The organism is Streptomyces sp. NPDC002324 (assembly GCF_053593335.1).
Genome location: NZ_JBSFCF010000015.1, coordinates 1 through 110,484, shown reverse-complemented (window position 1 = coordinate 110,484; position 110,484 = coordinate 1). Strand labels below are relative to the sequence as shown.

At 71.8% G+C, this 110,484-nt stretch carries 110 protein-coding genes and 5 pseudogenes (1 of these 115 only partly in view); 68 read left to right on the top strand and 47 right to left on the bottom strand.

The annotated features are described in order from the left end of the window. Window positions 1–205 carry the 5' portion of a DUF5958 family protein gene (locus ACWCRJ_RS21090; protein ID WP_108999122.1) on the bottom strand. Its footprint begins 197 nt before the window's first position, so the window shows 205 of its 402 coding nt (coding positions 1–205); its start codon is at window positions 203–205; its stop codon lies off the left edge, out of view. Between the two features lie 2 nt (window positions 206–207). Continuing rightward, a complete protein-coding gene (locus ACWCRJ_RS21085; RefSeq protein WP_037652290.1) occupies window positions 208–834 on the bottom strand; it encodes a DUF6000 family protein in 627 nt (208 codons plus the stop codon). Between the two features lie 101 nt (window positions 835–935). On the opposite strand from ACWCRJ_RS21085, the gene ACWCRJ_RS21080 reads away from it, so the two are divergent. Then, on the top strand, window positions 936–1,157 hold the full coding sequence (locus ACWCRJ_RS21080) for a recombinase (RefSeq protein ID WP_450940697.1): 222 nt from the start codon (window positions 936–938) through the stop codon (window positions 1,155–1,157). Between the two features lie 136 nt (window positions 1,158–1,293). Further along, on the top strand, window positions 1,294–2,166 hold the full coding sequence (locus ACWCRJ_RS21075; RefSeq protein ID WP_450940696.1) for a class I SAM-dependent methyltransferase: 873 nt from the start codon (window positions 1,294–1,296) through the stop codon (window positions 2,164–2,166). Between the two features lie 317 nt (window positions 2,167–2,483). Here ACWCRJ_RS21075 and ACWCRJ_RS21070 read toward each other — a convergent pair whose 3' ends face one another. Continuing rightward, window positions 2,484–3,113 carry a class I SAM-dependent methyltransferase gene (locus ACWCRJ_RS21070; protein ID WP_450940695.1) on the bottom strand — a complete coding sequence of 210 codons (630 nt, stop codon included), beginning with the start codon at window positions 3,111–3,113 and terminating at the stop codon, window positions 2,484–2,486. Window positions 3,114–3,167: 54 nt separating this feature from the next. Next, the gene (locus ACWCRJ_RS21065) at window positions 3,168–3,671 is read right to left on the bottom strand and encodes an NUDIX domain-containing protein (RefSeq protein WP_450940694.1); all 504 of its coding nucleotides are present in this window, start codon (window positions 3,669–3,671) and stop codon (window positions 3,168–3,170) included. A 259-nt stretch (window positions 3,672–3,930) separates the two neighbouring features. Here ACWCRJ_RS21065 and ACWCRJ_RS21060 point away from each other — a divergent pair, with 259 nt between their 5' ends. After that, window positions 3,931–4,320: a hypothetical protein gene (locus tag ACWCRJ_RS21060; RefSeq protein WP_450940693.1), complete on the top strand. Its 390-nt coding sequence runs from the start codon at window positions 3,931–3,933 to the stop codon at window positions 4,318–4,320. A gap of 64 nt (window positions 4,321–4,384) precedes the next feature. On the opposite strand, the gene ACWCRJ_RS21055 is transcribed toward ACWCRJ_RS21060, so the two are convergent. Both ACWCRJ_RS21055 and ACWCRJ_RS21050 read right to left on the bottom strand, forming a co-directional pair. Further along, window positions 4,385–5,167 (bottom strand): sulfite exporter TauE/SafE family protein, encoded by a 783-nt coding sequence (locus tag ACWCRJ_RS21055; RefSeq protein ID WP_450940692.1) that lies wholly within the window; start codon window positions 5,165–5,167, stop codon window positions 4,385–4,387. 107 nt (window positions 5,168–5,274) lie between these two features. Then, window positions 5,275–5,853, bottom strand: a complete 579-nt coding sequence (locus ACWCRJ_RS21050) for a TetR/AcrR family transcriptional regulator (protein WP_450940691.1) — start codon at window positions 5,851–5,853, stop codon at window positions 5,275–5,277. Window positions 5,854–6,012: 159 nt separating this feature from the next. Here ACWCRJ_RS21050 and ACWCRJ_RS21045 point away from each other — a divergent pair, with 159 nt between their 5' ends. After that, window positions 6,013–7,143 carry an FAD-dependent oxidoreductase gene (locus ACWCRJ_RS21045; protein ID WP_450940690.1) on the top strand — a complete coding sequence of 377 codons (1,131 nt, stop codon included), beginning with the start codon at window positions 6,013–6,015 and terminating at the stop codon, window positions 7,141–7,143. Between the two features lie 679 nt (window positions 7,144–7,822). Continuing rightward, entirely contained in the window at window positions 7,823–8,107 is a 285-nt protein-coding gene (locus tag ACWCRJ_RS21040) for a DUF4190 domain-containing protein (protein WP_450940689.1), read from the top strand. A gap of 221 nt (window positions 8,108–8,328) precedes the next feature. Here the strand turns inward: ACWCRJ_RS21040 and ACWCRJ_RS21035 are convergent, their stop codons facing one another. Then, window positions 8,329–9,225, bottom strand: coding sequence for an aminoglycoside phosphotransferase family protein (locus tag ACWCRJ_RS21035; protein ID WP_450940688.1), 897 nt, complete (start codon window positions 9,223–9,225; stop codon window positions 8,329–8,331). Window positions 9,226–9,391: 166 nt separating this feature from the next. Here ACWCRJ_RS21035 and ACWCRJ_RS21030 point away from each other — a divergent pair, with 166 nt between their 5' ends. Together ACWCRJ_RS21030 and ACWCRJ_RS21025 are read left to right on the top strand one after the other, a co-directional pair. Next, window positions 9,392–9,850 carry a pyridoxamine 5'-phosphate oxidase family protein gene (locus tag ACWCRJ_RS21030; protein WP_450940687.1) on the top strand — a complete coding sequence of 153 codons (459 nt, stop codon included), beginning with the start codon at window positions 9,392–9,394 and terminating at the stop codon, window positions 9,848–9,850. A gap of 72 nt (window positions 9,851–9,922) precedes the next feature. Beyond that, window positions 9,923–10,345 (top strand): hypothetical protein, encoded by a 423-nt coding sequence (locus ACWCRJ_RS21025; protein WP_450940686.1) that lies wholly within the window; start codon window positions 9,923–9,925, stop codon window positions 10,343–10,345. Between the two features lie 50 nt (window positions 10,346–10,395). Here the strand turns inward: ACWCRJ_RS21025 and ACWCRJ_RS21020 are convergent, their stop codons facing one another. The 3 genes from ACWCRJ_RS21020 to ACWCRJ_RS21010 all read right to left on the bottom strand — a co-directional run bounded on the left by ACWCRJ_RS21020 (window position 10,396) and on the right by ACWCRJ_RS21010 (window position 13,532). Next, a complete protein-coding gene (locus ACWCRJ_RS21020; protein WP_450940685.1) occupies window positions 10,396–10,656 on the bottom strand; it encodes a hypothetical protein in 261 nt (86 codons plus the stop codon). A 118-nt stretch (window positions 10,657–10,774) separates the two neighbouring features. Next, window positions 10,775–11,242 (bottom strand): ATP-binding protein, encoded by a 468-nt coding sequence (locus ACWCRJ_RS21015; RefSeq protein WP_450940684.1) that lies wholly within the window; start codon window positions 11,240–11,242, stop codon window positions 10,775–10,777. 163 nt (window positions 11,243–11,405) lie between these two features. Continuing rightward, window positions 11,406–13,532 carry a SpoIIE family protein phosphatase gene (locus ACWCRJ_RS21010; protein ID WP_450940683.1) on the bottom strand — a complete coding sequence of 709 codons (2,127 nt, stop codon included), beginning with the start codon at window positions 13,530–13,532 and terminating at the stop codon, window positions 11,406–11,408. A 280-nt stretch (window positions 13,533–13,812) separates the two neighbouring features. On the opposite strand from ACWCRJ_RS21010, the gene ACWCRJ_RS21005 reads away from it, so the two are divergent. The 3 genes from ACWCRJ_RS21005 (at window position 13,813) to ACWCRJ_RS20995 (ending at window position 16,377) form a co-directional block, all read left to right on the top strand. Continuing rightward, window positions 13,813–14,865 (top strand): hypothetical protein, encoded by a 1,053-nt coding sequence (locus tag ACWCRJ_RS21005; protein ID WP_450940682.1) that lies wholly within the window; start codon window positions 13,813–13,815, stop codon window positions 14,863–14,865. 2 nt (window positions 14,866–14,867) lie between these two features. Beyond that, window positions 14,868–15,977: a hypothetical protein gene (locus ACWCRJ_RS21000; protein ID WP_450940681.1), complete on the top strand. Its 1,110-nt coding sequence runs from the start codon at window positions 14,868–14,870 to the stop codon at window positions 15,975–15,977. A gap of 88 nt (window positions 15,978–16,065) precedes the next feature. Beyond that, a complete protein-coding gene (locus ACWCRJ_RS20995) occupies window positions 16,066–16,377 on the top strand; it encodes an NIPSNAP family protein (RefSeq protein WP_381202974.1) in 312 nt (103 codons plus the stop codon). Here the strand turns inward: ACWCRJ_RS20995 and ACWCRJ_RS20990 are convergent. Next, on the bottom strand, window positions 16,328–16,810 hold the full coding sequence (locus tag ACWCRJ_RS20990) for a LysR substrate-binding domain-containing protein (protein ID WP_450940680.1): 483 nt from the start codon (window positions 16,808–16,810) through the stop codon (window positions 16,328–16,330). The genes ACWCRJ_RS20995 and ACWCRJ_RS20990 overlap by 50 nt on opposite strands. Between ACWCRJ_RS20990 and ACWCRJ_RS20985 the strand changes: the two are divergent. Both ACWCRJ_RS20985 and ACWCRJ_RS20980 read left to right on the top strand, forming a co-directional pair. Further along, window positions 16,764–17,159: pseudogene (locus tag ACWCRJ_RS20985) on the top strand (NAD-dependent epimerase); the annotation flags it as partial. The gene ACWCRJ_RS20990 and the pseudogene ACWCRJ_RS20985 overlap by 47 nt on opposite strands. 84 nt (window positions 17,160–17,243) lie before the next feature. Beyond that, a complete protein-coding gene (locus tag ACWCRJ_RS20980) occupies window positions 17,244–18,104 on the top strand; it encodes an oxygenase MpaB family protein (RefSeq protein WP_450940679.1) in 861 nt (286 codons plus the stop codon). Window positions 18,105–18,123: 19 nt separating this feature from the next. Here the strand turns inward: ACWCRJ_RS20980 and ACWCRJ_RS20975 are convergent, their stop codons facing one another. Continuing rightward, entirely contained in the window at window positions 18,124–18,492 is a 369-nt protein-coding gene (locus ACWCRJ_RS20975; protein ID WP_450940678.1) for an STAS domain-containing protein, read from the bottom strand. Window positions 18,493–18,664: 172 nt separating this feature from the next. Between ACWCRJ_RS20975 and ACWCRJ_RS20970 the strand changes: the two genes are divergently transcribed. Further along, window positions 18,665–19,144, top strand: a complete 480-nt coding sequence (locus ACWCRJ_RS20970; protein ID WP_450940677.1) for an ATP-binding protein — start codon at window positions 18,665–18,667, stop codon at window positions 19,142–19,144. A gap of 139 nt (window positions 19,145–19,283) precedes the next feature. After that, window positions 19,284–20,462 (top strand): PP2C family protein-serine/threonine phosphatase, encoded by a 1,179-nt coding sequence (locus ACWCRJ_RS20965; RefSeq protein ID WP_450940772.1) that lies wholly within the window; start codon window positions 19,284–19,286, stop codon window positions 20,460–20,462. Window positions 20,463–20,512: 50 nt separating this feature from the next. Here the strand turns inward: ACWCRJ_RS20965 and ACWCRJ_RS20960 are convergent, their stop codons facing one another. From ACWCRJ_RS20960 to ACWCRJ_RS20950, 3 genes are all read right to left on the bottom strand, one after another. After that, window positions 20,513–20,698, bottom strand: a complete 186-nt coding sequence (locus tag ACWCRJ_RS20960) for a hypothetical protein (protein ID WP_381202981.1) — start codon at window positions 20,696–20,698, stop codon at window positions 20,513–20,515. A gap of 633 nt (window positions 20,699–21,331) precedes the next feature. After that, the gene (locus tag ACWCRJ_RS20955) at window positions 21,332–22,450 is read right to left on the bottom strand and encodes a sensor histidine kinase (protein ID WP_450940676.1); all 1,119 of its coding nucleotides are present in this window, start codon (window positions 22,448–22,450) and stop codon (window positions 21,332–21,334) included. Continuing rightward, entirely contained in the window at window positions 22,447–23,118 is a 672-nt protein-coding gene (locus tag ACWCRJ_RS20950; RefSeq protein ID WP_450940675.1) for a response regulator, read from the bottom strand. Before ACWCRJ_RS20950 ends, ACWCRJ_RS20955 begins: the two co-directional genes overlap by 4 nt. Window positions 23,119–23,290: 172 nt before the next feature. Here ACWCRJ_RS20950 and ACWCRJ_RS20945 point away from each other — a divergent pair, with 172 nt between their 5' ends. Together ACWCRJ_RS20945 and ACWCRJ_RS20940 are read left to right on the top strand one after the other, a co-directional pair. Continuing rightward, window positions 23,291–23,824, top strand: coding sequence for an AAA family ATPase (locus tag ACWCRJ_RS20945; RefSeq protein WP_450940771.1), 534 nt, complete (start codon window positions 23,291–23,293; stop codon window positions 23,822–23,824). A 187-nt stretch (window positions 23,825–24,011) separates the two neighbouring features. Next, a complete protein-coding gene (locus ACWCRJ_RS20940; protein WP_450940674.1) occupies window positions 24,012–24,428 on the top strand; it encodes an SgcJ/EcaC family oxidoreductase in 417 nt (138 codons plus the stop codon). Between the two features lie 29 nt (window positions 24,429–24,457). Here the strand turns inward: ACWCRJ_RS20940 and ACWCRJ_RS20935 are convergent, their stop codons facing one another. Then, a complete protein-coding gene (locus tag ACWCRJ_RS20935; RefSeq protein ID WP_450940673.1) occupies window positions 24,458–24,754 on the bottom strand; it encodes a hypothetical protein in 297 nt (98 codons plus the stop codon). Then, window positions 24,751–25,698 carry an SPFH domain-containing protein gene (locus ACWCRJ_RS20930; protein ID WP_450940672.1) on the bottom strand — a complete coding sequence of 316 codons (948 nt, stop codon included), beginning with the start codon at window positions 25,696–25,698 and terminating at the stop codon, window positions 24,751–24,753. Before ACWCRJ_RS20930 ends, ACWCRJ_RS20935 begins: the two co-directional genes overlap by 4 nt. Window positions 25,699–26,023: 325 nt before the next feature. Between ACWCRJ_RS20930 and ACWCRJ_RS20925 the strand changes: the two genes are divergently transcribed. Beyond that, on the top strand, window positions 26,024–26,572 hold the full coding sequence (locus ACWCRJ_RS20925; protein WP_450940671.1) for a DUF1062 domain-containing protein: 549 nt from the start codon (window positions 26,024–26,026) through the stop codon (window positions 26,570–26,572). A 102-nt stretch (window positions 26,573–26,674) separates the two neighbouring features. On the opposite strand, the gene ACWCRJ_RS20920 is transcribed toward ACWCRJ_RS20925, so the two are convergent. The 3 genes from ACWCRJ_RS20920 to ACWCRJ_RS20910 form a co-directional block, all read right to left on the bottom strand. Continuing rightward, the gene (locus ACWCRJ_RS20920) at window positions 26,675–27,841 is read right to left on the bottom strand and encodes an NAD(P)/FAD-dependent oxidoreductase (RefSeq protein ID WP_450940670.1); all 1,167 of its coding nucleotides are present in this window, start codon (window positions 27,839–27,841) and stop codon (window positions 26,675–26,677) included. 54 nt (window positions 27,842–27,895) lie between these two features. Next, window positions 27,896–28,609: a GntR family transcriptional regulator gene (locus ACWCRJ_RS20915; protein ID WP_450940669.1), complete on the bottom strand. Its 714-nt coding sequence runs from the start codon at window positions 28,607–28,609 to the stop codon at window positions 27,896–27,898. Between the two features lie 183 nt (window positions 28,610–28,792). Beyond that, a complete protein-coding gene (locus ACWCRJ_RS20910) occupies window positions 28,793–29,467 on the bottom strand; it encodes a DUF4232 domain-containing protein (RefSeq protein WP_450940668.1) in 675 nt (224 codons plus the stop codon). Window positions 29,468–29,930: 463 nt separating this feature from the next. On the opposite strand from ACWCRJ_RS20910, the gene ACWCRJ_RS20905 reads away from it, so the two are divergent. After that, entirely contained in the window at window positions 29,931–31,856 is a 1,926-nt protein-coding gene (locus ACWCRJ_RS20905; protein WP_450940667.1) for a protein kinase domain-containing protein, read from the top strand. 216 nt (window positions 31,857–32,072) lie between these two features. On the opposite strand, the gene ACWCRJ_RS20900 is transcribed toward ACWCRJ_RS20905, so the two are convergent. The 5 genes from ACWCRJ_RS20900 to ACWCRJ_RS20880 form a co-directional block, all read right to left on the bottom strand. Continuing rightward, entirely contained in the window at window positions 32,073–32,567 is a 495-nt protein-coding gene (locus ACWCRJ_RS20900; protein ID WP_450940666.1) for a hypothetical protein, read from the bottom strand. 141 nt (window positions 32,568–32,708) lie between these two features. After that, entirely contained in the window at window positions 32,709–34,274 is a 1,566-nt protein-coding gene (locus tag ACWCRJ_RS20895) for an FAD-dependent oxidoreductase (RefSeq protein ID WP_450940665.1), read from the bottom strand. Next, a complete protein-coding gene (locus ACWCRJ_RS20890; protein ID WP_450940664.1) occupies window positions 34,271–34,999 on the bottom strand; it encodes a class I SAM-dependent methyltransferase in 729 nt (242 codons plus the stop codon). The genes ACWCRJ_RS20895 and ACWCRJ_RS20890 overlap by 4 nt, the downstream gene beginning before the upstream one ends. A 58-nt stretch (window positions 35,000–35,057) precedes the next feature. Continuing rightward, complete coding sequence (locus tag ACWCRJ_RS20885) at window positions 35,058–36,296, bottom strand: lycopene cyclase family protein (RefSeq protein ID WP_450940663.1); 1,239 nt, start codon at window positions 36,294–36,296, stop codon at window positions 35,058–35,060. Window positions 36,297–36,660: 364 nt separating this feature from the next. Next, on the bottom strand, window positions 36,661–37,287 hold the full coding sequence (locus ACWCRJ_RS20880) for a sigma-70 family RNA polymerase sigma factor (protein WP_450940662.1): 627 nt from the start codon (window positions 37,285–37,287) through the stop codon (window positions 36,661–36,663). Window positions 37,288–37,712: 425 nt separating this feature from the next. Here ACWCRJ_RS20880 and ACWCRJ_RS20875 point away from each other — a divergent pair, with 425 nt between their 5' ends. From ACWCRJ_RS20875 to ACWCRJ_RS20850, 6 genes are all read left to right on the top strand, one after another. Next, window positions 37,713–39,047, top strand: a complete 1,335-nt coding sequence (locus tag ACWCRJ_RS20875; protein ID WP_450940661.1) for a polyprenyl synthetase family protein — start codon at window positions 37,713–37,715, stop codon at window positions 39,045–39,047. Next, window positions 39,044–40,588 carry a phytoene desaturase family protein gene (crtI, locus tag ACWCRJ_RS20870; protein ID WP_450940660.1) on the top strand — a complete coding sequence of 515 codons (1,545 nt, stop codon included), beginning with the start codon at window positions 39,044–39,046 and terminating at the stop codon, window positions 40,586–40,588. Before ACWCRJ_RS20875 ends, crtI begins: the two co-directional genes overlap by 4 nt. Then, the gene (locus tag ACWCRJ_RS20865; protein ID WP_450940659.1) at window positions 40,585–41,625 is read left to right on the top strand and encodes a phytoene/squalene synthase family protein; all 1,041 of its coding nucleotides are present in this window, start codon (window positions 40,585–40,587) and stop codon (window positions 41,623–41,625) included. The genes crtI and ACWCRJ_RS20865 overlap by 4 nt, the downstream gene beginning before the upstream one ends. Beyond that, the gene (locus tag ACWCRJ_RS20860; RefSeq protein WP_450940658.1) at window positions 41,622–42,626 is read left to right on the top strand and encodes a DUF5914 domain-containing protein; all 1,005 of its coding nucleotides are present in this window, start codon (window positions 41,622–41,624) and stop codon (window positions 42,624–42,626) included. Before ACWCRJ_RS20865 ends, ACWCRJ_RS20860 begins: the two co-directional genes overlap by 4 nt. A 135-nt stretch (window positions 42,627–42,761) precedes the next feature. Further along, complete coding sequence (locus tag ACWCRJ_RS20855) at window positions 42,762–43,907, top strand: MerR family transcriptional regulator (RefSeq protein ID WP_450940657.1); 1,146 nt, start codon at window positions 42,762–42,764, stop codon at window positions 43,905–43,907. Window positions 43,908–44,040: 133 nt separating this feature from the next. Next, a complete protein-coding gene (locus ACWCRJ_RS20850; RefSeq protein WP_450940656.1) occupies window positions 44,041–45,288 on the top strand; it encodes an MFS transporter in 1,248 nt (415 codons plus the stop codon). Between the two features lie 130 nt (window positions 45,289–45,418). On the opposite strand, the gene ACWCRJ_RS20845 is transcribed toward ACWCRJ_RS20850, so the two are convergent. Further along, window positions 45,419–46,168: a class I SAM-dependent methyltransferase gene (locus ACWCRJ_RS20845; RefSeq protein WP_450940655.1), complete on the bottom strand. Its 750-nt coding sequence runs from the start codon at window positions 46,166–46,168 to the stop codon at window positions 45,419–45,421. Window positions 46,169–46,485: 317 nt separating this feature from the next. Between ACWCRJ_RS20845 and ACWCRJ_RS20840 the strand changes: the two genes are divergently transcribed. Beyond that, window positions 46,486–47,871: a DUF5685 family protein gene (locus ACWCRJ_RS20840; protein ID WP_450940654.1), complete on the top strand. Its 1,386-nt coding sequence runs from the start codon at window positions 46,486–46,488 to the stop codon at window positions 47,869–47,871. Window positions 47,872–47,985: 114 nt separating this feature from the next. Next, complete coding sequence (locus tag ACWCRJ_RS20835; protein WP_450940653.1) at window positions 47,986–48,513, top strand: hypothetical protein; 528 nt, start codon at window positions 47,986–47,988, stop codon at window positions 48,511–48,513. Window positions 48,514–48,610: 97 nt separating this feature from the next. On the opposite strand, the gene ACWCRJ_RS20830 is transcribed toward ACWCRJ_RS20835, so the two are convergent. The 4 genes from ACWCRJ_RS20830 to ACWCRJ_RS20815 form a co-directional block, all read right to left on the bottom strand. Then, window positions 48,611–48,904 carry a putative quinol monooxygenase gene (locus tag ACWCRJ_RS20830; RefSeq protein ID WP_450940652.1) on the bottom strand — a complete coding sequence of 98 codons (294 nt, stop codon included), beginning with the start codon at window positions 48,902–48,904 and terminating at the stop codon, window positions 48,611–48,613. A 35-nt stretch (window positions 48,905–48,939) separates the two neighbouring features. Then, entirely contained in the window at window positions 48,940–51,468 is a 2,529-nt protein-coding gene (locus ACWCRJ_RS20825; RefSeq protein WP_450940651.1) for a GH32 C-terminal domain-containing protein, read from the bottom strand. Further along, complete coding sequence (locus ACWCRJ_RS20820; protein ID WP_450940650.1) at window positions 51,468–51,620, bottom strand: hypothetical protein; 153 nt, start codon at window positions 51,618–51,620, stop codon at window positions 51,468–51,470. The genes ACWCRJ_RS20825 and ACWCRJ_RS20820 overlap by 1 nt, the downstream gene beginning before the upstream one ends. Window positions 51,621–51,710: 90 nt before the next feature. Further along, entirely contained in the window at window positions 51,711–52,673 is a 963-nt protein-coding gene (locus tag ACWCRJ_RS20815) for a carbohydrate kinase family protein (RefSeq protein ID WP_450940649.1), read from the bottom strand. A 248-nt stretch (window positions 52,674–52,921) separates the two neighbouring features. Between ACWCRJ_RS20815 and ACWCRJ_RS20810 the strand changes: the two genes are divergently transcribed. The 10 genes from ACWCRJ_RS20810 to ACWCRJ_RS20765 all read left to right on the top strand — a co-directional run bounded on the left by ACWCRJ_RS20810 (window position 52,922) and on the right by ACWCRJ_RS20765 (window position 65,259). After that, window positions 52,922–53,944: a substrate-binding domain-containing protein gene (locus tag ACWCRJ_RS20810; RefSeq protein WP_450940648.1), complete on the top strand. Its 1,023-nt coding sequence runs from the start codon at window positions 52,922–52,924 to the stop codon at window positions 53,942–53,944. 151 nt (window positions 53,945–54,095) lie between these two features. Beyond that, a complete protein-coding gene (locus ACWCRJ_RS20805) occupies window positions 54,096–55,109 on the top strand; it encodes an ABC transporter permease (protein WP_046916475.1) in 1,014 nt (337 codons plus the stop codon). After that, window positions 55,106–55,942: an ATP-binding cassette domain-containing protein gene (locus ACWCRJ_RS20800; protein ID WP_046916474.1), complete on the top strand. Its 837-nt coding sequence runs from the start codon at window positions 55,106–55,108 to the stop codon at window positions 55,940–55,942. The genes ACWCRJ_RS20805 and ACWCRJ_RS20800 overlap by 4 nt, the downstream gene beginning before the upstream one ends. 79 nt (window positions 55,943–56,021) lie before the next feature. Beyond that, complete coding sequence (locus ACWCRJ_RS20795) at window positions 56,022–57,053, top strand: LacI family DNA-binding transcriptional regulator (RefSeq protein WP_450940647.1); 1,032 nt, start codon at window positions 56,022–56,024, stop codon at window positions 57,051–57,053. Window positions 57,054–58,064: 1,011 nt separating this feature from the next. Then, window positions 58,065–60,065 (top strand): serine/threonine protein kinase, encoded by a 2,001-nt coding sequence (locus ACWCRJ_RS20790; protein ID WP_450940646.1) that lies wholly within the window; start codon window positions 58,065–58,067, stop codon window positions 60,063–60,065. Between the two features lie 74 nt (window positions 60,066–60,139). After that, window positions 60,140–61,225, top strand: coding sequence for a DNA polymerase III subunit beta family protein (locus ACWCRJ_RS20785; protein WP_450940645.1), 1,086 nt, complete (start codon window positions 60,140–60,142; stop codon window positions 61,223–61,225). A gap of 356 nt (window positions 61,226–61,581) precedes the next feature. Next, entirely contained in the window at window positions 61,582–62,271 is a 690-nt protein-coding gene (locus ACWCRJ_RS20780; RefSeq protein ID WP_450940644.1) for a DUF485 domain-containing protein, read from the top strand. Further along, on the top strand, window positions 62,268–63,935 hold the full coding sequence (locus ACWCRJ_RS20775) for a solute symporter family protein (protein WP_450940643.1): 1,668 nt from the start codon (window positions 62,268–62,270) through the stop codon (window positions 63,933–63,935). The genes ACWCRJ_RS20780 and ACWCRJ_RS20775 overlap by 4 nt, the downstream gene beginning before the upstream one ends. A 145-nt stretch (window positions 63,936–64,080) precedes the next feature. Then, window positions 64,081–64,488, top strand: coding sequence for a hypothetical protein (locus ACWCRJ_RS20770; protein WP_450940642.1), 408 nt, complete (start codon window positions 64,081–64,083; stop codon window positions 64,486–64,488). A gap of 18 nt (window positions 64,489–64,506) precedes the next feature. Further along, window positions 64,507–65,259, top strand: a complete 753-nt coding sequence (locus ACWCRJ_RS20765) for a hypothetical protein (RefSeq protein WP_450940641.1) — start codon at window positions 64,507–64,509, stop codon at window positions 65,257–65,259. Window positions 65,260–65,272: 13 nt separating this feature from the next. Here ACWCRJ_RS20765 and ACWCRJ_RS20760 read toward each other — a convergent pair whose 3' ends face one another. Genes ACWCRJ_RS20760 through ACWCRJ_RS20740 form a run of 5 tightly spaced genes read right to left on the bottom strand, consistent with a single transcriptional unit; the run spans window position 65,273 to window position 71,126 of the window. Further along, the gene (locus ACWCRJ_RS20760) at window positions 65,273–66,700 is read right to left on the bottom strand and encodes an MATE family efflux transporter (RefSeq protein ID WP_450940640.1); all 1,428 of its coding nucleotides are present in this window, start codon (window positions 66,698–66,700) and stop codon (window positions 65,273–65,275) included. Beyond that, a complete protein-coding gene (locus ACWCRJ_RS20755; protein WP_450940639.1) occupies window positions 66,700–67,758 on the bottom strand; it encodes a cysteine synthase family protein in 1,059 nt (352 codons plus the stop codon). Before ACWCRJ_RS20755 ends, ACWCRJ_RS20760 begins: the two co-directional genes overlap by 1 nt. A gap of 16 nt (window positions 67,759–67,774) precedes the next feature. Further along, the gene (locus tag ACWCRJ_RS20750; protein WP_450940638.1) at window positions 67,775–69,121 is read right to left on the bottom strand and encodes an alanine racemase; all 1,347 of its coding nucleotides are present in this window, start codon (window positions 69,119–69,121) and stop codon (window positions 67,775–67,777) included. Further along, window positions 69,118–70,140, bottom strand: coding sequence for an ornithine cyclodeaminase family protein (locus ACWCRJ_RS20745; protein ID WP_450940637.1), 1,023 nt, complete (start codon window positions 70,138–70,140; stop codon window positions 69,118–69,120). Before ACWCRJ_RS20745 ends, ACWCRJ_RS20750 begins: the two co-directional genes overlap by 4 nt. After that, window positions 70,137–71,126: a TauD/TfdA family dioxygenase gene (locus ACWCRJ_RS20740; protein WP_450940636.1), complete on the bottom strand. Its 990-nt coding sequence runs from the start codon at window positions 71,124–71,126 to the stop codon at window positions 70,137–70,139. Before ACWCRJ_RS20740 ends, ACWCRJ_RS20745 begins: the two co-directional genes overlap by 4 nt. 291 nt (window positions 71,127–71,417) lie before the next feature. Between ACWCRJ_RS20740 and ACWCRJ_RS20735 the strand changes: the two genes are divergently transcribed. The 6 genes from ACWCRJ_RS20735 to ACWCRJ_RS20710 all read left to right on the top strand — a co-directional run bounded on the left by ACWCRJ_RS20735 (window position 71,418) and on the right by ACWCRJ_RS20710 (window position 77,859). After that, window positions 71,418–72,971, top strand: a complete 1,554-nt coding sequence (locus ACWCRJ_RS20735; protein ID WP_450940635.1) for an ABC transporter substrate-binding protein — start codon at window positions 71,418–71,420, stop codon at window positions 72,969–72,971. Further along, complete coding sequence (locus ACWCRJ_RS20730) at window positions 72,956–73,975, top strand: ABC transporter permease (protein ID WP_450940634.1); 1,020 nt, start codon at window positions 72,956–72,958, stop codon at window positions 73,973–73,975. Before ACWCRJ_RS20735 ends, ACWCRJ_RS20730 begins: the two co-directional genes overlap by 16 nt. After that, a complete protein-coding gene (locus ACWCRJ_RS20725) occupies window positions 73,972–74,778 on the top strand; it encodes an ABC transporter permease (protein ID WP_450940633.1) in 807 nt (268 codons plus the stop codon). The genes ACWCRJ_RS20730 and ACWCRJ_RS20725 overlap by 4 nt, the downstream gene beginning before the upstream one ends. Then, window positions 74,775–76,316, top strand: coding sequence for an ABC transporter ATP-binding protein (locus ACWCRJ_RS20720; RefSeq protein ID WP_450940632.1), 1,542 nt, complete (start codon window positions 74,775–74,777; stop codon window positions 76,314–76,316). Before ACWCRJ_RS20725 ends, ACWCRJ_RS20720 begins: the two co-directional genes overlap by 4 nt. A 133-nt stretch (window positions 76,317–76,449) precedes the next feature. Next, the gene (locus ACWCRJ_RS20715; RefSeq protein ID WP_450940631.1) at window positions 76,450–77,025 is read left to right on the top strand and encodes an AMIN-like domain-containing (lipo)protein; all 576 of its coding nucleotides are present in this window, start codon (window positions 76,450–76,452) and stop codon (window positions 77,023–77,025) included. Window positions 77,026–77,130: 105 nt separating this feature from the next. Continuing rightward, a complete protein-coding gene (locus ACWCRJ_RS20710) occupies window positions 77,131–77,859 on the top strand; it encodes a hypothetical protein (RefSeq protein ID WP_450940630.1) in 729 nt (242 codons plus the stop codon). 35 nt (window positions 77,860–77,894) lie between these two features. Here ACWCRJ_RS20710 and ACWCRJ_RS20705 read toward each other — a convergent pair whose 3' ends face one another. Next, window positions 77,895–78,527 carry a GyrI-like domain-containing protein gene (locus tag ACWCRJ_RS20705; RefSeq protein ID WP_450940629.1) on the bottom strand — a complete coding sequence of 211 codons (633 nt, stop codon included), beginning with the start codon at window positions 78,525–78,527 and terminating at the stop codon, window positions 77,895–77,897. A 543-nt stretch (window positions 78,528–79,070) separates the two neighbouring features. Between ACWCRJ_RS20705 and ACWCRJ_RS20700 the strand changes: the two genes are divergently transcribed. Then, window positions 79,071–79,451, top strand: a complete 381-nt coding sequence (locus ACWCRJ_RS20700) for a hypothetical protein (protein WP_450940628.1) — start codon at window positions 79,071–79,073, stop codon at window positions 79,449–79,451. Between the two features lie 92 nt (window positions 79,452–79,543). Here ACWCRJ_RS20700 and ACWCRJ_RS20695 read toward each other — a convergent pair whose 3' ends face one another. Next, entirely contained in the window at window positions 79,544–80,656 is a 1,113-nt protein-coding gene (locus ACWCRJ_RS20695) for a sensor histidine kinase (RefSeq protein WP_450940627.1), read from the bottom strand. Further along, window positions 80,646–81,365 (bottom strand): response regulator transcription factor, encoded by a 720-nt coding sequence (locus tag ACWCRJ_RS20690; RefSeq protein WP_450940626.1) that lies wholly within the window; start codon window positions 81,363–81,365, stop codon window positions 80,646–80,648. Before ACWCRJ_RS20690 ends, ACWCRJ_RS20695 begins: the two co-directional genes overlap by 11 nt. 114 nt (window positions 81,366–81,479) lie before the next feature. On the opposite strand from ACWCRJ_RS20690, the gene ACWCRJ_RS20685 reads away from it, so the two are divergent. The 4 genes from ACWCRJ_RS20685 to ACWCRJ_RS20670 all read left to right on the top strand — a co-directional run bounded on the left by ACWCRJ_RS20685 (window position 81,480) and on the right by ACWCRJ_RS20670 (window position 85,025). Further along, on the top strand, window positions 81,480–82,301 hold the full coding sequence (locus ACWCRJ_RS20685) for a glycosyltransferase family 2 protein (protein ID WP_450940625.1): 822 nt from the start codon (window positions 81,480–81,482) through the stop codon (window positions 82,299–82,301). After that, a complete protein-coding gene (locus ACWCRJ_RS20680; RefSeq protein ID WP_450940624.1) occupies window positions 82,298–82,954 on the top strand; it encodes a TIGR04282 family arsenosugar biosynthesis glycosyltransferase in 657 nt (218 codons plus the stop codon). Before ACWCRJ_RS20685 ends, ACWCRJ_RS20680 begins: the two co-directional genes overlap by 4 nt. Continuing rightward, complete coding sequence (locus ACWCRJ_RS20675; protein WP_450940623.1) at window positions 82,951–83,829, top strand: class I SAM-dependent methyltransferase; 879 nt, start codon at window positions 82,951–82,953, stop codon at window positions 83,827–83,829. Before ACWCRJ_RS20680 ends, ACWCRJ_RS20675 begins: the two co-directional genes overlap by 4 nt. A 533-nt stretch (window positions 83,830–84,362) precedes the next feature. Continuing rightward, a complete protein-coding gene (locus tag ACWCRJ_RS20670; RefSeq protein WP_450940622.1) occupies window positions 84,363–85,025 on the top strand; it encodes a glycosyltransferase 87 family protein in 663 nt (220 codons plus the stop codon). Here ACWCRJ_RS20670 and ACWCRJ_RS20665 read toward each other — a convergent pair. Next, a pseudogene (locus tag ACWCRJ_RS20665) lies at window positions 84,917–85,162 on the bottom strand (DUF1996 domain-containing protein); the annotation flags it as partial. The gene ACWCRJ_RS20670 and the pseudogene ACWCRJ_RS20665 overlap by 109 nt on opposite strands. A 259-nt stretch (window positions 85,163–85,421) precedes the next feature. On the opposite strand from ACWCRJ_RS20665, the gene ACWCRJ_RS20660 reads away from it, so the two are divergent. The 3 genes from ACWCRJ_RS20660 to ACWCRJ_RS20650 all read left to right on the top strand — a co-directional run bounded on the left by ACWCRJ_RS20660 (window position 85,422) and on the right by ACWCRJ_RS20650 (window position 86,991). Further along, complete coding sequence (locus ACWCRJ_RS20660) at window positions 85,422–85,697, top strand: hypothetical protein (RefSeq protein ID WP_450940621.1); 276 nt, start codon at window positions 85,422–85,424, stop codon at window positions 85,695–85,697. An 80-nt stretch (window positions 85,698–85,777) separates the two neighbouring features. Then, window positions 85,778–86,314, top strand: coding sequence for a DUF4240 domain-containing protein (locus ACWCRJ_RS20655; protein WP_450940620.1), 537 nt, complete (start codon window positions 85,778–85,780; stop codon window positions 86,312–86,314). Between the two features lie 362 nt (window positions 86,315–86,676). Continuing rightward, window positions 86,677–86,991, top strand: a complete 315-nt coding sequence (locus ACWCRJ_RS20650) for a hypothetical protein (RefSeq protein WP_450940619.1) — start codon at window positions 86,677–86,679, stop codon at window positions 86,989–86,991. A gap of 577 nt (window positions 86,992–87,568) precedes the next feature. On the opposite strand, the gene ACWCRJ_RS20645 is transcribed toward ACWCRJ_RS20650, so the two are convergent. Next, entirely contained in the window at window positions 87,569–88,249 is a 681-nt protein-coding gene (locus tag ACWCRJ_RS20645; protein WP_450940618.1) for a class I SAM-dependent methyltransferase, read from the bottom strand. Window positions 88,250–88,617: 368 nt separating this feature from the next. Between ACWCRJ_RS20645 and ACWCRJ_RS20640 the strand changes: the two genes are divergently transcribed. After that, complete coding sequence (locus tag ACWCRJ_RS20640) at window positions 88,618–90,375, top strand: VanW family protein (protein ID WP_450940617.1); 1,758 nt, start codon at window positions 88,618–88,620, stop codon at window positions 90,373–90,375. A 45-nt stretch (window positions 90,376–90,420) separates the two neighbouring features. Here ACWCRJ_RS20640 and ACWCRJ_RS20635 read toward each other — a convergent pair whose 3' ends face one another. Together ACWCRJ_RS20635 and ACWCRJ_RS20630 are read right to left on the bottom strand one after the other, a co-directional pair. Continuing rightward, entirely contained in the window at window positions 90,421–91,071 is a 651-nt protein-coding gene (locus ACWCRJ_RS20635) for a response regulator (RefSeq protein WP_450940616.1), read from the bottom strand. Further along, window positions 91,068–92,219: a sensor histidine kinase gene (locus ACWCRJ_RS20630; RefSeq protein ID WP_450940615.1), complete on the bottom strand. Its 1,152-nt coding sequence runs from the start codon at window positions 92,217–92,219 to the stop codon at window positions 91,068–91,070. The genes ACWCRJ_RS20635 and ACWCRJ_RS20630 overlap by 4 nt, the downstream gene beginning before the upstream one ends. 132 nt (window positions 92,220–92,351) lie before the next feature. Here ACWCRJ_RS20630 and ACWCRJ_RS20625 point away from each other — a divergent pair, with 132 nt between their 5' ends. The 5 genes from ACWCRJ_RS20625 to ACWCRJ_RS20605 all read left to right on the top strand — a co-directional run bounded on the left by ACWCRJ_RS20625 (window position 92,352) and on the right by ACWCRJ_RS20605 (window position 96,246). Continuing rightward, complete coding sequence (locus ACWCRJ_RS20625; RefSeq protein WP_450940614.1) at window positions 92,352–93,077, top strand: class I SAM-dependent methyltransferase; 726 nt, start codon at window positions 92,352–92,354, stop codon at window positions 93,075–93,077. After that, complete coding sequence (locus ACWCRJ_RS20620; protein ID WP_450940613.1) at window positions 92,981–94,057, top strand: DedA family protein; 1,077 nt, start codon at window positions 92,981–92,983, stop codon at window positions 94,055–94,057. The genes ACWCRJ_RS20625 and ACWCRJ_RS20620 overlap by 97 nt, the downstream gene beginning before the upstream one ends. Continuing rightward, complete coding sequence (locus ACWCRJ_RS20615) at window positions 93,993–94,490, top strand: winged helix-turn-helix transcriptional regulator (protein ID WP_450940612.1); 498 nt, start codon at window positions 93,993–93,995, stop codon at window positions 94,488–94,490. Before ACWCRJ_RS20620 ends, ACWCRJ_RS20615 begins: the two co-directional genes overlap by 65 nt. 173 nt (window positions 94,491–94,663) lie before the next feature. Further along, window positions 94,664–95,188, top strand: a complete 525-nt coding sequence (locus ACWCRJ_RS20610; RefSeq protein WP_450940611.1) for an SRPBCC family protein — start codon at window positions 94,664–94,666, stop codon at window positions 95,186–95,188. Next, complete coding sequence (locus tag ACWCRJ_RS20605; protein WP_450940610.1) at window positions 95,188–96,246, top strand: LLM class flavin-dependent oxidoreductase; 1,059 nt, start codon at window positions 95,188–95,190, stop codon at window positions 96,244–96,246. The genes ACWCRJ_RS20610 and ACWCRJ_RS20605 overlap by 1 nt, the downstream gene beginning before the upstream one ends. A 100-nt stretch (window positions 96,247–96,346) precedes the next feature. Here the strand turns inward: ACWCRJ_RS20605 and ACWCRJ_RS20600 are convergent, their stop codons facing one another. Further along, a complete protein-coding gene (locus ACWCRJ_RS20600; protein ID WP_450940609.1) occupies window positions 96,347–97,138 on the bottom strand; it encodes an IclR family transcriptional regulator in 792 nt (263 codons plus the stop codon). Between the two features lie 153 nt (window positions 97,139–97,291). On the opposite strand from ACWCRJ_RS20600, the gene ACWCRJ_RS20595 reads away from it, so the two are divergent. Together ACWCRJ_RS20595 and ACWCRJ_RS20590 are read left to right on the top strand one after the other, a co-directional pair. Next, complete coding sequence (locus ACWCRJ_RS20595) at window positions 97,292–98,002, top strand: CoA transferase subunit A (RefSeq protein WP_450940608.1); 711 nt, start codon at window positions 97,292–97,294, stop codon at window positions 98,000–98,002. A gap of 11 nt (window positions 98,003–98,013) precedes the next feature. Beyond that, on the top strand, window positions 98,014–98,649 hold the full coding sequence (locus ACWCRJ_RS20590) for a CoA transferase subunit B (protein WP_450940607.1): 636 nt from the start codon (window positions 98,014–98,016) through the stop codon (window positions 98,647–98,649). Window positions 98,650–98,695: 46 nt separating this feature from the next. On the opposite strand, the gene ACWCRJ_RS20585 is transcribed toward ACWCRJ_RS20590, so the two are convergent. Continuing rightward, complete coding sequence (locus ACWCRJ_RS20585; protein ID WP_450940606.1) at window positions 98,696–99,265, bottom strand: YrhB domain-containing protein; 570 nt, start codon at window positions 99,263–99,265, stop codon at window positions 98,696–98,698. A gap of 372 nt (window positions 99,266–99,637) precedes the next feature. Between ACWCRJ_RS20585 and ACWCRJ_RS20580 the strand changes: the two genes are divergently transcribed. The 3 genes from ACWCRJ_RS20580 to ACWCRJ_RS20570 all read left to right on the top strand — a co-directional run bounded on the left by ACWCRJ_RS20580 (window position 99,638) and on the right by ACWCRJ_RS20570 (window position 103,412). After that, the gene (locus tag ACWCRJ_RS20580; protein ID WP_450940605.1) at window positions 99,638–101,053 is read left to right on the top strand and encodes a family 2B encapsulin nanocompartment shell protein; all 1,416 of its coding nucleotides are present in this window, start codon (window positions 99,638–99,640) and stop codon (window positions 101,051–101,053) included. Window positions 101,054–101,141: 88 nt separating this feature from the next. Beyond that, entirely contained in the window at window positions 101,142–102,515 is a 1,374-nt protein-coding gene (locus ACWCRJ_RS20575; protein ID WP_450940604.1) for a family 2 encapsulin nanocompartment cargo protein terpene cyclase, read from the top strand. 15 nt (window positions 102,516–102,530) lie between these two features. Next, complete coding sequence (locus ACWCRJ_RS20570; protein WP_450940603.1) at window positions 102,531–103,412, top strand: geranyl diphosphate 2-C-methyltransferase; 882 nt, start codon at window positions 102,531–102,533, stop codon at window positions 103,410–103,412. Between the two features lie 150 nt (window positions 103,413–103,562). Here the strand turns inward: ACWCRJ_RS20570 and ACWCRJ_RS20565 are convergent, their stop codons facing one another. Next, entirely contained in the window at window positions 103,563–103,730 is a 168-nt protein-coding gene (locus ACWCRJ_RS20565; RefSeq protein WP_450940602.1) for a hypothetical protein, read from the bottom strand. A 53-nt stretch (window positions 103,731–103,783) separates the two neighbouring features. Here ACWCRJ_RS20565 and ACWCRJ_RS20560 point away from each other — a divergent pair. Continuing rightward, window positions 103,784–103,852, top strand: a pseudogene (locus ACWCRJ_RS20560) (hypothetical protein); the annotation flags it as partial. A 12-nt stretch (window positions 103,853–103,864) separates the two neighbouring features. On the opposite strand, the gene ACWCRJ_RS20555 reads toward ACWCRJ_RS20560, so the two are convergent. Further along, window positions 103,865–104,140 (bottom strand): hypothetical protein, encoded by a 276-nt coding sequence (locus ACWCRJ_RS20555; RefSeq protein WP_450940776.1) that lies wholly within the window; start codon window positions 104,138–104,140, stop codon window positions 103,865–103,867. 116 nt (window positions 104,141–104,256) lie between these two features. Between ACWCRJ_RS20555 and ACWCRJ_RS20550 the strand changes: the two are divergent. Continuing rightward, window positions 104,257–104,634 (top strand): annotated as a pseudogene (locus ACWCRJ_RS20550) (LysR family transcriptional regulator); the annotation flags it as partial. 49 nt (window positions 104,635–104,683) lie between these two features. Further along, entirely contained in the window at window positions 104,684–105,061 is a 378-nt protein-coding gene (locus ACWCRJ_RS20545; protein WP_450940601.1) for a LysR substrate-binding domain-containing protein, read from the top strand. Between the two features lie 162 nt (window positions 105,062–105,223). Here ACWCRJ_RS20545 and ACWCRJ_RS20540 read toward each other — a convergent pair. After that, window positions 105,224–105,420, bottom strand: a pseudogene (locus ACWCRJ_RS20540) (response regulator transcription factor); the annotation flags it as partial. A gap of 669 nt (window positions 105,421–106,089) precedes the next feature. Here ACWCRJ_RS20540 and ACWCRJ_RS20535 point away from each other — a divergent pair. From ACWCRJ_RS20535 to ACWCRJ_RS20520, 4 genes are all read left to right on the top strand, one after another. Then, window positions 106,090–106,740: a hypothetical protein gene (locus ACWCRJ_RS20535; protein WP_450940600.1), complete on the top strand. Its 651-nt coding sequence runs from the start codon at window positions 106,090–106,092 to the stop codon at window positions 106,738–106,740. A 295-nt stretch (window positions 106,741–107,035) separates the two neighbouring features. After that, window positions 107,036–108,100 carry a tetratricopeptide repeat protein gene (locus ACWCRJ_RS20530; protein WP_450940770.1) on the top strand — a complete coding sequence of 355 codons (1,065 nt, stop codon included), beginning with the start codon at window positions 107,036–107,038 and terminating at the stop codon, window positions 108,098–108,100. Beyond that, window positions 108,097–109,134 (top strand): polyprenyl synthetase family protein, encoded by a 1,038-nt coding sequence (locus ACWCRJ_RS20525; protein ID WP_450940599.1) that lies wholly within the window; start codon window positions 108,097–108,099, stop codon window positions 109,132–109,134. The genes ACWCRJ_RS20530 and ACWCRJ_RS20525 overlap by 4 nt, the downstream gene beginning before the upstream one ends. A 274-nt stretch (window positions 109,135–109,408) precedes the next feature. Further along, window positions 109,409–110,179: a methyltransferase domain-containing protein gene (locus tag ACWCRJ_RS20520; RefSeq protein ID WP_450940598.1), complete on the top strand. Its 771-nt coding sequence runs from the start codon at window positions 109,409–109,411 to the stop codon at window positions 110,177–110,179. Window positions 110,180–110,484 lie beyond the last annotated feature (305 nt).

Sequence of the window (110,484 nt, the reverse complement as noted above, 5' to 3'; positions counted from 1 at the left end):
GGGTGTGCGTCGGGCGCAGCCCGGCACGTCGGATGCTCTCCGGTCCGTCTTCGGTGACGGCGCGCGCCTGCACGCAGTGGTGGCGCAGGAACAGGAGTATCTCGGCCTGCTCCTCCGGGCTGTGGGTGTCGAACCACTCGATGCCCTGTGACATCGGGCGCAGTCCTTGGGCGAGTTCGTTGAGGATGATGTCCCGCTCGGTCATGATCAGCTCCCGCAGGCCAGCGAGGCGAAGACCTCAGCGGTCTCGTCGACGAAAGCGCACAGTTGCTGCACGGCCTGCCGACAGTCATGCGGGTCGAGAGCCGCCACGGCCCGGACTTCGAGCCATCGGTCCCAGGGACCGGCCGGGGCAAGGAACCGTGTCGTGTACTCGGAGCCGAGAATCTCATCGAGGTACAGAAGCGTCCCAAGGACGACTGCCTGGTCGTAGTCGAGGTCGGGACGCGACAAGTAGTGATCAAGGTATGCGCTGAGCAGTTCGGCATCCGCTGCAGTACCGAACTTCGCAAGGGCGACGCAGTATGCCGCGCCCGCATACGGCCCCTCGCTGGCCAGCAGGAGCCGGCCTATGAGCTCGCGGAACTCGGACCTGTGGGCCACAGCAACCAGCCAGGCGGCAGTCTTGCGCTCGCGCCATCCACCCTCGAAGAGGACGCCGAGCTCCGCCGGAGTGATTTCGTACGCAGCCTGAGCCAGATCCCGCACAAACGCGGAGCGCTCGACCGGGCTCAACCGGAAAACGCTCCCGCCCAACCGAAGGTACCGCCGATCAGGCGTGACGAACCGCCGAACCAGATCCTGCAACTCGGGATCGCTCTGGACATCACGCATAGCCGCATCCTGGCCCGGGACGGTACTCATGTGCCACAGGTTTGCCGACTGCCTCAACGGACCGTAGTTACTGGTTCAGAGAAGCCTGCATCCGCTGCCCGATGTTGCAGGTCAACCCGAAGATGCTGCCCAGGCTTGCGGAGATCGAGAAGGATCTGATCCTCCGCCGCAAGCGGGCCGAGGAGGAGCAGTGGCTCGGCGAGATCGAAGGCATCGACCTGACCTTGACCTTCGTCCGCACCAAGCAAGCAGACGCCGCGCGACTCGCCCACCGCACCCCCGTCGCCCTCGGCATCCCGGCCTTCCCTCCACGGCCCGACTGACGACTCATAACGAAATAGGCGCGGCATTGCTGTGCAGCATCACGAGGTTTCGCGACCACCTGTGGCTCCCAGCTGCGCATGGTACCCAGGGCGAAAATCCTGTGGCCTCATAAGGCGTAGCTGGCAGACTGCCGAAGTGGACGATCAAGAATCTCACCTCGACACCGGAACTGCTCAGGATGCTGCCCCTGCCGAGCGATCGATGATGGCTGACGCAATGCGCGCAGCTCGCCGTATGTCGTTCAACGCTGATGCGCTGGCCTATAAGCGAGGCAGACCACGGTACCCGGACGCGGTCTTCGACCTGTTGGCAGAGCGCTGCGGGCTGCGGCCCGGTGCGCGGGTGCTCGAGATCGGTGCGGGTACGGGCCTGGCCACCGAGCCGCTGCTGACGGCCGGCGCGCACGTGGTCGCGGTCGAGCCCGGCGAAAGCCTGGCCGCGATCCTCGTCGCCGATCACGCGTGTGACCGGCTGGAGGTCCTCGTCAGTGACTTCGAGGCTGTGGATCTGCCGGGCGGGTTCGACCTCGCGGCGGCGGCGACAGCGCTGCATTGGCTCGACCCGGCCACGTCGACCGCGAAGATCGCCCGGTTGGTGCGTCCGGGCGGCTGGCTGGCGGCGTGGTGGACCGACTTCGGCGACGTCAAGCGGCCGACGCTCTTCCGCGACCGGCTCGACGAGGTCTACCACGACCTGCTGCCTGGCGGGACCGGCTACCGGGACAGCCGCTCGCACGTCCTCGACACCGCCGGGTGGCGCAGCCAGTTGACCAAGGGCGGCTACTTCGACAGCGTCTCCGTCGAGATCATCGAATGGGAGCAGATCCTGACCGCGCAGACCGCACGGGATCAGTGGTCCACGTTCCCGAACATCGCGGAACTCTCCACGCCCGACCGCGAAGAGTTCCTCACTCGCCTCGGTTCGCTCGTCGACGAGTTCGGCGGCCAGGTCGCAGACCCGCGCCTAACGGTCACCTACACCGCTCAGCGCGTCCAAAGCTCGCCGTGACCCCCATCCCCGCAGCGGTCCAGCAGAACACCATGACGAACCCGAAGACCTGTGGGCCACGGCGACACGAGTCTGCCCTGACGGACGGGAACCGGCTCCGGCGAGCATGCCGGGCATGGCTCCCGACCAGGACCACAACCTCGCTCCACTGTGCCGGAGCGCGTTACTGTCGTGCCCCCACGCCGCCCCGACCTGCGAGTTCCCTCCGGCGATACACGACATCTGTCGGGAGATTCGCACCGTGCTTGTTATCTAGGGTGCGGATTGGGCGTCAGGCATTTTGACCGAACCATTCAAAAGTTCTCGCAGGTCAGTCTCTACGGGCGGCGGGCCAGCAAGTGTGTGTCGAGGAAGCCGCGCTCGGTCGCTGGGTCGTGGAGCAACCGAGCCATCGTGACGAGCCCAGCCTCGGCCAGCAACTCGGCAAACTGCTCCGCCGGCCAGCTATAGGCGGTCGCCACCTTGTGATCGAAGCGGACCGGCTCCGGCCCTTCGGTGCCGAAGAAAGACACCAGGAGCAGACCCCCTGGTGCCAGAACACGCACCTGCTCAGCGAGTACCGCGGGCAGTTCTTCAGGTGGAATGTGGATCATCGAGTAGTGGGCCAGCACTCCACCGAGCGCGCCGTCCTCGACCGGCAGGGCCTCCATTCGTGCTTCGTCGAACTGCAGCGTCGGCTGGGCCCGCCGAGCGTGGTCGACCATGGCCGGGGAGAGGTCGATCCCGAAGGCATCCAGCCCCAAGTCGTGCAGCATGGCTGTCAGATGACCGGGTCCGCACCCGACGTCGGCTACCCGCAAGTTCCCCGTGTCACGCACGAACTCGGCGAAAGTGCCGATCATGTTCCGCGCGAACGGCCGCGTCTCCAACCGACTAGTGAACATCGACGCATAGAGCTCGACGACCCCGTCGTAGGCCGTCCTGGTCTCATCCTGGTGTTCTAACACGGGCAGGAAGCTACACCCCCGCCGTTCACCGCCCAGGCCGCGAGGCAGGAAAGGTCAGGACTGCATGGCCCGGAACGCGAGATACCGGCTGAAGGCTTCGTGACTGTCGGGGGTGAAGCGCCACTCCAGCAGGGCCGCCCGCAGCTCCGGCTCGGTCAGCCAGCCATGCCAGGCGACCTCATCAGGATCGGCGGCCACCGTGTCCGGTACCACGGCTTCGTGCACGCCGAGCCAGTGAGGACTCAAACCGCTTCGGTTGATGAACGTGAACAGCAAGCGCGGCAGTACACGAATTCCCATCTCTTCGGTCAGCTCCCGCGCAGCGGCCTGTTCGTAGGACTCACCGACATCCACGGCGCCACCGACCACGACCTCGTAGAGCCCGGGGAAGCGCAACAGCTGCTCCGACCGCTGGTGAACGAGAACCCGACCACGCTCATCACGACACACTGTCACGGCGACCCGGTGCAGCCAACCCTCCCGGATGGCCTGACGGCGGCTGACCACCACCCCCAGCACACGATCTTGATCGTCGACACGCTCCACCAGTTCGTCCACGACGCACACCCTGGCAGAGCCCACCGACAACGCCGCTTCCCGGCGACCCGCGGAACCGGACCAAGGGCACCTGCGTAAGGAAGCCGGGCGAGAATGACGACAGTTGTCCTGCGAATAGGACACCTCAGGCTCATCCACACCGCCTCACGCACTCTGCGCCCGTCATCTTCGGTGCCGGCGCCGAAGATCGGAGTGCTGGGCGGGATGATCGGCCCCAACACACACCACTGAACTTGACTTGGTGCAGAGAAGGATCAAGGTGCGTGCCCAGATCACCTCCGAAGCCGTGATCGGCGCGGTCACCGGCTCTCCGACGAACCCGCTCACCCTCGTGCTGGGCCGCTACGACGACGACGGTGATCTGCGCATGGTCGCCCTCACCACGCCGCTGGACACCGCGACCCGGCAGGACCTGGGCCGGCGGCTGACCCGAGCGGGCTCGGAACACCCCTGGCACGGACAGCGCTTCGGCGCGGGATGGGGAACCCGTAGCCGGTTGGACCACCGGCCCGTGCTGCCGGACCTGGTCGCCGAGTTCGTCGCGGACGCGGCTCTCGATGCGGGCCGCTACCGCCACCCGGTCCGCTTCGTGCGGGTTCGCGGTGACATGGCCCCGGACGAGGTGGCGTCGTTCGGGGAGAACTCCTGACTCCGGTGTGCCCGGGGCGGATGCCGCGCGGCGTTCCAGGACGCGGTGTCGGGGGCCGGCCCGGTCAGCGCAGGATCTGCGCGGCGTACAGGGCGCCGACGCCCGTGGCGAGGGCGCCGAGCAGGAACCGGAGCGCGGTCTCGGGCAGCAGCGGCTGGAGGCGGGCGCCGACGTAGCCGCCGACCAGGCCGCCGGCGCCGCAGGACAGGCCCAGCAGCCAGTCGGGGGCGACGTCCCCGGTGGTGGTCAGGGAGAGCAGCCCGTAGGTGATCGCACCGATGACGGACGTCACGAACGTGGAGGCCAGAGCGGCGGGCGCGACCGTGGCCACCGGTGTTCCGCGGCCGACGAGGGCGGGGCCGAGCAGGGAGCCGCCGCCGATCCCGTAGATGCCGCCCGCGACACCCACGGCCAGGGCCAGCGAGGTCGTCGCGCGGGGCGACGGCGGACGGGCGGCCCGGTTCGACGCCGGCCGGAGGGTCCGCAGGCACAGCCACAGCCCGAGCGGCAGCAGCAGTGCGGAGATGAGCAGGCGGAAGACCCGGGGGCCCGGCACCGCGAACACGCGGATCACCGCGCCGATGATCACGCCGGGCACGGAGCCCGCGACGAGCAGCCGGGTCAGCGGGCCGCCCAGCCGCCCGGCCCGCCAGTAGCGCAGGAGGGCGCCCGGCCCGGCCACGACGTTGTACAGCAGGTTCGTCGGGGTCACCGCCGGGCTCGGCACTCCCAGAACGCTGACCTGCACCGGCAGCAGGAAGACCGCGCCGGAGACACCCACGGGCGAGGTGGCCACCGAGATCAGGAGCCCGGCGACGAACCCGAGCAACCCCGTCGACCACGTCACCCGAACTCCCTGGGCAGATCACCGTGCACCTGAATCCGATCCAACCTCCACCGGAGGCGACGGACAACCGCCGTCCACCGTGCGAAACGGTGGTGACGCCACGTCAGTTAAGGAGCGAGGACGGCTTGGATGGCCGGCGCGAGGCCGGCTTCGATCTCGTCCGGCGTCAGGGCGGTCACCGCGGGCAGCCGCAACAGGTAACGGGTGAGTCCGAGGCCGAGCAGCTGGGCGGAGACGAGTCCGGCGCGGTGAGCGGCGAGCTCCGGGCCCAGGGCGGCGGCCAGCGCCGGGGCGACCTGGGCCGCGAAGATCTCGTGCATGCGCGCCGCGGCCTGTTCGTTGGTGACGGCGGAGCGGAGCAGGACCAGCAGCGCGTCGTCGGCGGGGTCGCCCTCCCAGCGGGCGAGGAAGTGCCGCACCAGCGCCTGTGCCGTCTCGTCGGCCGGAACGCTCGTCAGATCCGGCAGCCGCAGGTCGATGGCGAGGGTCGCGTCGAAGAGCTGGGCCTTGCTGCCGAAGTAGCGCATGACCATCGAGGGGTCGATGCCCGCGTCGGAGGCGACCGCCCGGATCGTGGTGCGTTCGTAGCCCTGGGCGGCGAATCGCTCCCGTGCGGCGCGCAGGATCGCGGCCTTCGTGCGGTCGGAACGCCTGTCCGTGCCGGTGGTCTCGGTGCCTCGCGTCATGCCAACGACTGTAGGCCAACACGTGTTGACTTTCCAGTCGGAGCCTGAGCATCATGTCAACAGGCGTTGGCCAACAGATGTTGGCCAACGTGTGTTGGCACGTGCCGGCCTGCACGTGTTGGCCCGCGCTCCCCCGAATCGAGAACGGAAGCCCCCGTCATGGACACCACCGCCCTGCCCGCCCGCACCGAGGTCGCCGTCGTCGGCGGCGGCCCCACGGGACTCGCGCTCGCCGTCACCCTCGCCTCCGCCGGCATCGACTTCGTCGTCCTGGACCGCCTGACCGAGGGCGCGAACACCTCACGAGCCGCCGTCGTGCACGCCCGCACCCTGGAAGTCCTGGACGAGCTGGGCGCCTCGAAGGAGCTGATCGGACGGGGCGTCCAGGTCACCCGATTCGCCGTCCGCGACGGCGCCCGCCGACTGCTCACCGTCCCGTTCGACGGGCTCGCCACGCCCCACCCGTACACGCTCATGGTTCCCCAGTACGAGACCGAGAGCGTGCTGCTGAACCGGCTGCGCGCGCTCGGCGGCGATGTGCACCGCCCTTACGAGGTCGCCTCCGTCGTCCAGGACGACGACGGCGTGACGCTCACCATGACCACGGGCGAGAAGCTGCGCGCCGCGTACGCCGTCGGCGCCGACGGCATGCACAGCACCGTGCGCGAGGCGGCGGGCATCGGGTTCACCGGCAGGGCCTACGCCGAGTCCTTCGTGCTCGCCGACGTGCTGATGGACTGGGCACCCGGCCCCGCCGAGGTCTCCCTGACCTTCGGCACCGCGGGCCTCGCCGTCGTCGCCCCCCTCCCCGGCGGTCACTACCGGGTCGTCGCGACCGTGGACGAGGCGCCCGCCACCCCCGATCTCGCCTTCGTCCAGCAGATGCTCGACGAGCGCGCCCCCGGCCAGGCCACGGTCACCGGCCTGGCCTGGTCGTCACGGTTCCGGGTGCACCACCGGGTCGCCGACCGCTACCGGGCCGGCCGCCTGCTGCTGGCCGGCGACGCCGCCCATGTGCACAGCCCCGCCGGCGGCCAGGGCATGAACACCGGCATCCAGGACGGCCACGCCCTCGGCCGGGCCTTCGCCACCGGACAGCTCGACGGCTACGAGGCGCGGCGCCGCCCCGTAGCCCAGCGGGTGGTCGCCTTCACCGACCGGATGACCCGCGCGGCCACCGCCCGCAACCCCCTGATCCGCGGGGCACGCAACCTGGCACTGCCGCTGCTCGGCCGCACCGGCCTGCCCAAGAGGCTCGCCACCGAACTCGCCGAGCTCAACTACCGCTGACCGGACGGCATACAGGGACCGAGGCGATGGAGACGGCGGTCTTGCAGGGCTCCAGCAGCACGCCTCGTCGGATGCCTGGGGACGAGCGCCACGACGTGGTGCTCGGGGACGACCGGCGGCGTGCCCTGCGGTGAGGGCCGCGTCCCAGGGCGTCATCCCGGTCTTCATGCCGGACAGCCGGCCCTGGCGGCCACCGGAACCGGCGGTCGTCTGCACGCCGGTGAGTTGGGCAGTTCCCGCCGCCGCCGCGGACGGCTGAAGCGGGCGCGACAGCCGTGGTAGTACAGGTTGCCGGGCCGCAAGGCCTCCGCCGGTCGTCCGGGCACGCCCTCCCAAGTCCTGTCCGGGCATGCTCGATCGGGCATGTGGCACCAGGCGCGTCGCTGAACCGGGCGGCTGACTGAAACCGGCGTGTCCTACGACGAGCTGTCGGGCGTGGTCCAACACCTTTGTCTGGCGGGGCGGATGAGACGCGGTGGGAGGAGGCTCCGGCCGGCGTACGGATGTCCGGGATGCCTTCGCCGTGAGGCGACTCCACGGCAAACGGCCGACGGCCGACGGGAGTTCCGTGGAATAGCGCCGGGACTCCGGGGCACTCGGACGACCGGAAAGCGCAGGGCGCTGAGCGCTCCGACAAGCGGAGCGCCCTCAGCACATACGCCTACAACAGGGGAATGTGATGACGAGTTACGGTAGCTCTTCCGCCACTTCCGGGTCGCGCACCAACAGTCTGGCCATCGCCAGCCTGGTCAGCGGAATCATCGGTATCTTCCTCTTCAACGTGATCCTCGGCCCCGTGGCCATCGTGCTGGGTGCCGTCGGAATGCGACAGGCAGCGGCGAAGGGGGGCGGCGGCATGGCCAAGGCCGGCGTCATCCTCGGGGTGGTCGACCTGGTCATCTTCGCGGTCCTGCTCGCCGTGGCCGCGTCCAACGGCGGTGTCACCTGGTACGTCGGAGGCTGATCACCGCAGCGTGCGGTACGTGAACGGCTCGGCTTCACACCGAGCCGTTCACGCGTTCCCCGGCCGGGTGCGAACGCCTGTCGCACGGCATGCCGGGGCGCTCCGGCCCGCTGTCCAGAGCCGCTGTCAGTGGTGCCTGACAAACGCGGCTCATCCCGGGCCAGGAGGCAGACGATGACCGGTACAGACGCCCTCCAGCACTTTCGCGATTCCGTCCAGCCTCACTGGCTCGACTCCAGGATCCGGTCGAGTGTCCGGTGCCCCAGTCTGCTCATCGTCGGATTGCTCTCGACGTAGTACCAGACGAGACCCATCGCCTGTTCGAACGCCCATGCCTTGCCGCGCTCCCACTCCAGATCGTCGCAGTCCAGTGTCCGCCGGAGCACGTCCCGCGGACCTGGCAGCAAGAGGTGCCAGGCACTGACCAGATCCAGCGCGGGGTCGGCGGGGCCGAAGCCGCCGGTGTCGATCACGCCGCTGAGCCGGCCTCCCGCGACCAGTACGTTGCCGGGGATCAGGTCACGATGGCTCATCACGTCGGCACCCGTGCGTGGCAGCTCCCGAAGACGGCTCCACATCTGGCGCAGCCGGGGCACGTCGAGCAGCCCCTCACTCTCCTCGAAGCACTGCTCCATCCATCCGTCATGGTGAACGAGGACGCCGCCCCGTCCCTCGCCGCTGAAGGTCCGCCCCCGTGTCTCGGCCTGCCGGAGGGCTCCGATGAAGGCCGCGAGGTCCTCGGCGAAAGCGTCCGACCCACTCGCGTCGGCATCCGAGGCGACCGTTCCCGGCAGCCATGTCTGGACCGACCACGGCATGGAGTAACCCGCTCCGGGCTGTCCCAGGGCGACGGGTTCGGGAACGGGGAACCGGGACACCCGCGCGAGCTCCGCGCTCGCCCGAGCCTCCTCCGCCAAGGACGCCAGGGCCTCGGCGGCATCGGCCGGGCGCAGTGGGAAACGCGCCGAGAGGTCGTCCCCGATGCGGAAGATGGCGTTGACCGTCCCGGTCGACGGCAGGAGCCGGATCGCCTTGCCGCTCCACTGCGGGAACTGTTCCCGGATCAGCGTCGCGACCGTCTCGGCGGTCACGTCCACCTGGTCATCGTGCATGGCCATCTCTCGCACGCTCCTCCGCCGGTCCACCTCGACGCAGGGCGCGGACGAGATCATCTGAGACGACAGCCAGTATTCAGACGCCAGGGCCCGGATCAACCGAATTTGCCGAACAGACCTCGTGGGCTGCCGACGGAATTCCCGCCCAGGTAAGGGAGTTGATCACCACATGACCCAGAAACCAGGCCCTCGCCCACTGAGCGACGAAGCCCTCTCCGGCCTCCTCGGCGCCCAGCAGTTCGGCACGCTCGCCACCGTCAAGCGCGACGGCCACCCCCACCTGACCACCATGCTGTACAGCTGGGACCCCGCGGCCCGCGTCGTGCGGTTCTCGACGACGGCCGACCGGGTCAAGGTCGGGCATCTGCGGCGCGACCCGCGTGCGGCGCTGCATGTACAGGGCGGCGACGTGTGGTCGTTCGCGGTCGCCGAGGGCGAGGCAGAAGTGTCCGGGGCCACCACCGTCCCTGGCGACGTGGTGGGGCGGGAACTGCTCGCCATGCTCCCGAAGTCCGCGAAGCCCGAGGACGAGGACGCTTTCCTGGAGCAGTTGGTCGCCGAGCGCCGAGTGGTCGTCCGGCTGAGGGTGACCCGGCTCTACGGCACCGCGCTGGACATCGACGGATAGGGGACCGGTACTGTGCGGGTGCCGCGAGGGCGCGGCGCGAACGGAACTCGTGCCCGCGACGTCTGAGGGAACATGAAGGTATCGCGTCGATCAGCCGTCCTGCTCATGAGCGCCGGGGTGTTGCTCACCGCCTGCTCGACCTCGTCCGCCGATCCGGGGAGCGAGGGGTACACCGGCCCCACCCTGCCTGCCCGCACCATCACGGAGGGTACATGGCAGGAAGGCCCGGCCGAGCCCAGGAAGCACAGGCCGTACCCGTATGACATCAACACGCACTGCGGGATCAAGTGGGTGCACTTCGGCGGCCGTTGGTGGGTCCTCGACACGGTGTTCCCCGGTGTCGAGCAGGTGAAGGGGGAGCCGCCCTCGCCGGGGCGCGACAGGGTCGCCGGTTACATGACCCTGATCGGCGCGGACACCGCCAACTTCGACGCCGTCGGAATGCCCACTCTGCAGTTCGTACCCACCGAGGACGAACCGCCCGGCTGCGCCTAGGGTCGGCGTGTTTCGCGTGGCCGCGGCCATGAACAGGATCGTCCCCGGAGTCAGCGTTCGCAGCTGTCCTTGAGGTCGCCCAGCTCGCCGGTGCAGGTGTCGGTGCCGACGTCTCCGTAGGAGCGGTCGGCGCCGGAGCCGCCGACGATGTCGTCGACGCCGGCACCGCCGAACGCGGTGTCGTGCCCGCCCTGACCGTCCAGGAAGGTCCTCGCGGTGACGGCGTCACCGCCGTCACCGCACCCAGTGCCACGGTGGTCACACGGTTGGTCATGTCCTGAGTCATGCTGGGCGCGGAGTGGCGCCGGCACATGGGGAGAGCACCCCCGATTACCGGACATCGTGTCAGGGGCGGGGACGGAGTCCGGGGCGGCGGGCCGCCGACCCGCGATGTCGGCCGACGGAGTCGGTCACGGACTCTCTACCGGATCAAGTCCGGGCCGGGTCGCCGCCGATATCCTCCGTGAGGACGACCGCGGCGGTCGTGCTCTTGCCGACGGGTTCCCGGCGCACCTCGTAGCTCTCGCACGCGGCCATGACGATCTCCAGCCCGTGCTGCCCGACCCGGCCCGGTTCCGCGGCCGAGGCCACCGGCAGCGTCGGGTCACTGTCCCAGACCGTGACCTGCACCGAGCCGCCGGACACCTCCAGGTCCAGCAGACAGGGACCGGGCGCGTACTTGCAGGCGTTGGTCAGCAGCTCGCTGACGACCAGCTGTACGGTGCCCATGGCTCTGGCGGAGACCGGAAGATCGAGGACGGACTGCAGGCGGGCCAGGAAGGCCCGGGCCATGGCGCGGCCCTGAGCGATGTCGCCGGGCTTGCCGTCGTACATCGCCGAGCTCTTGATCAACCCGTCGTGCAGCAGAGGGCTGTCGTCGTGGGCAGCCTCGTCCATGCGATCCGCCCGCTTCCTGAGCCTTGATCGGTACACGGGCCCGTCTACCCCCAAAATCCCCGGAGCACCAGACTCGGCCGTACGTCCGCGCTCTCCACCCGTCTGCCGCAGGCCGGGGCGGGGCCCGCTCGGCCGGACGGGAGGCGGAGCACGCAGCCGCCGCCTACCGGCTGCGCAGGAGGAGCAGGGCGATGTCGTCGGTACGGGCGTGATGCGGGCCCGCGTGGTGGAGGAGGCTGTCGGCGAGGTCGTCGAGGGGCAGGTCGCCGACGCCGGTGAGATGACGGGCGAGAGCCGTGATGGAGTCGGTGATGTCGGTGTCGGGGGTTTCCACCAGGCCGTCGGTGTAGAGGGCGAGGACCGCTCCGGCGGGCAGCGGGAGAGTGGTGACCGGATAGTCGGCCGCCCGGCCCACCGCGATACCGAGCAGGGGGCCGGGCTCCACCGAGAGCGCGACGGTCCGCGGCGCCGGCGCGGGCTCGCGCAGCAGCGGGGGCGGATGCCCCGCACTGGCCAGGTGCAGGCGCCGCTCGGCGAGGTCGATGTGGACGTAGAGGCAGGAGACGAAGAGGTCGGTCTCCAGGTCCGTCAGGACGCGGTTGGTGCGGGCCAGGACCTCCCCGGGAAGCGCGCCGGCGGTGGCGTGGACGGCGGTGCGGACCTGGCCCATGAGGGCCGCGGCGTGCATGCTGTGGCCCTGCACGTCGCCGATGACGGCGGCGGCGGTCGTCTCGCTCAGGCGGATCAGGTCGTAGAAGTCGCCGCCGATCCCCATGCCGTGGGCGGCCGGCAGATAGCGGGCGGCGACGGCGAGAGTGGGGAAGTCCGGCAGGGCCGCCGGGAGCAGGGCCTGCTGCAGACCATGGGCGAGGTCGTGTTTGGCGTCGTACAGCAGCGCGCGGTCCATGGCCTGGGCGATGAGTCCCGCCAGGGACACGAGGACGGCACGGTCGCTCGCGCCGAAGGTGTGCGGGTCGTCGTAGGACAGGACGCAGCAGCCGACGCGGCGGTCGGAGACCAGCAGGGGCAGGAACGCCCAGGCCTGCTTGCCGCTGAGGTCTGCCGCCCTGGGGTAGGCGCGGGTCATTTCCGCGCGGTCGGCGTAGAAGGCGGGGACGCCGCTGCGCAGGACATGCCCGGCGGGGGTGAGATCGGTGTCCAGAGGCAGACCGTCCAGGCGGGCGACGTTGCGCGGGTCGTAGCCTCGGTGCCCGGTGATCCTCAGGCGGCCGGCGTCGGCGGCGGACAGGACCATGCCCTGGGCGCCGAACGCGGGCAGGATCTGGTCGGCCACCACGTTGACGACGTCGGCCACGGTGACGGTCTGGCTCAGGGCCGCCGCCAGGTGGATCAGCTGGTGGATCCGTCCGGTGCCGGTTCTCGCGGGTGGGCCGGTCAGGTTCGGGGTGACGCGGGGCGCTGCCGTGTCCGCCGACTGCCGGTCGACGTGAGGGGAGACGAGGGCGCTGATGCCGCTGTCGTCGGGGTAGAGCCGGATGTCGAGCCAGTGGTCGGGCGGGTGCAGCGCGGTGTAGGCGACGGCCTCGCGGGTGAAGACGGCGGTGCGGTAGTGGTCCTCGTGGACGGGGTCGTCGAGCCAGGGCACGGACTGCCACGGCAGGGTTCCCAGGAGGCGGTCGGCACGGCGCCCGAGCAGCTGCGCGGCGGCGTCGTTGAGGTAGGTGATGCGGCCCTGGAGGTCGAAACCGAGGGCGCCGACGGGCATCCGCTGCAGCAGGTCGGCGGCGGCGAGCCCGCTCTGGGCCGGGTCCGGGCCGGACCGGTGCAGCGGCACGGCACGCGGCTGATCGGGAATGTCCCGGAGGGCCGGTTCCTGGTCCAGCACCTGGGTGAGGCGGCTCGCGCTGGACAGGATGTTCCCGCGTTCACGCCGGGTCAGCGAGGGCGGGTGGCTTTTGGGCCACACCAGAACCAGGGCTCCCCACCGGCGGACGCCGTGCAGGGGAGCGAAGGCCAGCGCGAACTGGTAGGGCAGCCCGGCCGCCGCGTTGGGGTACAGGCGGGCCATGTCCTCCTGTCGGCCCACCCACACGAGGCTGTCCTCGCGCACCGCCTCGGACAGCGGGCCCGCGGCCGACACCGCCACCCGTCGCCACGGCGCCACCGCCATCACCGGCACCCCGCACACCGCTGCCAGGCGCAACACCGACTCGGCGGGCGGCAGCAGGTACACGCCCCCCGCCAGAGCCCCCGTCCGCCGCACCGTGCCACTGAGCACCTCGTCCAAGGGCGTCTCGTCATCGAGTGCGACAGAACTCGCATCACTCACATATTCGACAGTAGCCGCCGGAGGCCCGAACGGGGTCCGCGGGTGCGCACGCGGCCGTGCGCGGTGTGCGGGCTCCTACCCCCGGACAAGATGACGTCGCCCTGACACCGTCGCACCACCACGCCGCACCACCACGTCGCACCACCACGCCGCACCACCACGCCGCCGCACCACGGCGTCGCGTGACTCCGTCGAGCGATTCGTGTTCGGCCGGATGACGTCTGTTCACCGGTGGGTGAACGCCAATAGCGTGTGCGGCCTTCGCGTCCTGGGGGGTCTCATGAACGGTCTCCGTGCGGTCGTCGTCTGCCTGGTGATCGCGTGTGCCGCGCTGGTGTCACCGGCCTCGGCCGCGACGCCCACGACCTGGTCGGCGCTGCCGGTACCGGCGGCGGCCCCACCCGTGACCGTGACCGATCTCGCCGCCCGCGGGCCGGGCGAGGCGTGGGCGACCGGCCACGAGACCGCCGCCGACGGGCTGAGACCGGTGCTGTACCGGTGGAACGGCACCACGTGGAGCCGGGACACGACCTTCCCCGGCGCCGGTGAGCCGGGCGGACTCGGCAAGGTGCAGTTCGTCGGCCAGGAGGTGTGGATCTTCCGGCAGAGCGCGGGGGAGGCCGAGATCCTGCGCCGGTCCGCGGGCGGGTGGACCGTTCTCCCGGTGCCGCGGACCCTGTGGACCTACCAGGACTTCACCGCCGTACCGGGGGCGGCGTGGGTGGTCGGCGAGGACGACACCGGACTGAAGATCCTGCGCTACGACGGCTCCGCCTGGACCGCGCAGTCCGCCCCCGACGGCGTGCTGTACCTGATGGGGATCACCGCGCGTACCGCCACCGACGCCTGGGCCTGGGCGGACACCAGCACCGGGGCCGCCGTTCTGCGCTGGGACGGTACGGCGTGGCGGGACGCGGACGTGCCGCTGCCACCGGACAGCAACGTGCACACCGTCCTGCCCGAACCGTCCGGCCGCGTCACGATCGGCGGCAGCCAGTACACCGACGGCGTGGCCCGCACCTACCTGATGACCTGGAACCGCCACACCTGGCGCACCACCCACCCACCGCTGGGCGACACCTCCGCCGAGGCCCTGGTGCGCGGCCCGGACGGCGCACTGTGGCTGCCGGTGCGCAGCGACCGCGCCTTCCAGTCGAAGTACGCACGGGTGGACGGCTCACGCACCAGCTTCTCCTACGGCCCGGAGCGCCAGAACGCGATCGACGTCAAGCCGCGAGCCCTGGCGAAGGCCGGGGCCTCGCTGCTGTCCTTCGGGACCGTCGAGATCTACGGCTCGAAACCGAATCTGATGAGCGAGCGGCTGGGAGGCTGACCATGGCACGCCGACTTCTGGTCGCGGCCCTCGCCGCCGCCCTGACCCTCATCACCCTCATGACCTCGGCGGCCGCGGACGCCCGGTCCTGGCAGCACGTTCCCGTCCCGCCCCAGGTACGCCCACAGGCCGGGCTGAACGAGGCCGTGGCCCTCGGACCGGACCGGGCGTGGGCCGTGGGCACCGACGCCGTCGGACGCGAGGCGCCCGGATTCCCGCTGATGCTGCGCTGGGACGGAACCGCGTGGCAGCGCCGTGCGCTGCCCGGGATCGGCTGGCAGGGAGAACTGCTGTCCGTCGCCGCGACCTCGCCGACCGAGGTCTGGACGGTCGGCCGCGACGCGGCGGGCGCCACCCACCTGCTCCGGCTCGACGGCGGAACCTGGTCCGAGAGCCGGGCACCGCGCGGTGTCGTACTGACGAAGGTCGTGGCCGGTGGCGGTGAGATCTGGCTGATCGGTTCGCGCGACGGCGTACAGGCACTGCTGCGCTGGGACGGACGTGCCTGGCGGGACGTGCCGGTGCCGCCGGGGGCCGTGTACGGCCTGCACATCCTGGCGGCCGACGACGTCTGGGCCGCGGGCGCCACCGGCTCGGGTGCGGCTGTGTCGCACTGGGACGGGCAGGCGTGGCAGCAGACGATCGTGGACGGCTTCCCGCGCTCGGCCGTGGGCAGCGTGCTCGCCGTCTCGCCGACCGAGGTGTGGGCCGGCGGTACGGCCGGATTCGTCGGCGGCCCGGTGGGGCGGCCGATTCCGCCCCTGCTGGTCCGCTTCGACGGACAGGCGTGGAGCCACGTGACCGTGCCCACCGACTTCGGCTCGGTCACGTCCCTGACGCCCACCACCTCCGGTGCGCTGGGCTGGGTCTCGGTGGCCCGCTCGCAGAAGTGGGGTGCGCCGGGCAGCATTCCGCCGTTCGTCCCCGGGCCGGACTTCCTCGCCTGGAACGGGCAGTCGTTCACCGAGTACAGCGAACCGGCGGTGGCGGGGGAGGGCGACTCCTCGCGGCTGACGCTGACGCCGGTGCCGGGCACCGGGACGGTGTGGTCGGTCGGCCGCGCCGACGGCCCGGAGGGCACCTTCGCCCCACGCATCCTGCGCTTCGACTGAGAGGACGCGCTTCGACCGAGAGGGCGGGCTTCGCCGGACAGGATGCCGCCCTGCCCCGGCCCTGATCGTCCCGCTGCATCATGAAGGCATGATCACTGTGCATCTGAAGTACGAGATCGACGCCGACAAGCTGGCGGACTTCGAGGAGTACGGCCGCCGCTGGGTCGGGCTCGTCAACCGTTTCGGCGGGACGCACCACGGCTACTTCCTGCCGAGCGAGGGCGACAGCGACATCGCCTACGCTCTTTTCTCCTTCCCCAGCCTGGCCGCGTACGAGCGGTACCGCACCGACAGCATGTCCGACCCCGAGTGCCAGGACGCCTTCGAGCTGGCGCGCCGGACACGCTGCATCAAGCGGTACGAACGCCGCTTCCTCCGGCCGCTCGACGCGGTGGCCTAGTCCGAGTCCGAGTCCGAGTCGGCGTCGGCGTCGGCGTCGGGGCGCGTGGTGCGACCCTCCCGCGCGGCCGCGCGCAGCGCGGCGACGACGGCGGTGGCCGGGGGTCGGGGGTGTCGGTGTGCCGCGTCGCGGCGAACAGCAGGCGGCGGATCGGGTGTTCCTCGATGGGCGCGGTGCGGATGCCGAGCGCGGTCGGGTCGATGGCGGTCCGGGGGACGAGCGCGGTGGCGAGTCCGACCAGGGCGAGGGTGAATTGGGCCGCGATGTCGGCGGTGACGTACGGCGTCGAAGGCGTGAATCCGGCCTGGTGGCAGGCGCCGCCGACGCGGACGCGCTGCCCCTCTTCGCCGCGGGCGCGGGGCGCGGCCGGTCCCCGCCCTACGGGTCTCGCTCTGGCCTCGCCCCGGCGCACCGTCGACGCGATCCTGCGCATCGCCCAGGCGGAGCGAGGGGTGGGCAGGGGGCGACTCGTCGGCGCGCTGCCGGTCAACCTTCCGGCGCTCACCGTCTCGGTCGCCGAGATGCTGGCCACACTGCGGCAGGTGGCCGGCGACGCCGTCGCCGACCTGGTGACGGTCAGGCCCGACCCCGCCGTCGAGGCCATCGTCGGCTCATGGCCCGCCGCCTTCGACCACACGCGCGCCGCCGCGCTCGGGCTGGCTCCCGACCCGGACTTCGCATCGGTGCTGCGGGCCTACCTCGCGGACCACGCCGACGCCGTCCTGACCGACCCGGGACGCACCCCCGTACAGCCGGACCAGGGCGTACCGCCCGACCAGTAGGACTCCCGGCAGGCGTTCCCGTCAGGCCTGTCCGGGCGCACGGCGGGTGCGGGACGCACAATGGCAGGAGAGGGGAGGCCGACCGTGTTGACCGCAGTCCGTGAACAACTGGGCCAAGCCCTGTTCCGTCGCGTCGCCGGGCCCGACGGTCCCGCGACGCGCGCCCGCATCCACGACACCCCCGGCCCGCGCTGGTTCGGTCCGGACCGACCGATCCGCACGGTGCACGGTGACGCCTCGATGTTCATCGGTGGGCTGAGCGCACTGCTGTTGCAGTCCCTGCATCCGCTCGCCATGGCGGCCGTGGCCGGTCACTCCGGCTACCGGGGCGATCCCTGGGGCAGACTCCAGCGCACCAGCACCTTCCTCGCCGTGACCACCTACGGCAACGCGGCGGACGCCGAGCGGGCGGTCGACCACGTCCGTGGCATTCACGACCGGATCCGCGGGACGACCGCCGAAGGGGTGCCGTACCACGCGGCCGATCCGCATCTGCTGGGCTGGGTGCACGCCGCCGAGACGGACAGCTTCCTGCGCGCCCACGCCCGCTTCGGCGCCCGCCCGCTGGAGGCCGCCGACTACGACGCCTACGTGGCCGACACCGCGCGCGTCGCCGCGGCACTGGGGGTGAGCGACCCGCCGTGCGACCGCCGAGAGCTGTCCGAGCGCCTGGCGGCCTACCGGCACGAGCTGAAGGCCACCCCCGAGGCGCGGGCCGCCGCCCGCTTCCTGCTGTTCCAGCCTCCCCTGCCCCTGGCCGTGCGGCCCTTCTACGGCGGGCTGGCCGCGAACGCCGTCGCGCTCCTGCCGCCCTGGGCCCGCCGCATGCTCTGGCTGCCCCGGGTACCGGTCGTCGAGGATCTCGCCGTACGCCCCACCGGGCAGGCCCTGACCCGGACCATCCGCTGGGCCATGACCCCATCCGGCCGGTCCGGGACGACATGAACCGACGAGTGCGGCGGCGTCAGGGGTTCAAGGCCTGCTCGGTGGTGGGGTGACACGGGATGAAGGTGTCGATGCCGACCAGTTGCAGCACCCGCACAACGGACTCCTGGGCGGCGGCGATACGCAGCCAGCCCCGCTCGCCGCTGACCCGCCGATGGGCGGCGACGAGGACGTTGATGCCACTGGAGTCCATGAAGGTCACACCGCCGAGGTCCACCACGATCCGAGGCGGCGGCACCGTGTCGGCATCGAAGAGCAGGGCGTCGTCGAAGACATCCTTGACATCATGGTCGATCTCACCGCGCAGGGTTACGACCCGGACGTCGTCGACCACGTGGTGTTCGATGGAGAGCCGGCCTGGCCGGTCCGCTTTCTCGATGGCGGTCACCGTCTTCTCGACTCGCTTAGGCTGGCCCCGGGTCAGGGCATGCACCGATGATTCTGCCCCACCGTCCGGGCCGGACACACCCGGGCAGCCGTGACGAGCGGCGCCCGAGTGGCATAAGTGTCGGTATGGCGGGTACTGGCGTGCGTGTGTACGGGGAATGAGGGCGAGGCTCGTGGGGTCCCATGCCGATGACGACGGCTCTACCGAGCCGGGTGAGAACTTGCTGCGCGCCGGGTTCGCCCTGGGCGGGGACGACGCGTGCATCGCCGACGCCCGGCATCATGCCATCGCCTTCCTCGACCACGCCCACACCGACCGCCACGTGCTCGTGAGCCCTCGCGCGAGGGAACTCACGCAGCTGGTCGTCAGTGAGTTGGTCACCAACGCACGCAAGTACGCTCCCGGACCTGTCCTGATGGAACTGCGCATCGACGCCGACAGCGTCGAGATCGTCGTGTGGGACAGCGATCCCACCGTCCCCGCGGCCCGCGCCTCCGACCCGGACCGGGTCGGCCAGCACGGACTGGAGATCGTCAAGGCCGTCACCGAGGACCTGGTGATCGAGCAGGCGCCCGTCGGCAAGCGCATCACGGCCCGTATCGCCCTGTCCGACCCGCCCGTCAACGGCAGCGCCGCCCGCGGCTCGACGTAACGGTTCGCCCGGCCCCCGGGCTTTCGCCGTGTGCGCTGTGAGCGTCGGCTGTGATGCATGGCGCGTCAGCGGGAAGGAGTGTCCGTAACCCGGGGAGGCTTTCGTGGCGCAGGATCGGATCGGGCCGGCGCAGGACCGCATGGGACTGGCCGAGGTGCTGGCGGCGGCGGAGAACGCCGCGCCGGTGCGCTCACTCGATGTCGTCGCGCGCGATCTGCGCGACCGGTTCGGCGCGCGCTACGTGTCGTTCCTGTTCGTCGACGTCGTCGGCCGACGCCTGCTGCGGGTCAACGACACGGCGGGCACGCGGGAGGGGCAGCGGACCACACAGGTGCCGCTCGCCGACAGCGGTGACTACGACGAGGTCCTGCGCACCCAGAAGGTGGTGCGGACGCGGGAGGACGAGGAGGGGCAGCGGGTGCTGGCACCGGTCAGCAACCGCGGCGACATCATCGGTGTCCTGGAACTCTTCCTCACCCGGGTCACCCCGGACGTGTTGCTGGAGGTCGAAGAAGCCGCGCACGCGTTGGCGTACATCATCGTCACCGACCGCCGCTTCACCGACCTCTACCACTGGGGCAACCGCACCACCTCGGTCAGCCTGGCCGCGGAGATCCAGCGCCAGCTCCTGCCGTCCGCGCCGTCCTGCGACGCCGCCGAGTTCGCGCTCGCCGGCGCCCTGGTTCCGGCCTCCGACATCGCCGGTGACACCTACGACTACTCCATGGACCAGGACACCCTGCACCTGTCCATCACGGACGCCATGGGGCACGACGTCGACGCCTCGCTGATGGCCACCCTCCTGGTCAACGCCTCCCGGGGGGCCCGCCGCGCCGGGGCCACCCTCGCCGAACAGGCCCGCCAGACCCACCAGGCCCTGCTCGATCACGGCCGTCGGACCTTCGCCACCGGCCAGCTCCTGCGCATCGCCCTGGACGGGACCGGCGCCCAGCTCGTCAACGCGGGCCATCCCTGGCCGCTGCGTCTGCGCGACGGCGCGGTCGACGAACTGCGCCTGACCATCAACCTGCCCTTCGGCGTCGCCGCGCACACGGGTCCGTACCGGGTGCAGGAGATCGATCTGCGTCCCGGTGACCGCCTCGTGCTCTACACCGACGGTGTGCAGGAACGCCAGGCGGCATCGGTCGACCTGCCCGGCCTGCTCCGCAAGACCGCCACGGAACACCCGCGCGAGGTAGTGCGCACACTGGTCACCGCCGTCACGAACGCCTGCGGCGGCCATGTCGGCGACGACGCCACCGTCCTGTGCCTGGACTGGTACGGCCCCGAGGCCGACGACCCGCGGACGAACGCGTGACCCGCGCCGCCGGCCTGCCGGGCCCTCGGCGGCATCGTGTTCCGTGAGACCTACGGGACCCTGAACTCGATCTGGGTGATGGCCGGTCCGTCACCGGTGACCTGGCCTTCACCGATGGTCTCCGTCCAGGAGCCGTCCTGCTGGAGCTTCGCCAGCACGGCGGGGGAGAGGCTGACCGTGATCTGAATGCCGCCCCCGGAGGACGGGGCACGGTCGATGCGGATGTCTTTGCTCATGCCGACGAAGCTACCCCCGACAGGGGGGCCGCCACGGGCCGTTGACGTTTTACCCGAGGTCGTGAGGTTACGAGCCGATCGGTCCCTGTCCGCGCTGTCGCGCTGCGGCACGGGTGGACCGGCCGGGCCTGGCGGTGGCGAACCGATCCGGGCGAGCGGGACCCGGCGGGGCCCCGGAGCTGGTTCGGTGTCGGCGCCCGGGGCCGTCAGCCGCGTTCGCGCCCAGGCCCGGGCCCGGCGCGCCACCATCGCCTGGTCACACACCAGTTGGGCGTTGTGCCGACGCAGCGATCAGCGGCGCGAGGCACCGGGCGCGGCACCGGCCGGCGAGATCCGGCACGACCGCCGGCGCCAGGAACGTGCCCGTCGCCGGCATGGCCGTCACCGGCAATGACAGCCGGATGTTCTCGATGGACGCCGGGTGGGGTGGGCCGACGACACGAGCAGCACCGTGCCCGGAGCCGAGCGCCCGGCCGGAGACAGGACCGCCACCGCCGGGATCACCGCGCCGGCCCGCGCGCTCGACCCGCTCTCCAGCCCGTCGAGGAGACCCGCGAGCCCGCGGAGCCCCACGGCCGGCGCGGCCTCCCCGATGATCCGGCGCATGCCCTCCGGTCCCGCTGACCGGGCCTCTCAGTCCGTGCTGAGAGGGACCCTGAGCCGCACCCGGTAGCCGCCCTCCGGGGCCGGACCGGACTCCAGGGTTCCGTGCAGGATGTCGGCGCGTTCCCGCAGGCCGACCAGGCCGTGCTGGGAGCTGGGGAGGGCCAGGGAGGGGCGGGTGGGCGGGGTGTTGGTGACGGTCACTCCGACGTGGTCGCCGTCGTGCCACACCTCCACGGCGGCGGTGGCCCCGGGGGCGTGTTTCCGGACGTTGGTCAGCGCCTCCTGGACGGTGCGGTACAGGGCCCGTTGGGCGGGGGTGCTCACGCCGGGCGGGAGCGCTCCCGTCAACTCCGCCTGGATGCCGCTCGATTCGACCAGGGTGCGCAGGTCGGCGAGAGTGGGCTGGGGGGTCAGCTCGGTGGCGCGGCCCCCGGACGCGCGCAGCAGGGTGACCATGGTGCGCAGTTCGTCGAGCGTGGTGACGCTCAGCGAACGGATCGTGCGGGCGGCCTCCCTGGAGTCCGTGTCCTTGGTGGAGACCTGGAGGGCACCGGCCTGTACGGCGATGAGGCTGACCTGGTGGGAGACCACGTCGTGCATCTCGCGGGCGAGCTGGGCCCGTTCGCGGGCGAGCGCGGCCTGGGCGTGCAGGACCCGCTCGTGCCCCCTGGCCTCCTCGACCTCGGCCAGCCGCCGTGCCAGATCCCGGTGCGCCTGGACGAGTTGACCGACGAGGACCGGGACGACGGCGGTGGCGAGGTTGTACACGAAGTCGATCAGTGTCATGGCCCGGCCGACCTCGGCGAGCCCGGCCCAGGGCCACGGGGTGGTGCCCGCGACGGCGACCAGGGCGACGCTTCCGGCGAGGAGCGGGCGGTTGCGGGAGCGTTCGGCCAGGGCGTACAGGGCCAGGAGAGGCGCGAGGGCGATCTCCTGGGTGAGTGCGATCGGCAGGGTGAGCAGAAGGACGGCGAACGGGAACCTGCGCCGGAGCACCAGCGCCCCGCACCCGAGCATGGCCAGTCCGAGATCGGTCCGCGTACTGTCCCACTGGATCAGCTGTACATCGACGGCGGCCACCGCCACCAGGACGACGTCGACGACCGGCGCCGGCACCCGCTCCCACAGCGTGCGTGCCCGGCTCATCGTCCGGTCTCCGGCCGCCGGCCCTCGTCCAGGAGTCCGGCGCGCTGGGCCAGCAGCGCTGCCTGCACCCGGCTCGTCACCCGCAGCTTCGTGAGGATCGCGCTGACATGGTCCTTGACCGTGCCGGCACCGAGGTGGATGCGCGCCCCGATGTCGGCGTTGGACAACCCCTCCGCCACCAGTCGGAGCACATCGCGTTCGCGGACGGTGAGCAGCCGGACGCGGGCGGCCTCCTCGTCGACGGCCGTCCCGCTGCCGGGATGGCTGTGCAGCAGCGTCCGGGACGCCTTGGGGGACAGCACCACGCCGCCCGCGGCCAGGGTGCGTACCAGCTGGGCCAGTTGGTCGGGTTCGGTGTCCTTGAGGAGGAAACCGGCCGCGCCCGAGTGCAGCGCGGTGAGGATGTACTCGTCGGCGTCGAAGGTCGTCAGCATCGCCACGACCGGAGCGTCCGGCCTCGTCCGCAGCTCACGCAGCACGGTGAGCCCGTCGACGTCCGGCATCCGGATGTCCAGCAGCACCACGTCGGGCCGCTCCCGCCGCACCGTCGCCACGGCCTCGCCGCCGCTCGCGGTCGCGACGACCTCGATGTCCTCGGACGCGCCCAGGATCAGCCCGAACCCCGACCGGACCAGAGCCTCGTCGTCCACCACCACAACCCGGATCACGCGCGCTCACTCTCACCGTCGTCCTTGCCGCCCCACCGTGCCGTCACGACCCTAGAGCCCCGAACAGCTCCGGTCGCGCACGGAGCCGCAGGTCCAGCCACCCGGCGGGGTATGACCCACCGATCGGCAGGGGCGATCTGCAGGGGCAGCGATCGCTAGAGTGCCGACTGTGATGGTGGGCACCGAACGAACCCGGCTGATCGTGCTGCGTGGCAACAGCGCCTCGGGAAAGTCGTCCGTCGCGGACGGGCTGCGCGAGAGGTTCGGCCGGGGTCTGGCCCTGGTCGGTCAGGACAACCTCCGCCGGACCGTGCTCCGCGAGCACGACCGGCCGGGAGCGGCGAACATCGGCCTGATCGACCTGACGGCCCGCTACGCGCTCGACGCCGAGTACCACGTCGTGGTCGAGGGCATCCTGTACGCCGACCGCTACGGCGAGATGCTCGCCCGGCTTCGCGCCGACCACCGCGGCCCGACCCATGCCTACTACCTGGACGTGCCGTTCGCCGAAACCGTCGCCCGCCACGCCACCAAGCCGATCGCCGACGAGATCGACGAGACGAGCCTGCGCGACTGGTACCGGCCTCGTGATCTGCTGCCCGACGGCAGCGAGACCGTCATCGGCGCCGGCAGCGCCCTGCACGAGACCGTCGACCGCGTCATGAGTGACACCGGCCTGGCGTGCCTGCCGCCACGGGACCGCTGACTCGCGGGATGGACCACAGGTCCGAGTGGCAGGAGCTAGCGGACGCCGGACGACGGACGCCGTCCGGTCGGCATGGCGAGGTGAGGCCGGTGACCACGCGTCCCGGCTCGTGTGAGGCCGGGCGGCCCGGGTGAAGCCGTTCTGCGGCCTTGACCTCAAGTCCGCTCGAGGTCGCAGAGTGATCCGCATGAACACCGAAACCGCGGAACTCGCGGAACTCGCGGACATCAAGGCCATCGAAGAGATCGTGGCCACCGTCGAACGTACCCAGCGCGCGAAGGACGCCGAGGGCTTCCTCGCGCTCTTTCACCCCGAGGCCCTGTGGACAACCGGCCACGGCAAGGTCCTGATCGGCTTCGAGGCCATCGCCGAGTTCACCCGTGCCGTGCTGTCGACCGCCGACTGGGACGGCGAGGTCACCTACGAGGCGACGCACATCCAGTTCCTGCGCCCGGACGTGGCGGCCGTCAAGGTCCGGCAGGTCTACCGCTCGGCGAAGGGGGACACGGAGGGCGCTCCGCTCTACGTCATGACCAGGCAGGCTGACGGAACCTGGCTGCTGCACGCCTGCCAGAACACCGAAGTCCGTTTCGATCAGCCCTAGTCGGGCCGGTCGGGCGCTCGCGAAGCGGATCACACGTCTTCTCCGGGCTGCTGCAGGTCCTTGTCGTCGTCACCCGGTGACTTCGGCGGACGCCCCCGGCGGGGAAGCGGCCCCGCCGCGCCGGGCAGCCGTCCGGCATCGGACAGTGCCCTGCGCAGCAGGAACTCGATCTGCGCGTTGGTGGACCGCAGTTCGTCTCCGGCCCACCGGGCCAGCGCGTCATGGACCAGCGGGTCGAGCCGCAACAGCACCTGCTTGCGCTGTGCGGCCGACCGCTTCGGGGCCGGGCCGTCACCCGGCCCGCCCTCGGGCGAAGGGGGCGTCACTGGTACAGCGACCCGGTGTTGAGCACGGGCTGCGCGGCCCGGTCCCCGCACAGCACCACCATCAGGTTCGACACCATCGCGGCCTTCCGCTCCGAGTCGAGCTCGACGATGCCCTGTTCGGCGATCCGGGCGAGCGCGGCCTCGACCATGCCGACCGCCCCGTCGACGATCTGCCGCCGGGCCGCCACGACGGCACCGGCCTGCTGCCGCTGCAGCATCGCCGAGGCGATCTCGGGTGCGTACGCGAGGTGGGTGAAGCGGGACTCGATGATCTGCACCCCCGCAGCCTCCACACGCGCGTGGAGCTCGACGGCGAGCTTCTCGGTGATCTCCTCCGCGTTGCCGCGCAGCGAGAGTCCCTCCTCGTCGTGCGAGTCGTAGGGGTACTCGATGGCGATGTGTCGTACGGCCGCCTCGGTCTGGGTCGAGACGAACTCCAGGAAGTCGTCCACCTCGAAGGACGCCTGCGCGGTGTCCTCGATCCTCCACACCACGACCGCGGCGAGCTCGATCGGGTTGCCGTAGGCGTCGTTCACCTTGAGAACGGCGGTCTCGTGGTTGCGGACCCGCGTCGAGATCTTGACCCGGGACGTGAACGGGTTGACCCAGCGCAGGCCGTCGGTGCGGATCGTCCCCCGGTAGCGTCCGAACAGCTGGACGACGCGGGCTTCGCCCGGGGCCACCATGTTGAGGCCGCACATGGCCAGGAAAGCGGCGAGGCCCAGCAGGATGCCGCCGACGATCAGCACCGCCTTCGCGCCGGGCGAGGTGCTCACCGCACCGAGCACCACGAGGCCGACGCCGGCGGCCAGGCCCACCAGTCCGAGCAGCAGCGCGAGCCCGCCGCCGATGGAGTGGGCGGCGAACTCCCGCACGCGTGGCTCGGGCATGTCGGGGAGGTCGACCGGATCCGGTGCGTTCGGCGTGCGGTCCTGTGTGCTCATGGTGTGCTCCCCGATGTGAGTGGCCTGAGTGGTGGGCGAGGGTCGTTTCCGGTGAGTACGCCCCCGGGGGTCTGTTCCCGGGGTCCGTTCCCGACGGGTCGTCGACCTCGCCATCTAGCATAGTGATATCACTTTATTCATCGAAGTAAAAGCGGTGGAGCGACGGCGCTGCGCGCAACTACCGTGCTGCCGAGCCGAGTCGTCCGGGAAAGGGCGTGCCGTTGTACACCGTGTGAGACCCCCCGAGCGCTGATTCGTCGCGCGTCGCGCATGTGCGCCGCGCTGCCTTTTGCTGCGGACTTCTCACTGGAACCGGTGTACTTCTGTGCTCTACGACTGGGTCGTCATGCCCACCTGCCTGCCCCTCGTTCGCCGCCGTTGCCACGCGTGCGCGTCCGAGCGCTTCCGGGCAAGCGGTAAATTCCGCGTCAACGCCCACCACAAGCTCATCGACGCCTGGCTCCTCGTGCTCTGCGCGGGGTGCGGGGACACGGCCAAGATCACGGTCCTGGAGCGGATGCACGTGCGCTCCGTACGGCCTGAACTGCTGGACCGGCTGCATGCCAACGACCATGGTCTGACAGCCGAGCTGCTCCAGGACCCGGTCGTGCGGCGCCGTAATCGGATCGCCCTGGACTGGGACGACTCCTGGCGGCTCGACACCGGCGGCGCGGCTCACCTGGACCGCGAGGCGATCGACGTCGCCGTCCGCTTCGCGGCGCGGATCCCGGTCCGGCCGGTGCGACTGATCGCCGAAGGATGCGGCCTTTCGCGGGCCGAGGTCGAAAGACTGGTCACGGAGGGGAAGGCCGTCTCGACGGTACGGCTGAGCGGCAAGCTATCCGGCGACTTCTCCTTCACGCTCAAACGCTGAGCCCTCCCGGACCAGGGGCCCGTCCCGGACGACGGGCCCGTACCGGACCAGGGGCCTGCCCGGCGAGAACCGCCGGGCAGGCCCCGTCGCGGATGCTGTCGGCTACTGCTCACCCAGCCCGACGGCGCGTTGGTCCACCTCGATGTCCGAGCGGGCTGCGCCGGTGAACCGGGTGGGCCGGAAGGCCCCGAGGAGGTCCTGTTCCTGGTCGGTGGTGATCTCGGCCGCGGCCAGGCGCCCCAGAATCGGCGCCAGGGTGATCCCGCTGTGCGTGACGAGACAGTAGACGCGGGACCGCGCGGAGGCGTAGCCGGCGATGGTGTGACCGTCCGCGGGCAGCGACCGGATGCCGACGCGCAGATCGATCCTCGGTGTGACGGCGGGGTCGGGCAGCACCGCGCGGAACCGTCGCGCGAGGGCGTCGGCGATGTCACCGTCGGCGGACGGAGGGTCCGCCGGATCGACGTCGGCGTTCAGATCGAGGGCCTGGAGGACGGTATGCCCGTCAGCGGCGGGGCGGAGGTTGAGCCCGGGGCTGTGGATCACACACCGCAGGTCGAGCCGCGGGTGCCGGGCGTATCCGAGCAGGCCGACGGTCGGCGCCCCGCGACCGGTGTCCGTCACCATGGGAACGTCGATCCCGGCCCGTGCGGCGAGCCGTTGCGTCCAGCGGCCTGCTGCCAGGACGACGCGGTCGCCCGTGTGGACCCCGCCTCCGGCCAGGGTGACGGTGACTCCGTCCGGCCTGTCGCCGATGGCCTCGACCTCGCCGGTCAGGTACGTGGCGCCGTGCCGGACGGCATCCGCCAGCAGGGTCCGGGCGAAGAGGTCCGGCAGGACGTATCCCTCGCCGGGGAAGTGCGCGAGGGCGGTGATGGCAGCCGGAACACGGAGGTCGCCCGCCATCCGGACGGCCTCGTCGGCCGTGACCCACTCTGCGGCGTAGCCGAGGGACCGCAGCCGTGCCACGTTGTCGGCGAGTCGCCGCTCGTTCGCGGCGTCCGCCAACTGCAGGGCCCCGCTGGGGAAGTAGGGCGGCGCGCCGCGCAATTGACCGGCGAGCCTGGCATGTTCCTCCATCCCCGCGAGGTTCAGCCGGTGGTAGGCCGGATCGGGCTTACGGCTGGAGTTGGTCCAGGCGAAGGTGGTCGCGGACGTGCCGGTGCCCGCGCCCCGCCGATCGAGCAGGAGAACGTCTTCGCCGGCGACGGCGAGATGCCTCGCGACACTCACGCCCAGGACGCCGGCACCGATGATGATGACCTTCATTGACTGCGTATCTCCTTTCCGGGAACGACACGCTGTTCGCGGACGGCACGCCGTTCACATGGCCGGGACCGGAAGCTCCAGGAAGAACTCGGCGGTTCCCGGACGGACGAGGGTCGTGACCACCTCGACGGTGCTTCCGTCATCGGTCCGCAACTCCCTGCGCCTCATCAGCGCGGGCGTACCGATCTCGCTGTCCAGCAGTGCGGCGTCGCGCTCGTCGAGGGTCACCGGGTCGAGGTAGAGCCGGATCGTGTCGATCGGGACGCCTTCGCGCCGCAGATACGGGAGGGTGACCAGGCTTTCGAGATTCTCGCTCAGCAGGTCGGGGGCGGCCGAGAACAGCACGACATGCCGCTCGACCGACTGGGGCTTGTCGTGGACGTCGAGTTTGCGGCGGACCAGCTCCACCACGGCGGTGTCCGCGGCGGCGGCGGGTAGGCGCAGGATCGCGTCGGCGGCCCTGACGACCCGCGCGGAGACGACGTCGTGTCTGCCCGGGGTGCCCTTGGCGGCCGTCACGGGGGTGACGAAGTTCAGCAGGTTGATCTGCCGCGTCACGTCGGCGACGAACGTGCCGTGGCGGCGTCGGCGGATCGCCAGCCCCGCCTCCGCCAGGTCGTTGAGGACGCGCTGGGCCGTGGCGCGGCTGACGCCGTACCGGGTGCTGAGGTCCTTCTCGGTCGGGAGCCGCGCGCCGGGGGGCAGCTCCCCGGCGCGGATCTCGGCTTCGATCTCCCGCCTGATCCTTACGTACAGCGGCGCGGTCATAAGGGGTCCGTGAGGTCGCGGGGCAGGGCAGGGCAGCGTGGCGTGCCATCAGACGCGTGCCATCAGGCGTGCCATTAGACCGTACAATCCATCAATTGACCGGTCAATTGCCCGGACGAAATCCGGTGCCCCATTGCCGTACGAGAGGCGCGACCCTGCTCCGCCAGGGAGGCGGAATGCCGATCAGTAGGTGAGCGCGTCCTCGGCCGTGCCGTAGAAGCTGGTGACCTGGCCGTCGTTGACCGTCACGGGGCCGTCGCCGATCACCACGGTCGCCGGGCTCTCGGAAGCGGTGAGTGCGACCTCCACCTTGTCGGCGCTCTTGCCGCCCGCGGTGTCGGCGCGGGAGAACAGGATCCCGGCGTAGGCGGTCTCGCCCGCCTTCATGATCCAGTCCTTCCCCTCGGGGCCCATGTGCTCGGCGGCGCCGTCGAGCCCCGGAATCGTGATCACCAGCTCGTTCGCCGGCAGCAGGCACGGGTCACCGCTGGTGTTGGTCGCGGCCAGCAGGGCGTGGTTGACGAGCTTGGACGCCACGGTGACCTTGTAGGTCAGGTCGGTCGTCTCGCACATGCCCACGCCGCCGTCCTGACCGTCGTCCGCCCCGGGCTCCGAGGGCGCCGGGGTGCTTTCGGAGCCGCCGGACGAGTCCCCGCTTCCGCCATCACCGCCGCCCTGGCCGGCCGTCGAGGGCTTGTCGGCGTCCTTGCCGCCGTCCGAGGCGGACGGGCTCGCTGTCGTGCCCGGGCCGGAGGCGTCCGCCTCGGCACCGCCCTTGCAGGCGGTCAGGGCAATGATGCCGAGCGAGAGAACGGCGAGTACGGCGGTGGTGCGGCGTGAACGAGCTGTGTGAGCCATGAGAAGTCCCCCGGGAATCGGAATGGTGGGGTGATAGTGCCGCACGGCAGCGGCGCCGCAACCTGCTGATGTCGAGAGAGAACCGTATTCGAACGGATTTGTGACACTGTGACGGGCGCCCCGGTCAGGGCGCCCTGACCGGGGCGCCCCGACCGGGGGGCGCGATGCCGTCCGCATCGATACGTCCGCGCGCCGTTCGCGCTGCCGCACGCCCTGTGGCAGCCGGGGGCGGCTGGTCAGAATGTCATCTCTCGGCTCACGGTCCACAGGGTCTACGACTCACGGTGATCGGAGCCGATCCGGCACGGGGGCACGGGGCTCCCGGCCCTGCTGCGTCCGTGGCCCCGCCCCGACCGTCGGTCATGGCTCCCGGCAGACGGCGTGGCTGTCTGCGGGGACGTCGACGGACGGGTGAGGGTGCAGCGTGGTGGAGCCGCTTCGGCATGGTACGGATCCTGGGCGCGTGGGCCCGTTCGAGCTGATGGGCCGTCTGGGCGAGGGCGGGATGGGCAGTGTGTACCTCGCCCGCCGTACCGGCGGCGGGCTGCTCGTGGCGCTCAAGACGATCCGCGCCGAACTCTCGGCGGAGCCCGGCTATCGCGAACGCTTCGCCCGTGAGATCGCGGTCGCCCGCGCGGTCCGCAGCCCGCACACCGCGCAGCTCGTCGACTTCGACGCGGAGGCGGACGTGCCCTGGCTGGCGACGGAGCTGGTCCACGGCCCGAACCTGGCGGACGTACTGGCCGCGCACGGCCGGTTGCCCGACGGCAGCGTGCGTGTCCTGGCAGCCAGCCTGGCGGAGGCGCTGGCGGCGATCCACGCCGCCGGGATCGTGCACCGCGATGTGAAGCCGTCCAACATCATCCTCGCCGAGACCGGGCCACGCCTGGTCGACTTCGGGGTCGCACGGCCTGTGGGGCAGGTCGGGCTCACCTCCACGGGGCAGTTCGTCGGCAGTGTCGTCTACGCCTCCCCGGAGCAGCTGCTCGCCCAACGCATCGGTCCGGCAAGCGACATGTTCTCCCTCGGAGTGGTGCTCGCCCAGGCCGCGGGCGAGGCGGTGCTCTCCGCCCAGGGCACCCCGCTCGCCGCCGACTCCGTGGACGGGCGGGCCCCCGCGCTGGCGTCCCTGCCGCCGGACCTGAGGGCGATCGTGCGGAAGTCCCTCACCCGGGACCCGGCCGGCCGTCCGTCGCCGGCCGAGGTCCCCGGCATGCTGACGGAACTGCCGCGTCCCGACGGCCACGGCACCTACCGGTGGCTCCCGGACTCCGTCGCCCGTTCGGTGCGCCGGAGTTCGGAGGGCCTGCTGGCCGTCACCCATCCGCCGACCGCGCTCGACCCGCGGTCCGCGGGCGCCCACCATCAGCCGACGGCGACCGCACACGCCACCTTCGGGGGTCCGGCGCCCGCGTACGCCCCCACCAGCCCGATCGACCCCCCGCGACGTCCCGCTCCCACCCGTGCCCCCGCCAGGAGACTCGCTCTCACCGTCGCCCTGGTGCTCGCGGCGAGCCTGCTCGTCGTGACCGGCGTGTCGCTTGCCGGGCCGGACGGCGGGACCGAGGCCGGGGGAGGGGGCGATGGTGGGGTACCGAACTTCGTGCCCAGCACGGCGGCCACGGCCTCGGCCGAACCGTTCGGTGACGCGAAGCCGTCGAGCAGGTCCACGCCGTCCGGGGACACCGACACCCCCGCGGGCACACCGGCTGAGCCGCTCCGGGCACCGTCGGCCGCGGCACCCCGGCCGCCCACGTTCACGACAGGGTCGCTGGGCGTGTCCCGCTATCAGGACCCGGGGTACGCGGCCACGGTCACCGGGGTGAAGGCGGACGGTCATCAACTGGCCGTGTCCTTGCGGGCGCGAGGTGAGGCGGACCTCCGCGCGGCGGACACCACGTGCCTCGAAGTGCGGGGAGCAGACGGGACGTTCACGGTCCGTCCGACCGCCTGGGACGCCGAGACAGCCCGGCCCGGAGTCTTCGACGGGACGCTGACCTTCCCGCTGCTCGTGTCCGGGAGATACGTCCTGCGCTACTCCTGCCGGGACGACTACTCCGCCGCCGAACTGGGCACCGCGACCGTGCCCCGCATCGGAATCTCCCGCTACAGCGACGAGTTCTTCGCCGTCGTCCTCTCCGCCGACCGCACGGCCGGTGGTCTGCAGGTGATCTTCGCGTCGGCCGGGGATTCCACCCTGCGCAGTCCGCAGACATCCTGCCTGAACCAGGGCGGCGCACAGGAGTACCCACAGGACGTCCGGCTGGACCGCAGCGACACGACCCTGAACCACTTCCACTACGGCGCCATGAACTTCCCACCCGGCGCGCCTGGCAGCAGCTTCACCTATTCGTGCGCCGACGACTACAGTGCCGTGGCCCTGCCTTGAGGGGGCGAGGGGGCGAGGGGGCGAGGGGCCATGGAAGCATGGCTCGCCGGATCGGAGGGAGGGCGAGGTCGCTGTGCGGTCGCAAGCCGCGGGTCCGGAGGAGAGGTTCCCTCTGCGCTTCCAGCGGCCCTTCCAGTTCTGATCTGCGCCGCGCTCCGCGTCCACACGAACTGACCCGAGCCCAGCCGGCCCTTCACATCACCGTCACGGTCACAGTCACGGCCTACGGTCGAAAGGAGCTTTCGGGTTGCGGGTGTCCGGGCTGTCGGGTGTGGAGGTGTGATCCGGGTGGTCGTGGGTGCGGCGGGATTCCTTCATCTCCGCCTCGTACAGGTGGTCGCGTCCTTCGGCGAGTTGGTCCACCGCGTCTCGCTCCAGGGCCTTGAACGCCTGGTAGTAGGTCTGGTCGTAGGCCTCGACGATCTGGAACGTCCAGTGGCCCGGAATGACGTTGCGTCCCAGGACCTCCGTTTCGACACGGTGGGCCCACTCGTGGTGGCCGGCCTCGCGGAGCAGGGACGTGGCCCGGTCGAGTTCGAGGTCCGCCGTGCCGGTCAGCTGGTGGAAGGAGAACAGGTGTCCTCGGGCCCGTTCGGTGGTCTCCAGTGCCTTGGACAACGAACCGAGCGCCTCGACCGTCGCGTCGCTGAGGCCTTCCGGACGCTGATGCGACCTGTCGGGCCCCTCGGACTCCTCGTGCGGGCTTGTCATGGTCGGCCGGCCCCTTTCGTGTGTGACGACGGGTGACGAGCGTGGCAGCCACCCGGGCAGCCGCGAACGCTGCCACGCCGGTCCACGGCCGTAGGGCCCCTACCGGCGCCGCGCCCAGGCGGGTGCCCACCGGCCGCCCGCCTATGTCGTGAGCCGTTCGAGTCGCGCGAGGCGGCGCAGCAGGGGGCCGCGCCCCCGGTCCGGCACGGTCCACAGGGTCTGGCCCCTCACCCCCCACCGTTCCAGCAGCGCGTTCGCGGCGAGGAATCCACTCGTGGCCGCGCGCTCCATGAGGGCGACCGGGAGTCCGGTGCGGACCAGGTCCCCGGCCACCACCAGGCCGGGATCGCCGGTGCGCACGGTGGGGCGGTCGTGGTACCCGCCGACCGGGAACAGCGGGCAGTCGGCCCGCCACTCGTGCCGTTGGTCCAGGACGGTCGCCTCGCGGGTCTCGGGGTAGACACGGTGCAGTTGCTCCAGCAGACGCTTCTCCTCGACGTCGTGGGGTGAGCGCTCGGGCAGGGCGTAGGCGTGGAGTTCCACCACGGATCCGCCGGTGCGGGCGGCCCAGCGCGCCGCCTCGCCCTCCCAGCGGTCCAGCACGCTGATGTTGTCGAGCGTGCCGTAGCCGCTGGTGCCCAGGAAACCAGGACGGTCGGCGGCGACCGGCCGGTCCAGCCAGAGGCGGGACACCAGGAACGGCGGCGCGGTCCGCAGGGACGCCACCCGCTCGCGCCACGCCGCGTCGGCCAGCCGGGGGGAGCGTTCGACCAGCGAGCGGAGGCCGGCCGTGTCCAAGGCCAGGACGACGGCGTCGTGGCGCCGCTCCTCCCCGTCGGCGACGACGAGGAAGCCGCCGTCGGAGGTGGGCTCGATCGTCTCGACCGGGGTTCCGGTGAGCAGGTCGGCGCCGTGGCCGCGCAGATAGCCGGCGAGGGGGTCCCACAGTGCGGTGGGGAACGGCTCGTCGGGTACGTCGAACAGGAGCCCTTCCGCCGAGCCGAGAAAGTAGATGTGGAACATGAGGATCATCTCGGCCGCCGACAGCTCGCGAGGGTCGGCGAAGAAGCTGCGGGAGAACACCTCGAACGCGAGGTGCTGCGCGGCCTCGGGGAACCGGATCGCGTCGAGGAAGTCGCGGGCGCTGACGTCGTCGAAACGGTCGTGGATGTCGGGGACCCGGACGTCCAGCAGCGGCAGCGCGGCGACCGGGTTCATGCGGAGCAGGTCCCGCAGGCCGAAGGAGGGGCTCAGGGCGACGAATCCGAGCGCGCTCCAGGGCGGGGTGCGCGGGACGTGCCGAAAACCGTCGTGGAGCCCGTCGGCGTGTCGCAGGGGGTAGTCGGGCAGCGCCCGCAGCTGCGTGAGAGCTGGGTCGGTGCGCCGCAGCAGCCCCCGCAAATTGTAGTACTGGCGGAAGAACGCGTGAAAGCCCCGGCTCATGGTGACGGTCGTACCGTCCGAAAGGACGGTGGGCCGCCCGGCCAGGCGTCCGCCGAGGGCCCTCTCCCGTTCGTGGAGCGTGACCCGTGTGCCGCGTTCGGCGAGGGCCGTCGCGGCGGCCAGTCCGGCGATGCCGCCCCCGACGACGGCGGTGGACGGCGGACGACCGCCCGTGAAGCGCGGGGCGCCCGGCACGGCGTCCAGTCGGCGGGCCCGCCGGTCCCTGCCGTGCCTCATCGGGTCGGTGCGCCCTGCGGCCCTCATCGGCCGTCCCCGGCGGTGGCCGCTCGGCGCGCGACGATCGTGTGCGTGATGCCGGTCTGCCACCCGGGCAGCGGCAGCACCCTCACGGTGTCGAAGCCATGGGCGCGGACCCGGGCGGCGAAGGTGTCCGCGGTGTCGAAGTCCACCACGCTGCGCCACAGATGGCGGTACAGGCCACCGTCGCCGAGGAGGGTGGCGACGGGCAGGACCATGCCGCGGCACACCCCTGTCCACACGGCTCGGTGGGTGGCCCGGCCGCTGAGGGTGTACTCGTGCACCGCCAGGCGTCCCCGTGGTGCCAGTACCTCGCGCACGGTCGACAGGACGGCGTCGGGGTCGGCGACGTTCCGGAAGAGGTAGGCCGCGAACACCGCGTCGAACGGCCCCTCCACACCGGCCTCCACCAGGCGTTCGGCGGGCGCGCGCACGAAGCTCACCCCGTCGCGCCAGGGCTTGCGGGCCGCCCGCTCCAGCATGCCCGCCGAGGCGTCCACGGCGGTGATCTCGGCACCGGGGAGCACGGCGCCGAGCGCGGCGGTGGACGCACCGGTGCCGCAGCCGAGGTCCAGGACGCGCAGGCCGGTGCCGGGGCGCGGCAGCCCGAGGCGGCGCACCGAGCGGCGCAGATGGGCGTGGTAACCGGGGTTGGCGGCCACCAGCGTGTCGTAGCTGCGCGAGGCGTGGTCGAACGCGGCGGCCAGGTCCTCGTCGCGGAGCAGGGTCATGCGGTGTCTCCTCAGGCGGGATGGACGAAGGCGGGGCGCACGGAGGTGTCCGTGGCATTCATGGGCGGCCACCCGGACGGTGACCCGGGAAAGGCCTGCCGGGGTCGGGGGGCGGCGCGGGTCTGCGGGGCAGCCAGGACAGTTCGGCGGCGGAGCGGAGCATCGGCAGCACGGGCGTGCGCAGGCCGAGAGCGAGGTCCTCGTGGAGGCGGGTCTCACCGTCCAGGAAGCGCAGCAGCCGCTCCGCCGGCACCCGCGCGAACAGCCGTTCGAAGAAGGCGGCGCCGTCGACCCGGCCGCTGTCCAGGGCCCTGAGCAGGACGGCGTCCATCGCGCGGGAACGCGCCCGGTGGGCGGGGGGAGGCAGCGGGTGCCGGCCGGCGCGCAGCGCGGCGGCGACGGCCCGTGTCTGCCGTTGGATCGCGGAGAAGGTGTAGCCCGTGGACGGCCGGGTGGCGCCGGCGGCCGCACCGATGCGGAACACCGACGGTCCCGACCGGCGGTCGAAGCGCGCGTCGGTCATGGGGATCACCCCGGTCTCGGTGGAGACGACCTCGAAGTCGCCGAGCCCCAGCACCTTCTCGGTGTAGTGGCGCAGCGCCGTGTCATAGGCCTCGGGGGACAGGACGGCGCGGGAGAACTCGGTGTACTCGACGAGCGCCCGGCGGCTGTCGGTGGGCAGGACATAGCCGAAGGCGAGTCCGCCGGACGGCTGCGGGACCCGGAAATCCATGAAGTCCACCGTGCCGTGGTCGAACACCGGCCGCGCGGCGCGGACGTACCAGCCGTGGAAATGCTGCAGCAGGGTGGTGCGGGCGGCGGGCAGGCTGCCGAGGGGCCGGGAGTCGAAGACCCAGCGGGCGCGTACCGCCACGGGGACGCCCTGGCCGGTGCGTGCCCGGATCTCGGCGCCCTCGGTGACACCGTCCACCGTCTCCACGGCCGCCTCGATACGGCGGACCACGTCGCTCCGGGCCAGTTCGCGCGCGACGAGATCCTCGAAGTCGTCGGAGCGGATCATCTTGTAGGCCAGGGGCGCGATGTCCTCCTCTAGGCGCCGCCCCTCGGGCGTGCGCACCCGCAGCCGCCGCCAGAGGGCGCTGAGGGCGGCGTCGTACGGGCCCGGTCCCTTCTCCCAGAAGCACCACGTACGGACCGGGGGGCGCAGGGGGCCGGGCGGGGCGTCGATCAGGACGACCGACAGGCGGGGGCCGGCGGGGGCGCCGCGGGACAGCCGGTGGGCGAGGGACAGTCCGGCCGCTCCGGCGCCCACGATGGCCACGTCAGCTTCCAGCACCTACGGCTCCCTCCCTGTCCGACCACACCGGCGGAACGTGTGCGGCCATCGGTGTCTCGCCAGCTTTCCGCCCCGGGGGCCGCGGCGGATGCAGGCTCGGCCGGATTGTCGGCCGGGTGGAGGGCGTTTTGCGGCGGCCGGGGGGTGCGTGGCGCACGGGTTCCGTCTGCCCCGGGACGCGGGATGCACGGTCCTGGGGCATCAGCGCTGCGTGCGCACCGATACCGCAACGATGTGCACCGATGGAACGCCGATGGAGCGCCCGACCTGATAACGCACCCGTGGAGCGCCGACCCGACAGCGCACCCGTGGAGCGCCGATGTGAGCACCGTTGTCTCCGACCGTGTCGCGGCCGTGCTCCGCGTCACGCCGAGTGATCGTCGACGCCTCCCTCCTGGAGGCTGCGGCTCAGTCGCTGCAGACCGCGCCGGGCGTGGCTCTTGACGGTGCCCAGCGGCCAGCCGGTGACCTCGGCGATCTGGGCCTGTGTCAGGTCGTCGTAGAAGGCGAGGGTGAGCACCCGGCGCTGTGGGGCCGGAATCCTGGCGAACTCGCGGCCGATCAGGACCCGGTCGAGCACGGCGTCGGGCAGCGTGTCGCGGTTCACGGGCGCCTCGGCCATGCGGGTTCCGGCCGCCGCCACGAGTTCGGCCTGCCGCGTCCGTGCCGTCAGCGCGTCGGCGATCTTGCGGCGGGTGATGCCGACGAGCCAGGCGCCCAGGGCGCCGCGCTCCGGCGAGTAGCCGGCCCGTCCGCGCCACGCCGCGAGGAACACCGACTGCCTGACGTCCTCCGCCTCCCTGGCGTCGCCGAGGGAGCGCCGGGCCAGGGTGTACACGAGCGCGCCCCACCGGTGGTAGGCGGCGGTCAGACACCCCTCGTCACCTGCGACGAACCCGGCGGCCAGCTCCTCCTGCGCCAGGGAGTCCTCCACCGGGGCCCAGAGCGCGACGCTGTCGTGGGTCTTCTCGGCGGCCTGCTGTGCGCTCATGGCGTCTGCTCCTCGTGCGGTGCGGGCTGTGTCCGTTGCGCCCCGCGGGTGACGGGCGGGCTTGTGGGGGCACCCGTCCCGTCCGTGTCGGGCGCGCGTCGCTCGGCTCCTGCAACTCCTCCACCCTGGGAGGACGAGGGAAGAGGGGACAACTCGCATCGCCTGTGCAGCGCTTTGCGCGCGGTGCAGCGCTTTGCGCGACGGCGCAGCGCTCTACGCCGGACGGTGCCGCGTCGTCGTACGGACGGTTTCGCACCGTCACCCGAACGGCCCCAGGCGGTGCACGGATGGCTCCGGGCGGTGCACGGATGGCCCTCGGGCGGCGCACGGGCCGCACCTTTTCACTCCTCCGGCGCATCCGCGGGCGCCTCTGCCGCGGAAAGCGTTGAGGCAGGACCGCTGTGTTTGCGACGGAAGGAACCGTGATGGGCCCCAGCGACGCGAAGGACCACCCTGTGGATGCGTCACCGCCCGGATCCCGCGCGGCGCCACCGGGGGAGCCCACGGCCGACGCCCCGTGCCCGGGGGACCACGGCCCCTCCGCCGGTACGCGGCACGAAGGCCGCTCGCATCAGCCGCCCGGCACGAGCGAACCGCGCGGCATCGACCAGGACGTGCCGGGGGCTGTGCGACGCGTACTGGAGAGCCTGCTGGCGGACCGCACCGAACGTGCCGCCGCGCTCGACCCGGTGTTCGCGGGGGATCTGGCTGAGCGCGTCGCGCGATTCGCCCTGGACGGCGGCAAACTCATGCGCCCGCGCTTCGTGTGGTGGGCCCTGCGCGCGTGCGGGGGCGGCGCCGCGGAGGCGGAGGCCGCGCTGCGCATCGGTGCCGCACTCGAACTGATCCAGACCTGTGCGCTGGTCCACGACGACGTCATGGACGCCTCCCGGCTGCGCCGCGGACGGCTCTCCCTGCACGCCGACATCGCCGCGCAGTACGCCGACGGCATGGCCCCGGCGGACGGGGCGCGCTTCGGCGAGGCCGCGGCGATCCTCGCCGGAGATCTGGCCCTGGCCTGGGCGGACGACATCGTCGCGGCGACCATCACGGCGCCGGACACCGACCGCGTCGTCCGCGAGCTGTGGAGCACCATGCGCACCGAGATGGTGGCCGGGCAGTACCTGGACATCCAGGGCCAGGCCACCTCGTCCAGGTCGCTGGCCCGCGCCATCCGCGCCGCCTGCCTCAAGAGCGCCCTGTACTCCGTGGAGCGTCCGCTGGCCCTCGGAGCGGCGCTGGCGGGCGCGGACGCCGCTCGGACCCGGGCCCTGTGCTCGGCGGGCCGGTGCGTCGGCATCGCCTTCCAGCTCCGGGACGACCTCGGCGACGTCTTCGGCGGCCCGCGGCACACCGGCAAGCCCACCGGGGGCGACATCCGGGCGGGCAAGCCCACCTACCTGGTCGCGGTCGCCCAGGCCCGGGCCGAGGCGGCCGGCGACCGCCGCGCCCTCACCGTGCTGCGGCAGTCGCTCGGCGACGCCGATCTGCCGGAGAGCCGTCTCACCGAGGTCGTGGACGTCCTCGTGCGCACCGGCGCACGCGACCTCGTCGAGGCCAAGATCGATCGGCTGGTCGCCCAGGGCCTGCGCCATCTGGAGTCCGCCCCGCTGGAGGCGGAGGGCCGACTGCGCCTGCGGGAGCTGCTGCACGCCACGGCCGGCGGCGCGCCGCCCGCGCCGTCCCTCGCCGCGCGCGGCCCCCTGTACGGCATCCCGGTCTCGCTCCTGCCCAGCGCCGTCGAGGAGGTGACCCGTTGAACCGGACCGTTCCCGGGCGTACTGATCACGTCGTGGTCGTCGGTGCCGGACTCTCCGGCCTGGCGGCCGCACTGCACCTGCTCGGCGCGGGCCGCCGGGTCACCCTCGTCGAACGGGACGCGCTGCCCGGCGGGCGCGCCGGACGCCTGGTGCGCGGCGGCTACCGCATCGACACCGGACCCACCGTGCTGACCATGCCCGAGCTGGCGGACGAGGCCTTCGCCGCGGTCGGGGAGAACCTGCGCGACCGGGTCGAACTGGTCCCCCTGCACCCGGCCTATCGGGCCCTGTTCGCCGACGGCAGCGCCATCGACGTACACACCGACGCCGAGGCCATGGAGGCGGAGGTCGAACGCTTCGCGGGGGCCGAGGAGGCCGCCGGCTACCGGCGGCTGCGCGGGTGGCTGGAGGAGCTGTACCGGGCACAGATGCGGCGCTTCATCGACACCAACTTCGACTCCCCCCTCCAACTGCTCACACCCGACCTCGCGCGCCTCGCCGCGCTCGGCGGCTTCGGACGGCTGGACGCGCGGATCGGCCGACACCTGCGCGACGAACGTCTGCGTCGCGTCTTCTCCTTCCAGGCGCTGTACGCCGGGGTCCCGCCGGCGCGGGCGCTCGCCGCCTACGCCGTGATCGCGTACATGGACACGGTGGCCGGCGTGTACTTCCCCCGCGGCGGCATGCACGCGCTCCCGCAGGCCATGGCGGACGCGGCCGCCGAAGCGGGCGCCGACCTGCGCTTCGGGCAGGAGGTCACCCGGCTGGAACGCTCCGGCGACCGCGTCACCGCCGTGGTCACCGCACAGGAACGCATCCCCTGCGACGCCGTCGTCCTCACCGCGGACCTGCCCGCCGTCTACGGCCTGCTCGGCCGCACGCCGCGCCGCCCGCTGCGGATCCGGCACGCGCCGTCGGCGGTCGTCCTGCACGCCGGCACCGACCGGACCTGGCCCGGGCTCGCGCACCACACGCTGTCCTTCGGAGCGGCGTGGCGGCGCACCTTCGACGAACTCACCCGCACCGGCAGGCTGATGAGCGACCCGTCGCTGCTGATCACCCGTCCCACCGCCACCGACCCGACACTCGCCCCGCCCGGCCACCACCTCCACTACATCCTGGCCCCCTGCCCGAACACCGACATCGGACCCGACGCCGCCGCATGGGGCGACCTGGCTCCCCGCTACCGCGACGGCATCCTGCGCGAGCTGGAACGGCGCGGCTTCGACGGCCTCGCCGACGCCGTGGAGGAACAGGCCCTGATCACCCCGGCCGACTGGCACGCCCAGGGCCACGCGGCGGGCACCCCCTTCTCGGCCGCCCACACGTTCGCGCAGACCGGCCCGTTCCGGCCCCGCAATCTCGTGCGCGGCACCACCAACGCCGTACTCGCCGGCTGCGGCACCACCCCGGGCGTCGGCGTGCCGACCGTCCTGCTGTCCGGCAAGCTCGCCGCCGCCCGGATCACCGGAGGGCACGCGGCCCCCGTCCCCAGGCGCGGGCGCACCGCGCGGACCGCACCGGAAGGACCCACCTCATGACCGCCCGCGAACTTGACGCGGCGGGCATCACCGAGCCGGCCCTGCGTGACGCCTACACGCGCTGCCGCCGCCTCAACGCCCGGCACGGCAGGACCTACTTCCTCGCCACCCGGCTGCTGCCCGTGGAACGCCGTCCCGCCGTGCACGCGCTCTACGGCTTCGCCCGCTGGGCCGACGACATCGTCGACTCCCTGGACACGAACCTGCCCCGGCACCGCCGCGCGGCGGACCTGACCCTCCTGCACGAGCGCCTGGAACGCGGCCTGCGCGACGGCGACAGCACCGAGCCCGTCGTCCTCGCCCTCGCGGACACCGCCCGCCGGTACGCCATCGACCACCGGCACTTCAGCGACTTCATGGCGTCCATGCGCAGCGACCTCGACGTCACCGACTACCCGACCTACGACGCCCTGCGCGCCTATATGCACGGCTCCGCCGCCGTCATCGGGCTGCAGATGCTGCCCGTCCTGGGCACGGTGGTCCCGCGCGAGGAGGCGGCCCCGCACGCCGCCGCCCTGGGGCTCGCCTTCCAGCTGACCAACTTCCTGCGTGACGTGGGCGAGGACCTCGACCGGGGCCGCGTCTACCTGCCCGCCGACCTGCTGGACGCCCACGGCGTGGACCGCGACCTGCTGTCGTGGAGCCGCCGCACCGGCCACCGGGACCCGCGGATCACCCGTGCCCTGCGGGCCTTCGAGGACCTCACCCGGGGCGTCTACCGCGAGGCCGCTCCCGGCCTCGCCATGCTCGACCCCGTCGCCCGCCCCTGCATCCGCACCGCGTTCGTGCTCTACGGCGGCATCCTGGACACCGTCGCCGACGACGGGTACGCGGTGCTGCACCGGCGGGCCGTGGTCCCCCGGCGGCGGCGGGCGGCCGTCGCCGCCGACGGGCTTGTGCGCCTGACGGCGGCACGGGCCCGCGCGCGTGCCGGGGCGCGGCGGACGCCACCGCCGAGTGCCCTGCCGCCCGCCGCCGGACACCCGCGGGCCGACGTGACAGCCGCACCGGACCCGCTGCACGAGGAGGTCGCGTGAGCCCCCGACGCCCCGTCCGCCGCGGACGGTACCCCCTGTCCCTGAACCGCAGCCCGGTGGCCTGGGAACGACAGCGGCCCACCTGGCGCGAGGCCCGCCCGGCCGTGATCGCCCGTGCCCTCAAGCGCGCGCAGGCACGCCCGTCGGGCAACTGGTACGTCGTCGGCGCGACCCGGGACCTCCGCGACGACCGGCCCCTGGCCCGGACCGTCGCCGGCCGGGAGGTCGTCCTCTGGCGCGACGCGGACGGCCGGCCGGTCGCCGGCCCCGGCGTCTGCCCCCATCTCGGCGCGCCGCTGAAGGACAGCCCCGTACGCTGCGGCACGCTCGTCTGCCACTGGCACGGACTGGCGTTGCCCGGGACCCCGTTCGCCGGCTGGGAGCCCCTCCCCGCCCACGACGACGGTGTGCTGGTGTGGGTGCGGCTGGACGACGTGGGCGGCGAGGCGCCGCTCGACGCCCCGGTGGTGCCGGAGCGGCCGGCCCGTGCGGCGTCGGTGTCGGCGGTCTACGTGGGAGTCGGCACCTGTGAGCCGGAGGACGTGGTCGCCAACCGTCTGGATCCCTGGCACGGCGCCTGGTTCCACCCGTACTCCTTCGTCGACCTGACCGTCGCCGACGTACCCACGGGCGAGGAGGACGCCTTCGTCGTCGACGTGTCCTTCCGACTCGCCGGGCGGCTCGTCGTGCCCGTGCGGGCGGTGTTCACCGCGCCCGAACCGCGCACGGTCGTCATGCACATCATCGAGGGCGAGGGACAGGGGTCAGTCGTGGAGAGCCACGCGACGCCGCTGGCCCCCGACGACCGGGGCCGGCCCCGCACGGCGGTGGTGGAGGCGGTCGTGGCGGCGTCGGACCGGCCCGGTTTCGCCGTGGCGCGCAAGGCGGCTCCGCTGCTGCGGCCGCTCATGCGGGCCGCCGCGGGCCGGCTGTGGCGCGACGACCTCGCCTACGCGGAGCGGCGCTGGCACCTGCGCTCCACGGGGCGCTTCCCCGGCTGAGGCGACGCGGCCGGGACGCGGGCGCCCGGCCTTCGACACGCGGGGGTCCTCGCGTGCATCCGTTCACCCGGGTCCGCCGGAAGTGATGGCGCGTGGACCACCCGGGCCCGCGGCGGGCGGAAGGAGGCGGAACTGATGGCGGACCACCGCTCGCCGGGGCTCACCGGCCTTCCTCCGGGCAGCCGTTCCGCGTCGATCGCACCGGACCCGCGTGGTGAACCGGGCACGGACCCGGTCGGTGAGCCGCCCCGGCACGGGGTGACGACGGGCTTCCTCGCACGCCGGCTGGGAGTGTCACCGACCACGCTGCGGTCCTGGGACCGCCGCTACGGGCTGGGACCCGCCGTACGGGCCGAGGGCCGCCAGCGCCGCTGGTCGCCCGAGGACGTGGCGATGCTGGAGGACATGTGCCGGCTGACGGCCACGGGTATACCTCCGGCGGAGGCCGCCCGCGCCGCCATGCGGCGAGCGCGGGGACGCCCCGCCGGTGTGTCCACCGGCGGGGCGGGCACACCCCCGCTCGACGCCGGCGCGTCCGCGTCCCCGTCCAAGGAACACGCGGACCACCGGAAGCACCGGGGACCCAGGTCGTACGGCGGCGGATCCCACTCGGCCACCGCCCTGCCTCTGGGCGATGTACGCCAGGAATGCCGAGGTCTGGCCCGTGCCGCTGTCCGGCTGGACGCGGCGGCCGTTCAGGAGCAGCTCCTGACGGTGGTCCGCGCCTACGGGCTCGTCGTCGCGTGGGAGGAGGTGATCGCGCCCACCCTGCGCGCGGTCGGCCGCAAGTGGGAGTCCTCCGGCGACCGGTACGTGGAGGTCGAGCACCTGCTGTCCTGGCACATCTCCACCACGCTGCGGCACCTGTACGCGGCCACGCCGCAGCCGCAGGGGGATGCGCCGCCCGTACTGCTGGCCTGCCTTCCCGACGAGCACCACACCCTGCCGCTGGAGGCGCTCAGCGCCGCGCTGGCGGAGTCGCGCGTACCCGCCCTGATGCTCGGCGGCGCGGTCCCGGCCGACGCGCTCGACGGAGCCGTCCGACGCACCGGCCCGGCCGCGGTCGCCCTGTGGGCCCAGTCGCGGCGCACCGCCGGCCTGCCGCTGGCCCAGCACACCGCCGCGACCCGGTGGGGGGTCCGCGGCGCGCGCAGACAGACCCCCGTCCTGCTGTGCGGCCCGGGCTGGGGCCGCCGTACGCCCGAGGAACTGCTCCGGCCGTCCGGGCTGCGCGACGCGGTGGCCGTGCTCGTCGCGCTCTCCACCGCGTGCAGACCCTGACGGTGCCGTGGTCACGACACGGGGGCGCCGCGGGCGGCGGCCCGGCACGGGCCCGACACCCAGCAGAATGGAACGGCCCGCTTCCGCGCGATCCTCGTGGAGACGACCTGCAGCCCGGGGGAGACGCCCGCCAGTGACAAGCACCGCCCCCGGCACCGCCGACGGGATGTCCCCACGGCCCGAGGTACAGCGCCGCGTCCTCGCCGTTCTCGTCAGCAGCCAGATCCTGAGCGGGGCGGGGCTCGCGGCGGGCATCACCGTCGGCTCCCTGCTCGCGCAGGACATGCTCGGCGCCACCGACCTCGCGGGGCTGCCCATCGCCCTGTTCACCGCCGGATCGGCCCTGACCGCCGTCCTGGTGGGCCGCCTCTCCCAGGCCCGTGGCCGCCGACCGGGCCTGGCCGTCGGATACCTGGCCGGTGCCGTCGGCAGCGCCGGCGTCATCGCGGCGGCCGTCGTCGACAGCCCCGTACTGCTCTTCATCGCCCTGTTCGTCTACGGCGCCGGGACCGCCACCAACCTCCAGGCCCGCTACGCCGGAGCGGACCTCGCGGCACCGGCCCACCGCGCCCGCGCCGTCTCCACCGTCCTGGTCGCCACCACCTTCGGCGGCGTGGTCGGTCCCAACCTCGCCGCGCCCACCGGCGACTTCGCCGAGACCCTGGGTATCCGCGCCCTGGCCGGGCCGTTCCTGCTGTCCGGCGCCGCCTACGCTCTGGCGGCTCTCGTCCTCGCCGTCTGGCTGCGCCCGGACCCCCTGCTGCTGGCCCGCAGCCTCGACCTGCGGCGCACGACGGACGACGGCGCCGGGAAGACCGCCCCGTCCGTGCGCGGTCCCGGGCTGATACCGGGTGCGCTGACGATGATCCTCACCCAGCTCGTCATGGTCGCCATCATGACGATGACCCCCGTGTACATGCACGACCACGGTCACGGCACCGCCGCCTCCGGCCTTGTCATCGCCATCCACGTCGGTGCCATGTATCTGCCCTCACCGCTGACGGGTTGGCTCGTCGACCGCTACGGCAGCACCCCGATCGCCGTCGCCTCCGCACTCGTCCTCCTCACGGCCGGGATCACGGCTGCCGCGGTGCCCGCCGACTCCGTCGCCCTCTTCTCGCCGGCGCTCGCCCTGCTGGGTCTGGGCTGGAACCTCGGCCTCGTCTCCGGCACCGCGATGATCACCGACGCCGTGCCGCCGGCCACCCGGGCCAGAACCCAGGGCACGGTCGATGTCTCCATCGCTCTCTCCGGCGCCACCGGCGGCCTCGCCTCCGGGCTCGTCGTCTCCGCCGCCGGCTTCCCCGCGCTCGCCCTCACGGGCGGCGTCCTCGCTCTCGCGGTCCTCCCGGCCATCGCCGCCTCGGCACGGAGCCGGTGAGTCACCCGGCCGGCCACCGGACGGTCACCCCTCGATGCGGCGACGGCCGGGCCGGCCGTATGCGAGGGGACGGGGCTCACGCCGGGGCTGGCCCCGCTGCCCGAAGGGGGCGAGTAGCGCGAGGCGCGCCTCAGACGGCGGCCTGGAGCCGGAAGTGCAGGTCGGTGCCGTCGGCCGGTACGGGTCGGCCCTGGGGATCGGTGACCGAGGCCACCACCAGGCCGGCCGTCGCGGCCAGCTCCTCGAACCGCTCTCGGGTGTACCAGTGCAGGACCCACGGCCGGTCCACGACACTGCTGTCCGCGCCGTGGTGGCGTTCGTAGCGCAGGACCGTCGTACGGGTCCGGGTCGCCTCGTCGCGTCGTTCGGCGACGATGGAGACCCGGAGTTCGGCGCCGTCGGGTGCGGTGGCCGTGCGCACCTGGCCGATCTCGTCGGCGGGCGTCGGTTCGGGGACGAACAGGGGCACCAGCACGGTTCCGTCGTCCGTCAGATGGGCGCGGATGCCACGCAGGGCGGCCAGGGCCGTGGTGTCGTCGGGGAGCAGGGTGAAGGTCGGACCGGCGAGGAAGATCGCCCGGTAGCGGCGGGGCAGGCTCAAGGCCTCCATGCGCTGGTGGAACACGGTGGTACGGACGCCCTGTTCGTCCGCCCGGCGCCGGAGGCGTTCCAGCATGTCCGCGGAGGAGTCGACGCCCTCGACCTCCAGCCCGCGCCCGCACAGCTCCAGCAGCGGGTCACCGTCCCCGCATCCCAGCTCCAGCGCGGGAACACCGGCCTGGCGAACGAAGTCCGCGTACGGCTCGGGGTCCTGGGAGAAGGCTTTCAGGGGCCCGTAGAGCTCAGCGACGATGCCGGTGTAGAAGTCAGCTGGATCCATGGCCGTCACCATAGGCACGCCCGGCTGGGCGCTCACCTGAATATCGAACCGAGGCACCGAGGCACCGAGGCACCGAGGCGCTGAGTCGCCTCGCGGGAGCCCTGGTGCAGCCGCGGTGCCCGGCCGTTCGTCACGCGACGATCCTGGATTCGTCTCGTTCCGGCCACCGCCGACACCACACGGAATCGACCATTTAGGATGTCGGCCGCGCGTCGATGTCACGCGTGGCCGTGCCTCTTGGGCGGTTCGGGCGGTCGCGTCCGTGAGCCGTGCGTCTGGCTGTGCCCGGGTAGCTGTATCTGCGGGGGAGAACATCGGTGTTCGGAATCATCAGACCGTGCCGGCATCGCCTGGGCGACGGCATGCGGACCGAGTGGATGGCGCACCTGTGCGGGCTGTGCCTGGCGCTGCGCGGCGAGTACGGGCAGTTCGCGCGGGTGGCCACCAACTACGACGGCCTGATCGTCTCCGTGTTGACCGAGGCGCAGTCGGAGCGCACCGGCGACTGGCGGCGGGGCGCCGGTCCGTGTCCGCTGCGCGGGATGCGGTCGGCGGACGTGGCGCAGGGCGAGGGCGCGCGACTCGCGGCGACGGTGTCCCTGGTGCTGGCCGCGGCGAAGATACGTGACCACGTGGCGGACGGCGATGGCCTGTTGGGGCGCCGCCCGGTCACTCTGGCGGCGCGCCGGATCGCCTCCGGCTGGAACCGCGCGGGCGCCGTCGGCGGCGAACGGCTCGGCTTCGACACCGCCGTGCTGCTCGCGGCGGTCGACCGACAGACGGAGATCGAGCGGACGACGGGCCCCGGAGGCTCGCTGCTCACGGTCACGGAGCCCACGGAGACGGCGACCGCCGCCGCCTTCGCGCACACCGCGGTGCTCGCCGACCGCCCGGCCAACGCCGAACCGCTCGCGGAGGCGGGCCGCCTCTTCGGCCGGCTGGCGCATCTGCTGGACGCGGTGGAGGACCTGGACGCGGACGAGGCGTCCGGCGCGTGGAACCCCATCGCCGTGACCGGCGCCGAACGCGCCGAGGTCCGCCGCCTCTGCGACGACGCCGTCCGCGGCATCCGACTCGCCCTGTCCGACGCCGAGTTCGTCGACGCGCGCCTGGTACGGGCGCTTCTGGGCGGCGAGTTGGAGCGCGCCGTCGACCGCGCCTTCGACCCCCGGCACCGTCACCATCAGCACCGCCCCCAGGCGCGGGGCGCGCGCATGCTGCCCTGGCTGGGCCTTCGCACGGCGACGGAACCCGCCTCGCAGACCGGCACGGACCCGGCCTGCGGCGTGGGCGCGCTCGCGGGCGCGGCTCCCGAGGGCGCTCGGATGGCGTCGGGCCGGCCGCGAGAGGGGGAGTGCCGACGGTGTGGCCGGTGGCGCCGCCTGTGCGGATCCTGCGGGCTGTGCCCCAACTGCTGCACCTGCGACGACGAGGGCCCGGACGACGGGGAGTTCCAGTTCGGCAACGACAACCGCGACGGCGGCTCGGGCCGCGACGGTTCCGGGGGCGACGGCTGGTCCGGCGGTTCGGGTGGCGGCAACTCGGGCGGCCACTCAGGCGGTTCGGGCGGCGGCGGTCATGGGTCCGGTGGTCATGGGTCCGGCGGTTCGGGTGGCTCCGGAGGAGGCTCGGGTGACGGCTGCGGCTGCGGTGGTGGCGGCTGCTGCAACCCGTGCAAGTGCTGCTGCGACTGCTGTGACTGAGAGCATCTGAGCGTCGGGGGCCACCCGTGCGCGAGGGAGCGCGGTGCGGCGGCTGCGATCCATGGGTTCATGGGCTCGGTGTCGGCGTCCCGCACGTGCGGTTACGCTCCGACGATGCCTCCATGTCTGGACGTCTACGTATGGGTACCGCAGGGCACACCCGAAGTCTTCCGAGCGTTCATCGACCGCTACGTCGACACGGAGAACCCCGGTGACGAGCGGCTGGGCGCCTTCATGCGGACCCATGTCGTGGGGGCGCCGGACGAGGGTGACGGCCGGGCTCTCGCCGAGCTCGGGCGGGGTGCCGACTCTGTCGGCGCCTATTCGCTCTACACGAGGGCGCGAGGGTTCTACGGGGCCGTCATCACGGTGACGCACGACGGTGCTGCCGTGTTGGGGCTCAGTATCGACGACCCCGACGACTCCCCGCTGACCCGGGAGACGGCCCGCCGGCTTCTTGATCAGCTACGCCGGGAGTTCTCGGCCCCGGCCGGGATCGCGGGGGTGGAGGTGCCACCGCCGCAGTCCCGGGCGGAGTGGGAGGAGCAGCGGGTCGAGCTGCGTATCGGCGGGGTGGCACCCGGTCCTGGGAGCCCGACGGAGTCCGGAGGTTCCGGTGGCGTCGGGCGGTGCCCCGGGTGAGGACGCGGAGGGCGCTCGCGCCGGTTCGGGGCTGCGCCGGGACCGAAGCCCCGGGGCAGCCCCGTCGCGGTTCCGAGGCCACCGGCCGCGCGGGGCCTCAGGTCACCGGGTCGAGGAAGGTCAGCACCGACGCGTCCTCCTCGATCAGGGGAGTGAGGGCGGTGTTGAACGGGCCGCCGTAGGGTGCGTCGATGTGGGCCTGGAAGGCGTCCTCGTCCCGGTACACCTCGAAGATCCAGAAAGCGCGGGGGCGGGACGCCTTGGTGTAGACGTCGAAGACGAGGTTGCCGTCCTCCTCGCGCACCTTCTTGGCGTAGTCCAGGATCAGGCGGCCGACCTCGTCCTCCGTGCCCTCGCGGGCGGTGAACTCGGCGAGCAGGGTCTTGTTCATGGTGTGGTGCCTTCGGGGTCGGGGGCGGGTCGGGATCAGTCGTGGGCGGGGGCGAGGTGCCAGACGGTGGCCTTGTCCAGCTTCACCGAGCCGTTCTCGGCGAAGACCTGGACTCCCTGGCCGGCGGGGTCGGGGAAGATCTGGTCGGTGATCACGGCTTCACCGTCGCCGCCGAAGACCTCGACGGACGACCAGTCGACGAGGATCCGCAGTCTGACCTTTCCGTTCGCCGCCTTCAGAGGCGCGGTCTGGATGCCGGGGAAGGTGCTGCTGAAGTCCACGGCGCCGGAGTGGGTGCGGTCGACGTAGAGTTCCTGGGTCGTGGTGTCGTAGCCGATGACGGTTTCCTCGCCCGCGGGGCCGGTGCGTACCTTGAGCCCGAAGCGTTCGGCGTCCTTGAGGGAGAAGGTGGCTTCGATGTCGAGCGCCCTGCCGTCGGCGGCGGGGCCGATCAGTGCCTTCGAGGTGTTCGTCACGGTGTCGGCGGTCGCGGTCGCCGGAGGGTCCTGCCGCAGCGACTTCACGCTGTTCACCGGCTCGCTGGTCAGCCGGACGCGGCCGTCGATCGTGCGCAGCGCCATCTCGCGAGGGATGCTCTGTGCTCCGCGCCAGGGGGAGGTGGGGGTGGCTCCGGCGTAGTCCCAGTTGCTCATCCAGCCGATCATGTGCCGCTTGCTGCCCGGGGTGTTCTCCCAGGAGACGGCCGCGTAGTAGTCCTTGCCGTAGTCGGCCCAGTGGGCGCGCCGCAGGACGGACAGGGCCGGAGCGCCGGCGGCGGTGAACTGGTCGGCGAGGATGTGGCCCCAGCCGCCGGTGTTCATGTCGACGAGCTGGATCTGTGCCTTCTTGCCGAGGTAGGGGCGCATGTCGAACGACGCCCAGTCCAGGGTTTCGCTGTCGGCGCCGGTCGCGCTGCGGACGACCTGGCCGTCGACGATCAGATTGGCGGAGGTCTCCTGGGAGCCGGGCTGGGTCTCGGTGTCGGACAGCGTGATCTGGTCGACGTTGAGGTGGCCCCAGCCGCCGGTGTTGTCATCGACCACCCTGATCCGCGCCTTCTTGCCGGCGAGGTCGTGGACGTCCCAGGATGCGGTCTGGAGTGCCTCCGCGTCCTTTCCCGTGGCGCTGCGGACGACCTGGCCGTCGACGAGGAGTTCCAGGGCGGTGGGGTCGGCGGAGCCGGAGGGGTGGTTGCCGCCGCCGATGAGGAAGTTGACGTAGCGCTTGTCGACGGTGAACTCGGGCGAGGTGAGGGTGCCGGTGCCGGCGTCGCCGTTCAGGAAGGTGTTGACCAGGCCGCTGCCCTGGAAGCCGGAGACCTGCTGCTGGCCGGGGAGGGTTCCGGTGGCCGGTGCCGGGCCGAAGGCATCGCCGGTCGTCGTCCAGTCGCCGTAGGTGCCGCCCTCGAAGTCGACGAGGACCTTCCCGGGCTGGTGCGGGTGCCGTCCGCCACCGATCTTGAAGTTCAGGTAGGGGCTGTCGACGGTGAAGGAGGGGGAGGTGAGGGTGCCGGTGGTGGCGTCCCCGGAGTGGAAGCTGTTGGCGAGGCCCTTGCCGTCGAAGCCGGAGACGGTCTGCTGCCCGTCGAGCGTCCCGGCCGCGGGTCCCGGGCCGAACGCGGTGCCCGTGGCGGTCCACGAACCGAAGCCGGTGCCCTCGAAGTCCTGCACGACGGTCCCGGCGGGCGGGGTGTAGGTGCCGTCGTCCTCGGCGGTGAACTTCGTGCCGTCGAAGTCGCCGAGGAAGTACTGGGCCGCCGAACCGCCCGCGATACCACCGGGGTTGATGTTGACGACCAGCACCCACTTGATGGTGTTCTTGTCCCCGTCGACGGCGAGGGGGAAGAGGTCGGGGCACTCCCACACGCCGCCCGTCGCGCCGGCCGGGCCGAACTCGCTGAGCTGTGTCCAGTCCTTGAGGTTCTTCGACGAGTAGAACCGCACCTTGTGCTCGGTGGACAGCGACACCGTCATCAGCCAGCTCTTGGTGGGCGCGTACCACTGGACCTTGGGGTCGCGGAACTCCTTGGAGCCGATGTCGAGGACGGGGTTGCCCTGGTATTTCGTCCAGGTGCGTCCGCGGTCGGTGCTGTACGCGAGCGACTGCGACTGGATGCCGGTGGCTTTGTCGAGGCTGGTGTAGACCGCCACCATGGGCGGGTTCTTCTTGGTGCCGAACCCGGTGGTGTTGTCCTCGTCGATGACGGCGCTGCCGGAGAAGACCATCTCCTCGTCGTCGTGCGACAGGGCGAGCGGCAGCTCCGTCCAGTGCACGAGGTCCGTGCTCACCGCGTGCCCCCAGGACATGTCGCCCCAGGAGTTGCCGTTCGGGTTGTACTGGTAGAAGAGGTGGTATTCGCCCTTGTAATACACGAGGCCGTTGGGGTCGTTCATCCAGTTCTTCTCCGGGGTGAAGTGGAACTGGGGCCGGTAGGTCTCGGAGTACGGCGCGGTGCCGGCCGCGGCGGCCGGCGGAACGAGCGGGGCGGCGGACAGGGCGCAGACGGTCGCCGCCGCCGCGATCATCCGGGAGCGGGCATGCCGGGATTCACGTCCAGAGCGCATCAGGTCTCCTGTGCTGCGGCCGTCGGAGCGACGGAGCCGGATGCCCGGCGCGGCCGACCGAAGTGACGGGTGCCGACGCCGTCGTCCACGGCGTCCGGCCGCACGCCGTCGTCCACGGCGTCCGGCCGCATGTCATCGTTGACTTGTGTCATCGATGACATCGCGTGGCCCGATGATGGGGGCAGTCCGGCCGGTGCGTCAACAGTTCGCCCGTGCCGCCGTCTTGTACGACAGTCCGTCGCTCAGGCGTGGTCGGCTGCGGTGAGCTGGGCCAACTGGCTCTCCCACGGCGGGTTGGGGCCGACGACCGAGCAGGTCAGGGCCGCGACCCGGACGGCGAAGCGGCACGCCTCCGCGACGTCGTCGGGGCGGAGTCCGGTGAGCCGGCCGCCGAGGAGGCCGCGGGCGCCGAGGTGGTGCAGCAGTCCGGCGGTGAAGGAGTCGCCCGCCCCGACCGTGTCGGCGACCGGCGTCCGCACGGCGGACACCCGCACGCGCTCGCCGTCGAGCGAGGCCAGTACGCCGTCCGCGCCGCGCGTGATCACCACGAGCCGGGCCCCGGCCGCGTGCCAGATGTCGCACGCCTGCTCCGGCGGGGTGCCCGGCAGCAGCAGTTCCAGGTCGTCCTCGCTCAGCCGGAGCACATCGGCCAGGGCGCACCAGTGTGCCAGCCGGGCGCGGTACACCTCGGGGTCCACCAGCAGGGGGCGGACGTTCGGGTCGATGCTGATGGTCGCGCCGGGGGCGGCCGCCGCCAGGAAGTCCTCCACCGCCGCCGCGCCGGGTTCCCGGACCAGGGCCAGCGAACCGGTGTGCAGGCAGGCGGTGCCGGACAGGTCCACCCGGGCCAGCTCCGCGGCCGTCCACTGCCAGTCGGCCGTGTTCTGCGCGTGGAAGGAGAACGTGGCCTGTCCCCGGGAATCCAGTTCCGCCACGGCCAGGGTGCTGGGCTCGGCGGCCTCGACGGCACTCGACAGATCCACCCCGGACGCCTCCAGGTGGGCACGGAACAGGCGGCCGAACACGTCGCCGGACAGCCGGGCCAGGAAGCGGGCCGGGGTCCCCAGCCGGGCCAGGGCCACCGCCGTGTTCGCGGGTCCGCCGCCCGGCAGGACGCGCAGAGCGAGTTCGTTCGAGGCGCTGGAGGGTTCGGCGAAGGCGTCCGCGACGCACTCTCCCAGGACGGTGATCTGACGCGGGCTCATGAGCTGCTCTTCTCTGACGGACGAACGGGCCTACCGGACGGGTCCCGGCCGCTGCCGGACGGCTGCGTGGGGGCGGCGGGCGCCTGCGTTGCCGATTTGTGACGAGTGCAGGGCATTGACGTTTCCGGGAGACGGAGTCCATCATCCTCGCCAGGCAGTGTCAACGATGACATAAGTCAACGATGACACCCCGGACGGTACGCACCGAACCTGATCCCGTGCCGCCCGCTATCCCACAGGAGTCGAACATGTCTCGCACCACTCGCCTGTCCTCCTCCCTCGTCAGAACCGCCGCTGTCGCGGGCGTCGCCGCTCTCACGCTGACGGCCTGTGGATCCGGCTCGGGCTCGACCTCCACCGGCTCGGGCTCGGGTTCGGGCGAGGTCAAGGTCGGTCTGATCACCAAGACCGACACCAACCCGTTCTTCGTGAAGATGAAGGAGGGCGCCGAGAAGGCCGCGGACGCCGAGGGCGTCAAGCTGATGACGGCGGCCGGCAAGTTCGACGGCGACAACGCCGGTCAGGTCACCGCCATCGAGAACATGGTCGCCGCCGGCGTGAAGGGCATCCTGATCACCCCGAGCGACTCCAAGGCCATCGTGCCCGCCATCGAGAAGGCCAAGGCCAAGGGCGTCCTCGTCATCGCCCTGGACACCCCCACCGAGCCCGAGAGCGCCGTCGACGCCCTGTTCGCCACCGACAACCTCAAGGCGGGCGAGCTGATCGGCGAGTACGCCAAGGCCGCGATGAAGGGCAAGACCGCGAAGATAGCCGCCCTCGACCTCGCGCCGGGTGTCTCGGTCGGCGTCCAGCGCCACAACGGCTTCCTCAAGGGCTTCGGCGCGACCGACAAGGACGTCGCCTGTGCCCAGGACACCGGCGGCGACCAGGCCAAGGGCCAGACGGCGATGGAGAACTGCCTCCAGAAGGAGCCGGACATCAACGTCGTCTACACGATCAACGAGCCGGCCGCGCTGGGCGCCTACACCGCGCTCAAGGCCAAGGGCCGCGAGAAGGACGTCCTGATCGTCTCCGTCGACGGCGGCTGCACCGGCACCCAGGCCGTCAAGGACGGCAAGATCGCCGCCACCTCGCAGCAGTACCCGCTGAAGATGGCCGCCGAGGGCGTCAAGGCCGTCGTCACATTCGCCAAGGACGGCAAGAAGGCGTCCGGTTACACCGACACGGGCGTCACCCTTATCACCGACAAGGCGCAGGACGGGGTCACGTCCAAGGACACCGCCTACGGCCTGGAGAACTGCTGGGGCTGAGCAGCCCCCTGAGGCCGTACGACTCCGCCTCACCCTTCAGCGGGGCGGCCGTCCCCTCCCCTGACCGGGACGGCCGCCCGCCCGTCCTCCTGTCCGCCGATCTCCTCGATCAGCGCGGGCGACGACCTCTGTCTTCCGACAAGGACTTCGCATGACTGCCACGACCACACCCCCGGGCACGTCCTCGCCGTACGCCGAGCTCAAAGCACCGAACCCGGCCCGCCGGCTGCTCACGGCACCGACCACCGGCCCCCTGGTCGCCCTGCTCCTGGCCTGCGCCTTCTTCTCCCTCTCGTCCGACCAGTTCCTCACCGGCGGCAACTTCTCGCTGATCGTGCAGCAGGTCATGGTCGTCGGCACCCTCGCCATCGGGCAGACCCTGATCATCCTCACGGCGGGCATCGACCTGTCGTGCGGGGCGGTGATGGCGTTCGGCAGCATCATGATCGCCAAGATGGCCGCGGAGGGCTCCCTGCCCCCACTCGCCGCCATCGCCCTGGGGCTGGTCGTCTGCGGAGGCTTCGGGCTGCTGAACGGGCTGCTGGTGCAGAAGATCCCGCTGCCGCCGTTCATCGTCACCCTCGGCATGCTCAACGTGGCCTTCGCGCTGACCCACATCTACTCCGAGGAGCAGACGGTCACCAACCTGCCGGGCCCGCTGACGGCCCTCGGGCAGACCTTCCCGCTCGGCAGGACCGACATCACCTACGGGTCCCTGGTCACGATCGCCCTGTTCCTCCTGCTCGCCTACACCCTGAGCAACACGGGCTGGGGCCGCCACGTCTACGCCCTGGGCAACAGCCCGGAGGCCGCGCGCCTGAACGGCATCCGCACGGGCCGGCTCACCATCGGCGTCTACACCGTCGCCGGCATCCTCTACGGCATCGCCGCCCTGCTGCTCATCTCCCGCACCGGCGTCGGCGACCCGCAGGCCGGGCAGACCGACAACCTCGACAGCATCACCGCCGTGGTCCTCGGCGGCACGAGCCTCTTCGGCGGCCGCGGCTCGGTGCTGGGCACCTTCATCGGCGTCCTCATCGTCGGTGTCTTCCGCAACGGTCTGCAGCTGATGGGCGTCGCCTCCATCTACCAGACCCTGATCACCGGCGTCCTGGTGATCCTCGCGGTGACCGTCGACCAGATCTCCCGGAAGAAGGCACGATGACCGCCACCAGCACCGTCACGCCCGTTCTGCAGGCCCGCGGCCTGGTCAAGCGCTACGGACATGTCACCGCCATCGACGGCGCCGACTTCGATCTGCTGCCCGGCGAGGTCCTCGCCGTCATCGGCGACAACGGAGCCGGCAAGACCAGCCTGATCAAGGCTCTCACCGGCGCGGTGACCCCCGACGCGGGCGAGATACGCCTCAACGGCGAGCCCATCACCTTCTCCGGACCGCAGAGCGCCCGCGCCCACGGCATCGAGACGGTCTATCAGGACCTGGCCGTGGCCGCCTCCATGGACATCGCCTCCAACATGTTCCTCGGCCGCGAACTGCGCCGGCCCGGTGTCCTCGGCAGTGTCTTCCGCATGCTCGACAAGAAGCGCATGCGCGACGAGGCTGCCGAACACATGGCCGACCTGAAGATCGGCCTGCGCTCACTGACCCAGTCGGTCGAGACCCTGTCCGGCGGACAGCGGCAGGCCGTCGCGGTCGCCCGTTCCGTCGCCTGGGCGCGCAGTGTCGTCGTCATGGACGAACCCACCGCCGCCCTCGGCGTCAAGGAGTCCGGCCAGGTCCTCGACCTCATCCGCCGGGTCCGGGACAGGGGTCTGCCGGTCGTCCTCATCAGCCACAACATGCCGCACGTCTTCGAGATCGCCGACCGCATCCACGTGCATCGGCTGGGCCGGCGGGCCGCCGTGATCAAGCCCTCCGACTACTCCATGGCCGAAGTCGTCGCCATCATGACCGGTGCGCTCACCGTCGACGAGGCCGGGGATACTGTCGTAGCGGATTCCGCGGCGGCGAAGGCCGCGGGCGTCCAGGCCGACTGACGCCACGAATTCGAGTCACTCACAGGTTCCGGCCGAAGGCCGCGGCCGGAACCGACGAGCGCAGGGAGACCGTTCCACCATGGCAGCGAACCGCCGCCCCACCCTGGCCGATGTCGCCCGTGAAGTGGGCGTCAGCGCCAAGACCGTCTCCCGCGTCCTCAACGAGGACGGACCCGCCTCCGCCCAGACCCGCGAACAGGTGATGGCCGCCGTGGCCAAGCTGGGCTTCCAGCCGAACCTCATGGCCCGCAACATCCGTGTCGGCGGACCCGACACCACCGTCGGACTGGTCATCCCCGACCTCGGCAACCCCTTCTTCGGAGCCGTGGCCAGCAGCATCGAGGACACCGTCCGCGACCGGGGCCTGACCCTGCTCATGGGGTCCTCCGCCGACGACCCCGACCGTGAACGCGCCCTGACGGACAAGTTCCTCGCCCGGCGCATCAGCATCCTGATGGTCGTGCCGTCCGTAGGCGCCGACCACTCCCACCTCAAGTCCCATCGCGCCGCCGGGCTGCCCGTCGTCTTCCTCGACCGCCCCGGAGCGGCCCTCGCCACGGATCACGTCGTCAGCAGCAACCGCACGGGCGCCCACCACGGCGTCGCCCACCTGATCGCCCACGGCCACCGCCGCATCGGCTTCATCGGCGACCTCCCCACCAAGCTCTACACCCGCCGCGAGCGCCTGGCCGGCTACCGCTCGGCCCTGCAGGAAGCCGGCCTCCCCGCCGACCGCTCCCTGATCACCAACGCCCACGACCAGCGCGGTGCCTCCGTCGCCACGTCCCAGCTCCTGGGTTTGGCCGATCCGCCCACCGCCCTGTTCGCAGGCAACAACATCGTCGCGCTGGGGATAGTGACCGAACTCGCCCGCACCGGCCGCAAGGACGTGGCGGTCGTCGCCTTCGACGACGTGGCCCTCGCGGACGCCCTCGAACCGGCCCTGACCGTCGTCGCGCAGAACCCCGAGGAGATCGGCAGAACCGCCGCGACCACCGCCCTGGCCCGCCTCGACGGCGACCGCACCCGCGCCCGCACCATCACGGTCCCCACCCGCCTCATCGTCCGTGGCTCGGGAGAACGCCCCGCACCGGCGCTGCAGGAGGCGTGACAGGGGGCCGATTTCGTCGCGGGCGAACGGGAAGAGTGCGCCGCCGGGCCCGAAGCTCCTGACCGGTGGCTTCGGCGTCCGGCGTCCGGCGTCTTCGCGCCGACCCTCCCGACGACCACGTCCGCCTGCGCAGGCGACCCCGACGAGTAGTGGGCCGGCGTGAAGAACACCAGCCGCCCACACGTCATAGGCGGCAGGTGCGGCCCTCGGATGCGCGGCGTTCCGGTCCGTCCCGGCGCCGAGGGCTGCCACTCACGTTCCGTCCTGGCCGCCCAGGACCTCCTTCTTCGAATACGACGATCGTTCAGATGGACAACTGGGCGTTGTTCGAAGGGGGTCCGACTTCGAGTCGCGACGCGCCTTCAACCGGCCTGTGTATTCGCGCTGTTCACACTGTGGCGGGGTACGAAATCGGGGATGATGATGCGATGAGTGGCGACATCGGGCGCGGCCGGCCGGGCCCGGAGGAAAGTCCGAAGCGGCAGCGGCCGCTGATGCGGGCGCGCGTCGGGGTGGCCGGTGGCGCTGCGGCTGGGGCTCGCGGAGCCGCCGCCGCGCCCACCCGACACCTCCTCCGCCCACCGGCCTGCGGTCTTCCAGCAGAGCGCCATGAGGGCACGGGTCGAACGCCGTTGCGGCTGCGGTGACGCGAAACGAAGCCGGCTGTCGCAGCACACGCAGGATACGGGGGATGCACAGTGGCCGATGAGAAGAGCGGTGAGACGACTTCTCTGCACGACGCGTTCCCGGCCGAGCGCGCTCGGCCGCGCACCGCCCGGACACGACGGCCCGCGCACCGCCCGGACACGACGGCCCGCGCACCGCCCGGACACGACGGCCCGCGCACCGCCCGGACACGACGGCCCGCGCACCGCTGCACGGCACCGGAGAACCGGGCCGGGACAAGGCCCTCGACCGACGCGCCCGACTGCCCCGCCCGCACGCCACTCTGTCGATCCGTCATTTCCAGTCGGCCTGTTCCAGGCCGCCCCTCAGCGCAAGGACGTACTCGTGAGCGCAATCGGCTCCGGCGGAAGAGTCCAACCGGCCCGTCCCGGCGATCCCTCCCGCATAGGCCCCTACCGCATCGTCGGCCGTCTCGGCGCGGGCGGCATGGGCACGGTCCACGCCGGAGTCACCCCCGACGGAACGCGCGTGGCGGTCAAGGTCATCCATCCCGAGCAGGCGCAGGAGCCGGAGTTCAGGGCCCGCTTCGCACGCGAGGTGGCACTGTCCTCCCGCGTCACCGGCCCGTATCTGATTCCGTTGCTCGCCGCCGACACCGACGCGACAACCCCGTGGCTGGCCACCGCCTACGTCCCCGGTCCGACCCTGGACCAGCACGTGCACGAGCGTGGGCCGCTCGCCGAAGGGAGCTTGTACGCTCTCGCGGCGGCCACCGCGCAGGCACTGGCCGCCATCCATGCCGTCGGCGTGGTGCACCGCGACGTGAAGCCTCAGAACGTCATTCTCACGCCCGCCGGCCCCCGCGTTCTCGACTTCGGTATCGCGCACGCCCTTGACGGCACCAATGTCACCCGGACCGGAGTCATGACCGGGACGCCGGGCTGGATCAGCCCCGAACAGTACCGGCAGGGCACCGCCGGCCCGGCGGGCGACGTGTTCGCGTGGGGAGCGCTCGTGGCCTACGCGGCGACCGGAAGGCTGCCCTTCGGCGTCGGTGCACCCGACGTGGTCGCCTTCCGCGTGATGTCGGGGGAACCGGACCTGGACGGCGTCGCCGCCTCCCTGCGCCGGATTCTGGAGAAGGCGCTGTCGAAGGAACCGGGAGACCGTCCGCCGGCCACCGAAGTGGCCCGGCTGTGCGGCGCGTTGCTGGCTTCCCAGGCAACCCAGATCGTGGGCGTCGACGCGCTGCCGACCCAGGCCGGGGACATGGTCACCCCGCTGTGGGAGATGCCGGCCGCAGACGACCCGTCATGGCAGGTGCCGCCGGGCCGGTCGGCGAAGCGACGGGTGGGCGCCGTGGTCGTGGCGGCGGCGGTGATCGGCGGCCTGGTCGGCGGAGTGACGGCCCTGATGCCCGACACCACCGACGGCGGGAAGCGCGTGGCGTCGGCCTCGCCCTCCGCGCCCGCCGAGTCCGGGCCGCAGGCGGTGAACACCGGCAAGGCGGGTACCGCGGCGGAGCGGGGCAAAGTCGTGAGCGACGGCGCGGCGAGTGCGGTGAGCTGGGCGGAAGCCCGTACGGCTCAGGGGCAGGGTGAACACGACGTGGCCAGGTCCGTACTGCACGACCAAAGTGTGCTGTCCGGGGAGATGAGTGACGTCCGACTCTCTCCGGGGAGCGTGACGTTCCATGAGTCACGCCGGGAGGTCTACTTCTCCTACAGCCTGGACACCGACCAGCATGGCACGTTGATCGCGGAGACCGAGATCGCCAGAGCGATGTGCCTCTCGTTGCGCGATGTGGTGCTCGACGTCCACCCGGATCTGCCGTATCGCACCTACGTCACCGTGCGGGAGGAGGCGGGCCGCGACCCGCAGGTGACGTGGCAGGAGGACTTCGTCGCCGACGAACGGTGTCGATCGGCCGCCGAGGACGGCACGGCGAAGAACGACGGCACCGAGGCGGAAGCGGAGTGGGAGCCGGACGAGAACGGCCTCGGGGCGGCGATGGTCCCCAGTACCGACAGCGACGAGATCCGGGTCGCGGACCGTGCCGCCAAGAAAATCATCGAGCGCAGCAACGAGATGCGCACGACGCTCGGCACCGGTCAGGTCCTCGGCCACAAAGAGATCATGGTGGGCTTCGACCCCGCGAACTCGGCCATGTACGTGTGGTCGGACTACCTGATGTGGAACCAAGGGCAGGTCGAGACGTGGGCCGGCATGGCCGAGGGTGAGGCGTGCCGTGCCCTGGTGAACCAGAGGCAGAACGCGGGCTCCGGCTGGCCGTACACGCGCTACGCCGTGGCGGAGATCGGCGGGTCGGGCTATCTCATGATCCGTTGGGGCACGGCCACCACGCTCGCCGACTGTCCCACCTGATCGAGAAAGGGGGCGGGGCCGAGGTTGACCCTCGACATGGTCGAGGCACCAGAGTCCCGGGTGTGGAGAGCGAGATGCACAGCATCGGAGAAATGTCCCGGGACAGTGGGCTCGGGGTGAGTGCCCTGCGGTTCTACGACCGTGCCGGAGTACTGGCCCCGGCCTGGGTGGACCCGGTGAGCGGTTACCGCTGGTACGAACCTGAGCAGCTCGAAGAGGCCCGGCTGCTGGCCCGGTTGCGTCGGGCGGGCATGCCGCTGGCCGACATCCGGCTCGTCCTGGCCGGCTGGAACGGCGCCGACACGGAACTGGTGCGCGGTCTCCTTCAGGCGCACCTGCGCCGTCTCGAGCTGGGGCTGTCCGATGCCCGCAGCGAGTTCTCCACGCTCCGAGCTCTACTCGACCACAGGGAGACAGCCCCCATGACCTCGCTTCACACCGCCACCGCCCGCTTCTCCGTGCCCGCGCCGGAGGTGGCCGCCGCGCTGGACGCGGTCCGTTTCGCCGCCGGTACCGACGCGGAGCTGCCGATGCTCGGCGGGATCCTGTTCGACATCGAGGGAGAACTGCTCCACCTCGTGGCCACCGATCGCTACCGCATGGCGGTGGCGCAAGCACGTACGGCCGGGCACGGCGGGCCTCGCACGCAGGTGGTTGTGCCTCTTCCGCTCGCCGACGCGATGCGGGCGCTGTTGACCGGCGAGGAGCCCGCCCAGATCATCGTGGACGGTGACCGTGTGAGGCTCGAGACCGGGGACCGGCAGGCGGCCGGGCAGAGCCTCGGTGGCGAGTTCCCCGACTACCGTCGCCTCGTCCACCTCCCGGCCGGTCGCCGGGCCCACGTCGAGACGGCGGCCTTCCGCCACGCCCTGGAGACCGGCCCGGTCCGCGAGGGCGAGACACGTGGGCAGGACGGCGAACCGTGCGACCTGAGCGTGCTCCGGGTGGCGGACAACGGGACCGTGATCGTCTGCGACGACAGTGACGACGACCAGGCCGACGTGGCCGTCAACCGCGAGTTCCTGCTGCACGCGCTCACCGCCGGGGCCCGGGACGAGCTGATCCTGGAGCTGGGCGCGCCCACCGCGCCGCTCGCGATCCGCCGGCCCGACGGCGAGCACGCCTTCTCGCTTCTGATGCCGGTCCGCTTGGAGGACTGACTTCCCGCGCGGCGGGTTCCGTTTCCAGCGGGCAACCGCGGTGGGGGCGGGCGTGGGTGAACGCAAGGCACGCAAGTACCTCATATCGTTGCCGTTCCCGACTTGTCGGCCCAATGATCACTGCGGCACGGTAGGGGCCGACGAAGCGAGGACGGCGGTGGGGCCCGGGACGGCTCGGCCGGCGAACCGTGTGCACGGTTCCGGGGCATGCCCGGTCCGTTTCGGTGTCATTCCCTGCCGAGTGTCTTCGTCGTTGACGGCGGTTCCTCGACTGCGAGTCGGGAGGAGCCGTATGGCCACAAGCCTTCGTCCTACGCGCTCTCCCCATCCGTATCACTTCCCGCCGAGGACGACTGATGGATTCCCGCGATCTCTTTTCCGATCAAGACCCTCCCGCGGCTGCCGCGCTCTATCTCAGTGCGCTCGACCACGAACAGCACTACTCCGCCGCTGAGTTGCGGCAGGCTGTCACCCGTGCCCAGGCGGCCACCGGTGGCCGGCCGGCCGAACTCGCGCAGCTGTACCGGCAGTCCACACTCGGAGCCGACGCCTCCGAGTACGACGTCCGGGCCGGCCGAAGATCCTGGGCCCTCGACATGGCCCAACACCTGGCCCTGGACGACGGCCGCCTCGCCGACGACGAGCCTTCCGCGTGGGCGGCCTGGGAAGAACCGGCCACGGCCTCCTCCACGGCGCCCCACACACCCTCGGCGTCCTCGTCCCGTCACGCGGCCCCACCGCCGTACCCCGGTCCCCGACAGACCACCGCGCTGCGTGAACTGCGCGCCGCACGCCGTCGCCCGGCGCGGGTCGCCGCCGCGGTCGTCGTCGCCCAGATGGCAGGAGTGGTCCTGGCCAACGAGGCACCAGGTGTCATGGCGATCACCTGGGCGGGGCCCCTCAACATCGGGCTCACCCTGGTCCTGGCTCAAGTGGTGTTCACCGGCTGGGCGGTCCTGTGGTACGCACGCTATGCGGGAAGGCGCCTGGAGCCCCTCGTCAAGCGTCACCGCGCGTCCTTCCCGCACCTGGAGAGCCACCGGTGAACCCCGTCCTCGCGCTCTCCGACTCCGCGCTCTCCGACTCCGGCGGAGCCTTTCCGCTTCTCGCCGTCTTCGGCCTCTGCGTCGTCTGTACGCTGCTCCTGTCGATCGGGTCGATCCTCCCAGAGAAGGACGAACTGAGCGGCTTCTATCTCGGTCAGCGGCGGCTGCCGTCTGCCGTCAACGGGCTGGCCATCTTCGGCAGTTACATGTCCGCGGCAGGCATGCTGGGCAACCCTGGTCTGATCGCGCTCACCGGTTACGACGGGATCGCCTACATACTGGCACCCATGGTCGCCTGGTCCGTCCTGGTGCTGCTGGTCGCCGAGCCTTACCACAGCACCGCGCGCTTCACCATCGGCGACTCCCTCGCCCTACGGCTGCACGCCCGGCCGGCGCACCTGGCGGCCGGTGTCACGAGCGTGGTCGTCTGTCTGCTGTACCTCACCGCCCAACTCGTCGGCGCCGGAGCACTCGCGGCCACCGTCCTGGGGATCGACGGAGACGGCGCCCAGCGGATCGTCGTGGCCGGCCTCGGTCTTCTGATGGTCCTCTACGTCGTGATCGGCGGCATGCGCGCCGCGACCCTGGTCCAGGGCGTCAAAGCCGTGGTCCTGCTCGCCACAGGCCTGTTCGTCGTCCTGGCGGTGATGTCGGAGTTCGGCTGGAGCCCGGCCCGTCTGCTGGACGCCGCCGTCCTTGGGAGCGGCTTCGGTGACGCCTTCCTGGAACCCGGCATCCGCTTCCACGACCGCACCAGCAAGACGGACTCGCTCAGCCTGCAGCTGGCGTTCGTGCTGGGTGCGGCGGCCCTGCCGCACGTCCTGATGCGTATCGGCACGGTGTCCAGCGGACGCAGAGCCCGCAGGTCGGCCGGGTGGGCAGCCTGCCTGGTCATCGTCTTCACCCTGTTCGAGGTGGTGACGGGCCTGGGCTCGGCTGCGTTGATCGGCTCGCGGACCATCGCGGGTGACGCCGCCTCCGGTAATACCGCCGTGCTCCTGCTGGCCGAGCGCCTCGGCGGGCCGGCCCTGCTCACCGTGGTCGCCTGCGTCGCGTTCGTCACGATCGTGGCCGTCGTCGCCGCGCTCACCCTCACCGCGGCGGCGGCCCTGGCCCACGACGTCTACGGTGCGACGATCATGCGGGGCAGAGCATCGGAGAAGAGCGAACTCACCGTGGCGAGATGGGGCGTCGGACTGATCGGCGTGGCGGCGATCGCCCTGTCCATGCTCGCCCAGCATCTCAACATCGCCTTCCTGGTCAGCCTCGCCTTCGCCATCGCGGCATCCGCGATCCTGCCGGCACTGCTCTGCAACCTGTGGTGGAAGGGCTTCACGACACAGGGAGCGGTCTGGAGCATGTACGGCGGCCTGCTGGTCGCCGTAGTGCTGACGGCACTGTCCCCGGCGGTCTCGGGCAACTCGACCGCCCTGCTGCCCGATGCCGACTTCGCCGTGTTCCCCTTGCGCAACCCCGGTCTCCTCTCCATCCCCGTGGGATTCCTGCTCGCCTGGACCGGCTCGGTACTCGACCGCCGACGACGAGGAGGAGGGGGAGCGGACTACTCGGAGATGGAGATCCGCGTCCTCACCGGCACAGGCTCCGGACGCACCGAGGCAGGCGCCGGACGCACCGAGGCAGGTTCCGGCCGCCGCGGCAGCTGACCCCCGCACGCGGACCACCTCGGCAGGGGGACCAGCCCGGAGTCGGCGTAGAACGGCATGGCAGGCATCCGGAGCCGCAAAAACCCGTTCGGCACCCGTCGAGATCGTGGCACCATGTGCGGCATGACGACGAACCGAAAGGTCCATGCCGCGTAGACGGCCAGGACGTGTCCGGGCCGGCATTCCCCGTCACCGGACGACGCAAGCGAGGCCGGACATCGACGGCCTGTCCTCGCGTACGCGGGCCGAGATCCTGCTTCTCGAACGTACGCGCAACTATCTGCGGCCAGGGGACGTCGGCGCGGCCGTACGTCTGTGGAGGGACTACGTCCAGCGCCCCGAGCGGCAGCACTGGGCCGACCACGAATCGGGCAACGAGGACTGGGACTGCTGCGGTGATCCCCTCGAAGCCCGTGCTCTGCTCGCCACCGTGATGCGGGCGATGTCACCACGCGGCGCGCGCGAGCTGAGACAGGCTGTCGGCCGGTCCGACGCCGTATGGTGCCGATCGTCGCCGCCGTACGACCTGGGCGAGAATCGGAGCATCAGCTGAACACCCGACACCGGAGACATGACGACCGTGCCCCTCGTACGACACCGCATCCGCGGCTTGGCGTGGTCCGTGCCGGCCACGCTCGCCGTGGTGGTGGCCGCCGGCTGTCAGACCTCGTCGCCCGCGGCGAACAAGCCGCCCGCGACGGACGGACCGGCGGTGTCGGCCACGACGTCCGCTGCCGGGAAGGCCACCTCCGGAAGGGGAGGGGGCTGCCCGAGCACCCGCGCCTCCGGCCGTAGGTCGGGTCCGGCCTCAGCGCCGGCGGGGGTCTCCTGGCAGATGTTCCACGGTGTCGCCGTCCCCGCCTCCGCCACCCTGGGGCCGAAGAGGACGGCGGGGGACATCGCACGCTGCTACGCGCACGACTCCTCCGGCGCGCTTCTCGCCGCCGCCCAGATCGGGGTCCGCTACCCGCTGTCGACGCGATGGAAGACCGTGGTCGAGGAGCAGACCTTCGGCGACGGGCGCGACGGCTACGTCCGCGCGCGCACCACGAGGGAGGCGGAGGCCGGCGGGCCTCCCACGCCCGCGGCCGGAGAGATGCTGCAACTGGCCGGGTTCCGGTTCGACAGCTACTCCGACCGACGGGCCGTCATCTCCCTGGCGTACCGGCAGCCCGGGGGAGCCCTCATCCAGGCCGCCACCGTCACCATGGAGTGGCAGGGCGGGGCCGGCGGGGACTGGCGCTACGAGATTCCCCGGTCTCCCGGCCCGTACCAGAAGCTGAACAGCCTCAAGGGCTACGTCGCGTGGGGGGCGGGGCGCTGAGCCCGCGCCCCCGTCAGGGAGTCGCGAGGGCCGCGGTCGTGTCGCGCCGTCGTACACCTCGGTTGAAGCGGCGCAGGAGGAGCAGCGCCGTGGTGGCGAGGCCGGCGAGGAGGCCGAGCCAGATGCCTGTGGTGTCCCAGCCGGTGGTGAAGCCGAGGAGCAGGGCGGCGGGCAGGCCGACGAGCCAGTAGCCGACCAGGGTGATGCGGAAGCCGCCCTTGGTGTCGTCGAGGCCGCGCAGGAGACCGACGCCTATGTTCTGGGCGCAGTCGAAGAACTGCATCACCGCGGCGATCAGCAGGAGGCTCGTGGCGAGATCGGTGGCCGTGCGGCTCTCGCCCTCGAAGAACGGGGCCAGCACCAGGCCCGGCACGGCGACGTACAGGAGTGCCACGACCGCCATGACGGCGGCGGCACACGCCAACGCCGTGGACTTCAGCCGCTGGGCGGCCGCCGTGTTGCCGAGGGCGAGTTCACGGCTGACGCCGAGCGACGCGGCGTGGGAGAGGCCGACGGCGATCTGGAAGACGATGTAGACGAGCTGGTTGACGGCGGTGTGCGCGGCCAGCGCGGCCGTGCCGAAACTGCCGACCAGCAGGGCGACGACGGAGAAGAAGCCCGCCTCGGATCCGTAGGTGGCGGCGATCGGCGCGCCCAGCCCGGTCAGGCGGCGCAGGGTGGCCGGGCGGGTTTTCCAGATGCTCAGCGACAGCACCGGCGCCAGTCGGGGATCGCGCCGGGCGGAGAGGTACAGAGCCAGGAACGACAGCGCGTACACGGAGGTCGTGGCGAGCCCGATGCCCGGCAGGCCCAGTTTCGGCAGGCCCCAGCTGCCGTGGATGAAGACCCAGTTGAGGCCGGCGTTGACGGCGATCGAGGCGATGGTGATGCGCAGCAGCGCCTGCGGGCGGCGCATACCGACGGTGAACTGCCGGATGGCCTGGAACCACAGGCAGGGCAGCAGCCCGGGTGCCAGCGCGTACAGGACGGGTTTCGCCGCGTCGACGACGTCCGGGTCCTGGCCGAGGAACACCACGGCGTGCCCGATCCCCACCATCAGCAGCGCTCCGGCGAGACCCGCGAGCGTGGAGAGCAGCAGGCTCGCCCGGACCAGGTCCCGGACCTCCTCGTGCGCTGCCCGCGTCCCGGCGTCGTCCGCCCCGGCACCGTCCGTCTCCGTGTCCCGGGCCTCGGCACGGGCGTCCGCCGCGGCGACCTGGTTGCCGACGGCGGTGACCAGGCCGACCCCCATGGTCCGCAGCTGGTTGAAGATGACCAGGGCGAGGCCGCCGGCGGCCAGGGCCTCGGTACCCAGCAGGCCCATCATGATCGTGTCGGTGGTGGTGAGCGCGACCTGGGCGAGCTGGGTGAGCGCGAGCGGTACGGCGAGGGTCGCCAGGGCGCGGCTGTCGGTGAGGAGGCGGGTCAGGGCGGGTGGCATCAGGTCGTTTCCTGCGGGGGCTCGGGTGCTGCGGTGCGGCGGAGTTTGATCAGCAACTCGTCGATCTCGCGCTCCACCTGGGGGGAGAGGAGATCACGGGCGGCCATCCAGTCGTCGTCGAAGACGGTGTCCATGTACTTTTCCCCGCCGTCGTTGATCAACGCGACCATAGTGGTGCCGGGCGGCAGCGCGGACAGCCGGGTCAGGGCCGCGTGCACGACTCCGCCGGCCGAGCCGCCCAGGAGCAGTCCGGTGCGCCGGGCGACGGCCCGCGCGGTGGCGAACGCCTCGACGTCGCCGACCTTCACACCCTCGTCCAGCAGGGAGTAGTCGACCATCGCCCCGATCGTGGCGCCTTCGGGTGTCCCGGTGCCCGACTGGTGGTAGTCGTGCGCGGGCGGTCCGAACGCGATCGAGCCCTTCGGTTCCACGCCGACGATCCGCAGCGCGGGCACGGTCTCCCGCAGCGGGCCCCCGGTCCCGAACAGTCCGCCGCCGGTGCCCACCGCGCCGATGAGGATGTCGATACGGCCGTCCAGCGCGGCGTGGAGTTCCCGGGCCACCGGGTGGTAGCCCACGCCGTTGGCCATGTTGTTGTGCTGCTCGGTGAAGTAGGCGTTGTCGGACTCGGCGGCCAGCTTCTCGGCGAACTCCTCGCGGGCGGCGGTGGCCAGGTCCCCGTCGCCCTCTTCGGCGACGTACACCAGCTCCGCGCCGAGGGCCTTCATGGCGCGCAGCTTGTCGACGGCGGCGTGGTGGTCGACGACGGCGGTGAAGGTGTAGCCGCGCTCGGCGGCCACGACGGCGAGGCCGAGCCCGGTGTTGCCGGAGGTCGACTCGACGATCCGGCCGCCGGGGCGCAGCAGGCCGCGCTCCTCGGCGTCGACGACCATCTGCCGGGCCATGCGTATCTTGGCGGTGCCGGTCGGGTTGAACTGCTCCAGCTTCAGCAGCAGCCGGGTGTCGCTCTCGGTGCGGGCCAGCTCGAACAGCGGGGTGGCGCCGATGAGTTCGGAGACCTGTCGTACGACGGGCGGCCGGTACAGGGGGTCGTCCATGGGGGCTCCTGACGGGTCAGTGGGGGTGGCGGTCGAGGCGCCAGCGGTAGCGGGGGTCCGAAGGTTCGACGACGACCTTCGGGGGCAGCGGGAGGTCGTGGAACGGCGACTCGTTGGAGTCCATCTGGTAGCCCGCCGTGTTGAGGTACACGAGCAGGTCACCGGCGGCCGGCCGCAGCGGGAAGGGAATCTTCCGCCAGGTCAGCATGTCCGACTCCAGGCAGGTCGCGGCCCCGACGCAGGCCGGGTACGGGCCCGCGTCGGCCACCGGACCGGTGCCGGCCGGCACCAGCACCGGGTCGGGCAGGAACTCGCTGTCGAACCACTGCTCCGACAGGCTGAGGCTGGTGCCGTCGACGGTGAGGAGCGCGTATCCGTCGCGTTCCTTGACGCCCTGGACCCGGAACACCGTGAACCCGGCCTGGTCCAGCAGGGCCCGGCCCGGTTCGACGAGCAGGGTGATCCCGGCCGCCCGCAGCAGCCCGGCGAGGCTGGTGCCCTCGCCCGATCCGGTCGGGGTGGCCGCCAGGATCGTCCGCAGGGCGTCGGCGCCGGCGACGGGGGAGTGGTACGGGTAGAAACCCCCGAAGGACTTCTCCGCGTGGAAGTGCTCGGGGCGCCGGCTTTCCTCGAACCGCCGCCAGTCGTCGGCGGCGACGTAGTCGACGGCGAAGCCGCCGCCGATGCTGATCCGGTCGGCGCGCAGCCCGAGTCCGCGGGCCCGCGCGCACAGATGGATCAACTCGGCTGTCAGATCGGTGCGTTGGCGCGTGTCGTAGCCGGAGAGGTGGAAGCTGAAGCCCTCCATGTCGACGGGGCCGGTGACGCACCGCCGCAGGGCCGAGTCCAGCTCGCCGTCGTCCAGGCCGAAGCGGCTGTGCGGCTGTTGCGGGGGCAGTCTGCGCAGCAGCACCCGTGCGGTGCGGCGGAGTTCCGCCGCGAGCGACAGGAGACGGTCCAGTTCGTCGAGCGCGTCGACCGCGACGAGGGCGCCCTGGAGCAGGGCCACGCGCAGCAGGTCGTCCGCCTTGGCCGGGCCGGTCACCACCAGGTCCTCACCGCGTACGCCGGCGGCGAGGGCCTCGCGCAGCTCGCCCTGGCTCGCCACGTCCACGCCCAGCCCGGCCACGGCGGCCCGCTCGGCGTAGACGGCCGCCTTGTTGGCCTTCTTGGCGAAGTACACCCGGCCGTCCACGCCCGCCTCGGCGAACGCCTGGCGGAAGGCGGTCGCGTTGGCGTCGAAGCGGTCCGGGAACAGCACGTGGTAGGGGCCCCGCAGGCCGTGGCTCAGCTCGTGCAGCAGCGCGTCGCCCAGCAGGGCACGCACCTCGGGCGTGGTGTGCGAGGCGAGTGCCGCCGTCACTTCCACAGCGGCACCGCCGTGCCCAGCCCCTGGGCGAGGGCCAGTTGGGCGAACCGGTGGCCGAGGGCGATGTCGGTGACGACCAGTCCGCTGTTGTACGCGAAGATCCGCTGCCCGGCGTCGGTGCGGCCCTCGGCGCGGCCGGCCAGTACGTCGGGAAACTCGGCGTCCACGTCGGGAAGTTGCCCGTCGGCGTCGGCCATGTCCACGCCGGTGACCCGCATCTGCGCGGCGCTGGTGGCGATCACCCGGTCGGCGCGGTGCAGGGTCGAGGGCGCGATGCCGTAGCCGATGAGGACGGACAGGGCCGCGGGCTTGAGCCAGTCGGCGTCCACGGACGCGGGGGTGTTCGGGCCGGCGGTGGCCAGCACGATGTCCGCGTCCCCGGCCGCCGCCCGCAGATCGGTGACGACCTCCAGCTCACGGTCGGGGAAGTGGGTGCGCAGCTGCTCGCGCACCGCCCGTATGCCGTCCGGGTGCGTGCCGAAGAGCATCAGCCGCTCCAGGTCGGGCAACGTGGTCAGCAGGAACGGCAGGGCGAGGCGCCCCTGGGTACCGGTGCCGATGACCAGGGCGCTGCGGGCGCCGGGCGCGGCCAGTTCGCGGGCCAGCAGCGCGGAGACCGCCGGGGTGCGCAGCGCGCCCACCCGGCCGCAGTCCAGCATGGCGACCGGCAGCCCGGTCTCGTCGTCGTACAGCGTCAGCGTCGTGTAGTAGTGCTGCTTGTCGCGGTCCTCGTGCAGACCGTACTTGTACGAGGTCTTCACCGCGACCACCCCGCGTACGCCGTCGCGGCCGAGCATCGCGTACGCCACCGAGTGGCCGTCCTGCGGCTTGACGGTGAGCTTGTGGGGGTTGTCGGACTTTCCGTCGGCGAGGGTGCGGTACGCCTGTTCCACCACGGACACGACGTCGGCGAGGGTGATGTCGATGCCGGCCACGTCGCTGGTGCTGAGGATGCGCAGGGTCGTGTCGTCGGGCGCCATGGCGGTTCCTCCGATGCTGTCGTCGCCGGTCATGCGTGGGCCTCCACGGCTGCCTGGCCGTAGCCGTGCTCCGACTCCTCGGCGGGCGGCCGGGTCCGGCGGCCCTTCGCCCGCACGGAGGAACGTTTCAGCCAACGGTCCGTGCCGTCGTACCGGGCCTGGAAGGGGACCCGGCCGTGTACGACCAGGTCGTTGTCCACGACCAGGACCTCGCCGGGGTCGAGGCTCACGGCCACGCTGACCCGGGCGAGTTCGTCCTCCAGCCGGGCGTAGGCCGCGCGGTGGTCGTCGGGGGCCCGGTCCAGCGGGGTGTACGCCGGGTCGAAGCGCAGGGTCAGACCTTCCTCCGACTGCCACAGGGTGGGCACGGGCGGCGGGTCGCCCTGGTAGGCCTGGGCCTCCTCGTAGGCGTCGTCGGGGAGGATCGGCAGCACGGGTCGGCTGAGCAACTCCACGTCGGAGTCGGACAGTTCGACATTCCTGATGCCGGCGGCCGTGGTGGCGACCGAGTCGTGGTTGCGCATGCAGCCGAGGATCAGCAGATGGGCGCGGCCCGGGTGGAAGGCGTCCTCCGTGTGCGGGCTGAGCAGCACGCTGCTGCTGGCGCCGGTCTGCTCCACCTCGTGGCCGGGGCTCGGCACGATGTTGTGGACGAAACGGCCTTCCTGCTGGCCCTCCCAGGCGATGGGGGTGCCCATCACCGTCGACAGCAGGAGCAGGATCACGTCGTACACGGCTCCGGCGTTCCCGGCGGTCGACCAGTGGCCGGGGGTGGGGCCCACCGCGTCGTCGTCGACGTGCAGGCCGCGCAGCACGAAGAGCCCGTCCGCGGTGTCGACGGGGCGGCAGGCGTGGCGGATCGGGTCGCTCAACGACGCTGCCGCGGCCGGGACTTGGGCCAGCAGGCCGGGGTGGGTGGGGTCGTCGTCGTACTCGGCGAGGAGGGCGTGGGCGACGGCGGTGAGTTCTGCCGCCGAGGCGTGGTCGAGCAGGCGTACGGGAGTGCTACCCGTGGGCATGGGGGGTCCGTCCGTTCCGGTGCGGAATGCGTGTGCGGGCGCGGTGCAGGGGGCTACGGGTGGGGCTGTGCGAGACGGTCGGCGGGCATGGCGAAGAAGGCCGCCCGAGGTGGGCCGCGTGGGTCAGGTGCGGCTCCGGTCGACCTCCGGAAACATAGCCAGACGACGGATAGTAGGGAAGGCTTGCCTAAGTTGATGAAGATCACACATGAGGCGGTCTTGTCACATAGCCGTCGCACAAGATAGGTAAGGCTAAGCAAATCAAGCCAACAGCGGGAAATTGAGGGACAAGTGGACCTGACGCGACGTCAACTGCTCTGGGCCGGCGGAGCCATCGGCGCGGGCGTCATGCTCACCGCCTGCGGTGGCGACGACGAGAAGCCCGCCGCGTCCGCCACCGGTGACGCTGCCAAGCCCCACAAGGGCGGCACCCTGCGCGTCGGAGCGCTCGGCCGGGCCGGCGCCATCACCCGCGACCCGCACGGCAGCCAGGCCAACGAGAGCGACTACCTCATCATCAGCCTGCTCTACGACACCCTCACCGTCCCCGGCGCCAAGCCCAACACCGAGCCCCGGCTCGCCGCGAGCTGGAAGCCCTCCGAGGACCTGAAGACCTGGCGGTTCACCCTCGCCAAGGGCGCCACGTTCCACGACGGGACACCGGTCACCGCCGAGGACGTCGTCTTCTCGCTGAAGCGGCTGCGCGCCACCCCCTCCGGCGCCTCCCGCCTGCCCGGCATCCAGGCGAAGAACATCACCGCCGACGGCACCGACACCGTCGTCATCGTCTCCGACTACGCCAACGCCGAACTGCCCCTGCTGGTCCGCCTCACCACCTTCGTCGTCCCCAAGGGCACCACCGACAAGGACATCGCCAAGGCACCCGGCACCGGCCCCTTCAAGCTGGACTGGTTCCGCGGCGGCAACGCGCGCCTCGTCCGCAACGACGACTGGTACGGCGGCCAGGTCCACCTCGACGCCATCGAGGTCAAGATCTTCGAGAGCCCCCAGGCCATGGCGAGCGCCCTGCTCGCCGGCCAGATCGACCTCGCCTCCAACGTCGGCGCCGTCGCCGCCCGTACCGCCGAGAGCCGCAAGGACATCCAGGCCGTCCGCCGCCCCAACGACATGGCGATGCCCCTCGTCATGCGCACCGCCGACGGCCCCTTCGCCGACCCCAAGGTCCGCGAGGCGCTGCGCCTCGCCGTCGACCGCGAGGCCATGGTCAAGCAGGTCCTCTCCGGCTACGGCACCGTCGCCAACGACGTCCTCGGCACCGGCGACCCCGCCTACGACAAGGACCTCCCGCAGCGCACCCGCGACCTCACCAAGGCCAAGGCCCTGCTGAAGGAGGCGAAGTTCGACACCTCCAAGACCTACGAGCTGTACACCACCGAGGACATCTCCGGCCTCGCCGAGTCGGCCACCCTCTTCGCCAGCCAGGTCCGCGAGGCCGGCGTCAAGATCAAGGTCGTCAAGCAGGAATCGGCCACCTTCTGGGACAAGACCTGGCTCAAGGGCGACCTCTACACCACCTACTGGGGAACCAACGACTCCGTCGTCTTCTTCGCCAGCAAGACCATGGTGTCCGACAGCGGCACCAACGAGGCCGGCTGGAAGGACGAGGACTTCGACACGGCGTACGAGAAGGCCATCGGCACCGCCGCCCCGGCCGAGCGCACCGCACTGCTGAAGTCGCTCCAGAAGATCGAGTACGACAGCTCCGGCTACCTGCTGTGGGGCATGGCCGACGGTATCGACCTCGCCGGGGCCAAGGTGCGCGGGCTGCCGACCCTGCCCGGGTACGGAAGGGTGCAGCTCGAAGGCGCGTGGCTGGCCAGTTGACCTCCGACACCACCGCGCCGGCCGCCTCCCGGGTCACCCCGGGCTGGCGGTCGGCGCGTACCCCTGTCCTGGTCCTGGCCCGTGTGGGCACGGTCCTGCTGAAACGCGCGGTCCTGCTCGCCGTGCTCCTCGCCCTCGTCTTCGGCACCGTCGAACTGCTGCCCGGCGACGCCGCCACCGCCACCTCCGAACGCGGTGAGAGCGCCGCCGACCTCGCCGCCCGCCGCGCCCTCCTCGGCCTGGACCGCCCGGTGCTCGAACGCTTCGGCGACTGGATGACCGGCCTGCCCACCGGCGACCTCGGGACCTCGGCGCGCGGCGAGAAGGTCACCGACCTGCTCTCCAGCGCCTTCCCCAACACCCTGCTGCTCGGCGGCATCGCCCTGCTGCTCACCGCGCTCGTGTCCCTCGCCCTGGGCTGCTGGGCCGCGCTGCGCCCCGGCGGCCGTCTCGACCGGGCCGTCTCCGGCACGGCGACCGCCGTCCTCGCCCTGCCCGAGTTCGTCGTCGCCGTCGCCCTGGTCCTGGTGCTGTCCCTGTGGACCGGCTGGCTGCCCGCCGTCACCCTCACCGGCGCCGACGGAACCCCCGCCGACTGGACCATGCTCGTGCTGCCCGCCCTCGCCCTCACCCTCCCGCAGGCCGGCTGGAACATCCGCATCGTGCGCGCCGCCCTCGCCGACGAGGCCCGCGCCCCCCACGTGGAGACGGCCGTCCTCGACGGACTGCCGCCCCACCGCGTCCTCACCCACCACGTGCTGCCCGGCGCCCTGCCCGCCATCGCCGCGGGCCTGGCCACCTCCACCGGCATGCTGCTGGGCGGCGCGGTCGTCGTGGAGACCATCTTCAACTACCCCGGCATCGGCTCCGTCCTGGCCTCCGCCGTCAGCGACCGCGACAGCCCGGTCATCGCCGGCGTCACGGCCCTGTCCGGCGCCGTCATCACCGCGGTCCTGCTCCTGGCCGACCTGGTCCGCGACCTCGCGACAGGAGTCCGACGGTGACTGTCAAAGCCGCCCTGCGCATCACCCCCGCCCTGCTGCTCATCGGCCTCGCCCTCGTGGGCCCCTGGATCACCCCCGACGCCGTGGACGCACCGGTGACCGCCCCCTACGCCTCCCCCGACTCCGCGGCCTTCCTCGGCGGCGACCAGCTCGGCCGGGACGTCCTCAGCCGCCTGCTCGCCGGCGGCCGCGACCTCGTGCTCTCCTCGCTGCTCGTCGCCCTCCTCGTCACCGGCACGGCGGCGGTCCTCGGCGCCGTCGGCGCCGTACGCCCCCTCGTCGGACGCCTCGTGGAACGCACCGCCGACGTCCTGATGCTGCTCCCGGCCGTGCTCGGCATCCTCCTCGTCACCCTGTCCTGGCCCGACGGCGGCCGCCTCGCCGTCATCGCCGCCGCCGTCGTCCTCGGCGTGCCCTACGCCGTCCGGCTCGCGGCGAGCGCGGCGACCCCCATCGCCGAGGCCGGATACGTCGAGGCCGCGGCCGCCGGCGGCGAGCGCCTGTGGTACCTCGTCGTCCGCGAGATCCTGCCCAACCTGCGCGCCACCCTGCTGGCCCTGTTCGGGCTGCGCTTCGTCGCCGCCGTCTACCTCGTCGCCACCGCAGGCTTCCTCCAGGTCGGCCCCCAACCACCAGCCGCCGACTGGGCGTTGATGATCCGTGAGAACTCCTCCGGCCTCCTGCTCAACCCCTGGGCCGTCGTCGCCCCCAGCATCGCCATCGGCCTGCTCGCCCTCAGCGTCAACCTCGCGGCCGCCACCCTCGCCCCCCAGACCGGCCGGAAGGCGGTGACCGTCCTGTGAGCCACACCCGCGACCGGTACGCGCACAGGGAGACCCCGCCGGGTGACGACTCCCCGGCGATCAGCGTCGCCGGCCTCACGGTGGCCGCACCCGACGGCCGGCACCTGCTGCGCGACGCCTCCCTGACCGTCCACCCCGGCCGCCTCGTCGCCCTCACCGGTCCCTCCGGCGCCGGCAAGACCACCCTGCTGCGCGCCCTCACCGGCCTCCTCCCGCCGGGCACCACCCGCACCGGCGGCCAAGTCGACGTCCTCGGCCACGACGTCTTCGCCCTCACCGACCGGGAACTGCGCACCCTGCGCGGCACCCGCCTCGCCTACGTCGGCCAGGACCCCGGCTCCGGACTCAACCCCCGGATGCGGGTACGCACCCTGGTCCGCGAACTCGCCGCCGACCGCGGCCCCGAGGCGGTCACCGCGCTCCTCGCCGAGGTCCGCCTCCCGGACGACGGCCGCCTGACCAGCCGTCGGCCCGGCGCCCTCTCCGGCGGACAACAGCGCCGCGTCGCCCTCGCCCGCGCCCTGGCCCGCCGCCCCGACGTCCTCCTCCTGGATGAGCCGACCGCCGGCCTGCACCCCGAACTGCGCGATGAGATAGCCGAGTTGCTGCGCCATCTCGCCCGCGAACACCACCTCGCCATCGCCCTGTCCTGCCACGACCCGGCCGTGGTCGAGCGCTTCGCGGACGACGTCGTGGAACTCGGCACGCGCCCCCGCTCGCTGAACCCCGCCCCCGCTCCCTCGCCCCGTACCGCCGCCGCCCCCGCGGCCCCCGCGAGCCGGCCGGCCCTCGAAGTACGGAACCTGCACGTGGCGTTCCGCGGAACGCCCGCGCTCACCGGCGTCGACCTCACCGTCGCCCCCGGCGCCGCGGTCGGCATCGTGGGCGTCTCCGGCTCGGGCAAGACCACGCTGGTCCGTACCGTCGTGGGGCTCCAGCGCGGCACGGCCGGCACGATCCACCTGGCCGGCACCCCTCTGAGCACGGGCCTGCGCGGACGTACCCGCGAACAGCGGCGCGGACTGCAACTCGTCACACAGAACCCGCTCGGCGCGCTCAACCCCAGCCGTTGCGTCGCCGACGCCGTGGGGCGGCCGTTGCGCCTGCACCGCCGCCGCCCCTCGGCGGGGATCGACGAGCGAGTGGCGCACCTCCTCGAACAGGTCGGCCTGCCGGCCGCCTTCGCCGGCCGCTACCCCCACGAGCTGTCCGGCGGACAGCGGCAGCGGGTCGCCATCGCCCGGGCCCTGGCCGCCGAGCCCGAGGTCCTGATCTGCGACGAGGTCACCTCCGCGCTCGACGCCGACACGGGCCGCGCCATCATGGACCTGCTGGCAGGCCTCCGCGAACGAAACGGCACCACCCTCGTCCTCATCAGCCACGACCTGCCCCTCATCGCCGACCGCACAAGCACGGTCACCGTCCTGGAGGCGGGCCGCGTCGTGGAATCCGGCCCCACCGCCGAGGTCTTCACCATGCCTCGACACGCGGCGACGAAAGCCCTGTTGGGAGCGGCCGTACCCGCGACAGGACCCTGATTCCGCTTCGCCGTGACGCGCGCGGGAGAGATCCCCCGATTTTTCCTTTGCCGGGCGTGCAACCATCCCGCCCGTCCAGCTGTCTCATCCGGCACCAGGAGCTACACGGCAAAACGTGATCAAGGGGTACATCATGCGACGTATCGGAGCGGCAGTGGCCGTACTCGTGCTCGCGGGCACCACGCTGGGGACAGCGGCCGGCACCGCGGGTGCCGAGACAAGGGCAGAGGGCACGCGCGCGGTGGCGGCCTGCCCGACGGGCTGGGGCAGCGGCGCCAAGGGCGGCCCCGCGGTGGGCGCGGATCACCTGCGCGACATCAGGACCGGACGGCACGCGTGCTACGACCGCATGGTGTTCGACGTACCCGGCGGCGGCAAGGTCACCTACCACGTCGCGTACGTGGACCGGCTGTACGCGGACCCGTCGGGCCAGTACATACCGGTCGGTGGCGGGGCGATCCTCGACATCCGTGTCGGCGCGTGGAGCTGGGACCTGGAGGCCGGCGTGCCGACCTACCCGGGCGTGGTGGGCAAGCGCCTGCCCGGCGTCAACGTCAGCGGCTACAGCACCTTCCGGGACACCCGCTTCGGCGGCACCTTCGAGGGGCAGACCCAGGTCGGCCTCGGCGTTCGTGCCCGACTGCCGTTCCGCGTGCTCCAGTTGGACGACCGGATCGTGGTCGACGTCGCCCACAAGTGGACGAGTTAGTACGACGCTCCGGACCTCCACGAGGTCACCGTCAGCAGGCCGGGGCGGCACCGGGTGCGGCCGGTCGGCGGAGCGTGATCCCCGGCGTGTGGTGAAGTGGGGATCATGACGAGAACCGACGCGATCGTGGTGCCGGAGCTGTACGTCGGTTACCCGGGGGTGGCCTTCGGCGGCTACGTCGCCGGTGTGCTGGCGGACAGGCTGGGGACGCGGACGGCACGGGTGGACTTCCGTGGGCCGGTGCCGGTCGGCGTGCCCCAGCCGATCGCGGAAGCGGCGGAGGGAGGCGTTCGGCTGGGCGAGGCCGAGCGGCCCCTCGCCGCGGCTCGCCCCGCGGAGTTGTCGCTCGACGTGCCGGCCGCCCCCTCCTGGGAGGAGGCGGCCGCCTCGTCCGAGAGGTACCGGGCCGAGCCGCCGCCGGGGGTGGTCGACTGCTTCGGCTGCGGCCTGCGGGCAACCGACCGCGGGCTGCGTGTGCACTGCGCGCCGGTGCCCGGCCGGGACCTCGTGGCCTCCGCCTTCATTCCGCCCCAGAGCTTCGCCGAACCGGACGGACTGCTCCCGCCCCGCCTGGTCTGGGGCGTCCTGGACTGCCCGGGGAACTGGGCGGGGCGCTTCCTCGGCACCCAGCGTTCCGGCGCGGTCACCGCGGCCCTGACGGGGTCGCTTCTGCGGCCGGTCGCGGCGGGTGAGCGGCACGTCGTGTACGCCTGGCTGTTGTCGGAGTCCGGCCGCAAACACACGATGGGTGTCGCGCTCGCCACCGTCGACGGTGAACTGTGCGCCGTCTCCGAGTCGTTGTGGATCGATCCCCGGCCCGCCCCTGACTCCTGAAGCCGCCGCGCCCCCGCTCACCGCCCGAGCGGGCGTCACGTGGCGTCGCGCAGTGGCTCCACGGGTTGCCGCAGGACGGTCCGCAGCCTGGCCGGGTCGGTCCTGCGGGGGTCGCTGAGATAGATCTCGTGGTGCAGCCCCGCCTCCCGCAGGCCGTTGGCGGGGAGGTAGTAGTGGTGCAGCCTGGTCAGGACAGGTGTCTCGTCGTCGTAGGACCCGAGGTGCAGGACCTGTGCGCTGGTCCCCTCGTGGAGCGTCTCCGGCCGTACCTCCCCGATCACGGGATTGCCCTTCTTCACCAGAGCGGTCTGCCGGGCGTCCTCGATCACGGGGTCGGTGATCCAGTCGGGGACGTTGATGAGCAGTCTCCACCGCCAGTTGTCCTTGCGCCTGGCCAGGAAGTCGGCCATGTCGTCCGCCCACCACAGCCCTTCGAGCGGGCCCACGACGAAGTCCTGGCCCAGCTCCCGCTTGCTCGTGAACTTGACGGTGTAGGCGACCGCGTAGAGCGCCTCGACCGCGTGGCGGTACATGGCGGCGGTGTTCGGGTCGCCGTGCCCGTCGACGGCGAGGAAACGCAGTTCGGGGATGTCGACCAGCTCCCAGTCGCAATTCCTGGGCGCGTAGCACCGCTTGAGCTCGCGCTTGACGTCGTACTTGGCCGTCATGCCGGAAGGACCTCCTGTGCACCGGTGTCGTGGCGGGCGCGGCGCGGGCCCAGGCCGGAGCGGTCCGACTCCACGTGCCCCGCCCTTTTCCGCCGTCCCCCGACGCGCTTCGCCACGGGGCAACCTAACGCCTCCCTCGTGCGTAGGACCGGAGAACACGTTGGTGTGCGGATGAGGCATGGAACACGAGAGGGTTCCACGCCACGCGCGAGAACGGCGTACTGGCCGCCGTGACGGCCGGGGCGCTGCCGCTGCCGCTGCCGGTCAGGGCAGGTACGGTCGCGTTTCTGACCAGGCGACGGTCGGGAACCTCGGGCCACTGTGGACAAGTGGGGCCACGGTCGCGATCACCCTGCTCATCGCATGTGAATCACCTGCGGAATTGGCTAGGTTGCCGTCACCTGACTCGAAGTTCCATGTCCAGTAGGGAGCGGCCACATGAGCCGACAGCAGAAGACCTTCCGCGCTGTGGAGGTCGGCGACGGCGGTGACGGGCGATGGGCGACCCATACACGGGCCTTGTGGCCGCCCGCGAAGGAGTGGATGACCGAGGAGGGCCGGACCTCAGAGGGCGCGAACCGTGCTCGGAAGCTGTTCGAGACGCACATGCCGGAGCTGGTTCCCGTGCTCGACCGCCTCGCCGGTCAGCTCGACCGGCCCGAAGGGGAAACCTTCCTCACCCTCGCGGCCCTACGACCGTTCTTCTCGGGCTGCACCCAGATCGGCGGCGGCGGCACTCTGGTGCGCAACTACGACTTCAGCCCCGACGAGTGTGAGGGCACCATCGTCTCCTCTCAGTACGCCACACCACCGCTTCCTCGCGCCGGCTGCGTGCCGAACTGGGCTGGGACCGGCGACCGCCTTCCCCGACGGAATGGCCGAGTTCGCGTCACCGCCCCTGAGCCGGGGCGTCACCGCCCCTGAGCCGGGGCGTCACCGCCCCTGAGCCGGGGCGTCACCGCCCCTGAGCCGGGGCGTCACCGCCCCTGAGCCGGGGCTGTGGCCCTCTTCCGGCTTCAGCCCGCCGCAGGCAGATGGACCTCGAAGCGGCAGCCGCCCGGCACGTTGCACACGGCCGCGCGGCCCTTGTGGGCCTCCACGATGCCGCGCACGATCGCCAGGCCGAGCCCCGCCCCGGCGGGCGGTGTACGGGCGTGGGTCCCGCGCCAGCCGGTGTCGAAGACCCGGGGCAGATCCTCAGGCGGAATGCCGCCGCAGCCGTCGGTCACCGACAGCACGACGCTGTCGGCCTCCCGGCGGGCGGCGATGGCGACCGTCCCGTCGGCGGGTGTGCGGCGGATGGCGTTGACGAGCAGGTTGGCCAGGACGCGGGACATCTCGCGACCGTCGACCTCGATGGGCACGGGCTCGACCCCGTGGCCGACGAGCCACACGCCGTGCTCCCTGGCCAGCGCATCGGCACCCGCGAGGGCATCGCCCACCAGATCGTAGACCGACATGCGGGTCGGGCTCAGGGCGAGGACCCCGGCCTGGATGCGGGAGAGTTCGAAGAGGTCGCTGACCATGTCGCTCATGCGCTCGACCTCGGTGCGGATCCGTCCGTGATAGACGTGCGGGTCGTCGACCACGCCGTCCTCCAGCGCCTCCGTCATCGCCTGGAGTCCGGCCAGCGGCGTCCGCAGGTCGTGCGAGATCCACGCGACCAGTTCGCGCCGTGAGTCCTCCAGGGCGCGTTCCCGCTCCCGGGCGGCGGCCAGCTTTGCGCTGGTGGTGGCCAACTCGCGGCTCAAGTGGGCCAGTTCGGCCGTGGGTGCGGTGCTGGGCGGCGTGAAGCTGCCGTCGTCGCCGAGGGCCCGGGTGGCCTCGGCCAGGGCGAGGCTGCCCCGGACGACGCTGCGGCCGAGGAGGAGTGCCACTGCGAGCGAGACGACCGCCGCCACCGAGCAGACCGTCGTCACCACCCACAGGTCGTGTTCGGACAGGAACATCGCCCAGGCCACCAGCATGGTGCCGGCGAGCATGGCCGTCACGGTGACGGCCGCGACCACGGCCAGGGAGAGCGTGACCGAGCGGCGGCGCAGCCGTCGCAGGGCCGCCGTGCCGACCAGACCGGCGGCGGCCGCTCCGACGGCCGCGTACACCGCGATGAGGAGGGCGTCACGCACCATCGTCGGCTCCGTTCGGGCGGGGAGGGTCGAAGCGGTAGCCGACACCCCAGACGGTGCTGATCATCCGGGGGCGGGCGGGGTCGTCCTCGATCTTCTCCCGCAGTCTGCGCACGTGGACCGTGACGGTCGACAGGTCGCCGAACTCCCAGCCCCACACCCGGCGCATGAGTTCCTCGCGGCTCGACGCCCGGCCCGGGTTGCGGAGAAAATATTCCAGCAGGTCGAACTCGCGTGTGGTCAGCGCGAGTTCGGTGCCGGCTCGGGTGGCACGCCGGGCGCTGGGAGCGAGCGCGAGCGAGCCGCCGCGCAGCCACGGCTGGGTCGGTTCGGTCCGCGCGGCGGCCACGGTACCGGCCCGGCGCAGGACGGACTCCACCCGCAGGACCAGCTCGCGAGGGCTGAAGGGCTTGGTGACGTAGTCGTCCGCGCCGACCTCCAGTCCGAGAATGCGGTCCTCCTCGTCACCGCGTGCCGTCAGCATGATCACGGGCAGCGGGCCGTTCGCACGGATGCGGCGGCACACCTCCAACCCGTCCATGCCCGGCAGCATCAGGTCCAGCACCACCAGGTCGGGTGGCCGCTCGGCGGCCTCGGCCACCGCGGCGGGGCCGTCCCCGGCCAGATCGACGGCGAAGCCCGCCCTGGCCAGATACCCGGCGACCACCTCGGCGACCGTCGGATCGTCATCCACCACGAGTACGCGTTTCACATCGGCGAGTCTCGCACCACTGTCGCGGCGGACGGCCGGACCGGAAGCGGACGTCAGTGATCCGTAAGATCATGAAATCCCTTATGCCCGTATTGCGCCCGTAGGGTGAGTGGGGTGACCGAGACAACTCCCCCTCCCTTTCCCCCTGTCGACGTCGTCCTGCCCTGTCTGGACGAGGCCGGGGCACTTCCCTGGGTCCTGGCCCGGATCCCCCGGGGCTGGCGGGCGATCGTCGTCGACAACGGCTCCGCCGAGATCACCCGCTCCCTCGGAGCGCACGTGGTCCACGAGCCACGCCGCGGATTCGGCGCTGCCTGCCACGCCGGGCTGACGGCCGCCACGGCTGACGTCGTCTGCTTCTGCGACTGCGACGCCTCCCTCGACCCCGGGCTGCTGCCGGCCGTCGCCGGGCCCGTCCTCGACGGCACACAGGAACTGGTCCTGGGCCGTCGCCGGCCCACCACGCTCCGATCGTGGCCGGCTCACGCGCGGCTGGCCAACTGGGAGTTGGCCCGGCTGGTCCGCCGTCGCCCCGGCCTGCCGCTGCGCGATCTCGGCCCCATGCGGGCCGCCCGCCGCGAAGCGCTTCTGTCCCTCCGGCTGACCGACCGGCGTTCCGGCTACCCCTTGCAGATGGTGATCCGTGCCGCCGACGCGGGCTGGCGTGTGTGCGAGACCGACGTGCCCTATCAGCCGCGCACGGGCCGCTCGAAGGTCACCGGCACCTGGCGCGGCACCTGGCAGGCGGTACGCGACATGTGGACGGTCCTCGGCGAGGCCCCGACCGCTGCCCCGGCCCTGAACCTGAGCCCTTCGGATCGGGAGACGAGCATCCCGGCCCGGGACGTTAACCCCGCAACTCCGCACGCGAGCACCCCAGCCAAGCACGCGAGCACCCCAGCCCCGCACGCGAGCATCCCGGGTGGGCCACAGTGAGCGCCCGCGCCGCCGCCGACAGCCCGACCACGCTGCTGGTGATCGCCAAGGAACCGGTGCCCGGCCGCGTGAAGACCCGGCTCACCCCGCTCCACACACCGCGGGAGGCCGCCACCCTGGCCCGAGCGTCCCTCCTCGACACCCTCGACACGGTGCTGCGCACCCCCGCCCGCCGCCGGATCCTCGTGCTCGACGGAAACCCCGGCCCCTGGGTGCCGACCGGCTTCGATGTCGTACCCCAGGTGTCCGGGGGACTGGACGAGCGGATCGCGGGCGCTTTCGCCCTCTGCGACGACGGCCCGGCACTCCTGGTCGGCATGGACACCCCGCAGCTGACCGCCGATCTGCTGACCGGCGTCGGCCGGGACGGTCACGACGCCTGGTTCGGCCCGGCCGCCGACGGCGGCTTCTGGGCGCTGGGTTTCGCCGATCCGTCCCGTGACGGCCGTCTGGTCCGGGGCGTACCGATGTCGACCGACCGCACGGGTGCCGTCCAGCGGTTCCGGCTCACCGAGGCCGGGCTGACGGTCCGTGACCTGCCGTCGCTGCGGGACGTCGACACCCCCGCGGACGCCGCCGCGGTGGCCGGCCTCTGTCCGCCCGGCTCGCGCTTCGCCGCCGTCCTGTCCTCGCTCGCGGGGGTCGCCCGATGAGCGGCACGGCAGCGGGAGCGCGCGCCTCGGCCGCCGAGCGGGCGGTTCCGGCCCCGGCCCCGGCCCCGGCAGGGCCACGCGCGCGGGTCACGGAGCCATGGCCCGCCGGCCCGGCCGCCCCCACGCGCCCCACCGAGCGGCACACGCACACGGAGGCCGGCGAGCCCTGGACGGACGACCCCTACGCACATGCCCTGCGCACCGGCCGCGGTCCGCTGTACCTGCGGCGGACGGGCGGGGGACCACGGACCCCCGGAGCGACGGCGGACCTGCTCCCGCTGGACGTGGAGCGGTGGTGCGCCGCTCCCGACGCCGCCGACCACGGTGTGCTGAACCGCTGCACCGGCCTCGTCCTGGACATCGGCTGCGGCCCCGGGCGGCTGGTGGCCGCCCTGGCCGCACGCGGCATCCGGGCGCTCGGCGTGGACGTCAGCCCGGCCGCCGTCACCCGGACCCGGCGCGCCGGCGGAGACGCCCTGCGGCGTTCCGTCTTCGACCCCCTGCCGAAAGAAGGCCGCTGGGGCACCGCCCTGCTGATGGACGGCAACGCCGGCATCGGCGGCGACCCGGTACTCCTCCTCGCCCGCCTGCGCGACCTGGTCCGCCCGGGGGGCCGACTGCTGGCCGAGGCCGCGTGCGACGACGTGGACGAACGCCTCACCGTCCGCGTCGAGGACGCCCACGGCCGCCACGGCCGCTCCTTCCCCTGGGCCCGCCTCGGCCCCACCGCACTGCTCCGTGCCGCCGACGCCACCGGCTGGCTCCTCACCGGCCGCTGGAGCGCCGACGGCCGCCCCTTCCTGGAACTCCACCACCCCGGGCCCGGCCACGACGACACACTCCCCACGGCCCCTGGAGGGCCCCCTCACCCATGACCGACACCGCTCCGCCGCAGGACCGGGACACAGGGCCGTCCACACCGGCGCAGACCTTCGCATCCTCCGCACCGGCGCCGTCCTCCGGCCCCGCCCCACGGGTCGAACCCCCGGCGGACCACGCTCGCGACCGCCGCCACGGCGGCACTGCTCGCCGGGCTCACCGCCCTGGTCGTCGACACCCTCGGCGCGGGCGACGACCAGAGTGACCCCGGCCGTCTGTTGGCCGGATACGCGGTCGCCTGGGTGCTGTTCGCCTGTGCCGTGTGGCGTACGCACCCTCCCCACCCGTGCGGGAACGGCCCTGGTCCTGACCGGCGCCGCCGCCGTCGCACTGGCCGGCCTCGCCGCCCCGCCGCGCACCAGCACGGACATGTCCGCTACGCCTGGGACGGTCGCGTCCAGGCTGCCGGGATCTCCCCCTACGCCGATCCGCCGGCCGCACCCGAACTCGCCCACGTGCGCGACGACTGGCTCTCTCCCGCCGAGGACGCCTGTACGAGCTGGGGCCTCACCCGCACCGGCGGCGGCCTGTGTGTCCGCATCAACCGGCCCACCGTGCCCACCGTCTACCCGCCCGTCGCCGAAGGCTGGTACCTCGCCGTCCACGGCGTCTCCCCAACCCGGACAGCCGCCACAAGCCGATCCAAGCGGGCGGCGCCGTCCTGGCGTTCGGCACCACCGTCGCCCTGCTCGTCGTACTGCGCCGCAGGGGCGATCCGCGGCGGGCGCCCGCCGCGGCCGCGCTGTGGGCATGGTGTCCGGCGGTCCCCTTCGAAGCGGCCAACAACGCCCACATCGACACCTTCGGTGTCCCGCTGGCCGTCCTCGCCCTCGGTACCGCCACCGCCGGCACCTGCCGCGGCGCACTCTTCGGCGCCGCGATCGCCGTCGAGCTCCTGCCCGTCCTGGCCCTGCCCGGCGCGCTGTCCGGTCAGCGGGGCCCGGCACGGGTCGTGCGTGTGGTGACGGCCACCGCAGCGTCGGTGGTGCTCGCCTACGTGCCCTACGTCATCGTCTCCGGCACCGGCGTTCTCGCCATCTGCCCGGCTACCTGCACGAAGAGGGCTACCAACCGGGCCACAGCGACCTGCGACGCGGTCGGGATACGTCCGGTGTTGCCCTCGGTCCCGCCGCCGAGCCGCTCGGTGTCGAACTCCCGGGTGCCGTCCTGGAGGCGGAGCACCGGCCAGTAGTACGTGGACCTGTCGCCCTGGTTGCGGCAGCCGGTCGACGCGGCGGCGAACTCCTCGTCGGTGGTGAAAGCGTCGTTGTCCTGGTTGCCGACGTAGTCGTGGGTGTGGTGCGCGCCGTTGGCGACACCGGGCGCGACGGCGGGCGGATGCGGCGCTGCCCGGGGACAACGCCAGCGCGCTACGCAGCGCGGTCTCCGCCGTGTTGTCGTCCTCCGATACCAGGCTCACCACCACAGTCGCCGCACTCGACAGCTCCGCCCGGGGCGCCACATCGCCCTCGTCGTCATCGTCGTCACGCCGTTCGCGGGTGCCCGGTCCGACCGGGTCGGCCGCCGCCCCGCACTCACGCTCTTCGGTGCCCTGGCGGTGATCCTGCCGCCTGCCATGTTCGGCCTGATGACCCAGGGCAGCTTCGCCGCCGCACTGACCGGCGCGGTCGTCCTGGCCTGCGTGGCAGGCGGCATCAGCGCGGTCGCGGCCTCCGCGATCGCCGAACAGTTCCCCGTCCCCCAGCGCCTCAGCGGCCTCGCGCTCGGCGCCACCGCTGCTACCGCCCTCTTCGGCGGACTCACCGGCGATGACGGGTGCGGTCACGACAAGACCGTCACCCGCCTGGTCACCGAAGCCGGAGGAACCTGGAGCCGATATGCACCCGGCGACCACACACGCTGACAGGAGCGATGTGGTTGCTCTGATGGGCCAAGCTTCCGCGACCGGCCCGATGTCAGTACCAGGTGGCAGGGTCTGCCTCCATGAACAAACAGCAGTTCTGGCAGCTCATTGAGGCAGCCCGCGATCAGGCGTCCAATCCGAACGACGGCGAAGCGGTCGCTCGCAAGGCGACCTCGCTGCTGGCCTCCCGGCCGGTGAAGGAGATCGTCGCCGCTGAGCAGGCGCTGTGGGACCTGATGGTCGACTCCTACACCAATCCTCTGTGGGCCGCTGCTTACATCACCAACGGTGGGTGTTCTGACGACGGCTTCGACTACTTCCGAGGGTGGCTGATCGTTCAGGGCCGTGAAGTCTTCGAGCGCGCAGTCGCTGACCCCGATGCCCTGGCAGAACTGCCCATCGTTCAAGCCTCCGCGGTCGACGGCATCGACCTGGAGGGTGAGGACATGCTGGGCATCGCCTGGAACGCGCACATCACGGCGACCGGTGATCAGCTCCCCGCGAGCCCACTCACCATCCGCTACCCGGAGCTGGACCCCACCTGGAACTTCGATTTCGATGACCACAGCGAAATGACTCGCCGACTGCCCCGCTTGGCGGCTCTCTATCTGGAGTAAGCGGCAGCTCGCAGTCACAAGGCGAGGTCAAACAGTGGAGGGGAAGACTCCCGAGCATCGCCGTCCGTCACTCCGCCAAGGCGTGACTTACCGCTGCCGGACCAGGCGGGATCCCCGCATCCTTCCCGCATGGGCAACCGCGCTCCCCTACGAGCGCACCGCCGCTGTCAGAGGTGGCTGACACACGTCCGGCGGCCGGTGGCGCGACGCTGTCACTAGCCGCAAATTCGAGGATCTTCCGCGCCCCCCTGCCGTATCCGAGTGGCAGCAACGTGACTGGTGGGTAATGATAAAGCGCCACCGACTGGTAGGCGCCTCATCGGATTCTCCCGGTGAGCGGTCTTAGTGAGTGGGAGCCGATCATGGCGGACGTCACCGTAGGCCCCGAGAAGGACGTCGAGTTCTTCAGGGACCTTCAAGAGGTGTTCGACAAGTACCCTGACGCTGCGGAGCAATACTACGTGCAATTCGCGGCGGCTGAGTTGGCACTTGAGATCGACCTTGAAAAGCAGGTGAAGGTCAATCGGGTCCAGAACGGTGAGATCATCAGCAAGTTCGTGGACCGCGAATCTCAGCAGGCTTCCAACTCCGAATACTGCTGCGCGTGGAAGTGGGAGAGCCAGACCTGGCACTGTGTGACGATGTGCAGTGGTCCGCGCCCGCCTTTTAAGCAGTAGGAAATCCCGGGCAAGCGCCTGCTCGAAATCCGGGCTCGGCTCGCGACGGGCACGTAGGCTGGGCAGAGCTGCCCAGGAAGGCTTCCCGCGTGCCTTCCCGGGCGGCTTCCTGCTGCTCGGGCTTCCGCCACGAAGCTGCCGACCCGGACGACACGCCGAGCACGGGGACAGTGACAGGCCGGCACCGATTTCCGGTTTCTGGCGAAATCGAACGGCCGCACCGACCTTTGAGTCCTCGCGATCGAGCAGGGCCAGCGGCCGCCACGATCCCCAAGTGATCACCCTGTCTCGCACGCTGCGACGGTAGGCAAGTGCCGCAAGGAAGGCAGAGCCACCGGTGGCCACCGCGCCGAACCACGCTGGCACGTTCCCCCAGTCCAGACCTGCCAAATAGACCATCTGCCCAATCTGCCCCCGCGAGCCTGCCGAGTGACGGATACGACGCCTTTGGCTAGCGTGACCAGAGAGCGCGCAACTCGAATACGCGACGCCTGGACATGCGGCCCTACCAGTCTCAACCCCCAGTCTCGCGTCCGCTCGCCTCCCGGGCCGCCCGCCGAGAGCCCAGAGGGAGCAGTCAGCGCAGCCGTCGTACCCGCAGGACCACATCGTCGGTGTGGTGCGCGCCGGCGCCGCCGTCGGGTGCCACACGCGGCCGCTGCTCGTCCACCTCCACCACCCAGTCGTCGTCGAGCAGATCGGCGACCATCGAGGGCCAGACGTAGTCGACGGGGTCGAAGCCTCCCTCCTGCGGCTCCTGGGTGTCCATCCCCGCGTGATGGACGAGCAGCAGCACGCCGCCGGGCGCGACGGCCGCGAGCAGCGCCCGCTCGGCCGCGGCGTCGGGGGTACGCAGCAGGGCCGGATACTGCGCGGAGACCAGATCGAAGGAGGCCGGCGGGAGGGCGGCCCCGGTGAGTTCGGCGTGCACCCACCGCACCGTGAGCCCGGCGTCCTGCGCGTGGCCGGCCGCCCGCTCCAGCGCCACGCCGGAGACCTCCAGCGCGGTCACCTCCCAGCCCTGGCGCGCGAGCCAGACCGCGTCCGCGCCCTCGCCGCAGCCGACGTCGAGCACCCGCCCCGGGGTGAGTCCGGCGATCTCGGCCACGAGCGCGCCGTTGGGCCGACCGCTCCACAACTGTGCTCGGTCGGTGTAACGGCTGTCCCACTCCGCGCGCACCGAGGGGTCTCCCACGTATGCGTCGGCAGGCGAGGGGCGGTCGGACACGGGCGATTCCGCTGCGATGTCATCAGTCACGGGCCCACCGTCGCCCACCGCGCGCCCGTACGCCATTTCTGTTGCCGGTCCGGCAAAACAGTGCCCCAAGTGTGCCCCAAGGGCGTCCCAAGGAGGGAGCACCGGACGTCCGCCGGGAGTTGTCGGCGCCGTCCCGCCGCAGGAGTGCTTCTTGCCTTGCGGCGGCCACGGGCCGGCCAGGTTCCGCCCTGCGCCGACCACGTGCCCGCCCCCGCGACGCTCTCCCTGGTGGTCCGGTGTGATCCGAAACATACGTGTTCTGCGGCATACGTTCTTGTATTCCGTTATGGGTAGCTTGAGGTGCTTGCCGAGCTCGTGGCGCCGCGCCGTCGCGTGCGCCGCCCTTCGATCCCTCGTCCGGGAGACCCATGCGCCTGCGAATAGCCTCCGTGCCGTCCCCAGTGCTGACAGGTGGTGTGCTGACCGTCGGTCTCGGTGGTCTGTATCTGGCCGGGCTGCTCGTCACGGGCGGTGAGATCGCGGCGGGTACGACGGTGCACGGGGTGGACATCGGGGGCCTCAGCCGTACGGAGGCCATCCGCAAGCTGGACGATCACCTGGCGGCGGCCGGCTCGCGGGAGCTGGCCGTGCGGGTCGGCGACCGCAGCGGCACCGTCGACCCGCGGCGGGCCGGACTCAGCTTCGACACCGAGCGGACCGTCGACCGGGCGGCACGCACCTCGTCCGACCCCGTCAGTGTGATCGGCGGATTCTTCCGCTCGGGGGGTGACATCGAACCGGTCGTACGCGTCGACGAGGGCAAAGCCCACACCACGCTCGGAAAGCTGGCGAAGGCGCTCGACCAGAAGGTGCGCGACGGTGCCGTCAGCTTCGAGGACGGCCGGGTCGAACAGGTCGCCGCCCACAGTGGTTACGCCCTGGACGTGAACGCCGCCGTCAACACCCTGCGTGACTCCTTCCTGCACGGCGCGGCGCACACGGTCCTCCCCGCCAGGGAGACCGAGCCGGAGGTGGCGACGGACGAGGTACGGCGGGCGGTGCGCGACTTCGCGTCGCCGGCCATGTCGGCGCCTATCACGCTCACCGCCGCCGGCAGGCGCTTCACGGTCGATCAGGCCGTTCTCGGCACGTACCTGACCATGCGGCCGGACGACTCCGGCCGACTGCTGCCGAAGCTGGACGCCAAGGGCCTGCGCTCCGCCCCCGCGATCGCCCGCCCCCTGGCCGCCGTCACCACCACGGTCGAGAACGCCCGCCTGCGGCTGGACGGCGACCGGGCCATGGTGGCCGAGGACGCCCGCACCGGCGTACAGATCAGCGACGACGCGCTGAGCGATGCCGTACTTCCGCTGCTCACCAGGACGGGCTCCGCCCGTACCGGAGAAGTGGCGGCGCGACGCACCCGGCCCGAGGTGACCCGCGAGAATGCCGCGCGGCTGGGGCTGACGCAGAAGATGTCCTCCTTCACCGTCAACTTCGAACCGGCCGCCTACCGCACGAAGAACATCGGGCGGGCCGCCCAGCTCATCAACGGCTCCGTCGTCATGCCCGGCAAGACCTGGAGCTTCAACCGGACCGTGGGCCAACGCACCGAGGCCAACGGCTTCGTCGAGGGCATCATGATCCTGGACGACCAGTTCACCAAGGCGGCCGGCGGCGGTGTCTCCGCCGTGGCGACGACGATGTACAACGCGATGTTCTTCGCCGGGGTCAAGCCCGTGGAACACGGCGCCCACTCCTTCTACATCGAGCGCTACCCCGAGGGCCGTGAGGCGACGGTCGCCTGGGGCAGTCTCGATCTCAGGTTCACCAACGACTCCGGCAAGGCCATCTACATCCAGGCCGAGTCCACCGACACCTCGGTGACCATCACCTTCATCGGCACCAAGCGCTACGACGAGATCAGGTCGGTGAAGGGGCCCAGGACCGACGTGAAGCCGCCGGAGAAGAAGGTGCGCGTCGACGACAAATGCGTGCCCCAGACACCGCTCGAAGGCTTCGACGTCACCGTCGACCGCGTCTTCTACGACGACGGCAAGGAAGTGAGGCGGGAGCCGTACCACACCCACTACACACCGCGTGACGAGATCACCTGCGAGGCGCCCAAGCCTTCCGACAGCGACAGCGGTAGCGCCAGCGCCCCGCCCGACACCACCACCAGGTAGGCCACGCCCTGCGCCGTGCCGTGCCGTGCTCCGCGCCTCCGCACCTCAGGTGGTGAGTCCCGCGTCGCGGACCAGCAGGGCGGCCTGCACGCGGTTGGTGACCTCCAGGGCCGCCAGGATGCGGCTGACGTGGGCTTTGACGGTGCTCTCGCGCATGGTGAGGCGAGCGGCGATGTCGGCGTTGGTGTCACCTCGGGCGAGCAGGGCGAGGACGTCCCGTTCGCGGGGCGTGAGGCCGTCCAGCCGGGCCTTGGCGGCAGTGGCTTCGGGCCGGTTGGCCGCGTGGTAGCGGTCGATGAGACGGCGGGCGGCGGCGGGGTGGAGCATGGCCGAGCCGGCGGCCACCAGGTGCACGGCGCGCAGTATCTCGGTGGGGTCGGTGTCCTTGAGGAGGAAGCCGTCGGCGCCGGCGGCGAGGGCGTTGTAGACGTATTCGTCGAGGTCGAAGGTGGTCAGGGTGATCACCTTCGGCGAGTGGGGGAGGGCCCGCAGGCGGGCGGTGGCGGTGATGCCGTCCATCCGGGGCATGCGCACATCGACGAGAGCGACGTCGATGCGGTGGGCGGTGGCCCGCTCGACGGCCTCGACGCCGTCGGCGGCCTGTGCGACGACCTCGATGCCCGGGTCCCCGTCCAGCAGGTCGGTCAGGCCGAGACGGACCAGGGCGTCGTCGTCGACGATCATGGCGCGGATCATGGGGAAGTGCCGTCCTGTTCGATGCCGGTGGGGTGGGGGATGCGGGCGGCCACGCGCCAGGCGCCCGCACCGGCCGGCCCGGCGGTCAGCTGCCCGCCGAGTGCGGTGACGCGTTCGCGCAGGCCGACGAGTCCGTAGCCGCTGCCGACGGTGTCGGTGCGGGAGGTTCCGGCGGGGTTGGTGACCTCGACGCGTGTGGCGGGTGGCCGGTAGTCGACGCGTACGGTCACTTCGGCTCCGTGGGCGTGCTTGCGGGCGTTGGTCAGAGCCTCCCGGACGATCCGGTACACGGCCAGGCGGTGGGTGGTCGGTGCCTGCTCGGGGCGGCCGTCGGTGGTCAGTTCGATGCGCTGGCCGGCGGCGCGGGCCTCGTCGGCCAGTTCGCCCACGTCCCTCATCACCGGCGTCAGCGCGGCATCGGTCGGTGCGGCGTCAAAGTCGCGCAGCACCCCGAGGACGTCCCGCAGGTCGGCGAGGGCCTCGACGGAGGTCTTCCGCAGCAGGCCGAGTCGCTCGGCGACGGGCGGAGGCACGGTGTCGCCCTTGGTGGTCAGCACCCCGGTGTGCAGGGCGATCAGGCTGAGCCGGTGCGCGAGAACGTCATGCATCTCGGCGGCGATACGTGATCGTTCACCGATCCGCGCGGCCTCTTCGCGCAGTCGCGCCTCGACCCGCAGATGCTCCACGTCGGAGGCCAGGGCCCGGAGCAGGCGCCGGCGGTTGCCGAGCCACAGCCCGAGGACGAGCCCGAGGAGCAGCACGAACGCCACGGACGCGTACCGCTGCTCCGCCCACACCGTGGTCGCCGGGTACCCGAACACATTGGCGCCCAGCGCGACGGCGGCGCAGCCCACCGCCCAACGCGTCCGGCGGGCGACGACCAGGTCGAACACGACGATCCCCAGCAGTGGCACGGTGAGCCATCCCCACCACGCGGTGACCACGGTGATCAGGACCGGGGCGACGGAACGTCGCAGTCGGGGCACGAGCAGGGCCGCCGCGCACGCCACCGCCGAGGCGATGACCGGGACCACGTACGGGCCGTCGGTGACCCACGCGCCGTTCGCCGCGGCGGCCAGCGCGAGAAACGCCACGAGGCCCACGCGCCCCACGGTCGCCGCCCACCTCACGGCTTCGCTCCTGCTCATGGGCGCATCCTAGGCAGACCCCGCCGCTGTGCCTTTTAGACGTTCTGCGACGGTGTCCCCCTACTTTCGTAGGGGGACACCGTCGCAGAACGATGGATTCGGTGCCGCTCGCGGCTTTCTAGCGTCATATCAATGAACCATCGAACCAACTCCCACGACCGTCTCCAGGCGCAGCGCCATGCCGAAGGCTGGATGTTTCTGACCGAAGCGGCCCGTGATCTGCGCACCACCGGCGCGATAGCCCCCAGCGGCAAGGCCCTGGCCCGCGTGCTCACCGACCCGGTACGGACCGAGGCACCCCGCCCGCTGGCAGTCCTGGAAGCCGGCGCGGGCACCGGTTCCGTCACCCGGGTCCTGATCCCGCAGCTGTCACGCGGCAGCCGCCTGGACATCGTCGAGGCCAATCCCCGCTTCGCCGCGCGACTGCGGCGTCTCGTCGCCACGCACCCGCACCTGACACCCGGCTGCGCGCAGGTGAACGTGCACCAGACCCATGTCGAGCGGCTCGACACCGATCAGCGGTACGACGTCATCGTCTCCGGCCTGCCCCTCACCAACTTCACACCCGCGCAGGTCGAGCGCATCATGTCCCGCTCCATGGAACTCCTCCACCCCGGCGGCACGCTCACCTACTTCGCCTACCTCGGCACCCGCAGGGCCCGCGCCCTGACCGCGTCGCGAGCGGAAGCCCGCCGTCACGCCGCCGTGGACGAGATCATGGCCGCCTACCAGCGTACCTACGCCACGGGCCGCTGGACGGTATGGGCGAACCTTCCCCCGGCCCACGTCTGGCACCTGCGACGACCTCCCGTCTCCGCAGACCACGCCACCCCGCGGCCCGGCGGCGCGACGCTGTGAACGCGCTCTCCGACATCCTCGGCCACCTCTCACCAGCCGCGGCGTACTCGGTGGTGGCCGCCGCCGTCCTGGCCGAGTCGATCCTTCTCGTGGGCGCCTTCGTCCCGACCCTGACCCTGCTCCTGACGGCCGGCGCGCTGGCCCGCACCGGTCACATCGGCCTTCCGCTCGTCATCGCCGCCGCTGCCGGGGCCGTGGTGGCGGGCGACTTCCTCGCCCATCGCACCGGCAGTCACCTCGGTGACCGGCTGCGCGCGGGCCGCGTGGGCCGGCGCGTTCCGGATGCCGCCTGGGGCCGTGCCGAGACGCTGATGACGCGTCACGGCGGCCGAGCGGTCTTCGTGGCCCGATTCCTGCCGGTCCTGCGCACCCTCGCCCCGCACTGTGCGGGCGTGACCCGCCTCCCCTACCGCCGCATCGCCCCGTACAGCGTCGTCGCGGCCGGTGCGTGGGCCACGGTCGAAGCAGGTGCCGGATACGTCGCCGCGACGTCCCTCCAGCGTGTCCTCACGCTGGGCGGCCCCGCCCTCGCCCTGGTCGCTCTGTCGGCGCTCGGAGGTGCGCTGGTGTGGCGAGGGCGCCTCCGGCCCCGCCTCGGCCGTACCGGCGCAAGCGTCCCCGACGCCGGGTCGGAGGGGGCCGACTACTGCATCAGTGGGTGCAACCGGGTCGCCGTGCGTCACGGCGGAGCGAGATCGGGAAGGCCGCGGCGACATCGAGCGGTCGCGGCGGTGTGGTCCGGGTGGTGTGCATGGAGACCGATGCTGCCGGCAGCCTCTGACACCGGGCGGCCGTTCGCCTTCGCGTGGGGACCCACGCGGACCGCCGCCGCCCCCGGTGCCGGGGCTTCCTCCCGCTGTGTCGACCTCCCCACCTGCTGGGTTGCTTTACCAGATGGACACGTATGCTGGCGTCATGAGACGGACGTCCTTCGCGCACTGGCCCTGCTCGATCGCTCGGACCATGGACCTGCTGGGTGACTGGTGGACGCCGCTGGTGCTGCGCGAGGCCGGGTACGGGATCAAGCGCTTCGACGCGTTCCAGGAGTCGCTCGGGATCGCGCGCAACACCCTGACCGACCGGTTGCGGCGCCTCGTGGACGAGGGGCTGATGGAGAAGCGCCCCTACCAGACCGAGCCGGTGCGGTACGACTACGTCCTCACCGAGAAGGGCCGCGACTTCCACACCGTGCTGCTGGCGATGAGCCGCTGGGGAGACCGCTGGCTGGCCGGTGACGAGGGTCCGCCGGTCGTGCTCCACCACGACACGTGCGGCCAGGAGAGCCACGCCGAAGTGGTGTGCGCCGCCTGCGGTGGGCCGATGACCGCCGGCAACACGCGCTCCAGAATGGGGCCGGGCTATCCGCCGCGCCTGGCCGAACGCCCGGACGTCCGGGCGAGGTTCGCCGACTGAGACAAGATCCGCGAGGGCGGCCTCGCTGCTTGACAAGTGAGTCTATCTACACAACTTTAGTGGTCAGAGACGCGGAGGCAGATCCGTACAGGCAGACGCAGACGCAGACGCAGAGACGCAGGGACCCCTTCCCTGCTGTCGGGGTCTGTCGTGGTGACGAGGAGGGCCGGGCCATGGAGTGGACGGGTGCGCGCTACGCGGACAAACCGACGGTCGAGGTGGCGATCTGGATCGCTGCCCCGCCGGACCGGGTGTGGGAGCTGGTCTCCGACATCGAACTGATGCCCCGCCTGAGCCCGGAACTGCGGTCGGTGGACTGGCTCGACGGAAGCACGGGCCCGGCGCTGGGGGCCCGGTTCGTGGGCAGGAGCAAGCACGAGGCGTTCGGTGAATGGGCCACCACCTCCCACATCGTCGGGTACGAACCCCCGACCGTGTTCGCCTGGGCGGTCGAGAACCCCGAACACCCCTCCGCGATGTGGAGGTTCACGCTCGACCCGCAGGACGGCGGCACCCTGCTCCGCCAGTGGATGCAGCTGGGCCCCGGCCGCTCGGGCCTCTCCTTCGCCATCGACCGCATGCCGGACAAGGAGCAGAAGATCGTCTTCGTGCGGATGCGCGAGTTCGAAAGAAACATCGGCACCACCCTCGAACAGATCAAGAAGCTGGCCGAAGAGGCCGGAAAGGTGTGTGGCTGATGCGCACGTCGACCACGGTCGAGGCGTCCACCGGCTGGCCGGAGACGGTGGAGTTCGTCACCGAGGCGGAGAAACTGGGCCTGGACATCTGCTGGGTGGCCGAGGCCTGGGGCGCCGAGGCCCCGTCGCCGCTGGGGTATCTGGCCGCGCGTACGGAACGGATGCTGCTCGGCTCCGCGATCATTCAGCTCTCCACCCGCACACCGATGTCCATCGCCCGGGCCGCGATCACCCTGTCGAACATCTCCGACGGCCGCTTCCTGCTGGGGCTCGGCCCGTCCGGTCCGCAGGTGATCGAGGGTCTCCACGGAGTCCCCTTCGCCCGGCCCCTGTCGCGTATGCGGGAGACGGTCGAGATCGTGCGGCAGGCCGTCGCGGGCGGGAAGATCTCCTACCAGGGCCGGGAGTTCCAGATTCCGCTGCCCGACGGTGAGGGCAAGCCGATGGGCCTGTCGATGCGCGCCGAGCACGACATCCCGATCTACCTGGCGACCCTGTCACCCAAGATGCTGCGCCTGACCGGCGAGATCGCCGACGGATGGCTGGGCACCAGCTTCGTTCCCGAGGGCGCCAAGGAGGCGTACTTCGACCACCTGGACGCGGGCCTTGCCGAGTCGGGGCGGTCGCGCGCCGACTTCGACATCTGCCAGGGCGCGGAGGTGGCCTTCGCGGAGGACGAGGAAGCGCTGCGCGCGATGGTGGGCGGACGCAAGAAGGAACTGGCCTTCAGCCTCGGCGGGATGGGCTCGCGGACGACCAACTTCTACAACAACGCCTACAGCCGCCAAGGATGGGCGCAGATCGCCGCAGAGGTCCGGGAACGCTGGCTGTCCGGAGACCGTGACGGCGCGGCCGGCCTGGTGACCGACGACATGGTGCTGGCCACCACGCTGATCGGCACCGAGGACATGGTCCGGGCGCGGCTGAGGGTATGGCGTGACGCCGGGGTCGACACGGTTCGTCTCTATCCGGCCGGCGGCACCCTGGACGCCCGCCTCACCAACCTCGGCCGGGCCATCGACATGGTCCGCGAGCTGGATGGGGAGACGGCGGCCTAGGGCAGGACAGGGAGCGGGGGAGCGCTGATCGCTGCCGAGCCGGCGGTGTCCGCGGCGCCGGGCCGGGCGGTCGGCCGGTCCGAGCGGTCGGCCGTGGGGGTCAACGGCGGGCGCTCGCCCCGCTGTTCAGCGTACGGCCGAGCAGATGGGCCTCGCGGAGCAGGAGCGCGCCGAGTTCAGGTCTGCGCTCGGCGCGGAACCTGGTCTCCACACCCGTCACGGTCAGTGCCCAGGCGGGCTGTCCCGAGTGGTCGAACACGGCCGCCGCCATGCCCCAGCTGCCCTCCACGACGAGGCCGGGGTTCACGGCGTAGCCGTCGGTCCGGGTCCGCGTGATCCGCTCACGGATCGCGTGCGGGGCGTGTGCCGGCCCCCAGCGGTCGACCAGAACCTTGCGTTCCAGGAAGGCGTCGATCTCGGCGTCGTCGAGGAACGACAGCACCACCAGGCCCGCCGACACCACACCCAGCGGGAAGCGCGCGCCCTCGTGGAGGACGAACGACCGGATCGGGAAGTCCCCGTCCTCGCGCAGCAGGCACACCGTCTCGTCACCGCGCCGGGCCGAGAAGAACGCGCTCTCTCCCGTCGACGCCGCGAGCCGTCGCACGCTCTCGCGTGCGTGGCGGGTGATGTCGTAGCGAATCCCGGCCACCCCGCCCAACAGATACAGCTCGGGGCCGAGGAACCAACGCCCGCTGCGTCGGTCACGGTCGACAAATCCCTCTTCCGCCAACGAGACGAGCAGCCGGTGCGCGGTCGGTCTCGGCAGGCCGGTCGCTCGCGCCAGCTCGACGGTTGCCGCACCGGTCTCGTTGACCGTCGACAGCGCGCGCAGCAGTGCGCCCATCCTGCCGACGAGGTGAGCTGCCGGGGTCGTGTCCACGCACCCCATCGTACGTTCACTCAGTGGACGCCTGGTGCGACTCTCGCTCACCGGCCAACCGGTTTTCGCCCCGGGGTCCGCTGTTCCTTGCCTATGAAGGTCGCACGCCGGTTGACTCGGCCGCTCAGTCAGTGAACGCCCGGGATGTGACGAGGGGGAGAGTTGATCAAGCTGCGCGCGACCGCGGAAGAGGCCCTGGCCGACGTGCTGACCGATGGGATGACGATCGCCGTCGGCGGCTTCGGTCTCTGCGGTGTCCCGTACGACCTCATCGAGGTCGTACGGGACAGCGGAGTCACGGACCTCACCATCGTCTCCAACAACATGGGGGTCGACGGCAAGGCTCTCGGCCTGCTGCTGGAGAACCGTCAGGTGAGCAAGGTGATCGCCTCGTACGTCGGCCAGAACAACCTGTTCGCCGAGCAGTACCTCAACAAGGTGCTCGACGTGGAGTTCTCCCCGCAGGGCACGCTCGCCGAGCGCATGCGCGCGGGCGGCGCCGGAATCCCGGCGTTCTACACGAGGGCCGGGGTGGGCACGTCCGTCGCCGAGGGCAAGCCGCACGCGGAGTTCGACGGACACGTCCACATCCAGGAGCGGGCCATCGTCGCCGACCTCGCCCTCGTGCACGCCCACACCGCCGACCGGGCCGGCAACCTCACGTACCGGGCCTCCGCACGCAACTTCAACCCCCTCGCGGCCATGTGCGGCCGGGTGACCGTGGCCGAGGCCGAGCACCTGGCCGAGGAGTTCATCGACCCCGATCTCGTCACCACCCCCGGCATCTACGTGAGCCGTCTGGCGATCGCACGCGAACGGACCAAGGACATCGAGCAGCGTACGGTCCGCCCCCGCGCGACCGCCGAGACATAGGAGCGACGACCGTGCCCTGGACACGCGACGAGATGGCCGCGATCGCGGCCGCCGAACTCAGCGACGGCGACTACGTGAATCTCGGCATCGGCATTCCCACCCTCGTGGCCAACCACATCCCCGACGGCGTCCGGGTGACGTTGCAGAGCGAGAACGGCATCCTCGGGCTCGGTCCGTTCCCGTGGGAGGGGGAGGAGGACGCCGACCTCATCAACGCGGGCAAGCAGACGGTCACCGTCAACCCCGGTGCGAGCTACTTCGACTCCGCGACCTCCTTCGGCATGATCCGGGGCGGCCGCATCGACATCGCCGTCCTGGGCGCCATGCAGGTGAGCGCGCGGGGTGACCTCGCCAACTGGACCATCCCCGGCGCCCTCGTGAAGGGCATGGGCGGTGCCATGGACCTCGTGGTCGGTGCCCGCCGCATCGTGGTCCTCACCGACCACGTCGCCAAGGACGGCAGCCCGAAGATCGTCGAGGACTGCACACTGCCGCTCACCGCCGCCGGCGTGGTCGACCGCATCATCACCGACCTCGCCACCCTCGACGTGCGCCGGGACGGCCTGCATGTGCGGGCGCTCGCTCCGGGCGTCACCGAGGAGGAGGTCCGGGCCAGGACGGCAGCCCCGGTGCGCGTGCCGGCGTAGTCGGCAGCGGGCTGGGCCGGCCGCCCGGTCGCCCAGCCGCCCCCGGTCAGTCGGTCCGGTGACGCGCAGCGGGGCGAATCGTCCGCACGGCCGCCACCGGGTCGAAGTCGTCGACGAGCTTCTCGGTGGCCACCGCGAGGAGACGGCCCGGGGGATCACCACCCAGCAGTGCGCTCACGTACTCCAGGGCCTCGGCAGGCGACAGCCCCGGCAGCCTCCGGCGCAGTGTCCGTACCGCCTGCATGCGTCCGCGCGCAGCGGCGACTTCGCGTACGTCGTCGTGGAGATCGTCCACCGCCGTGCGCACCGGCAGCCCGCGTATCCGGGCCCGGTAGTCGGCCTCCCATTCCCCGGACTTCGCCGCGACGACGCCGATCTGGTGCAGTGCCCCGTCGACGCGATCGACCAGGTACGGGCCGTTGCCGATCAGCATGGACGCGGTGTTCCGTGTGCGTACGAACTCCTCGGACTGCCAGGAGACGATCCACGCCAACTCGTGCTCCCTGACACGGACCACCGCCATACGCATCGCCCTGTCGTCGGCGGCCAGCCACTCCCGATAGTCACGCGATAACTGCTCTTCGACCACGCGAACCGCGGCTTCTCGGTCGATCACGTGTGCAGCATCCCGTACGGGTGTGTGCCTCGGCCAGTGGATTGTCCGGCCCGGGCAGGCTCCTCCGAGGACTGCCGGGCCGGAACACCGTAGGCGTTGGATTCCGCCGGATGACGGCCGTGGTGACTCGGCGAGGACCGGGCACGGGCGCGGAGATGACGCATGTCAGGCCGATAAACCGCATCGCACTGATTGTCACCGCTTCGAGGTAAGCATCTCGTCCACCCGGTGGTTGCGGCCGGTCAGGGGGCTAGGTTTTTGCAGGTGGACGGATTCCCGTGATCCTCTCGCCCGTTGCCCACTCCTCCCTGTCTCCCGGTCGGCGTACCCGTGTGCGCCCGACGGCCCGTCGCGCAAGGAGAAAGACCCCCGATGTCCGTCGACAACGTCCCGGAAACTCGGACCACCCCCGACGCGCCGCAGCAGTCCCTGAGTACTGCCGCCGCCCGCAATCTCGCCACCACCACCAAGTCCGCCCCGCAGATGCAGGAGATCACCTCCCGCTGGTTGCTGCGGATGCTGCCCTGGGTGGAGGCCGAGGGCGGCGCCTACCGGGTCAACCGAAGACTGCGCCACACCCTGGGCGACGGGCGGATCGAGTTCGTCCAGGAGGGGGCCACGGTCCGGGTGATCCCCCAAAAGCTCGGTGAACTGGCCCTGCTGCGCGGGTTCGAGGACACGGGCATCCTCACCGCCCTCGCCGACCGCTGCGCGCAGCGGGACTTCGCGGCGGGCGAAGTCCTCGTGGAACGCGGCAGTCCCGCGGACCGGATCCATCTGATCGCCCATGGCCGGGTCAGCCGGACCTCCGAGGGCAAGTACGGCGGAGAGGACACCATCGCGGTGCTCGCGGACGGCGAGCACTTCGGTGCGAACGCACTGACGGAGCCCGCCGCGCACCACGACTGCACGGTCACCGCCGAGACCTGCGGCACCCTCCTCACCCTCTCCCGTGCCGACCTCCTCGCGGTCCAGGGCTCCGCGCCACGCCTCCAGGCCCACCTCGACGCGGTCGGCTCCCGTGTGCGGCGGCGGCAGAACAAGCACGGTGAGGCCGAGATCGCCGTGTCGGCCGGCCACGTCGGCGAACCCGAACTGCCAGGCACCTTCGTCGACTACGAACCGGCACCACGCGAGTACGAGCTCTCCGTCGCGCAGACCGTCCTGAGAATCCACACCCGGGTCGCCGACCTCTACAACGGGCCGATGGACCAGAGCGAGGAGCAACTCCGGCTCGCCGTCGAGGCCTTGCGCGAGCGGCAGGAACACGAGCTGGTCAACAACCGAGAGTTCGGGCTGCTGCACAGTGCCGACTTCAAGCAGCGGATCCAGCCCCGGCTCGGCCCCCCGACCCCGGACGACATGGACGATCTGCTCTGCCGCCGCCGCGGCACCAAACTGTTCCTCGCCCACCCCAGAACCATCGCCGCCATCGGACGCGGCCTCAACGCCTGTGGTCTCCGCCCTGACCAGGTCGACGTCGACGGGCACTCCGTCCCCGCCTGGCGCGGAGTCCCCATCCTCCCCTGCGACAAGATTCCGATCAGCAGGGAGCAGACCAGCTCGATCATCGCGATGCGCACCGGCGAAAAGAACCAGGGCGTCATCGGTCTGCGACGCACAGGCCTGCAGGACGAGTACGAACCGGGGCTCTCCGTGCGGTTCATGGGCATCAACGAACAGGCGGTCATCTCCTACCTCGTCAGCACCTACTTCTCCGCCGCGGTGCTCCTGCCCGACGCCGTCGGCGTGCTGGAGAACGTGCGGATCGCTCCCGGACCGCGTTGAAGCCCTGATCCGTCGCAGATCCACGCCTGACACGCACGCTCCGCGCACTCCGGAGCGCTCACCCCGCCGCAACAAGGAGCCCCCGACGATGCCCACTTCCGGGCCCCTCGGATCGTTCACCCCTGAGCAGGGGCAGCCGACGCCCCCCACAGCCGTGCCGGACGCGGCAACGCCGACGGCCCCGGACCACCGTCCGGTGACAGCGACCGCCTCCGGCTTTCTGGCAGCACTGCACCCGCCGGTCGCGATCCCCGCCCCACCACCGCCGGCGCCCCCGCCGCCACCGCCCCTGGAGCCCGCCACCGCCGTACGGGACACGCCCGCCACCGCCGGGGACACGCCTGACACGACCGCGACCCGCTCCGCCCTCCAGCGGATCCTGCGCGGACCGACCGGACCGGGCACGGCCTCACTCGCCGTCGCCGGCCGGTACGAACCCCCGCTCCCGAGTCCGGTGCCCACGGCCCCCGCCGAGCCCGCCGCGGGGCGAGCCGTCCCCGGCCTCTACCACCACCCCGTCCCGGAGCCCGACCCCGTGCGCGTCGAGGAGGTGAGCCGCCGGATCAAATGCTGGGCCGAGGACGAGGTCCAGCTCTATCCGAAGGAGTGGGAAGGGCAGTTCGACGGCTTTTCCGTCGGCCGCTACATGGTCGCTTGCCACCCCGACGCCCCGACGATCGACCATCTGATGCTCGCCACGCGGCTGATGGTCGCGGAGAACGCGGTGGACGACTGCTACTGCGAGGACCACGGCGGGTCACCCGTCGGTCTCGGCGGGCGCCTCCTTCTCGCGCACACCGCGCTCGACCACTTCCACACCACCGCGGAGTACACGCCGGCCTGGCAGGAGTCCCTCGCGTCGGACGCCCCGCGCCGGGCGTACCGCAGCGCGATGGACTACTTCGTCGGCGCGGCCACACCGTCCCAGTCCGACCGCTACCGGCACGACATGGCCCGGCTGCACCTGGGCTATCTCGCCGAGGCCGCCTGGGCACAGACCGGTCACGTCCCGGAGGTGTGGGAGTACCTGGCCATGCGCCAGTTCAACAACTTCCGCCCCTGCCCCACGATCACCGACACCGTCGGCGGCTACGAACTGCCCGCGGACCTCCACGCCCGGCCGGACATGCAACGGGTCATCGCCCTGGCCGGCAACGCGACCACCATCGTCAACGACCTCTACTCGTACACCAAGGAACTCGACAGCCCGGGCCACCACCTGAACCTGCCGGTGGTGATCGCGGAGCGGGAGCGGCTCTCCGAGCGCGACGCCTATCTGAAGGCCGTCGAAGTCCACAACGAACTCCAGCACGCCTTCGAGGCCGCCGCTGCCGACCTCGCGGAGGCCTGTCCCCTGCCCACCGTGCTGCGCTTCCTCAGGGGCGTGGCCGCCTGGGTCGACGGCAACCACGACTGGCACCGCACCAATACCTACCGCTACACCCTGCCCGATTTCTGGTAAAGAACGGATATCCCTGTGACCACTGAAACGCCCTCCACCTCCACCGCCACCGTGAAGATCCCGGCGCCGGCGACCCCCTATCAGGGGGACATCGCCCGCTACTGGAACAACGAGGCGCGGCCCGTCAACCTCCGCCTCGGTGACGTGGACGGGCTCTACCACCACCACTACGGCATCGGCGACGTGGACCACGCCGCGCTCGGCGACCCGGCGGACAGCGAGTACGAGAAGAAGCTCGTCGCGGAGCTGCACCGGCTGGAGTCGGCCCAGGCGGAATTCCTCATGGACCACCTCGGCCCCGTCGCTCCGGACGACACCCTCGTCGACGCCGGCTGCGGGCGCGGCGGATCCATGGTCATGGCCCACCGCCGCTTCGGCTGCGCGGTCGAGGGCGTCACCCTGTCCGCCACCCAGGCCGAGTTCGGCAACAACCGCGCGCGGGAACTGCGTATCCAGGACCGCGTCCGCTCCCGCGTGTGCAACATGCTCGACACGCCCTTCGACAAGGGCAGCATCACGGCCTCGTGGAACAACGAGTCGACCATGTACGTCGACCTGCACGACCTGTTCGCCGAGCACTCCCGCTTCCTGAAGGTGGGCGGCCGGTACGTGACCATCACCGGCTGCTGGAACCCCCGCTACGGCCAGCCGTCGAAGTGGGTCTCCCAGATCAACGCCCACTTCGAGTGCAACATCCACTCGCGCCGCGAGTATCTGCGCGCCATGGCCGACAACAGGCTCGTGCCGCAGACCATCGTCGACCTGACCCCGGACACCCTGCCCTACTGGGAACTGCGGGCGACGTCGTCGCTGGTCACCGGAATCGAAGAGGCGTTCATCGAGTCGTACCGGGACGGCTCCTTCCAGTACGTCCTGATCGCGGCCGACCGCGTGTGACCATGCCCTCGCGCGGCCGGGCCGCCGGTCGGCGGCCCCTCGCACGACAGTGATGCCGGTGCGCTGCCCGGTCACCGGCGACACCCCGTGCGCGGGGGTGTCGCCGGTGCCTTGCGGCGGACCAGGAGGGTCAGGGGCGCGTTGACGCGGTCACCCGAAGGCGGGTGCGTTGTCCCGTGCCCAGTCGGCGAAGGTACGCGCGGGCCGGCCCAGCAGGGCTTCCACGGTATCGGTCCTGGGTCCTGGCCGGAGGGCGTAGTCCGCCAGGGAGCCGAGGAGGCGGTCGGGGATCTCCTCGGGCAGCCCCTGCGCGAGCATGCCCTGACGTACGCGCTCGGGCGGGAGTTCCTGGAAGGACAGTTTCCTGCCGAGTGCGAGTCATCCGCCTCGACGGCGACACCGCGGTCGGGCGCGCGTACGTCCAGGAGTTCGGACGGATGCGGGACGGCGGCTCACATCTCGACTACGCCGTCTATCACGACCGTTACCGGCGTACCGGGGTGGACGTTCTGCACGAAGAACTCCCAGAGCCCCTGCACCCACTCGATCCCCGAGCGGATCTCCTGCCTGCCCACGAACTCCCTGTCGATGTGTGGCCACCGCATGCTGCCCTCGGGCGTGAACAGTGAGGCGGCGCGGTCGTAGTCGCGCATCATCACCGCGTCGGTGATCTCGGCGCGCAGCGCCTCGATCTCGAAGCGGTCGACGACCGCGTGAAAGTCGCTCATCGTGCCTCCCGAGTTGTCTCTCGCCCGCTCTCCGGGCGATGTGTTCATCATCGGCGCAGGTCAGGGGCGTAACAAGGGAGAGTTCGCTGGGCTACTCATAACTCGGGGGGTTATGTATGGAGCTACGTGACATCGAGATCTTCCTGACGCTGGCGGAAGAACTGCACTTCGGCCGCACCGCCGAACAGCTGCATGTCTCCCAGGCCCGTGTCAGTCAGGCCGTCCGTCAGCAGGAACGCCGCCTCGGCGTGACCCTGTTCGACCGCACCAGCCGTCGCGTGACCCTGACCCCCGTGGGCCGGCGTCTGCGCGAAGACCTCCAGCAGGCCCTCGACCTCCTCCACGCAGGACTCGCCCGTGCCCAGGAAGCCGGTCGGCACGCGGACCGGACGCTGCGACTGGGCGTCTTCGGTCATGCCGGACACGAACTACTGCCTCTGGTCGACGCGTTCCGCGCCCGCCACCCGCAATGCACCCTCCAGTTCGGCGAGATCAACGCCAACAACGTGTTCACCGCCCTGCGCGCGGGCACACACGACGCGCATGTGCTTGTGGCTGCCCGTCGCGGAACCGGACCTCACCGTGGGCCCCACGGTGCTCACCGGCGGCCGCGTGCTGGCCGTGTCCGCCGACCACCCGCTCGCGGAGCGCGGCGCCGCGTCCCTGGAGGACCTCGCCGACAACCATGTCGTCGACCTCGGCCCCGACGCCCCCGCGTACTGGGTCGCCTCCATGGTCCCCACCCGCACACCGCTCGGCCGCCGCGTTCCCCGCGGGCCCGCCGCGCGGACCTTCCACGAGATCCTCTCCCTGCTCGCCGCCGGGCGCTGCGTCCACCCGCTGGGCGAAGTCGCCGCCCGCTACAACAAGCCGCCCGGCATCGTCTTCGTGCCCCTGCACGACGCGCCCACCCTCGAATGAGCCCTCACCTGGCGCACCACGGCCGACAGCCCCACCCTGCGCGCACTGGCCCGGACCGCCGCCGACCTCGGCCCCGTCACCCTGTGACGGCGCCGACGGAGGAGTTATCGACGACGCGGTGACGGCGCTGCGCATGATCAAGGCAGCCCAGCACCCTTGCTCTCAGCCCTGCGGTTCTCCGGCGCGGACCAGGCCGGCCTCGTAGGCGATCACGACGAGCTGGGCACGGTCGCGGGCGCCGAGGTCGGCCATGGCCCGGTTGGCGTGGGTTTGACGGTGACCGGGGTGACGAAGAGACGTTCGGCGATCTCGGCGTTGGACAGGCCGGTGCCCACGAGGGTGAGGACCTCGCGTCGTCGGCCGTCCGCAGACACTTGTGTCTACCGCGATCGCAGCAGGACCCGCCCCTTGAGCGAGACCGTCGACTGCGGCGAGGGGTGGTCACGGTGCGCTGTGCGGGTACCGTGCGCCGGGTGGTCTCCGTGGTGTTCCCGGGTCGATCGCACAAGCTCCTGGGCCTTCCTTACGCAACACGAGTGAATCTGCCGGCATTGGGGCTCGGTTCCGCTGTGGGTTCCGTACGGTCTGCGTACGGAACCGGCGGCCGGAGCAGAGGCCCTGACGGCGGACAGCGCACGAAGGGGCAACTGCATGTCGAGGTCGGGGGAGTAGCCGGACGTGCGCAAGGTCCGGATGAGGCACCGCAGTTGGAGCAGCGTGGCTTTCTGTGGCGTGGTCGGTGCGGCAGGTGTCGTCGGAGCAGCGCCGACTGCTCCCGGTGATGCGCGGGCTGGAGGCTGGGGTTGCGGGTGATGTCCTTCGGACCGGCCGTCGGCTGCTGGGTGTTGACGATCTCCCTGCTGCTGCGTGTCCGGGGTGCGCGTGGGCGAGCGCGGACGCGGCTGTGGTTGGTGGCGGGCTCCGCTGCCGCCGGGGGTGTCTATCGGGCCGCACTCGCCGCGCTGCCGACGCAACCGGCGCATGCATCGGACGCGGCCGGGCCGGCCGGCTTGACGGTGGTCGCGGGGGTGACGATCACAGTGGGGCTGGGGACGGCCGGTCTGGTGGCGGCGGCCGATGCCGGTTCGGGCTGGCGGACCTGGTTGCGGCGCGTGCTCGACGGTGCCGTCATGGCCGGGGCGGCGTTCATGGCGGGCTGGGTGCTCCTGGGCCGGTCGGAGGAGGGCTGGCGGGCGGGGACGGGAATGCTCGGCGTCCTGTGGGCCTCGGAGGTCGTCTTCCTCGGATTTCTGCTCGCTCTGCGTCGTCTCGTACGCGCCGACCAGCAGGCGACTGTCTGGGCGGCGATCGTAGGAGTGTCCCTCCTCGTGATCGGCGACAGTCTGCCGCTGTCGACGGGTGGCCCGGGTGGCGACGAGGCGATGTCGTTCCGGCCTGCGGACGTCTTCGTCACCGCGGGACTGCTGATCGTCGCCGTCGGTCCCTGGGTGCCCGGCGGGGCGAGCGTCCTGGCCGCCGGACGGCCGGCGCTGCGATCGGGAATGGAGGGGGCCGCGGCGTTCGTTCCGCTGACCGTCTGCACGGTCACGGCGCTCGGGTACGTCCTGGCGCCCTCCGCCGGCGACCCTGTGCCCTTGTTGGTCGGCGCGGTGGCGCTGCTGGGGCTGTGGGCCCGTCAGATCTGCCTGCCGAGCGAGGCGCAGGCGCGGGACGACTGAGCGACGGGGCCCCGGCCTGTCGGTTGGATCGAGCCGCCCGGTATCCGCGCCGGGACGTGATCGGGTGTTTTGTCATCGCGCTGGGCCCTGCCCGTGAGGTGATCTCCGCCTCACGGGCAACCTCCTCGGCCCATACGGCATCTTGATCGGCAACAGATGAAGCCGAAGCCCCCGGGGCACCGTTCATCTCCGACGCTGTATGCACGCCATGTATACACAGTGTGTATACATGGCGTGCAGAGATCGCATGTGGACGACACGCAGTGACAGCATGCGACCGGACCGAAAGGCAACCATGTACGGCAAGGCGTTCGCCCCCGAATACCAGGGCGCCCTGACCACCCTGTCCGTGAACTCCTCGCTCACCGAGGTACTGGCGGCCGGCACCCGGCAGTTGAGAGAGGCCGAGAGTGCCGGGGAGCACGGCGAGGCGGCGCGCTCCGGGCTGGCGGTGGCCGAGGCGCACCGACGGCTGGGACAGATCGGCGAGGCCGACCAGGCGTGGAAGGCGAGTTACCGGGCGGCCAGAGCGGTGGGAGACCTGGGGGCGATGGCCTGGGCGCTGTGGAGCGGCGGCACCCTGGCCCGGCAGCGAGGCTCCTTCCCGCTGGCCCGGCGCCTCCTCGGCCTCGCGGCCGGACTGGGCGAACAGGGCGGTGATGTCGTCGTGCGCGGCTACTCCCTCGCGGGGCTGGCCGAGACCGGCAGGATCCAGGGCGACTACGAGGCCGTCGCCCGGCTGCACGAGCAGCTGCTGGCCGAGGCCCGACGGCGCGGCGAGGCACGGCACACGGTGTGGGCGCTGGAGGGCATCGCCCAGATCCACCGCCAACGGGGGGCGTACGACAGCGCGTACGCGCTGTTCGAGGAGGCGGCCCAGATAGCCGCGGGCGCCGACGACCGGCGCGGCCACGCCTGGGCGCTGCGCGGGCTCGCCGACATCGTCTCGGCACGGGACGGGGACGTCGAGCGGGCACTCGCCCTGCTGTCGGAGGCGGAGACCACCTGCCGGGCGATGCGCCTGTCCAGCGCGCTGGCCTACAACCACAAGATGCGCGGCAACGTGTACTACCGGGCCGGGCGTCACGCCGAGGCGCGGGACACCTACGAGCTGGCACTGGCCGAGTTCCGCGAGATGAGCGAGCCCCGCGGACAGGCCCTGGCCCGGCTGGGGCTCGCCAAGTCACTCGCCCGACTGGGCCGTGACCACGACGAGACCGCCGCCGAACTCGCCTCGCTGGCAACGGAACTGGAGCGGATCGGGCTGCGGCACGCGCGGGAGATGGTGGCGCGGGCGCACGACGAACTCGGGGTGCGGACCCTTCGGCAGGCCGGCGTCCGGGTGGAGGCCGCACGGTGACGACGCTCTCCACGGCACTACGGGCGCCGGTCGACGTCCCCCTCGTCCTGGAACGCTGCCGTGAGGTGGTGCGGCCCGCGCTGCGGGAGGCGGTCGGGCGAACGCACCCCTGGGTGGGTGAGATGGCGGCGTACTCGTTCGGCTGGTGCGAGGTCGGCGGCGCTCCCGCTGCCGCGTCCGGCGGCAAGGGCGTGCGGCAGGCCCTGGCCGTGCTCGGCGCCGAGGCGGTGGGCGCCCCCGCCCGGGCCGGGGTGCCCGCGGCGGTCGCGGTGGAACTGGTGCACGCCTTCTCGCTGCTCCACGACGACATCATGGACGGCGACACGTCCCGGCGGCGACGCCCCGCGGTCTGGAAGGCGTACGGCACCGGGCCCGCGGTTCTCGCGGGCGACGCCCTCTTCGCGCTGGCCGTCGAGACGCTCGCTGCCACGGAGGCGGGTGCGCCCGGGCTGCGGACGCTGTCGGCGGCGCTCGGTGATCTGGTGCGCGGCCAGGCGGACGACCTGCTGTTCGCCGCACGCCCCTGGACGGGGCCGGAGCGGGTACGGCCCGCGGAGTACCGGGCCATGGCCGAGCGGAAGACCGGCGCGCTGCTGGGCTGCGCGGCAGCGCTCGGCGCCCAGCTCGGCGGCGGCCCGCCGGCCGCGGTCGCCGCTCTCGACCGGGCGGGCCGCCGTCTCGGCCTTGCCTTCCAGATCGTCGACGACGTGCTGGGCATCTGGGGCGACCCCGAGGTCACCGGCAAACCCGTGCACGGCGATCTCCGCGAGCGCAAGAAGACCTTCCCCGTCCTGGCCGCGCTCGACTCCGCGTCCCCCGACGCGCGACGCCTGGCCGCGCTGCTGACGTCGGGAGCGGACCCGCGGGAGGCGGCCGTACTCGTCGAGGCGGCGGGGGGCCGGGCGGCGGCACTGGACGAGGCACGCCATCACATCGCGGCGGCGGAGACCGCGCTGGCGGACATCTCGCTGCGGGGCACGGCCGTCGACGAACTGCGCGCAGTGTCAGCGTTCCTTCTGCGGCGCGACGTCTGAGGGCTCCGAGGGCGGGGTGAGCGTGTCCCGGGGCCGTTGCGGACTTCCGCCGGCCTCGGGGCCGCCGAGCACTCCCTCCCCGACGGGGGCGCCGACCCCGGGTCGGCTGTTCGATCAGTATGACCTTGCCAGAGTGGTGCGTATCGAACATAAGGCCCTGATGCGGTGTATCGGCCCTCGACAGCCTATGGGGGAATTCGTCATCCCACTGCGCGCCTGCCTCCGTGATCCTATGCTGACGCCGAGGGGTGGACACGAGCTGGGGGGATGCCTGATGAGAGCGGTTGGCAAGAATCCGTCAGTAGTGAAGTCCGGTGTCAAGCGGCTCTTGGGGCGCGCTGGATTCGACATCGTGCGCAGCACCAACAACCTGGGTGGAGTCGACGACTTCATACCGTTCGAAGCGACGATGCGTGCTGCGCGGGCGTCGGGCATGTCGATCGGCGACCACATCGACGCGGTCATGAACGGGACACCTGGCGCCACCCAGTCCACCATCGACGAACTCCGCGCACACGGCGTCTTCGCCGACAAGCCGGGCACGGTGCTGGAGATAGGTCCCGGGTCCGGTCGGTATCTGGAGAAGACGCTGAAGGAGTGTGCACCGGACCGCTACGAGATCTATGAGACGGCGGAGCCCTGGGCCAACTACCTGGTGGAGACATTCGGCGTGGTCGCCCAGCCGACCGCAGGATCCAGTCTCGCCCCGACACCCGACGGCAGTGTCGACCTCGTGCAGGCCCACAAGGTCTTCAACACCGTGACCTTCCTGTGCGCCTCCCGCTACTTCCTGGAGATGGCACGCGTCACGCGGCCGGGTGGTCGCATCGTCTTCGACGTCATGACAGAGAGGTGTCTGGACCCGGCCGCGGTACGCGCCTGGGCGTCGGAAGGTGGCGCGGGGCACGGCTCCTACCCGGCCGCGATGCCGCGCCAGACATGCGTGGACCTCTTCGAGACGCTCGACTGCAGCCTGGAGGCCGGCTTTCTGGCGCCCATGGGCGTCGGCTCCACGGAGGTCCTCGTCTTCGCGAAGAGGGCCTGACCGCCGCCCTGCCGGCGACCCCCGGAAGGCGTCGTTTGCCGATCCACGGGCGCACGGGGTGCGATCTGGCCGAGCCGAGAGCACGTTCCGGCACGCCATGGGGTGCGGATACGGGCGCGTGTGTGGGGCCGTCCGGGTGGTGCTCACCGCGTGCTCACCGCGTTCTGTGCCACCGCTCATGAGCGGCCGACCGGTCGCCGCTCATGAGCGGGGACCGGTGGGGGCCGGGGGTGGGGGGGGGGGGGGGGAGGGTGGTGGGGGGGGCGCCGCCCGGGGGTGGGGAGAGGGCCCCACGGGGATACACT

Coding starts and splice junctions, on each gene's coding strand:
- ACWCRJ_RS21085 (WP_037652290.1), bottom strand. CDS start 834: ATGCGTGATGTCCAGAGCGATCCCGAGTTGCAGGATCTGGTTCGGCGG.
- ACWCRJ_RS21080 (WP_450940697.1), top strand. CDS start 936: ATGTTGCAGGTCAACCCGAAGATGCTGCCCAGGCTTGCGGAGATCGAG.
- ACWCRJ_RS21050 (WP_450940691.1), bottom strand. CDS start 5,853: ATGACGCGAGGCACCGAGACCACCGGCACGGACAGGCGTTCCGACCGC.
- ACWCRJ_RS21045 (WP_450940690.1), top strand. CDS start 6,013: ATGGACACCACCGCCCTGCCCGCCCGCACCGAGGTCGCCGTCGTCGGC.
- ACWCRJ_RS21040 (WP_450940689.1), top strand. CDS start 7,823: ATGACGAGTTACGGTAGCTCTTCCGCCACTTCCGGGTCGCGCACCAAC.
- ACWCRJ_RS21035 (WP_450940688.1), bottom strand. CDS start 9,225: ATGGCCATGCACGATGACCAGGTGGACGTGACCGCCGAGACGGTCGCG.
- ACWCRJ_RS21030 (WP_450940687.1), top strand. CDS start 9,392: ATGACCCAGAAACCAGGCCCTCGCCCACTGAGCGACGAAGCCCTCTCC.
- ACWCRJ_RS21025 (WP_450940686.1), top strand. CDS start 9,923: ATGAAGGTATCGCGTCGATCAGCCGTCCTGCTCATGAGCGCCGGGGTG.
- ACWCRJ_RS21015 (WP_450940684.1), bottom strand. CDS start 11,242: ATGGACGAGGCTGCCCACGACGACAGCCCTCTGCTGCACGACGGGTTG.
- ACWCRJ_RS21005 (WP_450940682.1), top strand. CDS start 13,813: ATGAACGGTCTCCGTGCGGTCGTCGTCTGCCTGGTGATCGCGTGTGCC.
- ACWCRJ_RS21000 (WP_450940681.1), top strand. CDS start 14,868: ATGGCACGCCGACTTCTGGTCGCGGCCCTCGCCGCCGCCCTGACCCTC.
- ACWCRJ_RS20995 (WP_381202974.1), top strand. CDS start 16,066: ATGATCACTGTGCATCTGAAGTACGAGATCGACGCCGACAAGCTGGCG.
- ACWCRJ_RS20990 (WP_450940680.1), bottom strand. CDS start 16,810: ATGCGCAGGATCGCGTCGACGGTGCGCCGGGGCGAGGCCAGAGCGAGA.
- ACWCRJ_RS20965 (WP_450940772.1), top strand. CDS start 19,284: ATGGGACTGGCCGAGGTGCTGGCGGCGGCGGAGAACGCCGCGCCGGTG.
- ACWCRJ_RS20960 (WP_381202981.1), bottom strand. CDS start 20,698: ATGAGCAAAGACATCCGCATCGACCGTGCCCCGTCCTCCGGGGGCGGC.
- ACWCRJ_RS20955 (WP_450940676.1), bottom strand. CDS start 22,450: ATGAGCCGGGCACGCACGCTGTGGGAGCGGGTGCCGGCGCCGGTCGTC.
- ACWCRJ_RS20945 (WP_450940771.1), top strand. CDS start 23,291: ATGGTGGGCACCGAACGAACCCGGCTGATCGTGCTGCGTGGCAACAGC.
- ACWCRJ_RS20940 (WP_450940674.1), top strand. CDS start 24,012: ATGAACACCGAAACCGCGGAACTCGCGGAACTCGCGGACATCAAGGCC.
- ACWCRJ_RS20930 (WP_450940672.1), bottom strand. CDS start 25,698: ATGAGCACACAGGACCGCACGCCGAACGCACCGGATCCGGTCGACCTC.
- ACWCRJ_RS20920 (WP_450940670.1), bottom strand. CDS start 27,841: ATGAAGGTCATCATCATCGGTGCCGGCGTCCTGGGCGTGAGTGTCGCG.
- ACWCRJ_RS20915 (WP_450940669.1), bottom strand. CDS start 28,609: ATGACCGCGCCGCTGTACGTAAGGATCAGGCGGGAGATCGAAGCCGAG.
- ACWCRJ_RS20910 (WP_450940668.1), bottom strand. CDS start 29,467: ATGGCTCACACAGCTCGTTCACGCCGCACCACCGCCGTACTCGCCGTT.
- ACWCRJ_RS20900 (WP_450940666.1), bottom strand. CDS start 32,567: ATGACAAGCCCGCACGAGGAGTCCGAGGGGCCCGACAGGTCGCATCAG.
- ACWCRJ_RS20895 (WP_450940665.1), bottom strand. CDS start 34,274: ATGAGGGCCGCAGGGCGCACCGACCCGATGAGGCACGGCAGGGACCGG.
- ACWCRJ_RS20890 (WP_450940664.1), bottom strand. CDS start 34,999: ATGACCCTGCTCCGCGACGAGGACCTGGCCGCCGCGTTCGACCACGCC.
- ACWCRJ_RS20880 (WP_450940662.1), bottom strand. CDS start 37,287: ATGAGCGCACAGCAGGCCGCCGAGAAGACCCACGACAGCGTCGCGCTC.
- ACWCRJ_RS20875 (WP_450940661.1), top strand. CDS start 37,713: ATGGGCCCCAGCGACGCGAAGGACCACCCTGTGGATGCGTCACCGCCC.
- ACWCRJ_RS20865 (WP_450940659.1), top strand. CDS start 40,585: ATGACCGCCCGCGAACTTGACGCGGCGGGCATCACCGAGCCGGCCCTG.
- ACWCRJ_RS20855 (WP_450940657.1), top strand. CDS start 42,762: ATGGCGGACCACCGCTCGCCGGGGCTCACCGGCCTTCCTCCGGGCAGC.
- ACWCRJ_RS20845 (WP_450940655.1), bottom strand. CDS start 46,168: ATGGATCCAGCTGACTTCTACACCGGCATCGTCGCTGAGCTCTACGGG.
- ACWCRJ_RS20835 (WP_450940653.1), top strand. CDS start 47,986: ATGCCTCCATGTCTGGACGTCTACGTATGGGTACCGCAGGGCACACCC.
- ACWCRJ_RS20830 (WP_450940652.1), bottom strand. CDS start 48,904: ATGAACAAGACCCTGCTCGCCGAGTTCACCGCCCGCGAGGGCACGGAG.
- ACWCRJ_RS20825 (WP_450940651.1), bottom strand. CDS start 51,468: ATGCGCTCTGGACGTGAATCCCGGCATGCCCGCTCCCGGATGATCGCG.
- ACWCRJ_RS20820 (WP_450940650.1), bottom strand. CDS start 51,620: ATGACACAAGTCAACGATGACATGCGGCCGGACGCCGTGGACGACGGC.
- ACWCRJ_RS20815 (WP_450940649.1), bottom strand. CDS start 52,673: ATGAGCCCGCGTCAGATCACCGTCCTGGGAGAGTGCGTCGCGGACGCC.
- ACWCRJ_RS20810 (WP_450940648.1), top strand. CDS start 52,922: ATGTCTCGCACCACTCGCCTGTCCTCCTCCCTCGTCAGAACCGCCGCT.
- ACWCRJ_RS20805 (WP_046916475.1), top strand. CDS start 54,096: ATGACTGCCACGACCACACCCCCGGGCACGTCCTCGCCGTACGCCGAG.
- ACWCRJ_RS20800 (WP_046916474.1), top strand. CDS start 55,106: ATGACCGCCACCAGCACCGTCACGCCCGTTCTGCAGGCCCGCGGCCTG.
- ACWCRJ_RS20795 (WP_450940647.1), top strand. CDS start 56,022: ATGGCAGCGAACCGCCGCCCCACCCTGGCCGATGTCGCCCGTGAAGTG.
- ACWCRJ_RS20785 (WP_450940645.1), top strand. CDS start 60,140: ATGCACAGCATCGGAGAAATGTCCCGGGACAGTGGGCTCGGGGTGAGT.
- ACWCRJ_RS20780 (WP_450940644.1), top strand. CDS start 61,582: ATGGATTCCCGCGATCTCTTTTCCGATCAAGACCCTCCCGCGGCTGCC.
- ACWCRJ_RS20770 (WP_450940642.1), top strand. CDS start 64,081: ATGCCGCGTAGACGGCCAGGACGTGTCCGGGCCGGCATTCCCCGTCAC.
- ACWCRJ_RS20765 (WP_450940641.1), top strand. CDS start 64,507: ATGACGACCGTGCCCCTCGTACGACACCGCATCCGCGGCTTGGCGTGG.
- ACWCRJ_RS20760 (WP_450940640.1), bottom strand. CDS start 66,700: ATGCCACCCGCCCTGACCCGCCTCCTCACCGACAGCCGCGCCCTGGCG.
- ACWCRJ_RS20755 (WP_450940639.1), bottom strand. CDS start 67,758: ATGGACGACCCCCTGTACCGGCCGCCCGTCGTACGACAGGTCTCCGAA.
- ACWCRJ_RS20745 (WP_450940637.1), bottom strand. CDS start 70,140: ATGACCGGCGACGACAGCATCGGAGGAACCGCCATGGCGCCCGACGAC.
- ACWCRJ_RS20740 (WP_450940636.1), bottom strand. CDS start 71,126: ATGCCCACGGGTAGCACTCCCGTACGCCTGCTCGACCACGCCTCGGCG.
- ACWCRJ_RS20715 (WP_450940631.1), top strand. CDS start 76,450: ATGCGACGTATCGGAGCGGCAGTGGCCGTACTCGTGCTCGCGGGCACC.
- ACWCRJ_RS20710 (WP_450940630.1), top strand. CDS start 77,131: ATGACGAGAACCGACGCGATCGTGGTGCCGGAGCTGTACGTCGGTTAC.
- ACWCRJ_RS20705 (WP_450940629.1), bottom strand. CDS start 78,527: ATGACGGCCAAGTACGACGTCAAGCGCGAGCTCAAGCGGTGCTACGCG.
- ACWCRJ_RS20700 (WP_450940628.1), top strand. CDS start 79,071: ATGACCGAGGAGGGCCGGACCTCAGAGGGCGCGAACCGTGCTCGGAAG.
- ACWCRJ_RS20695 (WP_450940627.1), bottom strand. CDS start 80,656: ATGGTGCGTGACGCCCTCCTCATCGCGGTGTACGCGGCCGTCGGAGCG.
- ACWCRJ_RS20675 (WP_450940623.1), top strand. CDS start 82,951: ATGAGCGGCACGGCAGCGGGAGCGCGCGCCTCGGCCGCCGAGCGGGCG.
- ACWCRJ_RS20660 (WP_450940621.1), top strand. CDS start 85,422: ATGACCCAGGGCAGCTTCGCCGCCGCACTGACCGGCGCGGTCGTCCTG.
- ACWCRJ_RS20655 (WP_450940620.1), top strand. CDS start 85,778: ATGAACAAACAGCAGTTCTGGCAGCTCATTGAGGCAGCCCGCGATCAG.
- ACWCRJ_RS20650 (WP_450940619.1), top strand. CDS start 86,677: ATGGCGGACGTCACCGTAGGCCCCGAGAAGGACGTCGAGTTCTTCAGG.
- ACWCRJ_RS20640 (WP_450940617.1), top strand. CDS start 88,618: ATGCGCCTGCGAATAGCCTCCGTGCCGTCCCCAGTGCTGACAGGTGGT.
- ACWCRJ_RS20635 (WP_450940616.1), bottom strand. CDS start 91,071: ATGATCCGCGCCATGATCGTCGACGACGACGCCCTGGTCCGTCTCGGC.
- ACWCRJ_RS20630 (WP_450940615.1), bottom strand. CDS start 92,219: ATGAGCAGGAGCGAAGCCGTGAGGTGGGCGGCGACCGTGGGGCGCGTG.
- ACWCRJ_RS20625 (WP_450940614.1), top strand. CDS start 92,352: ATGAACCATCGAACCAACTCCCACGACCGTCTCCAGGCGCAGCGCCAT.
- ACWCRJ_RS20620 (WP_450940613.1), top strand. CDS start 92,981: ATGGGCGAACCTTCCCCCGGCCCACGTCTGGCACCTGCGACGACCTCC.
- ACWCRJ_RS20615 (WP_450940612.1), top strand. CDS start 93,993: ATGAGACGGACGTCCTTCGCGCACTGGCCCTGCTCGATCGCTCGGACC.
- ACWCRJ_RS20610 (WP_450940611.1), top strand. CDS start 94,664: ATGGAGTGGACGGGTGCGCGCTACGCGGACAAACCGACGGTCGAGGTG.
- ACWCRJ_RS20605 (WP_450940610.1), top strand. CDS start 95,188: ATGCGCACGTCGACCACGGTCGAGGCGTCCACCGGCTGGCCGGAGACG.
- ACWCRJ_RS20600 (WP_450940609.1), bottom strand. CDS start 97,138: ATGGGGTGCGTGGACACGACCCCGGCAGCTCACCTCGTCGGCAGGATG.
- ACWCRJ_RS20580 (WP_450940605.1), top strand. CDS start 99,638: ATGTCCGTCGACAACGTCCCGGAAACTCGGACCACCCCCGACGCGCCG.
- ACWCRJ_RS20575 (WP_450940604.1), top strand. CDS start 101,142: ATGCCCACTTCCGGGCCCCTCGGATCGTTCACCCCTGAGCAGGGGCAG.
- ACWCRJ_RS20565 (WP_450940602.1), bottom strand. CDS start 103,730: ATGCTCGCGCAGGGGCTGCCCGAGGAGATCCCCGACCGCCTCCTCGGC.
- ACWCRJ_RS20555 (WP_450940776.1), bottom strand. CDS start 104,140: ATGAGCGACTTTCACGCGGTCGTCGACCGCTTCGAGATCGAGGCGCTG.
- ACWCRJ_RS20545 (WP_450940601.1), top strand. CDS start 104,684: ATGTGCTTGTGGCTGCCCGTCGCGGAACCGGACCTCACCGTGGGCCCC.
- ACWCRJ_RS20530 (WP_450940770.1), top strand. CDS start 107,036: ATGTACGGCAAGGCGTTCGCCCCCGAATACCAGGGCGCCCTGACCACC.
- ACWCRJ_RS20520 (WP_450940598.1), top strand. CDS start 109,409: ATGAGAGCGGTTGGCAAGAATCCGTCAGTAGTGAAGTCCGGTGTCAAG.